Source organism: Bartonella sp. AP7XZML, assembly GCF_042195745.1.
Lineage (GTDB): Bacteria > Pseudomonadota > Alphaproteobacteria > Rhizobiales > Rhizobiaceae > Bartonella.
Window position 1 is genome coordinate 1 of sequence record NZ_JBHIOT010000101.1, and the last position, 104,509, is coordinate 104,509.

Consider the following 104,509-nt stretch of genomic DNA (forward strand, 5'->3'; position numbering starts at 1 on the left):
TGAAGTAATAATACTTATCCGTAGGAAACGATTTACAAATCCGGAGAGAGGCATATCTATAGCGCCACGAATGATGAGCCATCCGTAGATGATGAAAGCGATTGTGATACCGATTGATACAAAGGGTGTAATTGTAACAATTGTTTTTGAGGAAAGATCCGTGACATATGTTTTTGTTATCTGATCAATTTTATTGAAAAGTTGCGTGAACACTGTAAAGTTCATGGAATTCCTCTTTAACGAATTTTCAATTTTTTATATGCTTTTTAAGTATTTTTCGTTGAATTTTTTTAAGGATAAAATGAAACTTCGTAGACCTTTTCGATCTATGAGAGAGAATTGAGTATTACGCATTAACTTTTTCTTTTTACGAGCATACAGGAAAAATAATATACAAAATATTGCTACAAAAAGCTTTACCTAATGAATCTTATGGTAGGCATGTTCGTGTTTTTACTATTCAAAATTTTTATGTTATGTTTATCTTTCTGTTGTTTGATAAGTGTATGTTCAGCATTGCGTAAATGTGTAACCATTTGTAGTTTTGCTGTTTCATTTTGTAGCATAGCAAGCATTCCAATTATATGTGCTTGTAACTCGGCAATACTTTTTAGATCTTTTGTTGTCGTGATCTCGTTTAATAGTTCTTCAATTTGCTGAAAACGATTGTTTGCTTCTTGAAAAGTTTTTAAACTTACGGCTTTGTCAGTGATGGCGGCATATTGGATACGCTTGTTGATAAAACTGCTAGATTCATGGATAGTGACAGGAATTTCTTCTTCTTTTAAAATATTTTCAAGTGATGTAGATAGAGCAGAAGTTTTATTTCTATTGTAGAGATTCTCTGGATTTTTGAGAAAAAAGCTACTGTGATCTGTTTGTACATTTTTAAGTTTTTTAGTATCGAATTTTTGGCTTCCCGTTATAGACTCGTGTATCTTTTTTACTTCCTCAAGGTGTTTTTTTAGCATATCGAGAAGTTGGGCATCAGGTGGCGCTTTCTTTTGCTGTGGAGTTTTTTTAGACTTTGATGTATTTGAAGATGAACTTCCAAAAAAATTGGGCCACTTCGTTGGAACGGATGCCGATAAATCCGCCGCCCCAGCGCCCCAAACCCAAGCCATCGCTGGGTTTGAAATCCCTAAAGTTATTACAACTACTATTGAAATGACCTTTTTTTTCATGTTTCCCTCCTGTCATTTTTTGCGTGCTGTAAGAAAATTGGTAACCATATTGCCGGATCATCACCAACTTCTGCGATAATGCTTTCGGCTAACTCCGCGTTATCAGGCGTTCCTGATAACACTAAGAGCTCGTCACTAAAGTCGTGTTCGATGGTTTTTCCATCGCGTGTCAGATGGAATTTACCAAGACTCAGTTCTGCAAGCGCAGATTGATCACCCTGCTTAATGAGGAATTGGCGACTAAACTCACCAAGTCCTTTAACGAGTTCAAATTCGGCATCTGTTAGTTTAAAGCCTTTTGTATAATCTTCATAATTTGCTTTGGGATTGGCTAGAAAAATGTAAGTTGCACACTGTTGAATGAGTGTTTTGGCAATATTACTTTCCAAGGCATCGCTAGGCTCTTGTGTTGCATAAACAAAAATACCATTTTGTTTACGGATGGTCTTTTGTTTATTTTTGGCTAAATCTTCAAAGTACGGATCTTGCAAAGGCTTCCAAAACTCGTCAAAGATATACATAAACCGCTGTCCGCTAATCATGCCTTCTGTGCGGTAAAGCAAATACATCATCACTGGAGTGCGAGTTTCAAAATTATCTAAGAATTCCGTGATATCAAAGCCGTAAATTTGATGTGTTGAGAGATTAAGAGCATCATGGGGATTATCAAATAACCATCCATAATCACCACCTTCACACCATTTTAGTAAGCGAGCATGAACAGATGGGTGAGCATTATAATCACTTAAACGTGGATTTGGTAAAAATTGTACCAGAAAGGACAAACGACGGAGTGATTGGTCAATATTACTGCTCATAACAGACATAACAGCTTTGTTAATTTCCTCCTCGTCGTGATGCGTGACCTCACCACCAGCTTCTGCCAATTTTTTAACAAATTGTTTCAAAAAAATCAGATTTTCTTGTGTTGGTGGGAGTTGGAAAGGATTGAAACCACTTTTTCTGCCTGGCTTGAATGTTAAATATTTTCCACCCATCGCTCGAATGGCAATTTCCATGCCACGATCTTTATCAAAAACAACAGTTGTCGGCTTAAATTTTTGTGCTTGTGCTAACAAAAAGCCGAGTAACACGGTTTTACCGGAACCAGATTGTCCAATAAGTGCGGTATTACCAAGTAAACGTTTATCTGTCGAGTCCTCTTCAAGTTTGGAGGCATGAAAGTTGAAATAAAGCGGTGTTTTACTGGTTGTTTTAAGAATTGTGACGGCTGGTCCCCATGGGTTGCCAGTGGGTTTTCCTGACATAAAATTATGAAAAGATGAAAATGATAAAAAGTTCAATGATGTAATCGGAGCAGGACGTGGTCTCCATTTCCAATTGCCAGGAAGTTGTGCCCAATAGCCAGCCTCTATCGCTAAGTCTACAGGTTTAGGCAGTACCGCAACGTCTAGTAATGCTGCACTTGCTTTGGCCATATGGTCGCGAACTTGTTGAATTGTATCACCATAGATCGTCAATGTGCAGTGATGTTCTCCCATGACAAAATGCCCACTGATAAGCTGGTTTAGTGCTTCGTCAATTTGTTCAATTTGGCTCGTTGCCACATCTCGTGCATCAATCAGATTACGCTGATGCCGTTGTAAATAGTCTTTAGCAGCATGTCGGGAGAGCACCGAAAAGCTCTGCGTCAATACGAACTCGAAGTCACTTTCCAACAAAACATTTAATTGTCCTGGTTTGGTTGTTGCATCATATTCTTTAATTTCAAGCATTCCAAATCGACGCATTCCACTGGTTGTTCGCAGTTCACCAAGAGCGCCCCATTTTGAGAAAAAAGGTCGATTGACAGACATATAGTCAGCAAAACGGTCATGGCAAATTGGCATAGGGCGATATTCACCATTGACAAGCATTCCAAGGAATTCAAGTGCAGAAGAATAAACATGCCCATTTTTTTCATAAGCACCAAGAAGTTCTGCACCGTAACGGTTTAAAGATTGGCCTAAAGTACGATTGATGTCATTGAGTTCTTTGATACATGTGTCTTGTCGCATCTTTTTTTGATCAAGCGTTTCACGTTCATGTTTAGAAAAGAACGACATAATTTTATCCGCTATCGGTTGAAAAATGACAGTCAGATATAAATCATTGACCATCAAATTATAACCAGTAAAGCTTTGTCGATATTTTTCATCAAGTTGATAGCAAAACATTTGATCAAATGTTGAATCAGGATATTCATAAACACGGCGGCGCACAATATGCGTCCAAAATGATAAATTGGCTGATGCAAGACCCCGTAGAGTATTGTTAAGCTCTTTTATCCATTGAAAAATATCTTCTTCTGAAGCGCTTTGATGCGAACGCCCGTCAATTTTCCAAATTGACAAATATTCCGCATTTTTAGTAGAAATAATCGTATCTGTAATATGATGTGAATAAGGCAGAAACAGGCTTACAGGTGTCTCTGATGCAAGGCGTTTGCTGCTTTCAACAGCTGTCATGTTTATCTCCTTTTACTATAATCAGAGGGACTATAACTTGATGCGCCCCAAAAACCTTTGTTGCGATTGCGAAATTTAGTATCGATCCATAACCACCAGATACGAAACGCCTTATCATCGTTTTTAGTAATTTGCACCATAATGAACCATAATGGAGGCGCCATAATCCACAAAAAGATACTTACTGTCATGGCAATAACAGCGACCCCCATAACCATAACGATAAATGGCATCATGGGGACACCCCATACCGTTGGAACACGTGTTGCTCCTTTGAATAGGGGGAATTCTTTTTGTTCTTGTGATTTCATGGGGTGCTCTTGTCAGTGGAGGTGAAATAATATGTGGCTAATATAAAAGGCTGCACCAGCAATAATGACGCTGAAGGCCCATCGTATAAATGTAGCTCTTGCGATGATGCGAAATATATAAATAAGCAAAAGAAATAAAAGAATAATGATGGCGACGATAGGAATAAGTATACTTAATCCATATTGCATTCCTATGAAGGCATCCAAGCTCTCTGTTTCCATCTGAGCATATGCAGATTGCGTTATTAATAACATCATTGAAGTGATAATAATAACATTAATCCTGTTGCACGTCTTCGCTTGAAACGTATTTGATTGTTTCATATCCTTTATCCCCTTTTAATTAAAGTTGCTATAAATAATATTCCTTTTTTCAGTATGGCTACATTATTACTAGTACACACCTATAATCGATGGATATTAAAAACATTACGTATTATACTGATTCATGAATTACCTTTCAATAATATTGCAGTAAGTTTGGTTGTAGAGGGCACGATAATAATACTGATTGCCCATCGTATAAACGTATCGTATTGTATTGTATTATTTGTAATTGATGCCATTATTATGGTGTTTTAAATAGCAGAGTAACAAGTTGGGTTGCTGAACCTGCGATAACGACCCCGATTGCCCACCGTACAAATGTGTCTTTTCCGATGTAGCGTCCTGCATAACCAATTGCTAAGCACAACAGTATAACGGCAGCAGCAATAGGTATAATTTTTTGAATATCGCCCTGTAAACCTTCTAAAGCGCTCTCTGCATTTGTTAAAGTACTCGCTTTGGCGGCGTAAGCAGAATTATTCATAAAGAACGCAGTCATAGCTGCAGAAATTGCGATGATTTTGTTGTTACTTTTCAGTTTGAGATTAATTAATTTTTTCATATCTCACTCTTATTAAAATTCTAGATAATATTTTTATATAAATAAACATATTGTATTTTACAATTTATAATTAATGCCATTATTATGTTGTTTTAAATAGCAGAGTAACAAGTTGGGTTGCTGAACCTGCGATAACGACCCCGATTGCCCACCGTACAAATGTGTCTTTTCCGATGTAGCGTCCTGCATAACCAATTGCTAAGCACAACAGTATAACGGCAGCAGCAATAGGTATAATTTTTTGAATATCGCCCTGTAAATCTCCTAAAGCCTTCTCTGCATTTGTTAAAACCTTTGCGCTGGCGGCGTAAGCAGAACTATCCATAAAAAACGCAGTCATAGCTGCAGAAAATGCGATGATTTTGTTGTTATTTTTCGGTTTGAGATTAATTAAATTTTGCATATCTCACTCTTATTAAAATTCTAGATAACATATTGTATTTTATAATTTATATAATGCTATTATTACGCTGTTTTAAATAGCAGAGTAACAAGTTGGGTTGCAGAACCTGCGATGACAACACCGATTGCCCACCGTACAAATGTGTCTTTTCCGATGTAGCGTCCTGCATAACCAATTGCTAAGCACAACAGTATAACGGCAGCAGCGATAGGTATAATTTTTTGAATATCGCCCTGTAAATCTCCTAAAGCCTTCTCTGCATTTGTTAAAACCTTTGCGCTGGCGGCGTAAGCAGAACTATCCATAAAAAACGCAGTCATAGCTGCAGAAAATGCGATGATTTTGTTGTTACTTTTCGGTTTGAGATTAATTAAATTTTGCATATCTCACTCTTATTAAAATTCTAGATAACATATTGTATTTATAATTAATGCCATTATTATGGTGTTTTAAATAGCAGAGTAACAAGTTGGGTTGCTGAACCTGCGATAACGACCCCGATTGCCCACCGTACAAATGTATCCTTTTCTATGTAGCGGCCTGCGTAACCAATTGCTAAGCATAAAAGTATAACAGCAGCAGCGACAGGAATAATCACTTTTAAATCTGTCTGTAAAGCTGTTAGAGCGTCCGATGCATTTGTTAAAACCGATGGTTTGGCTTGTGCATGAGCAGAACTATTTATAAAGAACGCAATCATAGCAGCAGAAAATGCGATGATTTTGTTGTTACTTTTCGATTGAATACTAATTAATTTTTGCATATTTGACTCTTATTAAAATCTAGATAATATTTTTATATGAACAAACATATTGTATTTTATAATTTATGTAATGCTATTATTACGCTGTTTTAAATAGCAGAGTAACAAGTTGGGTTGCAGAACCTGCGATGACAACACCGATTGCCCACCGTACAAATGTGTCTTTTCCGATGTAGCGTCCTGCATAACCAATTGCTAAGCACAACAGTATAACGGCAGCAGCGATAGGGATAATCACTTTTAAATCTGTCTGTAAATCTGTTAGAGCTGTCTCTGCATTTTGTAAAACGCTTGCGCTGGCGGCGTAAGCAGAACTATCCATAAAAAACGCAGTCATAGCTGCAGAAAATGCGATGATTTTGTTGTTACTTTTCGGTTTGAGATTAATTAAATTTTGCATATCTCACTCTTATTAAAATTCTAGATAACATATTGTATTTATAATTAATGCCATTATTATGGTGTTTTAAATAGCAGAGTAACAAGTTGGGTTGCTGAACCTGCGATAACGACCCCGATTGCCCACCGTACAAATGTATCCTTTTCTATGTAGCGGCCTGCGTAACCAATTGCTAAGCATAAAAGTATAACAGCAGCAGCGACAGGAATAATCACTTTTAAATCTGTCTGTAAAGCTGTTAGAGCGTCCGATGCATTTGTTAAAACCGATGGTTTGGCTTGTGCATGAGCAGAACTATTTATAAAGAACGCAATCATAGCAGCAGAAAATGCGATGATTTTGTTGTTACTTTTCGGTTTCAGATTAATTAAACTTTGCATATCTCACTCTTATTAAAATTCTAGATAATATTTTTTATATAAATAAACATATTGTATTTATAACTAATGCTATTGTTACTATTTTGTAAATAGCAGTGTAACAAGTTGGGTTGCAGAACCTGCGATGACAACACCGATTGCCCACCGTACAAATGTGTCTTTTCCGATGTAGCGTCCTGCATAGCCAATTGCTAAACATAAAAGTATAACAGCAGCAGCAATAGGGATAATTGCTTTCAAGTCTTTCTGTAAATCTGTTAGAGCGTTCGATGCATTTTTTAGAACGGATGGTTGGGCATAAGCAGAATTATTCATAAAGAACGCAGTCATAGCAGCAGAAAATGCGATGATTTTGTTGTTACTTTCCGATTTGAGATTAATTAAATTTTGCATATCTCACTCTTATTAAAATTCTAAATAATATTTTTATATAAATAAACATATTGTATTTTACAATTTATAATTAATGCCATTATTATGTTGTTTTAAATAGCAGTGAAACAAGTTGGGTTGCTGAACCTGCGATAACGACCCCGATTGCCCACCGTACAAATGTGTCTTTTCCGATGTAGCGTCCTGCATAACCAATTGCTAAGCATAATAGTATAATAGCAGCAGCAATAGGTATAATTTTTTCAATATCGCCTTGTAAACCCTTTAGAGCTGTCTCCGCATTTTTTAAAGTTTTTGCTTGGGCTTGTGCATGAGCTGAACTACCCATAAAAAACACAGTTAAAGCTGCAGAAAACGCAGCAATTTTATTACGAGCTGTTGTGTGAAGAATATTTAATTGTTTCATGTTCTTTATCCTGATTAAGATTAAAACTCCCACAAATGACCCCTCTTTCATGAAGAAACTTAAAGAGATATTTTGGATCAGCCCAAGTTCTTAGTTTTCCTCTTTGTGTAAGTAATGTATATTTATTTGGCTTTCCGGTAATTGGATCATCAGAAATAAATGTGAAATACCATTCTCTTTCTGAAAGCATCACGACTGTAATCTCACGTGCTGCTTTTTGACTAAATGCCATATCAACGCTGTTTTGTTCTATCATTTTCATTATCTTTGCCCTCAATTAGAAGAGATTTTGTTCAATCTTACTAATTAGAGCTTTAACATTTTCTTATCTACCTTTCATTATAATATCCTATCAAAATTCTAGGTTTTCGTGAAAATATCAGTCATCACTCAGTGATCTTCTCGATGAAGAAAAATCTTCAGCTGAGAAAGCATCGTGGGCGCTACTTTCTTTATGTGTAAATGCATCTTCTTCTCCTTTTGAAGAGAGAGAAAGAGAATCTACTTTAGTTGTCTGTTCTGGTTCTTCTTTTTTAAGCTTTACAGGCTCCTGCAAGTCTTCATTTCCTCGTACAGCAGCTTTTACTCCAATATATGAAGTAACTTTTTGCATACGGGTGTGGCTTGAGTTTTCTGTATTGTAAAAATCCAGCACAAACTGCAAAGTCGCTTTTTCAAAGACGCACTTTGATGTTGTTTGTTCATAGCAGTAAGTTAAAGCGCTTTGTGCAGCTGTAAGATTTCTGCAAAAATCAAATGCATCAAATAGAGAAAACAATTTCACATTTCCAACACCAATTTGCCCTAAAATTATGTTAAAATTATGTTCACTCTGTTCAGCTGTTGCGATTGTTTCCTTAAGCTGAGATGATTGATAGAAGAAGTTATCTTTATCATCTGTTACATAGACATTGTCCCGCGCTTCTTGTTCGGCAACAACTGAAAATGTCATGGAGGGCGTATTGGATATGTATGCAGCAGCAAAAAATGTGAAATCTGGAACAATCATTAGCAATACACCTTATTATGAAGAATTTTATTAATACAAATGCTAATTCTGTGTTGTGCTTTTTCTCGTTGTCTTTTGATTTTATAAATTTGCAGAATGAGATTGTTTAGTTTAGAATATTCCTTGTGATTATTGCTTTGTTCTCTTCTAAGAGTATTTCTAATATATGCGAATATCCAACCAACAAGATAAAAGTGTGGAATAAAATAGAGCACATTACGCCAACCAATATTATTGGAATCACGAAGAAAGGCGCTGCTTTTAAAAAATAATAATCTTTGATACTGTATTGAAGCTGCTTGTTTTATATAATTCTCTAGTTGCAAAAATCTTTTTAAAAAAAATTTATACGAAGTAAAAAGCCGTTGTGTATGAGGGGAGGTTTTCTTGTCATAATGAACTACACTATCATTATATAGAGAGGGCTTGTTCTTTGTTGCGTATTGCCATAACTTATAGAGTGACGATTTATATTTACTTTTGACTACTGATTCATGAGAGTCAGAGAGGTGTGATGGTGTTTGAGCACTGCATTTAGTAGTTCCAGTAATTGAACTGAAAAAAGATGCAGTGGTGGTAGTTGATATACCAATAAACAGTTCTTTGTGGCTCAAAGCACATCTCCGTCAAAGTGATATATGTATCGTAATTTTAATTTCGATAATAAATAGACAGAAATTGTCTATAATTGTGTTTAAAATATGGCAAGAAAAGATTCTTTTTTGCAAGGGGAGTAATTAAGGTGAATGATCTCAAAAATATGAATTTTGATGAACTACAAGAGATGCGTACACAAATCGATGTGGAATTAAAAAAACGGCAAGCAAAGGAAAAGCAAAATGCGCGACGAAAAATTCTTGAAATTGCTAATGCCCATGGAATTGATATCGCTGATCTTGTGAGCAAAGAGCGCCATTATAGAAATCCTAATAACCAATGGGAATTATGGAATGGGCGTGGACGTAGACCTAAGTGGATTAAAGAGTGGTTGGAGAATGGGTATACACTTGATGAACTCGAAGTAACGTAACACGTGTGCGATCTTTACAAGATAAGGGAATACCAAGGAATGTAAATGCAAGAAGTATGCTCTTTTGGGTAATTTAATTGTATAAACATACTGAACGAATATATTAAAGTATTGAGTTACCAAATACAATGATAGGGAGCGTGAACAATTTATTTAAATGCAAAAGGTCTTGTTGTCATAATCTGGCAAGCATAATGATGATGCCAGATTGGAATATTGTAATTGCTTTTGGCATGTGAGAGAGGGGGGATATTTTACTTCTTTTTATCGTTTCATTAACGTTGCTCTTTTTAGTCTATGTAAATAAATAGTTTTATTGATTATTTACAAAAATGGTCGAAATGAGAATAATTTATTGCATAGGGATTTTAACTCAATATGTAAAATGATAATTTTATCAATTAATATGTTAATAAATTAGCATACTTATATTTTTGAAATACTGTTCTGTAGAACAAGCCTGATGTTATAGATTTTGTTTGGTCTTTTTTCTGTGAGATTATATATGAGGCATTTACTTTATTTATCGTTCGTTTAGTTGAGATGAGTGAGTATGTAGAAAAATGGAAAATTTCTATGGCTGTTATGGGTTTTATAGAATTTATGACATATTTCTGAGCGTTTGTGATTAAAATTCATTTATGAGCGTTTATGAATAATGAATAAAGAGCGTATTTGAAAATAAAAGGATTGGATTATTTCTATTGCAGTTTATCTTCTTTTATGGTGTGAAATAGGGGAATGATATGCGGTTTTACAATTGTGTGTGATGGTATAGAGTGCGGAACACTTTGTTATATATCGGAGTATTTTTTCTAAAATTGTGTGGTATTCCACAATAAGTTAAAGAGTTTGTCTGAGAAACAGAATGCCCCAAACGGAATGCATTTGTGTTTCCAATTTACGCGCTTTTTTAAAAGAAAAGTTTTTCAATGCAACGAAGCTTATTTTATGGCGCTTCTCGTGAATAGTATAACGTAAAAGCCCCTATGAGCATATAAAATCCATTGTACACCACCATTTTTACTTCAATAAAAAGTATAAGCCGGTGCCATTATATACTTTACTCGCCTCCAATATTGCTAAAGTCCTTAGTTCTTGAGAGAGGGAGGCTTTTGTCGCTTTGTTTAATTGTTTTATTTATACGACACTTTCACTTGTGATGTGCAAGCGAATGATTTTGATTGCTTCAACATGAGAGAGATTTGAAATAAGGGTATTTTATGATCTTTAGATTTCTCACTCAATATGAGAACAATGAACTTATTATTATAAATAAAAGTGTTGTGTGCTAAAAAGTCTTGTTTATTTTATTATGCCGTGAAATGGCTTCTTTTAAGGTGTGGTGATATAAAGCAACCTCTTTGAGATATTAAACGTTTTTTTCAGTGCGTAGTGAATACTCTCATAATGTAGCTTGCTTGTCGAGTTTTATGTTAAGTGAAATATGGGAGGAGGAAGTCAAGAAAAATTACTCGACAGGAATCCGGTTTGTAAACAGATTGGATGAGATAGGAATTTTTTGTTCTTTGAAGGAGGAAGGGAAAGGTTGTAAAAAAAGTGAAATAGTATGAATTTTTTCTTAAAGTGGGAAGCCGTGTAGAAGACGTGGGGCATTTGGAGTGAGTCCGGCAGCTTCTTGAATGAAGTATTTTTTTATTTTTGGTGCTTGATTAATGATTCCAAGTCCGGTATCGCGGAGCATCCGTAAAAGAAGGCTATCATTAGAAAAGAGTTTATTAAGCCAATCATTGCTTAAAGCCATACGGACAATTTCAAAACGTCTCCAGCTTTGATAGCGCTCTAAAGCCGTGAGGGAGCCAATGTCAAGACCTAGTCGTGCTGTTTCAATAATCACTTCAGCCAGCGCAGCGCTATCGCGTAATCCTAAATTGAGTCCTTGTCCTGCAATGGGGTGGATGGTATGGGCGGCATCGCCAACGAGAGCAAAACGTGGTTTAACGCATTGACGTGTTAAAGAAAGACTCAAAGGAAAAGCTTGACGTTCGCCATCCCAAGAGAGTTTGCCTAATCGATGGCCAATGCGTCTTTCGAGTTCTGTTTCAAAAATAAGTGCATCAGCTTTGAGATAATATTGCGCAGTTTTATGATCTTCATTCCACACAATGGCGGATCGGTTGCCTTTGAGAGGGAGAAGAGCAAAAGGACCGGCAGGTAAAAAATGTTGAATTGCTTGACCATTATGGGGTTTTTCATGTTCAACTGTGCAGATGATTGCTGTTTGTTTATAGGGATGAGAAAAGTTTTTAAGATCTGCTTTTTGGCGTAATTTCGAATGGGCTCCGTCAGCTGCAATAAGCAATTTTGTTTGCCAAACCTCTTCATTATTTAAAGTGACGGTTGTATGTTGATCTTCTTGATGAAAATCAATGACACGGGTGTTTGTAATAACAGGGATATTGAGACCTTTGACACGTTTTTTTAAAGTGTTGATGAGTTCTCTATGCTCTACCATAGCAGCAAAGGGCTCACCGGGATTAATGTCGCCTTCAAAGGTTAAAAGAGTGGGTTTGACAGGATCATTTGTGCTTGTATCTGTGATGATCATTGAATGAATGGGTTGCGCATAGGGTTTTATAGATTCCCAACATTGTAATTGTTTTAACATACGAATAGAAGCAGCAGCAAGGGCAATGGTTCGTATGTTAGAAGCAGGGGTATCTCCTTGTGGCGCAGCATCAACGATTTTTATTTTCAGATTAGGGGCTGTTTGCTTGAGTGCTATCGCTAGGGTTAAACCGACAGCTGCCCCCCCTGCAATGAGCAGATCACATTGTTTAGTTTTATGAGATTTAATTTTTTTATTGGGTTGTACGTTTTTATTGCGATTAGAACACACAATACTTCTTCCATTGTTTATAGTTTGCTTTCTTTTAAAAAGAATATCTTTTTACATTGCCTAAAATATCTTAACTTTTACTTTTCTCTCTGCTTTACAAAAACGAGGTTTCTTTTTAGCGCCAATCTGATGACAGATTGGTTTTTCAGAGTTTTTCTGCTTAATCATTTATGTGATTCATCTTACAGATTTATCGGATAAGCTTTTTTAAATATCTTCTTCAATTCTTTTTACACTTGGTTGATAAAAAAGAAAACTAAAAATAAACAAAGATGGTCGTGTATTTTTTAAGTTGTGTGAGTTACTTCAGTATGCTTGTCCTGAAGGGAGCCATTTCGTTAGTATGATAGATAAAAATAGATAAAAAATTGTGGTCATTCGTGATGGTTAAAACAGTATTCATATTTTGCCGTTATCATGATGTAGCGTAAAAAATATTATTTGTTTAGGAAGGTGCCTATAGCACCCATGTAACACTTTACACATGAGGTGTTTTTGGTTGATCGTGTGATAAATATTCAGGGAGAGCTTTTTGTGCGCCTTATGAACGATTGTCTCTTAGGGTGGTGGGTATATGAATGATATGAAGTGGTTAGAAGGTAGAACGCGCTAGATAAGAAGTCGGATTGTTTACAGGCGATTTGTTTACAAATCGGCACAGAGTTTAAGCTTCATTCTTTTTTAAGAGAGAGAGGGAGTTATAACTCTTTAAAATATGAAAGTTTTGTATTTGGAATTGATAGATGCACCGAAGTTCTTCTCCTTATGATTCATTAGAAGTGCGAAATTCTCAAGGTTCGCGTCTTATTGAGATGTTTTTACGTCAGATAGGAGTATTTATTGGGCTCGGGCTTTTGGGCTTTATTATTTTTTGTGTGTTTGCTTTGGCGACGTGGAATGTTGCGGACCCATCTTTAACCCATGCAAGTACAAATGAGGTTACAAACCTTATGGGGTGGATGGGGGCAATTTTTTCAGATTTTATTATGCAGTTTTTTGGCTTGGCAAGTCTTTCTGTTTTGTTGCCACCGTTATTTTGGTCTTTTCTCTTGTTGGCGCAAAAGAATATCTACAATTTGACTTTGCGCTTTTTTTTATGGGTGCTATCAACGATTTGTTTTTTAATTGCTTTTGCCCTTATGTCACCTGTTGCTTCTTTTACTTATTGGCCATTGCCAATGGGGTTGGGAGGGGTTTTAGGGGATAAAGTTTTAAGTGTTGCTTCTTCAGTCTTTCCTCTTTTTCTTTCTCCTCCTTACACGGTGTTTTTCAGTGTTGTTTTTATTCTTTTAGGTTTTTTCACCGCTGCTTTTGCTGGTAATGTGATATGGCGGCATCGAACAAAGAAAAGAAAAGAAAAAAGCATTCCAAAAGACGAAATCGTTAATCCAGTCTTTGAGTTGGAAGAAGATACGGAATATGCCGCAGAGGAGGATCGTGAAAATCATGGTTTTTTTGCGACAACTTGTGGCGCTCTTTTGCATCTTTTTTATTTTTTACAAGCGCGTTTTTTTCGTTTATTCTGTTTCAAAAGGCGTTTTCAGAGTAAAGGGCAAGGAAAGCCATTTGATCGGATTGAGCCAACTTTTTTAGGTGAAAAAGTAAAGTGTGAGGAAAATCAAAATAAAGCCTATGTTTCTCCTGTTAAAAATCGAAAGTCTTTAACAGCTTCTTCAAAGGGTGGTTTTGTTCTTCCTCTTGTAGATTATCTTTCGGTTCCACCACCGTCTGTTAAGGATGCAAAACTTTCTCCTGCTGTTTTAAGAGCAAATTCTCAGGAGCTTGAAGGGGTTTTGTTAGATTTTGGGGTCAAAGGCAAAATTATAGATGCTTGTCCTGGACCGGTGGTAACTTTGTATGAATTTGAACCGGCTGCAGGCATTAAGTCTTCCCGTATCATTGGTTTGGCAGATGATATTGCACGCTCGATGCGTGCAATTTCGGCGCGTGTTGCGGTGGTTCCAGGACGTAATGTTATTGGAATAGAATTGCCTAATGCAAAGCGTGAGATGGTTTATTTACGAGAAATGTTGCAGGCGCAAGAATTTATTGACAGCAAAGCCAAGCTAGGACTTGCTTTGGGTAAGACAATCGGGGGGGAAGCTGTTGTTGCAGATTTAGCAAAAATGCCCCATCTTTTGGTTGCTGGTACAACAGGATCGGGAAAGTCTGTTGCTATCAATACAATGATTTTATCATTGCTTTATCGTATGACACCTGAACAATGTCGTCTCATTATGGTGGACCCGAAAATGCTTGAGCTTTCGGTTTATGATGGCATTCCCCATTTATTAACACCCGTGGTGACAGATCCTAAAAAAGCCGTGATTGCTTTAAAGTGGGCTGTTCGTGAAATGGAAGAACGCTATAGTAAAATGTCAAAACTAGGCGTTCGTAATATTGATGGGTTTAATGCACGTCTTAGGGAAGCTGCAAGTCAGGGAGAGACAATGGTGCGGACAATTCAAGTTGGATTTGATCGTGAGACTGGTGAGCCTCTTTATGAAACGGAAACACTTGATTTTAGTCCTATGCCCTATATTGTTGTCATTATTGATGAAATGGCTGATTTGATGATGGTTGCTGGTAAAGATATTGAAGGAGCGGTTCAACGTTTAGCACAAATGGCACGTGCTGCCGGTATCCATGTAATTATGGCGACACAGCGTCCTTCCGTCGATGTTATTACTGGGACGATCAAAGCCAATTTTCCTACACGTATTTCTTTTTCTGTGAGTTCAAAAATTGATAGCCGAACAATTTTAGGCGAACAGGGGGCCGAGCAATTATTGGGACAAGGAGATATGCTCTTTATGATGGGAGGAGGACGTATTCAGCGTGTGCATGGGCCTTTTGTTGCGGATGATGAAGTGGAGCAGGTTGTTGCGCATCTCAAAGCGCAAGCACGACCGGATTATTTAGAAACAATTACGCAAGAAGTTGAAGAGGATGGTGCTGATGTTTCTTTGTCTTCTCCTTCAGAAGATGATCCCTATAGTCAAGCTGTTGCTATTGTGCTTCGTGATCGTAAGGCTTCGACCTCTTATATTCAACGCCGTTTAGGCATTGGTTATAACCGCGCTGCGACATTGATTGAGAGGATGGAAGAAGAAGGTATTATTAGTCCAGCAAATCACGCAGGGAAACGAGAAATTTTAGTGCCTGCTGAAGAAGAGCGCTTTTGAAAAATCTTTATAGTTGTTTTTTATAATACCTTGTAAAACAAGTGTTTATCCTATTGTATCGTAGAAAGTCTGCATTTTCATATACCAGCTCTCAATTTGCGATAGCTCCTTGGTACTTGAGACTCCTTATAAGGGGATTCTTTATCTTATATAACTTTTATCCATACACCAATCTTGCTTGTAACGTGCAAGCAAATGATTTGAATTGATTCAATATGAGAGAGTATATGATGAAAGAATCTTATTGTATTTGGCGTTATGATTTAAGTTAAAAAGATAAATTATTATAAATCAATATCTTGGTATAAAATAATGTTATTGCGAGTGTAGGGGTGTAAAAGCATGTAAGACTTGATATTTAAGTGTCTTTTTAAGTGCGCTCTAAATATTTAGGGCAAGGCTGATCTGTCGAGTCTTAATATAAATGAATTATATGGGGTGGTAAGCTAAGTGAAATTTGCTAAACTCCAAATTGTTTACAGAACGGTTCTGGTGAAAATTTTTATTCTTTTGGGTGAGAAGGAAGTCAAAAAAGCATTTTTGCCACTTAAAAGAGCTTTTAGGTTCGCGAGTAATATGTTTAGTCCTTAATCCATTATGTATTGACTATAATTTATGTTGCTTCATAGATTAGGGGTGGGAAAGAATATATTATGCGTTTAGAAAATCAGCAGAAAAGCAGGAAAATTTGATGATTTCGGAAACTTAAACGCAGACTGATTATTTGGAAACGATACCGCAAGAAATAAAAAAGGATGTTTCTTTAGCTTTTTCTTTAGCAGATGATTCCTATTGTCAAGCTGTTGCTATTATGCTTCGTGATCGTAAGGCTTCAACTTCTTATATTCAATGTCGTTTAGGCATTGGTTATAACTGTGCCGCCACATTGATCGAAAGGATAGAAGAAGAAGAAGGCATCATTAGTCCAGCTAATGATATGGGTAAGCGAAAAATTTTGGAGACTGTCGAAGAAGAATACTTTTAAAAATCTTTTGATATTTTTTTCAAACAATATCTTATATCTTATAAAGAAGGGTATTTATTCGTCGTTGATCACTTAAGTTATGAATTATAAAGTCAATTAAGTATTGCTTGGGAGCATTTTTTATGAAAACGTCTTTTTTACCGCAAAGAAGAGTCTTTGGGTTGGTGGGAATTATTATCTTTTGGTGTTTAACTGTTCCTGTTTTTTCGCAAGCATCTAATAAAGTGATAAAGGCGCAAAATGTTGTGAATCACTTTGCGGCAATCAAAACAATGACAGGTGATTTTATTCAGTTTAGTCCAAAGGGAAAAATGTCTCAGGGGACATTTTATTTAGAGCGCCCAGGGAAAATTCGTTTCATTTACAAAAAAATGCCTTTACAGATTATTTCAGATGGCCAATTTGTAGGTATTAACAATCGGGCTTTGAATACTTGGAACTTTTCACAACTTTCGCAAACGCCAATGAAATTTTTGTTGGATGATAAAATTGATGTATCTTCTGGGCGCTTGTTCGCATTTCGCGAAGATCCAGGGGCTGTAACGATTGTTCTGCGTGATAAAACGATTGGGGCAGGGCAAATAAGGATGGTTTTTGATTCTAAAGGCTCTGCTTTGCGACAGTGGACAATTGTTGACCAACAAAATTTGGAAACTACTGTGCAGATTATGAATGTGCGGACAGACGTCCGGTTCGCTAATGGGATGTTCACACTTCCTTCGAAGAAATGAAGAAAGAGTGTTACGTCATTGGGATTAAAACAAATGTTCTTTCGTATTGCGACTTGGAATATTAATTCTATTCGTTTGCGTCTTGCACAGGTTTTTCAGTATTTGAATCTCTTTTCCGCAGATGTTTTGTGTCTACAGGAAACAAAATGTCCAGATGCTTTATTTCCAGTGGAGGCTTTTGAAGCAGCGGGTTATAAGCATATCGCATTGAGTGGACAAAAATCTTATAACGGGGTGGCTATTGTTTCTCGTTTGCCTTTTAAAAAGGTAGAAAAGCGTTTTTTTTGTCAAAACCAAGATTGCCGTTATATCTCAGTTATTGTGGAAGCCCATGGGAGAAGCTTGCGGATTCATAATTTTTATGTTCCTGCTGGGGGAGATATCCCTGATGCTGATGTGAATGAAAAGTTTCGTCATAAGCTTGATTTTTTAGAAGAAATGTCCTCCATTCGTGCGGATCAAGGCGATGGTCTTTCTTCTCTTTTGGTGGGAGATTTAAATATTGCTCCTTTGGCAGAGGATGTTTGGTCTCATCAGCAATTGTTGAAGGTTGTAAGCCATACTCCCATTGAAACCGAGCGTTTGCAGGATTTGTGTTGTCAAGGTGGATGGGTTGATCTGATGCGGTTGCATATTCCTGTTCCTACCAAGCTTTACACATGGTGGAGTTATCGTGCTCGCGATTGGGCATTTACCGATTATGGGCGGCGGCTTGATCATATTTGGTCTTCTCAAGATTTAGCTCCTTTTGTTGTAGATCTTTCGATTTTTCGTGATGCGCGCGGATGGGAACGCCCTTCAGATCATATTCCTGTGCAAACTGTATTTGATTTTTCACGTCAAGTTTGAAATAAGAGGTAAATAAAGTATTAATATTAAATAATGATTCTGAAAGAATGCGGGAGACTGGATGTATATCAGAAATCTCAAATGGGGCGCTTCTCGTGGATTATTTTTTAGTGTCTTGTTGTGTTTGCTTTTGTCAGGATGTATGGTTGGTCCTAATTACCAGAAAACATCTTTTCGTGTTCCAGCAGTTTGGGGAGAAAAATCTGCACAGACTGCAGGGCAGCCCGTTGCGCTTGCCGGATGGTGGCGGCATTTGAATGATCCTGTTCTAGATGCGTTAATGGATTACGCGATTTCTGGAAATAATAATGTTGCTGTTGCCAAAGCTCGGGTACGTGAGGCGCGTGCGGGTTTAGGACAGGTTGTGGGAACTCTTTTGCCAAATGTGTCCAATTCAATTTCAGGAACCCGTAGTCGTTCTGGACAGTCTGATGCATTGTTCAACCAGTATAGTAGTGGTTTTGATGCAAGCTGGGAGCTGGATTTTTTTGGTGGGCATAAACGTGCGGTTGAAGCAGCGCGTTATGGCCTTGATGCGGCTGTGGAAGATATGCGCGCTACCATGGTGACATTACTAGGAGATGTGGCAACAAATTATGTGCAAATGCGTGGTTGGCAACAAAAGTTGTTTATTGTGCGGCAAATTGCTGTATCACAACGTAAAACTTATGAACTGATGCGCGCTAGATTAACAGCTGGTGATGTTTCTGAGCTTGATGTTTCAAATGCGCAAGCACAAATGGCAAATACAGAAGCAGATATATCACAGATGGAAGCGAATTTAGCAATGAGCGTTCATCGCCTTTCTGTCTTAACTGGTCGTGTGCCTACGGCATTGAAGGATCTTTTACAAAAAAATGCTAAGCATGCAAAGATTCCACAACCACGCTGGCCGATACCAGCAGGAATTCCAGCCGATATTTTGTTAACACGTCCGGATTTACGACGGGCAGAGCGTCAATATGCGCAAGCGACAGCACGGATTGGTCAACGTGAAGCAGATCGTTATCCATCACTTACTTTAACAGGTAATATTTCGACAGCAGCAACGGCAATTGATCAATTATGGAAAAATTCAACGATTGGCTGGTCTTTTGGACCTGGTCTTCGTTTTCCTCTTTTTAATGGAGGTCAGGTCGAGGCTTCTATTGCGGTAGCGCGCGCGCAGCGTGATCAAGCTTTTATTACTTATCGAGCTGCTGTGTTGGAAGCTTTAGAAGATGTAGAAAATGCGCTTGTAAGATTAACGAAGGAACATCAACGCTTAGAAAAGCTAATCGTTGCGAATAAAGCTTCTCTTCATTCCTTAAAACTTTCACGGAACCTTTTTGAGAATGGAAATACTAGTTTTCTTGAATTGTTAAATGCTGATCGCTCTTATTATTCTGCACAAATGGCGCTTAAAGATAGCCGTGTTTCTTTGGTTACGCAATATATCACGTTGATGAAAGCATTGGGGGGGGGCTGGGATGGCGTTGTTGATGTATCGCGTCCAGAAGTCGTTGATAATGCACCTCGTTCGCGTGCAAAGGTAGGGAAATGAAAAAAAACTTACTCAAAAATTTCATTACAAAACACAAAAAACTTTCCTTCTTTTTAACTGCTATATTTCTCATTCTCTTGTTGTTATGGTTACGTTCTGTTTTTTTTGGAACATCTACTCCAACTTATATAACAGCGGTGGTGAAACGTGGGGATATTGAGGAAAGTGTTTTAGCTGCTGGTCTTGTACGTCCTTACCGGTTGGTGGCTGTTGGTGCGCGAGCAACAGGGCGTGTGGTGTCAATGCATGTTTCCCCTGGGAGTGTTGTGAAAGAAGGCGATCTCTTGGCAGAAATTGATCCTACAGATCAGGAAAATGATTTAAAAAGAAAAAAAGCAGCATTATCGCATTATTATGCGAGTTTGGTAGAACAAGAAGCCTATCTTTCTCTTGCACAGAAAAATTTAGAGCGTCAGAAAAAAATGATTGAAACACGTGCGGTTTCACGTGCGAACCTCGATGAGGCTACGACACAGGTGAAAATACGCGAGGCGCAAATTGAACAACTTCGTCAGCAGATTGTGCAAGCACAAATTGATGTGGAGAGTGCAGAGGTTAATTTAGGTTATACACGCATCACTGCCCCTTCAGCGGGAACGGTTTTGGCAACAGTTGTGGAAGAAGGGCAGAATGTGAATGCGGTTCAGTCGGCGCCAACGATTGTTATTTTGGGTGATTTATCAAAGATGACGATCAAGGCGCAAATCTCAGAAGCAGATGTTCTTAAAGTCCGAGCTGGACAACCACTTTATTTTACAGTTCTAGGTAATTCACAGCGTCGTTATGAAGGCGTTTTAGAAAAAGTAGAGCCGGCTCCTGAAGCAATTCGTGCTGATGTGAGTATTAATCCTGGTATGGTGAGTGGTTCTAGTGCTTTAATATCATCGGCTATCTATTACAATGGAATTCTACATGTTGATAATGCGGACAATTTTTTGCGAACCTATATGACTGCTCAAGTTCATATTATCTTAGGGCGCGCGCAGAATGTCTTGTTGGTTCCAAGTGATGCTTTACGCGATGAGACAAGAGAGCGTAAAGCATGGGTTTCTGTTTTGGTGGGGGAAAATAAGGTGGTTACTAAACAGGTGAGCGTTGGGTTGAATAATAAGGTTATGGCAGAGATTATTTCAGGACTTAACGAGGGTGATGTCGTCGTCACCAGTTCGTCTGATGGAGTGATGCCAGAGTCTTCTCACATGCATAGCGAAGACGAGAGTTAAAGCATGAGCACAAATCAAGCAGATGCTGTCTTCGTCTTGGAAAATATTGTGCGCAAATTTCCTGCGGGCGAAGCGTTTGTTACCGTTTTGAAAAACATCAATCTTACCATTAAACGTGGTGAAATGGTGGCAATTGTAGGTGCTTCCGGTTCAGGTAAATCGACCTTGATGAATATTTTAGGCTGTCTTGATCGTCCAACTTCTGGTCGTTATTGGATCTCTGGTAAAGAAACAGCTTCCCTTTCTGCGGATGAATTGTCGGCTTTGCGACGTAATCATTTTGGTTTTATTTTTCAGCGTTACCATTTGTTGAATGAATTGACAGCTCTTGGTAATGTTGAAATTCCGGCTATTTATGCGGGATGTGCCGTGGAAGCAAGGAAACAGCGGGCACAGGATCTTTTAACGCGTTTGGGCATGGGGGATCGGATAAATCATCGTCCAAATCAGCTTTCTGGTGGTCAGCAACAACGTGTTTCTATTGCTCGGGCGCTCATGAATAATGCGGAGGTCATTCTTGCGGATGAGCCAACTGGTGCATTGGATAAAAAGAGTGGGCAAGAAGTATTGCATATTTTGGATGAACTTCATCAAGAGGGGCGTACCATTATCATTGTAACCCATGATATGCAGGTGGCTGAAAGAGCAGAGCGTATTATCGAAATCAGTGATGGGGAAATTATTGCTGATAAGCGGTCAAAGGTTGCAAAAACAAAAGTTGGTGGAAAATCTCTTCAGGAACAACAAAATCTAAAAGGCCAACAAAAACTGGGCTTTTTTCGTTCTTTTGTTGAGCGATTCCGTGAGGCGTTTGTGATGGCTCTGTTGGCAATGAATGCACATCGCATGCGGACTTTTCTAACAATGCTTGGGGTGATTATCGGTATTGGGGCGATTATTGCTATGGTGGCTTTAGGGAATGGTACACGAGAGAAAATTCTGGAAAATTTTAAAAGTTTGGGTACTAATACATTAACCATTTTTCCTGGTAAAAGTTTTTCTGATCCACAAGCAGAAAAAATAACCAGTTTGGTTGAAGCTGATGCAGAAGCCTTGTCTGGATTACCTTATGTTTCTGGTGTAACACCACAGATTTCAGCAAGCTCGAAAGTGCGTTTTGGTGCAGTTGAAGTCAATGCCATTATTGCGGGGGTGGGAGAACAATTTTTTCAGACACAGGGGCTCAAAGTTTTCAAAGGACAGTTTTTTGATCAAAAAAGTGTCCATGATCGGGCGGTTGATCTCGTGATCGAGAAAGAAGCATTGTCTGTTCTTTTCCCCCATAGCCATGAAAGCCCCCTTGGAAAGGTGGTGAATGTGGGTAATGTTCCTGCGCGTATTATTGGTGTTGTTGATTCGCAAAATAATGCAAGTGGAGATACATCAAATACTTTACAGCTTTATTTACCCTATACAACAGTGCAGACGCGTTTTCTTGGTACAACAGAAGTTCGTGCGATTACCGTTAGGATTGCTGATGATATTGATTCATATTTAGCGGAGACCATGATAAAACGTTTTCTCATTATGCGGCATGGCGGGGAAGATTTTTTCATTAGAAATTCTGAATTTTTCCGTGAACGTGTTATGGAGAGTACAAATATTTTAACACTTTTAATTTCTTCAATTGCAGCTATTTCCCTGGTTGTGGGGGGTATTGGGGTGATGAATATTATGTTGGTCACTGTTTCTGAGCGGATCAATGAAATCGGCGTGCGTATGGCAGTTGGTGCACGGCAAAGTGATATTTTACAGCAATTTCTCATTGAAGCGATTTTGGTTTGTGTGATTGGTGGTGGTTTGGGGATCTTGCTTGGACTTTCTATCGGTGGCTTGTTTCTTCTGTTTAAGGCACCTATTCATTTGGTTTATACTATTGAATCGATCATTATGTCTCTTACTTTTTCAACCCTCATAGGAATATGTTTTGGCTTTTCTCCAGCGCGGCAAGCTTCACGGCTTGACCCTGTTGTCGCTCTTTCACGCGATTAAGCTTTATCAATTGGGGCATGTTTGTTCGTGATGCTTTCCACTTGGATGAAGCATTTATGAAGCGAAACATGAATGGAAAAAGTTTAGCATTATTTGCTGCTCTATTTTAGAAAACGCTTTGTTCATTAAGTGGAGCGTACCACTAGAGGTGAATGTTTTATAGGGCACCCCATCATGTGAGATATGGTAGGCATATAAGCCTTCTTGAGGCATTAAATGTTTTGAGAATGCATGATGAATATTTTAAATCTTTCTTGTCGAGTCTTATGGAAGTAAATCCTATTAAGGAGAAATTAAATAGAACCCGTTAGAATGAGATTGCTTGCAGACTGAATTTTGTTAAAAATTCTCGTCTTCTGAGATGTGAAGAGGAGGACAAATAAAATATACTGCGCGACGATTCTTAAGATTTAACCTAAAAAGAGGCGGGGGAAGTGAATAGTATATCTGCTAACAAACAAAAGAACAAAAAAGAAGGTTGATGCCAAAAACAGCTTAAACCTCCGTTCTTCCAAAAAAATGAACTGGTATCGAGATAGTTGAGCAGTTTAAGAGGTTTCGTTTAGTCTTTTTAAGATTTTCGGAAAAGAGGTTATGAGGATTTCTCACTTTTAGTTTTGCAGAAGGTGGTGCAAATTATAGGTGTTTAGGTTTATGCAAATAAATTATGATCGTGCTCAAGTTTTAAAATGTGACCTAAGACACAGCCATTTTCTGTTCCTTTATGCGAGTAACTTAGCTTTCTTTAGAATATTTTGTTTAAGGCATCGCTTTTTTCTGCCTTATCTCATGATTTTGGAGCTGAAGGATAAACAAGCCATTTGAGTTTCTAGGGTAAGGATGCCGTCAGATACTCGGTAGGGGGCGTGATCTTAAGAACTAATACCGTGAGATGCGGGTTTGATTTCATGAGTTTGGTGAGGACAACAAAAAGTTTGAGAGGCGGATAGCTTCTTATTTTGAATGATGTATGAATGAAAGGGGCTTTCATTTATTGAAAAAGAATAAGCTCATATTCAGCAGATGTGAGATGAAGTAAGAGCATCGTAATACCAAGCTGCAGTTATGCTGCTAAAGAACATAATGGCGCTAGTGATGAGCAATGGTATGTCTAGTTGGTATGGTATTCTTCCTCCTGCTACAAGTTCGATACAGAGCGCCATTGTGTTGCACATTAACACTCTTGTTTTAAAGAAACATTTCTCAAGGTATCTAAGCCTATTTTGCGACGCTGTTCATGGTAAATCTATTGAGCACCTCCATCTTTACGCTTATGAAGTAATAAGCCGGCACCATCATTATATTTGCCAGCTCTTGGGTGTTGCGATAGACCTTGCATTAAGGCGGCGGTTCATAAGAGCCATTTTTAGTCATTTCTTGTACAGTTTTTCTCCACACACTCATCCCGCTTGTGATGTGCAAGCGGGTGGTTTTGATTGATTCAAGATAAACAGATTTGAAATGAGAAAATCTTACGTTATTCAGAGTTCTAATTTAATATGAATGACGCTATATTATCATTATAAATCAAAATATTGTACATATAAAAAAGAATTCTAAAACCACCCGCTATAAAGTATAAGAAGCGAATAATTAGTCTACGAAAGAACAAAAGATAAAGAAATATTTCAAAAATCAATATTTTGAATATCACGATTAATATTTTGCGTATTTATAGTGAAATTATATGCATGATCGTTCGTAAAATGCGCTGTTTTGTGTGTGGAGTTTCTTCCTTGGTGTCTTGTGTGTTCGCAGGTGTCGTATCCATTTCCTCCTCTCATTCTTAAGCTAAATCCTAAAATTATTGCGCACTTTATTTTGTATTCTTAACAAAAGGCAAAAAATATTTTCAAAATCATCACGCCTTACCGTTTATTTCCATAGGGATATAGACATCAATAAATGCATCATATGATTTGGGGGATACTCAAAAGGATCAAAAGATTCTCTATTGTTGATTTAATTAAGCATAGAAGAAATGTCTTAAAATCAAGCAATTTTAAGCTTTTTTAAGTTTTTTGGGTAGAACAAGAGGCATTGACGAATTGGTTTAGATTCGATAATTGAAGGTATTTTTCATTGGGGGGAAGCATGACGACGCTGCAATCGCTTTTACAGACATATCGTGATGAAGCGCGTACCGAACGAGATAAAGGTACATATTTTGAGCGTTTTGCTCTTGCTTATCTAATATATGATCCTCTTCAGTCTGGGTGTTATGAAAAGGTTCAAACCTTTAAAGATTGGGCTCATGAAAATGGTTGGGATGGTCGGGATACCGGTATTGATCTTGTGGCAAAGCTTCGTGATGAAGAGGGGTTTGCAGCAATCCAATGTAAATTTTATGATGCAGCCTATCGAATTAAAAAAGCAGATATTGATAGTTTTATTTCGGCATCAGGGAAAGCTCCATTCAAGCGGCGTGTTATTATAGATAGTACTGAAAGTGCTTGGAGTGATAACGCTGAAACAATGATACGGGGGCAGGATATTCCTGTTATACGAATTAATCTTTCCGATATGCAACAAAGTCCGGTCTGTTGGGAAATTTTTGCAGCCCAGGGCAAAGTTGTTTTGGAGGATAAAAAGAAGTTGCGTCCACATCAATTGGAAGCATTGCTTGATGTGCGTGCTGGGCTTGCTCAAGCAGATCGGGGGAAGCTTATTATGGCTTGTGGGACTGGTAAGACATTTACCAGTCTTAAAATTGCTGAGGATTTGGCGGGTGAAGGCAAGTTTGTTTTGTTTCTTGTTCCTTCCTTGGCACTGATGTCACAGACGGTCCGTGAATGGACAACGGATGCAGGAATCGGATTGAGATCTTTTGCTGTATGTTCCGATACACAAGTGGGAAAGCGTCGTAAAAATAGTGATGATGTTGCTGAAATTGATGTGTTTGATCTTGCTTTTCCGGCGACAACCGATGCTGCTAAACTTGCAGAACAGGTGGCGAAGAGTGTTGCAGATAAGATGACCGTGGTGTTTGCAACCTATCAATCTATTCAGGTGATTGCTGATGCTCAGAAAAACTATGGTTTGCCAACATTTGATCTTATCATTTGTGATGAAGCGCACCGTACAACAGGGGCAACGCTGGTGGGCGAGGGTGAATCCAATTTTGTTAAGGTGCATTCTAATGATGTTATTTGCGCCAAGAAACGCCTTTATATGACAGCGACACCACGCATTTTTGGTGATAACGCAAAAAGTCGCGCGAATGAAGTTAATGCTGTTCTTGCTTCTATGGATGATGAAAAGCTTTTTGGTAAAACACTTTTTTATCGGGGTTTTTCATGGGCAGTACAAAATGATCTTTTAACAGATTATAAGGTTATTGTCTTAGCAATGGACGAAAAATTGGTCAGTTCCGCTGTTCAGAAGCGCCTTAGTGATAGCGATTCTGAGCTTATTCTTGATGATGCAACAAAGATTATTGGCTGTTATAAGGCTTTGACAAAACAAAATATGAAGGCTGATGTTGGTACGGATTCATATCCTATGCATCGTGCTTTAGCATTTTGTAAAACTATTAAAAGTTCTGAACTTGTGCGTGATGAGTTTTCTACGGTTGTTAGAGAATATCTTGATTATACGAAAGAGGATACAGAAAATGAGCATTTTCTGAAGTGTGAAATTGAGCATGTTGATGGCACTTTCAATGCAAAGGATCGTGGTGCATTACTTGATTGGCTGAAAGCTGATAGTGGGGATGATATTTGTCGTATTTTAACCAATGCAAGGTGTTTGTCTGAGGGGGTGGATGTTCCGGCTCTTGATGCGATCATGTTTTTAAATCCACGCAAGAGCCAGATTGATGTTGTGCAAGCGGTTGGGCGGGTGATGCGTCGCTCTGAGGGTAAAAAGATGGGATATGTCATTTTGCCAATTGGTATTCCTCCTGATACTCCAGCGGAACAGGCTTTGAACAACAATGATAAATATCGGGTTATCTGGCAAATTTTAAATGCTTTGCGTGCGCATGATGATCGTTTTGATGCGACGATTAATAAGGCATCCCTCGGGCAAGATATCAGCAATGTGATTGAGATTATTGGTGTCACGCAGAGCACTGAGTTAGAGGCTGTTACGGCTGTTGTAGACAATCTTCCGGTTCGCTCACAGCCTGCACGAGCGGGAATTGGAAGTCTGGAGCATGATTGCTTTCTTACAGAGCAGGTAAACGAGGAGCTTTCTTTCTGCGTAGATGAACTTTCTCGTGCGATTTTGGCAAAGATCGTTAAGAAATGTGGGACACGTGATTATTGGGAGGATTGGGCGAGCAATATTGCTGAAATTGCTAAGAATCATATCACGCGCTTAACAGGCATTCTGGCAGAGCCAAATACTGAGGCGCGTCAAGCCTTTGACAGGTTTGTGGCAGAACTGCGTGATGATTTAAATGATGCTGTTACAGAAGCTGATGCGATTGAGATGTTGGCACAGCATATTATCACGCGTCCTGTCTTTCAGGTGTTGTTTGAAGGCTATCAGTTCACACGTGAGAACCCTGTCTCGTGTGCTATGCAACGTATGCTTGATGTGCTTGATGAGGCAAATCTTGATAAGGAATCCAAAGATCTGGAAAAATTTTACGCAAGTGTAAAATTACGCGCCAGTGGCATTACGGATCCAAAAGCAAAACAGAGGTTGATTGTAGAGCTTTATGATAAGTTTTTTCGTTATGCTTTTCCACGCACTGTAGAAAAATTAGGCATTGTTTATACCCCCGTCGAGGTTGTGGATTTTATTTTGCACTCTGTCAATGATGTCTTAGAGCAAGAATTTGGGCAAACGCTTGGCTCATCGGGTGTGCACATCATGGATCCCTTTACTGGAACGGGTACTTTTATCACGCGGCTTTTACAATCGGGTTTGATAAAACCAGAGGAGATGAAACACAAATTTTGTCGTGAAATTCATGCCAATGAAATCGTGCTTTTAGCCTATTATATTGCAGCCATTAATATTGAGACGACCTATCATGGTCTGATGGGGGGCGATTATGTTCCGTTTGAGGGAATTTGTTTGACCGATACATTCCAGCTTTATGAGCAAGAAAAAGACCTGATCAGTGATTTGCTGGTGGATAACAGTACACGTCGGGCGCACCAGAAGGAACTGGATATTCGTGTTATTGTTGGCAACCCCCCTTATTCTTCTGGACAAAAAAGTGAAAACGACAATGCGCAGAATATTGGCTATCCTAAATTGGATCGTCGCATTCGTGAAACCTATGCCGCTCAATCTAAAGCAAGCAATGTTAATGGACTTTATGACAGTTATATTCGTGCCATTCGTTGGGCAAGTGACCGTATAAAAGACTGTGGTGTTATTGGTTTTGTGACAAATGCAGGTTTTATCAGTAGTTACTCTACGGATGGTTTACGAAAATGTTTAATCGAGGAATTTAGCAGCCTTTATATTTTCCATTTGCGGGGGAATCAACGAACTTCTGGAGAACTCTCTCGAAAGGAGGGGGGAAAGATTTTTGGTTCTGGGTCTCGCGCACCTATTGCGATTTCCATTTTGGTTAAAAATCCGGATGCACAACAGCATGGGAAAATATATTTTCGTGATATTGGAGATTATCTCACAGCAAAAGAAAAGCTCCGTGAACTTCAGAGGTTGGGGAGTATTGGTGGTATCACACGTGAACACAGCTGGCAGATGATTACACCTGATGAGCATGGCGATTGGCTGAATCAGCGCAATAATGATTTTGAAAAATTTCTAGCCTTAGGTGACAAGAAAGGCAGTGATAAAAGGCTCTTTGAAAATTTTTCTGGCGGTATACAAACTAGTCGTGATGCTTGGACATATAACTCAAGTCGTGAAGCTTTAGCAAAGAATATGAGCAATATGATTGCTTTTTATAACAGTGAAGTAGAGCGTTTTAATGCTGCGTATCTACATTCTGATCGCAAAGCACGTGCAAATGCTGTGAACGATTTTGTCAATACAGATTCTAGAAAGATTAGTTGGAGTAGTAGCCTTAAAGAAGAATTAATAAGGGGGAAAGCTTTTAAATTTAAAGATACGTATATTACCCAGAGCCTTTATCGTCCTTTTACACAACAGTGGCTCTATTACAATCGTGTTTTTAACCATAGAGTTTTACAAATGCCACATATTTTTCCTCTGGAACAAGCGGCTGAAAATAAGGTGATACAAGTTACGGGAATTGGAGCAAGCAGTGGCTTTTCTGTTCTGATGACTAAGAATTTATCTAATCTTCATGCAATGGATACTGGTCAATGTTTTCCACGGTATGTTTATGAAGATGCTGTGTCCTTGAAAAATAAGGAGGGGGATCAGGTTCATTTGTTTGCAAATTTTGCAGAGGAAAGCAAAGAAACTGGTTTAGAGCGGCGTGATGCTCTTACGGATGAAGGGTTGGCTTATTTTAAGGCAGCTTATCCTGGTGAAATGATAACAAAGGATGATTTGTTTTATTATGTTTACGGGATTTTGCATTCTGAAGATTATCGTGCTCGCTATGCGCATAATTTATCTAAACAATTGCCGCGTATTCCAACAGTTAAAAAGGTAGAGGATTTTTGGGCTTTTGTTACAGCAGGGCGCAAGCTTGGTGATTTGCATATGAATTATGAAGAGATTGAACCCTATCCCGTTACCTATAAACAGGGAGATCCAAGAACTTGGGTGATTTCTGATGAGAAGAGTTTTTATCGTGTTGAGGCGATGAAATTTGCTGGTAAGCGTGGCGCTATTGATAAAAGCACAGTGATTTATAATGCGCATATCACGATGCAGAATATTCCTCTTGAAGCTTATGAGTATGTGATCAATGGCAGGCCTGCTCTTGAATGGGTTATGGAGCGGCAGGTTGTCAAAACGGATAAAGCGAGTGGGATTGTGAATGATGCCAATCGCTATGCTGTTGAAACGGTGGGTAATCCAGCTTATCCATTGGAATTGTTTCAGCGGGTTATTACTGTAAGCTTGGAAACAATGAAAATTGTGCGCAACCTGCCAAAATTGGAAGTGAGAGAAACTGAAAAGGTTAAATTATCCATTGTGTGGTAAAAAAGTGTTGAGTCGTAACAAACTGGCACTATCATACACCTTGCCAGCTCGTGGGTATTGCGACAGCCCTTGGCACTTGAGACAAGTCCATAAGAGGCATGTCTTTCTTGTACAGTTTTACGCTGCGCAGGCTCTCTTCCTTTGTGATGTGCAAGAAAATGGTTTTGATTGATTCAATAGAGAGCAGATTTGAAATGAGAGAATCTGATGATATTGAGAGCTCTCATTCAAGTTAAAGCGTAATAAAGTTCCATTATAAATCAATATATTGTATGTGATAAAGCACCTTAGGCAGTGAGGTCGCTAAAATTATGACGCATGAGCTTTAGCGGCAGTGATGAATATTCTCAGGCAGGGTTTTCTTGTCGAGCTTTATGTGAGTAAACCATATAAATGGCGAAGCTGAGTGGAGCCTGTCCAGAGAAAGTGAACTGTTTACAAATCGTTGCTGATAGGAATCATCGTCCTTTGAGATGTTGAGAGGACATGACAATTCTCATGAAATCTGTCCTTTGAGGTGTTCTGATATTGAAGTGAGCAGGTGGAACGCGTTAGACAAGAAGCTGAGTTATTATTGTTTACAGATTACTAGAGTTTAAAAATTTTCGTTCTTTTTGGGAGAGGAAACCAGACAAAAGGTGATCTTAGAGAGCGAAATGATTTCAAAAAAGATTGCGATAAAAAACGTGGGGTATTTGTAGCGGTGTGCGTTTTGAGCTTATTTCTATCTGTGATCTAAAATGCTCTTATGGAGATGCTTTGTAGAATGAAGAAATAGTTACTAATATATTGACTTATAATGATAGTTTAACATTCTCTCTGTTGAATGAGAAATCTAAGTATTATAAATTTTCTCATTTTAAATCTATTAAAATTACTTCTTTGCATGTCATACGAGGTTGGTATGTTCGTGTTTAAGAAAGGCGTAATGCATACCTCTTACCAATCATCCCAAGAGGTTTAAGAGCTATCGTAATACTTGGGGGGGTGGCAAAGTATAGGGTGAGGCGGTTTGCATTTTTTATGAAGGGTAAGACAGTGGTATAAATAGATTTTTATGACAAGTCTGGAGATCTTATGGCTGTCTGGGGGCTCTATTTACAAGAGCTTATAATATTGGGATGGCATGTACAGATCCGCGCTGTGAGATATGTTTGGGATGTAAGAGATGTTTTGGGTGAACGTGCAAATACAGTGACACGTGCATTGGGATGTTCTGCGTTGTATGAGGGTAAGCTCTGTCGAGTTTTTATAGAGGCAACTTCTTGTGGAAGAGTATGAGAGAAAGGTATGAAGCGGTTCGTGGGTGGCAAGGTTTTTAAAAAGTCAGAAGGATAAAGATTAGAATGCGGTTCTGATATAGACTTGGAGCGTTTTAATATATTGGAATATAAGAATGCGGATTTGATTGATCTGTTGTATTGCGCTTTCAGCATTGTTCTTTTTAACAGGATAGGCAATGAAATGGATATCAGGCATTAAATATTTAAGTTCTCGCATTGAGCGCCACACATGGTAATCATGGGTGACGATATAAAGGGTTTTATAGTGGTGTTTTTTGATCCAATCGGCGCTTTCTTTAGCATTTCCTCTGGTGTTAATCGCTTGATGCCCGATGTCAATACAACAGGAGATAAGCCGTGGGGTAATATGCATGTTGTGCATGAGACTTTTCAGATTGGTTGTGGTATTTACGCCACTGATGAGGAGACGTGAACCAAGCCCCTTTTGTAAGAGATTAAGTCCTGTCTCTATTCGGTTTTCTCCGCCTGTAAGCACGATAATGGCATCCGCTTTGGGGAGAGGTGTTGGGGGAGAAAGTCGTTCAGTTTTTTCAGAAAAAATAATAAAACCGCCCCAGAAAATTAAAACAATGATTGAAAGAGTAAGGGTTGTCGGTGGAAAATAGCGAAATAAAAAGCAGGGAGACCAACTATTATAGTGGGTCCGTTTTGGAAGAGGACGTTCTAAATTGTTTTGCGTCAATGAGTTGAAAGTGTTGTGAGTCATAAAATTAAAATAAACCGTTTTCACATTGATCAATTTTTTTCAGTTGCGCTAAAATAGTCATGCGGTTTGTAAGGGTGGTAAGAAAAGAAACGAAAATAATAAGAAAAATGATTTTTCCGTAGGGGATGGAACTTATGGAAAGATGTCCAAACAAAGCTGTTACTTGGCTAGCTTCTACTCTTCCCAAGTTATAATTCGTCCAGAGACAAAAGGCTGAAAATAGAAATATGCTTGTGAGACCACCATATAAAGCACCACGCAGCGCAGTTTTAAAAAAATGCCAGTCAAATTGGCGAGCAATGAAAAGAGTTTCAGTACCAAGGAAATATAAGACATTGATAATATGTGTATTTTCTGCCAATGCATTGCGGGTGGCAAAAATGATGGTGAGGATAAGAGAGCCTAAAACCAATGCTAAAATTGAAAAACCAATGAAAACAGTGGTGTGTGCCATGGTCGCAAAACGATGAACCCAAACACGGTGATCATCAAATTGACCTCCTGGAATTTGGGTTTTAATGGCGTGATTAATGGCTGCAAAATTGATTTTTTCATCTCTCTTCAGGGTCACAATGATGAGGCGGGGAAGGGGTAGTTCATTGACATTGAAGCCTGTTCCAAGCCATGGCTCCAGTAACTTTTCTGTAGCTTTTTGGTCAACAATTTTTGCATCTTGTACACCAGAAAATGTTTTAACCAATTGTACGGCATCACGGAGTGCTTTGTTGATATCAACATTGTCAATGGGGCGTATCTGTATTGTTGCTTCATAGCTAATCTGATTACTCCAATTTTGGGCGGCTCGTTGGACTAAATCAACACCAATTAAGGTGAGGCTTGAGAGAAATGTCATAATAGCAATCACGGCTACTAGTGCTTTTCCAGAAATATTGCCACTGGGAATAATCGCTGTTGTGTTTTTTTTATTGCTGGTAAAAACGGAGAAAAATTTATTCATGAATCGTCATCCGTCCGTTATGGAGAAGCATACGCCGTGCTGCAACTTGTTCCATTAAGGCAATATCATGGGTGGCAATGATAACAGCCGTTCCAAAACGGTTTAATTCAATAAATAAACGGAGGAGGCGTTTTGCCAAGGGCGGATCGACATTTCCGGTGGGTTCATCGGCAAGTAGAATTTCAGGTTGATCAATGAGTGCGCGTGCAATGGCTACCCTTTGTTTTTCCCCACCGGAAAGAACCGGTGGTAAAACATGAATATGATCTCCAAGACCTACCCAACAGAGAAGATCTTCCACTTCACTGCGATAGGTTGCTTCTTCTTGTCCTTTAATGCGTAAAGGTAAGGAGACATTTTCATAAGTGGTCATGTGATCAAGGAGACGAAAATCTTGAAAAACCACCCCGATACGTTGTCGCAGCGCAGGGAGCTCTTGTCGTTTGAGTAATGCTGTGTCTGTTCCAAAGAGATCAATATGACCGCGGGTGGGTTTGAGTGCCAAAAACATAAGACGCATCAGCGACGTTTTCCCTGCTCCAGAGGCACCTGTGAGAAATTGAAATGATCCAGGAGGAATATGAAAGCTAATATCACGAAGGACCTCAGGGCCCATTCCATAGCGTAGGCCGACATTTTCAAAATGAATCACTTTTTATTATTACTCCTGATTTTATATTGCATCATTTATTCTAAAAACTCTTACTTTCATTGCTTTAGATTTTTGTTGTAAGCTTGTTTATTTTAGATTTCATGGTTTTCAATATTTTTTATACACCCTCGTTATAGATAAATATTTTTGCTCAAGAATATTATCACTTATACTTTCTTTTTTAGCTTTGTTTATGATTTTAGCAGGAATTTCAAAGGGATTCTAGCATAAACATCAGAACTATTTTTCCTTCTTACTCAGAGGCTTTTTTGCATTGAGTGGACATTAGGTGATTTTAAAAAGCTATGTTGCTCTTTTTATCGTACTTTCTTATTCTTGTTCGTATCCCAATTCTGAGGTTTTTGCTTAAATTATTTCTTACCTCTCATGAAGAAAAGCGTTTGTTGTTAGAATGATTGAGCTTCTCATGAATTGTTTTGTTTTTTATTCTCCTCAGTGGTTTTCGTAATAATGCTGAGATAATTTTAGCAAAAAAACAAAAACCACCGTATGTTGTATTGCGTCGTGTTTTTTAGTTTTGTCGGTTGGCAATCAGATCTTCAACAACTTGCGGTTCGGCAAGGGTTGAAATATCTCCGAGAGTATCAAAATCGTTTTCAGCGATTTTTCGTAAAATACGTCTCATAATTTTTCCTGATCGCGTTTTGGGAAGCTGTGGGGCAAATTGAATTTTATCCAATATGGCAATAGAACCTATTTCTTGTCTTACATGTTTAATAAGCTCTTTTTGTAACTCTTCACTCGGCGCTGTCCCTTCCATTAAGGTGATAAAACTATAAATTCCTTGTCCTTTAATGGGATGCGGGTAACCCACAATGGCTGCTTCTGATACAGCGGGATGAGAAACAAGGGCTGATTCAATTTCAGCAGTTCCTAACCTGTGTCCCGAGACATTGAGAATGTCATCAACCCGCCCTGTAATCCAGTAATAGCCGTCACTATCGCGCCTACAACCATCGCCTGTAAAATATCTTCCTTTATAGGAGGAAAAATAAGTTTGAATAAAGCGCTCATGATCTTTATAAAGCGTGCGCATTTGTCCTGGCCATGAATCACTGATACAAAGATTGCCTTCTGCTTCACCTTCTAAAATATTGCCTTGGGCATCAACAATTTGGGGTTGAACACCAAAAAAAGGACGTGTGGCTGATCCTGCTTTAAGGGGTGTTGCACCGGGCAAGGGCGTGATCATATGCCCTCCTGTTTCCGTTTGCCACCATGTATCGAGAATCGGACAACGGTCATTTCCAATTATATGATAAAACCATTCCCATGCTTCTGGGTTAATAGGTTCTCCTACCGTTCCTAAAAGACGCAACGACGTCCTGTTTGAGTGTTCAACAAATGAATTTCCTGCTCCCATTAAGGCGCGGATAGCTGTTGGTGCGGTATAGAGTGTATTGACTTGATGCTTGTCGACAATTTCCCAGAATCTGCCTTTGTCAGGAAAGGTTGGTGTGCCTTCAAACATTAAAGTGGTCGCACCATTGCATAAAGGTCCATAAACCAAGTAAGAATGACCGGTAATCCACCCAATATCAGCTGTGCACCAGTAAACTTCATTGGGGTGGTAATCAAAAACATATTGGTGAGTCATCGAGGCAAAAACAAGATAGCCTGCTGTGGTATGCAAAACACCTTTAGGTTTGCCGGTGGAGCCTGAAGTATAAAGAATAAAAAGTGGATCTTCAGCATTCATTGGTTCTGGTGGACAAGCTGTTTTGGTATGAGCTATCTCTTCGTGGTACCAAAAATCACGCCCCTCTACCCATTGAATGGGTCCACAAGTCCGCCGTATAACCATGACTTTGTCCACATGCACGTTTTGGCGCGCTGCTATCTCAATAGCATGGTCAACGTTGTCTTTTAAGTTAATCCGTTTGCCGCCACGCAAGCCGTGATCAGCGGTAATCATAAAGGTTGATTCACAGTCAACAAGGCGTCCTGCTATTGCTTCAGCAGAAAAGCCTGCAAAAATAACCGAATGAACAGCACCAATGCGGGCACACGCGAGCATAGCATAGGCTGCTTCGGGAATCATGGGGAGATAAATGGTTACTTTATCGCCTTTCTTAATGCCACGACTTTTCAAAAGATTGGCAAAACGACAAACATGTTCATAAAGCTCGTTATAGGTTATTTTTTTATCATGATAAGGATTATCTCCTTCCCAAATGAGCGCGATTTTGTCTCCATGGGTTTTCAGGTGGCGATCAATGCAATTATAGGTAACATTTGTTATCCCATCTTCGTACCATTGAATGGAGACATCTCCGTTAAAAGAAGTATTTTTTACTTTTGTAAAAGGTTTAAACCATTCAATGCGTTGACCATGTTTTGCCCAGAAGCTTTCTGGATCATTAATGCTTTCTCGATACCATTGTTGATAAGTTTCCTCATCGAGCAAAGTATTTTTTTTGATCTCTTCTGATACTGGATAGATTTTTTCAGTCATGCTTCCCTCTTTTTATTTTTTAGAAAAATCAGCCTCTGTATTTTGTATGGTTATATTTGTGGCAGAGTTTTCCCAAAAGCTTTTCATTGTGAGGTTAGACTAAATGACAAAGATTAGAATAGTCAATTTTTAAATCTGATACGTTTTTCTTAAAAAGGTATTTTATGCTTTTAGGATATTCAAATATGGCAAAGACTATTGCGGTATAGAGCCTTTTATAAACGCACAAAGGCACTAAAAAATATCATATAAAAAGGGAGATAAAGGTGCTTTATTGATTATCACTTTAAATGTTTTTTATTTTGTATTCCCTTATTTAAAAAAGAATAAGTTTATTAATAATTAATTAAACCAAAATATCAAAAATAATGAAAAGAATTACTGTATATAAATTTTATTTTATAGTTACTTTCCAACTGTAACTACCACTTTTAAAAACCAATAGCATATATAGGGATAAAGACAATGAGAATACAAAACATTCTTACGATTTCATAACAAATATTCATTATAAAAAAATCCTGATTATAAGATGTGATTCACAATAGATATCTCCGAAAACTATTTTATCCACAGATGTAGATATTTAATTTTGGTATATTCTTTCGAATATATTTACAGAATTATTTATCTTCAGAGATATCTTTGTCGCTATATGACCGAATGTGCTGCATGAACCAAAAATATTAATTCTCCTTAATTATCTACATTAAAAGTAGTATCATAATGATACATTTCAAATGGCTATCATGTATTTTTAGAAAAATGTCAAAGATAAACTTTAAAAATAACAATAAAAACACTGTATGAATAATATATATTATGTATATATGAAATTTTTTCTTAAATAGATAATAATATTACTTATAATATTTAAAATATAAGAAATTACACCATATTTTTTCTTAATTAAAGTTTAAATTTAGAAAAATTGCGTATATGAAAAGTTGAAGTTTTTCTCTTTGTTTACGAGAACGATAAAGAAATATCGTTATTGGGATCGATCTCATTGCCATTGTTTTGCCTGCATGTATTATGCGCATATGCTTGGGATTAGTTCTTTTATTTTTCAGGCGAATATTGACCGTATTTTATGCTTTGTAGAGCATAGAAAGCCTTTTGCTATTGTTGGACCTTATAGATTGCTATTCATGTTGTTTAACGCGGCTCTTGGTGCTCTATTGGGCATTTGAGATGTTTATTTTGCTCAAGTGACTTACATGAAAGAGTTTTGTTACTGTATTATGCAGCCATAAGCCTCTTTTTGCCTGCTTTACGCCATTGGCATGTGGGGAAATTGTTTACGCGTGTTGGAGAAGTTAAGAGAATTCGTTGTTTTTGATGGCAATCATTGCGATAATCGTAGTCAATATTTTTTTGCAATTATTTATTTCGCGACAGTTTTTTCATTCATGTGCAACGCCTCTATTTTTGTTATTTTGCTTTTACATTCAGGATTTCTTTTTTGCGTGCTTTTGGTGGAGAGGCGGTCAGAGGGGAGGTGAAGTAGAACCAATGTGCGAGAATATGAGAGCCAAATTTCAATACTATTTTGAAGCTATTGTACGGGTTGTGGATGTGCCGGTGAGAAATTTGAGAAGACTAGCTTTTTTGCTAGAATTGCTCCTTTATTGAGATTGAAGGGAATGTTTTTCTCATTTCTGCTGTTTTTGGCTTGTTCGTAGAATCTTCAATGGGAATTTATATAAGGGGGAATTGCTTTACACAGGGCGTTTTCCAAATAAAGCGGAGCCAATGCGAAGGACATTAGAGCCAAACTGTAGAGCGGTTTTGAAGTCACTGGACATACCCATGGAAAGCTTTGAAAGACCTGCTTGTTTTGTTAATTTTGCTAAGAGCGCGAAATAGGGTCCGGGGTTTTCATCGATAGGGGGGATGCTCATAAGACCGATGATATCGAGTCCATAGTTGTTTTTGCATTGAGAAACAAAAGGGATCACTTCTTGCGGTGCAACACCACTTTTTTGCGGTTCTAATCCAATGTTAACCTGAACGTAGCAGGGGAGATGCCTTTTTTGCTTTTCCATTTCTTCAGCTAAGCTTTTGGCTATTTTTTCACGGTCAACCGTTTGGATGACATCAAAAAGTTTTACTGCCTCTGCCGTTTTATTTGATTGTAGGGGACCGATGAGATGGAGTTTAATATTTTCAAATTGTTGACGTAAAGCAGGCCATTTTTGTGCTGCTTCTTGTACGCGGTTTTCTGCAAACAAAGATTGGCCTGCTTGTAAAATGGGGCGTATATCAGCGGCAGAAACAGTTTTTGAAACAGCGATAAGTTCAATTTCTTCTACAGGGCGTTGTAACTCTTGACATGTTTCAGCAATGTCTTTTCGAAGGTTTTGCCATGCTTCAATGGAAGGGGCATCGAGGGGCGTTTGTGTATTCATGTTTTTGTGCTTTACCTTTTTTGTTCAAGAGTTGGTCGTTTTTTTTAAAGTTTTATAAAATACTTAGGGAAATATTTCACGAAAATGTTGACGATGAGGTTAATCCATGGTCAAGCATAATAAAACAAGTTTTTGGTTCTGTTTTATTAAAAGAGTATAATGGGAATGACAATTGAGCATTATAAGATAGGCGAACGCTATAATCCACGTGCGAGAGAAAAAAAATGGCAAGAAATTTGGGATGAAAAGAAAATTTTTCAGACTCTTCAAGAAGATGCTCGTGAAAAATATTATGTTTTAGAAATGTTTCCTTATCCTTCTGGCCGTATTCACATGGGGCATGTGCGCAATTATGCCATGGGGGATGTGGTTGCACGCTATAAACGCGCCAAGGGGTTTAATGTGCTTCATCCCATGGGGTGGGATGCTTTTGGGATGCCGGCTGAAAATGCCGCTATGCAAAATAAAGTGCACCCTAAAACTTGGACCTATCAAAATATTGCGGTGATGCGTGGGCAATTAAAGCAATTAGGGCTCTCGATAGATTGGACTCGGGAATTTGCGACTTGTGATGAGGAATATTACCACCGACAACAAATGTTGTTCCTTGATTTCTATCAAAAGGGGTTGGTAGCACGTAAAGTGGCTAAGGTGAATTGGGACCCTGTTGATCATACTGTTTTGGCCAATGAACAGGTTGTTGATGGGCGGGGATGGCGTTCTGGTGCGTTGGTGGAACAACGTGAGTTGACGCAGTGGTTTTTCAAAATTAGCGACTTTAGTGAAGATCTCTTGGCAGGGCTTGAAGAGCTGAACCAATGGCCGGAAAAAGTTCGCACCATGCAAAAAAATTGGATTGGAAAATCACAAGGTTTGCTGATTCGTTGGGCTTTAAAGTCGGCGGGTGATGCTGGTGATGTTTGTGAGAAATTTGATGAGGTTGTTTGTTATTCAACGCGTCCTGATACACTGTTTGGTGCCTCCTTTTTGGCTCTGTCTGTTGATCATCCTATTGCACAAGCTTTGGCAAAAAAAGACAAAGCGTTGAGTGCTTTTATTGAAAATTGTCGGTGTGGTGGAACGACAACGGCAGCACTTGAAACAGCTGAAAAACAAGGGTTTTTCACGCCCCTTTTGGCTGTTCATCCTTTCGATTCAACAGTACATATTCCCGTTTATATCGCGAATTTTGTGCTTATGGACTATGGAACAGGGGTTGTTTTTGGTTGTCCAGCTCATGATCAGAGAGATTTCGATTTTGCGCGTAAATATGATCTTCCAATAAAACCGGTGGTTTTACCAAAAGGAGAGCAAGCAGAAGATTTTGTTATTACTGAAACACCTTATACGGGTGATGGGGTGATGATCAATTCCAGTTTTTTGGATGGTTTGACACCCCGACAAGCTTTTGAAGAAGCTGCTAAAAAGCTTGAAAAACAAATGCTCAATGGGCAACCGCAAGGGAAGAAAACAGTGCAATTTCGTTTGCGTGATTGGGGGATTTCACGTCAACGTTATTGGGGGTGTCCTATTCCGATGATCCATTGTACAACTTGTGGGGTTGTTCCTGTTCCACGTGCCAATTTACCGGTTGTGTTGCCTGATGATGTTACTTTTGATCAACCAGGAAATCCTCTTGCACGACATGAAACATGGCAAAATGTTACTTGTCCTTCCTGTGGTCAACTTGCCAAACGCGAAACCGATACCATGGACACATTTGTTGACTCTTCTTGGTATTATGCACGCTTTACGGCTCCTTTTGCATCAGAACCGGTTGACAAACAAGCAACCGCTGAATGGTTGCCTGTGCAACAATATATTGGTGGAATTGAGCATGCCATTTTGCATCTTCTTTATGCACGCTTTTTTATGCGTGCCATGAAATTGGTCGGTCATGTGACGGTAGATGAGCCTTTTAAGGGGCTTTTTACCCAAGGGATGGTGGTGCATGAAACCTATCGAGATGATCAAGGGTGGGTTTCTCCAGCAGAAATTTCGATTGTTGAAAAAGATGGAAAGCGGTGTGCTTATAAATTAACCGATCAAAGTGAAGTGACGATTGGTTTGATTGAGAAAATGTCAAAATCAAAAAAGAATGTCGTTGATCCTGATGATATTATTGCATCTTATGGCGCTGATACTGTGCGTTGGTTTGTGTTGTCAGATTCTCCTCCCGAGCGAGATGTCATTTGGACAGAATCTGGTGTTGAAGGTGCACATCGCTTTGTACAGCGTGTTTGGCGCCATGTGGCTGTGAGTGCTTCTATTTTAAAGGATGTGGCGCCTTGTGCAGGGCATCAGGGGGCGGCTTTGGAACTCTCAAAGGTCGCACATCGCACGCTTTGCGCTGTAGAAGATGATTTGGAAAAATTCGCTTTTAATCGGGCTATTGCACGCCTTTATGAATTCTTGAATATTATGGCGCCGTTGTTAAATAGGATAGAAAGTGTTGACGATGAAATGAAAGCTTCTTTACGTCAAGCTATGGATTTTTTTCTTGCTATGATTGCACCAATGATGCCCCATTTAGCAGAAGAATGTCATGCTGCTTTAGGGGGAAAAAGTTTAATATCTGCGCTTTCTTGGCCTGTTTATGATCGTACGTTAACCGTTGCGGAATGCTATACTTTGCCAGTACAAATTAATGGTAAAAAACGCGGTGAGGTGAGCGTTGCAGCAACTGCTGATGAGGTGATGATTAAAGAAGCGGTTTTGGCGTTAGATTTTGTAAAGGCGCAGCTGATTGAAAAGCCCGTGAAAAAAATCATTGTTGTTCCAAAAAGGATTGTGAATGTCGTTCTTTAGAAGTTCTATTCTTGTCATTTTAGCTGGTGTATTCACACTGTTGTGTGGATGCAAAGTTGAACCGCTTTACCGTCAAGAGTTGCAGAGTGCAATGACAATGGATTCTGCTTCTTATGGGAATCCTTCTTCTGGATACCCTTCTGGACAAGCTTCTTTGGGATTAGCGCAAAAGCTTGCTTCTATTGTTGTGGAAGAACCTTCGGATCGTTTTGGTCAAATGGTGCGCAACCATCTGCTTTTTCTTTTGTATGGAAATGGTGCTAAACCTTCTCTACCTGCTTATCAATTGGCATTACAGATATCCGTCTTTACAAGAGAATCTATGCAGATAGAGGTTGATTTCGAGAAAAAGAGAAAGGGACGACCTTCTGTTGGAACTGTTATGAGCAGAGCTTCTTACACTTTGCAGGATATGAAAAATACTCTTGTTGCAAAAGGAACAGCAATGATGAATGCATCTTTTGAGCGACTTCGTCAAGAATATGCAACGCTGCAAGCAGAAGAAGATGCAAAAAAACGTGTTGCGGAAGAGTTGGCTGAACAGATCTTTTTGTTACTTTCAAAAGATCTTTCCAATAAAAATTCTAGATATTAAGCAATATTTTGTCCTGTTTTTTTCCAGTCGTCGAGGAATATTTGCAACCCTTTGTCGGTGAGAGGGTGTTTGACCAGTGCTTTTAAGATTGCTGGTGGAACTGTTGCAATGTCAGCACCACTGAGTGCTGCTTCTTTGACATGATTAACGGTGCGGATTGAAGCGGCCAAGATTTGTGTTTCAAAGTTATAGTTATCATAAATTGTGCGAATTTCATGAAGCAGTTCACTTCCATCATTTCCACAATCATCAAGTCTACCAATAAAAGGTGAAACGAATGTTGCGCCTGCTTTGGCGGCTAATAAGGCTTGATTGGCAGAAAAACAAAGTGTGAGATTTGTTTTTAGTCCTGCTGCTGTGAGGGCTTTACAGGCTTTTAATCCATCGAGTGTTAAAGGAAGCTTGATACAAATATTGTCGGCAATCTTTGCTAAAACAGTTGCTTCTTTCATGATGCTTTCAAATTCCGTTGCTGCAACTTCAGCAGAAACAGGTCCGCTAACGAGAGCACAAATTTCTTTTGTAACATCAAGAATATTGCGTCCTGATTTTAGGATAAGAGAGGGATTGGTGGTAACACCATCAACAAGGCTTAAATTCTGTAACTCTTGAATTTCTTCAATATTGGCGCTATCCACAAAAAATTTCATCTCTAACCTCTTTTTTTTAGCTTTATCCTATTTTTTGTTATGCGCTATTGTTGACTGCAAAAGCAAGAGAAAGAATTAATATCTGTGTAAAGAACAAGAATGCTATGGTGTTAATCATGTACCCGTTTTCGGTAAAGAAATATGATTTATCGTTTCCACACCCATTTTATAGTGTTACTCGTGATAAGGCATAGAATTCATTGCGTACCAACATTTTTGCGTATTGGAATCTTTGCGTAGCGGTGTTTTTATATTTATGGAAATAAGCTAGCATTATCAAACACTTTGTTTATTTCCTATTTGCCATTGCTCTTGATATTTGAGAGTGCATCATAAGATACCTTCCTTTTTTAGGGGGTATGTTTAACTTTGTTTTTGATGAAAGCGGATGGATTTATTTTGTCGTAAAACACTGTTGAAGAACGCCTGTAAAATTTTACGCATGAAGGGTTTTTTTATGGTCAATTACATTGATTTATTCTGTTTTCCCCATTCTTCAAAAATACGCTTTTGTGCTGCTTGTATTGTTGCTTGATTCTCAATCAAGCTGAAAGATGTATACACGTGTTTTCACGTTTTGGCACAAAGCCAAGGTGAATATTGTAACGGCTCCATTTGCAATATTATTCTCCCTATAATTAAAATCATGGATACTTTTTCATCAATAAGGATTTACAAATGTTCCTCAATGGGTTTGAAATGAAAAAAATTATCGTATTGAGGGTTTTTATTACAATAGGTAGAATAATGATTATATCTTTATAAATCAGTTTGTTGAAGATAAATTGAGATATGAGGCGGTAAAAAAATAAAAGTGTGCATTGGAAAAAAGTCATACTATGGGATCGCTTTGTTAAAGGACGCACTTACGATATCATGTTGAATGCTTAATAGTGATGCGCTTTATTTGCACAGAAGAATGGTGCTGTTTTTTTTTGCTATAGAGTTTTTTGTTATAGACGATGAGATTGGTCCTTTTATTGGCACTTTGGTGATGGAATGCGTGTTAAAAAGAATTTTTGTTAGAAAAGTGTTGTGATCGGGGGGATTGAATCCTGCAATGAATTTTATAAGAGTGTTTAAAGATTAAGGTTTAGACTTGTTGGTGCTCAATAGGTCGTAGATTGGTTTAAAAGATGAATTCAAACATGATAGAGGAAAAGATTGTATCCGTATTGGTTCCTCTTCCTGTTGCTCATGCTTATAGTTATAAAGTTCCATCTTTTATGGAGGTGAACGTTGGTTCCTTTGTTCGGGTTCCGGTGATGGGGCGTGAGCTTTGCGGTTTTGTTGTGGATGTTGGAGAGCAGACAGCCGATGGGCAAAAGTCTGCTTCGGTGGCGCGTGAAAAATTACGCTCTCTGCTTCATGTTTTTGATTGTCCCCCATTAAAGGCAGAAATGATCACATTTTTGCGTTTTGTTAGTCGCTATACAATGGCGCCTTTTGGTCTTGTTGCACGATTGGTTTTGTCTGTACCGGCTGCTTTAGAGCCGGAAGCGCAGATGCTGGGTTTGCGATATTGTGGTGGAAATGTAGAACGTCTCACACCAGCGCGGTCACGGGTTTTGGAATTGGTGCGCAGTGAGAAGATATGGACACGTTCTGGTCTGGCACATGCGGCTGGAACTTCGGCTTCTGTTGTTGAAGGTTTAAAAGCGCTAGGAATTTTTGAAGATGTTAAGGTTCCTGCTCCTGATCTTGTGGGCATGCCTGATCCTGATTTTTGTCCCCCTCAGTTGCAGGGAGCGCAAAATGAAGCAGCAACAATGTTGCGGGAAGGTGTTTTATCTTCTCAGTTTCAAGTTTTTTTGCTTGATGGTGTGACTGGGTCTGGAAAGACAGAGGTTTATTTTGAAGCGGTTGCTCAAGCCTTCAAAGGAGGCAAGCAGGTTTTAATTTTGTTGCCGGAAATTGCTTTAACTCAGCAGTTTTTAGATCGTTTTTATGCGCGCTTTGGCGCTGCTGCAGCAGAATGGCATTCTGATTTGACGCCACGTCGTAGAGAACGCGTCTGGCGGCAAGTCGCAGAAGGGCGGGTGCGTGTTGTGGCTGGGGCTCGTTCGGCGCTTTTTCTTCCCTTTCCTAAGCTTGGCTTGATTGTTGTCGATGAAGAACATGATAGCGCTTATAAACAAGAAGAGCGCATTTTTTATCATGCGCGTGATATGGCTGTTGCACGAGGCTCTTTTGAGCGTTTTCCTGTTATTTTATCTTCAGCCACACCGTCGATTGAAAGCCAAGCCAATGTTTTAAAAGGGCGTTATCAAAAGGTGCATTTACCTTCCCGTTTTAAAGAAGTTGCACTTCCACAGTTGCGGGTGGTTGATATGCGCCAAGGGGGGGTGCAAAAGGGGCGCTTTATTTCCTGTGCTCTTGAAAGGGCTTTAAAACAAACGCTTGATAAGGGCGAACAAGCTCTTCTTTTTCTTAATCGTCGTGGTTATGCACCTTTGACTTTATGCCGAATTTGCGGACATCGTTTTCATTGTACCGATTGTTCAAGTTGGTTGGTCGAACATCGTGCGCAAGGGCAACTGAAATGTCATCATTGTGGATATCATGAACCACTTCCTGAAGCCTGTCCTGAATGCGGAACCTTAGATCATCTTGTGGCTTGCGGACCAGGTGTGGAAAGGATTGCCGAAGAAACACAAATGCTTTTTCCTCAAGCGCGATCATTGATCCTTTCAACAGATCTCAAAGGAGGGATTGGGCAGTTGCGAAGCGAATTACAAGCCATTGCCAATGGCGATGTGGACATTATTATTGGAACACAGCTGGTCGCTAAAGGACATCATTTTCCCAAGCTCTCTCTGGTTGGTGTTATTGATGCTGATCTTGGTCTTGCCAATGGCGATTTACGCGCAAGTGAACGTACCTATCAGCTACTTTCTCAAGTTACCGGAAGAGCAGGGCGTGTGGGATTGAAAAGTTTAGGATTATTGCAAACTTATCAACCAGATCATCCGGTCATCAAAGCCTTACTTGCATGCCAGCCAGAAGATTTTTACACACGTGAGATTGCAGCACGTCAGCATTATCATTTGCCCCCCTATGGGCGGCTTGCCTCTTTGATCGTGTCTGCACAACAGCGCCAAGCAGCAGAACATTATGCGCGCGCATTGCGTCAGGCAGCGCCACGGGAAAAAAATATCTCGGTTATGGGACCAGCAGAAGCGCCTTTGGCTTTGGTTCGGGGGCGTTATCGTTTTCGGCTTTTGCTGCAAGGACAGCGTTCTTTTGATATACAAGGGTTTATACGTGCAATGCTTAGCGGTACACCTAAAATGCCCAGTTCCGTTCGGGTTCAAATTGATATTGATCCGCAAAGTTTTTTCTAAAACCAGTATCGCATAAGTGAAGATCTCTTTGCTTAAGGTGCTTTACTTGAACTCTTATATTATTCAGAACAAGCATCCAAGCAGCAAAATATGATACATGTCCATTGCATTAAGTAGAGCCACGGGAAAAAATATCTTTGTGATAGAACCAGCAGAAGCGCTTCTCTTCTTTCAAGGGCGCTATCATTTCGGCTTTTACTTCTTTTTTGTATGATGGACAGTATTCTTTTGATAGGCGGATTCTTTTTATAAGGGCTGAAAATGCTTAGCTATACACCCAAAATACCCAATTCTATTCGAGTTCAAATTGATATTGATCTATGCTTCTTCTAAAATCAGTGCAATATAGTGCCATATAAAGTGAAGCTACGCGGGCTTAATGAAGGGCGTGATTTTGATAAAAAAATTTGAAAAGAGAGAATTTGTCGATATTTGAAGCTTATCCGGATGAAAAATGATATATTATCATTATAAATCAAAGTTTTGTATATTTAAAGAGTGTGCTTACAAGAAAATATTACTTGGTGAAATTTTTTAAAAGGAGTGGGTATTTGAAGAAAAAAGAGCAATGTTTTCTTTAATTTTTAGGAGGATATTCATTGTTTTTTTCTTTCTTATCAGTTTGAAATAATAGACTTTTTCAATCGCAGCTGCATCTCATTAAAGGTCTTGTGGTGATAAAGGGAGTGTTTTTTAGAGAAGAAGTGTTTTGTTATGGTGGCAAGGGCATTTGAAGAAAAATCAAAGAGAGTGCAAAAATCGCTCAGAGAATGTCAAAAAGAGGCATAAAAAACTGTGATGCCATCCTGTATATCTAAAAAAAATGCTTTTCAAAAATATTTTGAATATTTTATTAAAATTTTTAAAAAGCAGCGATTTGTGGTGTTGCGAGTCGGCTATGTCTATGCTAGAAACCAAGTGGTTTTTGTTCTAGGTTTTAAGAATAAAGATTCTTAAGATTGAGAATGTCTGTTTCATTTCATCTGATAACTATCAGAGAGTCGCTCAAGGGAAAGAGGCGGTATTTCGTGTCGGATTCATTTTCTCTCATACCGCTGCCGTTGGTAGATCAACGCTATGCGCAAGCGCTTTTTGATTGCGTTCAAGAAGCCGGAAACGTTGAAAAGGTTGAAAAGGCAGTAGAGGATCTTTTGCTTGTTTTGGAGCATAAGGATTTAAAACGCTTTGTGCTTAGTCCATTCTTTTCAGTTAAAGAGCAAATTAAGGTGATGCAATCTGTTTGTGCAAACATCAAATTTGCTGATAAAAACGCAGGGCAGGTCATTGGTAATTTTTTACGCGTTATTGCAATAAACCGTAGGCTTAGTGCCGTATTTGGTATTTTACGTGCTTTTCAGCATTGTGTTGCACGCGCTCGTAGGCAGGTTACTGCGCAAATTGTTTCTGCGTGCCCCTTAAATTCTCAACAAAGACAAGAGTTGTGTGAGGCTTTGGAAGGTGTTGTTGGAGGAAAAGTCTTGCTGCACATCATTGTGGATCCAACAATTCTTGGTGGATTAATCGTTCGTGTGGGGTCGTCTCAAATTGATACGTCTCTTCTCACAAAATTGTCTTCACTTAAGCTTGCATTGAAAAAAGAGGTCAGCTGATGGATATTAGACCATCTGAAATTTCAAAAATTCTAAAAGAGCAAATCAAAAACTTTGACCAAAAGGCTGAGGTTTCAGAAATTGGTTGGGTTCTCTCTGTAGGGGATGGTATTGCTCGCGTTTATGGTTTGGATAATGTCCAAGCAGGGGAAATGGTCGCCTTTCCAAATGGTGTGCGTGGTATGGCACTCAATTTGGAAGTTGATAATGTTGGTGTGGTCATTTTTGGCTCAGATCGTGATATTCGTGAAGGTGATTGTGTAAAGCGGCTAGGCGCTATCGTCGATGTTCCTGTGGGTCCCGCTTTGCTTGGGCGTGTGGTTGATGCGTTGGGAAACCCTATCGATGGTAAGGGGCCCATTAAAGCAACAGAGCGTCGTCGTGTCGATGTTAAGGCTCCTGGAATTATTCCGCGTCAGTCTGTCCATGAACCGATGTCGACCGGCTTGAAAGCGATTGACGCACTCATCCCTATTGGACGGGGGCAGCGTGAATTGGTGATTGGTGATCGCCAAACAGGAAAAACAGCAATTTTGCTCGATACATTTTTAAACCAAAAACCTTTTCATGAAAAAGGGGCTGGACGAGAGCAAGATAAAGTTTATTGTATTTATGTGGCTATCGGTCAAAAGCGTTCGACGGTGGCACAGTTCGTTAAAGTTTTAGAAGAACGTGGAGCGCTGGAATATTCTATTATTGTTGCAGCGACTGCTTCTGATCCAGCACCACTGCAATTTATTGCACCTCTTGCTGGGTGTGCTATGGGTGAGTATTTCCGTGATAATGGGCAACATGCTTTGATTGGTTATGATGACTTATCAAAACAGGCGGTGGCGTATCGTCAAATGTCTCTTTTATTGCGTCGTCCTCCAGGTCGTGAAGCTTATCCGGGAGATGTTTTCTATCTGCATTCGCGTCTTTTAGAGCGGGCTGCGAAGTTGAATGCGGAAAATGGATCTGGGTCGTTGACAGCTTTGCCGGTTATTGAAACGCAAGCAAATGATGTTTCTGCCTATATTCCTACAAATGTGATTTCGATTACTGATGGGCAAATTTTTCTAGAGACTAATTTGTTTTATCAAGGAATTCGTCCTGCTGTAAATGTTGGTCTTTCTGTATCGCGTGTTGGTTCTGCTGCACAAATTAAGGCAATGAAGCAAGTTGCTGGCTCGATTAAAGGTGAATTGGCGCAATATCGTGAAATGGCAGCTTTTGCGCAGTTTGGCTCTGATTTGGATGCGTCAACCCAGCGTCTGTTAAATCGGGGTGCGCGTTTGACAGAGCTGTTGAAGCAGCCGCAATTTTCTCCGCTCAAAACAGAAGAACAGGTGGTGGTTATTTTCGCGGGTGTGAATGGCTATCTTGATGCTTTGGCGGTTTCTGATGTTGCGCGGTTTGAGCAGGGGCTTTTAGTGCTTTTGCGTAGTGATTATCAAGATCTCTTAAAGGCAATTGCTGAGCAAAAGCAAATAACAGATGAGCTGAAAGATAAGTTGATAACTGTTCTTGATACTTATGCGAAAAATTTCTCGTGATGAATTGATGGAATGCTTGAATGGCTTCACTAAAAGATCTTAGAGACCGTATCGCTTCGGTTAAAGCAACACAAAAGATTACCAAAGCTATGCAAATGGTTGCAGCGGCAAGGTTGCATCGTGCTCAAGAGGCAGCGCAGTCTGCACGCCCTTATGCGAAGAGAATGGCTGATATTTTGACCAGTGTTGCTGCTGATGTAGATGGTGTTGATGCGCCTACTCTTATGCGTGGTACGGGGCGCGATGATGTACATCTTTTGGTGGTGTGTACTGCTGAGCGCGGTTTGTGTGGTGCTTTTAACGTGCAAATTGCTCGTCGTGCACGTGAACAGATTAAGGCATTGTTGGCGGCTGATAAAATAGTAAAAATTATCACTGTGGGTAAAAAAGGCGCGGATATTTTATCGCGTGATTACAAAGGCTTGATAATTGATCATATCGATTTGCATGCTGTAAAGCGAATTGGTTTTGCAGAAGCAGTGATGATTAGTCAACGGATTGTTGATTTATTCAATGAAGGCGCTTTCGATGTTTGTACGCTGTTTTATTCTGAATTTGTTTCCGTAATTAATCAGCGTCCAACAGCTTTGGATTTGATTCCAATGGTTGCTCCAAAAGCAGCTGTTGGGGCAATAGATATTGTGGAGCAAACCGATCATAACAAAGGTTCACAATCGATTGTTTATGAATATGAACCTGATGCTGCGTCTCTTTTAGAGGCCCTTGTACCACGTAATCTTTCGGTGCAAATCTTTCGGGCTTTGCTAGAAAATGTTGCTGGTGAAATGGGCGCCAAGATGACAGCTATGGATAATGCATCGCGCAATGCGGGTGAAATGATTAGTAAATTGACGGTGGCTTATAATCGTCAACGTCAAGCACAGATTACGACAGAATTGATCGAAATTATTGCGGGCGCTGAGGCGCTTTAAATGGAGAAGGTAAGGATTGATGGTAAAAGCAGTAACCTCAAGCAAAGGAACAGAAAAAGGTGAAAAAAAGAAACCAGCTGCTCGTTCCAGCGTGAAAAAAGCCGCTTCGAAATCTCAAGTGGATGTAAAGGCTTCCTCTGTACCTGCGCGTGATGCAGCTAAAGATACACCTGTAAAAAAAGATACATCCGCAAAAAAAGAAGAGCATGCAAAAGGCGCTGTTGGTGAAATCAAGCAGATTATTGGTGCTGTCGTTGATGTGCAATTTGAAGGTGAATTGCCAAAAATTCTCAACGCTTTGGAAACAGAGAATTTAGGCAATCGCTTGGTATTAGAAGTTGCGCAGCATTTGGGTGAAAATACCGTACGTACGATTGCTATGGATACGACTGATGGTTTGATGCGGGGCCAAAAGGTTGTGGATACAGGCACACAAATTAGCGTTCCTGTAGGAGAAGCAACGTTGGGACGTATTATGAATGTGATTGGGGAACCGGTGGATAATGTGGGACCAATCGCTTCAACCAAAACACGTTCTATTCACCAAGAGGCACCTGAATATGTTGAACAATCGACTGTTTCGGAAATTCTCGTAACCGGTATTAAAGTCGTGGATTTGTTAGCCCCTTATTCTAAAGGGGGTAAAATTGGCTTGTTTGGTGGTGCTGGTGTTGGAAAAACCGTTCTCATTATGGAGCTTATAAACAATATTGCAAAGGCACATGGTGGCTATTCTGTATTTGCTGGTGTGGGAGAACGTACACGTGAAGGAAATGATCTTTATTATGAAATGATCGAAAGCCGCGTGAATGTGAATCCAAAAGAGAATAATGGTTCAACGGAAGGGTCAAAGTGTGCCCTTGTTTACGGGCAAATGAATGAACCACCAGGAGCGCGTGCGCGTGTGGCTCTTTCAGGATTGACAATTGCAGAAAGTTTCCGTGATGAAGGACAAGATGTTCTCTTCTTTGTGGATAATATTTTCCGTTTCACGCAAGCAGGAGCTGAGGTATCTGCTCTTTTAGGGCGTATTCCTTCTGCTGTTGGGTATCAGCCGACTTTGGCAACGGATATGGGGGCGTTGCAAGAACGTATTACCAGTACAAAAACAGGCTCTATTACTTCCGTTCAGGCAATTTATGTTCCGGCAGATGACTTGACGGATCCGGCGCCGGCAGCGTCTTTTGCTCATTTGGATGCAACAACTGTTCTTTCGCGCTCTATTGCGGAAAAGGGGATTTATCCAGCGGTTGATCCGCTTGATTCTTTCTCGCGTATGTTGGATCCATTGATTGTGGGGGAAGAGCATTACACTGTTGCTTGTCAAGTGCAAACCATTTTACAACGTTATAGAGCGCTTCAGGATATTATTGCTATTCTTGGAATGGATGAACTTTCTGAAGATGACAAATTGCTGGTGGGGCGGGCACGTAAAATTGAACGTTTCCTTTCGCAACCTTTCCATGTTGCGGAAGCCTTTACTGGTTCGCCGGGGAAACTCGTTCCTTTGGAAGAGACAATCAAAGGCTTTAAGGGGCTTTGTGCTGGCGATTACGATGATTTACCAGAAGCTGCTTTTTATATGGTTGGTTCGATTGATGAAGCACTTGAAAAAGGAAAGCGTCTCATGGCAGAGGCTTCTTAGTAGGAAGCTTCTTATTCAAGAGAAAACTGTCATGGGTATTTTTCGTTAACAAAGGACGAGTCGTTGGAGAAAACGGAGAGTCCTTATATCGGGTATTGTGGAGACTTTTGTGGAAAACAATAGAGAAGAGCGTTTTTTATTTGAGCTTGTATCGCCTGAAAAAATTGTGTTTTCAGAGCAGGTAGTGTCTGTTGTTCTTCCTTCAGCCTCAGGTTATTTGACAGTTATGGCGCATCATGCGCCATTGGTGGCAAGTATTGTGTTGGGCAGTGTTCGTGTTCGCACCTCTGTGGGTGAAAAATTATTTGTTGTATGCGGGGGTGTTGCAAATATTACCTTTTCAGGCTGCTCTTTATTGGTAGAGCACGTTGTGGCTGTAGAGAATCTTTCTTTTGATGTATTAGAACAGCAGATTTTGCAGATTCAAGCGACGTTAGAAGGAGGGACAAGTGATGAGGACAATCATAAAATAGAGGCTTTTTTCCAGCAGTTGTCAGCTGATGGTGCTGTGTTGATAGAAGCGTAGCAGAGTATACAGGAAAAGATGACATGAGCGGAAAAAAGAGTACGGTTGTGTCTGCTAAAAGGAGTGCAAAACCTTTTCCTCATCCTGGTCGTGTCTTTGCGGGACCTTTGCCAAAGTGCTTTGTTTATATTTTTGCTTCTCTTATTTTGCAATGGGCTTATGGTTTAGGGGCTAATATTGTTCAGTCTAACATTGTCCATCTTACGGGTGATTTTCATGCAACTTTGGCCGAGACGACATGGCTGGTAGCGGCTTATATGGCGCCAAATGTGAGTGTAGCGATTATGTTGATCAAAATCCGCTATCAATTTGGGCTGCGCGCTTTTGCTGAATTATCAATTCTTGGCTTTGTTTTGGTTTGCGTGTTGCAGCTCTTTGTTACGGATTTGCGTTCTGCATTGATTATTCGCTTTTTTGCTGGGATTGCTGCTGCTCCTTTGGCTTCGCTTGCGCTGCTTTATATGATGGAGGCTTTTGCTCCAGCAAAGAAGTTTACTGTTGGTCTTAGTTTGAATTATATGAATGCGGCTTTAGCGGCACCTTTATCACGTTTGATTTCTCCTGATTTGCTGGAAAATGGTGGTTTTTCCAGTCTTTCCGCTCTGGAAATGGGGTTGGTTCTTATCAGCTTGGTCTGTATCTATACTTTGCCTCTTACTCCTGTTGTGCGTAGTAAGGTTATTCAAAAATTAGATTGGATAAGCTATGGTTTGATTGCTCTTGGTCTTGGATTAAATGCTGTGATCATGTCTGTTGGCATATTGTATTGGTGGTATGAAGCACCATGGATTGGTTGGGGGCTCGCACTTGCTATTTTCTCGTTGGCTATTGCTATTATTATTGAGCTTAATAGAGAAAAACCGTTGATTGATCTCCGTTGGATTTTCAGTAAAGAAATGGTCCAATCTGTTTTTATTTTATTTATTTTTCATGTTTTTTTATTGGAGCGGTCAAATTTGCCCGTAGGGTTTTTTAATCTTTTTGGTTTGCTCAATCGTGAGATGGCGCCCATGTATCTTGCGGTGACATTAGGGATTCTGTTAGGGGGGGCTGTTTGTGTCTTTTTTTTACGGGCGGGGCGTGAGGATTATTTTTATTTGTTGTCTTTGGGTTGTTTGGCGTTAGGAGCTTATTTAGATAGTCATGTAAACCATTTAACGCGTCCACAAGATATGATGTTGAGCCAAGGGTTGGTGAGTTTTAGTTATGCACTTTTTTTGCCTCCTGCTCTTTTCAAAGGGTTTGTGATCGCTGGTGAGCGAGGACCGCGTTACGTTTTAAGTTTTATTGCTGTTTTTTTGCTAACGCAAGTGACAGGGGGATTGATGGGGTCGGCTTTTTTTGGCAGCCTTCAGTTTTATTTTGCCCATAAGAACTTTGAGTCCTTAACACAAAATATTATTATTACTGATCCGCTTATTTCTGGTGAGATGAATACTTTATTTTCGCCTTCTTATGGTGTTTCTGTTCCCAATGGCTTGAGAAGTGAGCAGGGTACTTCTATGTTGATAGAGAAATTTAAGTTAACAGCAAATATTTTTGCTTATGATGACGTTTTTCGGCTTTATTTTTATATTTCAATGGTTGTATTCGTTATTTTTCTTGCCACAATGATTGTTAAGTCATGCTCTTTGCGTGCATTAGAAAAGTAGAGTAATGTCATAAAAAGAGGGGTGCAAAAAAAATGATAAAAAAATTACGGTCAAAAGCTACGATTGTTGCATTCCTATCGGGCATTACGGGTGTTTTGCTGATTTTGTGGGCTTGGAGACTTCCTCCTTTTGTGAGTAACATTCAAATAACGGATAATGCTTCTATTAAGGGCAATGTTACTCTGGTTAGTTCACAGATCTCTGGGGTAATCGCACGGATTTATGTGCAAGATTATCAACGCGTTGAAAAGGGAATGCTGCTTTTTGAGCTCGATGATTCTCTTTTTCGGCAGCAGCTTGCACGGGCACAGGCTGTTCTCGATTCAAAAAATGCAAAACTGGCAAGTATTGAATTACAAGCACAGCTTTTGCAGGGCGAAATTAATACAGCAGAGGTGGAATTGGCGCGTTCACGAGCATTTTCCAATGTTGTTCCAGATAGTAAAAAGTTAGGTTTTGGTGATGCGGCAAGTTCTGTTTCTCGTCCTCTTTCACAACTCTTGACAGCTCTCGAAACAAAACGCCAATTGCAAAAACAATTGGATCTTGAACGGCAAAGTTTACAGTCAGAAATTGCGGGAGCGAAGGTGAGTGTTGAGTTGGCAAAACTTAATCTCGATCACACAAAGATTTTATCTCCTCGAACAGGCTATATTGGATTAGTTGGAGCGCGGGTAGGGCAATATGTTATGCCAGGGACACAATTGGTCTCTGTTATTTCTGATGATATTTGGATTATTGCTAATTATAAGGAAACGCAACTTTCTCAGATGCGTGTGGGACAACCGGTTGTTTTTTCTGTTGATGCATTGAACAACAAAAAGTTAACAGGGCGTGTGGTTCGTTTTGCACCTGCTACAGGCTCAGAATTTTCATTGTTAAAAACGGATACGACAATTGGTAATTTTATCAAAATTGCGCAACGTATTTCAGTACGGATTGCTTTAGATCCTGGGCAGGAAGGGATTGAAAAACTCATTCCTGGCATGTCCGTGGTTACCTATGTAGATACTTCGCAGCGAGTCGATTCTGGAGGATGAAATTTTGGGTTTTTTCAGTTTAATTTTTGCGTCATTTACTTATAGCAAGTGGTTGTTTACATTGGAAGATTTCGTTTGGTTTGCTATACTACATGTTTTAAAGCTCTTAGGCTTCTTATACTTTTATGTCATGATGTAAAATAATGTTCCTTAGAATATTAAAGCGCATGCATCTTTACTCACTTCCATTTCTTTTGAACTAACTCAGTAGGGGGGGTGGAGTATTGGAAGCTTTGCTTGTGGTTTTGCACAACACTGTCCTTTGAGGTGTGGTGTCACCGCATGTTTGGAAGATGGGGGTAGGGGGAAGCCAGATAAAAAATTGGATTATAGACTGGGTCGGATGGGAAACTTATCCTTTTGGGTGAGGGCGTAAAGTTAGGAGAAAGACGTAAAGTTTATATTTTGTAAACCATAAAAATGCCCGTTTTGAGGCGGGCATTAAAAGGGAAGGTTATTGGTTGTGTTATTAATTTTTACGGATCAGTAAGAAGCTTACTAAAACGACTCCTGCTGCTAATGCGAGGGTTTTTTTAGGATTTTCTTTCGCTTTTTTCTTTAATTCTGTAGCATGTTCGTTGAGGTGATAAAGTGCGTGACGGCCTTTTTGTTTCCATGTGTTAAACAGCTCAGAAATATTTTCAAAGCTATCATTTTGAAAACTCCAATGATTTACGGGGACCAGCTCTCTTTTTAATTGTGCTATACGTTTTTTAATTTTAGCATTTTTTCTATGGGGTGAAAATAGACACATTTATTGACTCCTTCATGTGTTAAATTGTTGTGTGACAGTTGGGATGGTGTTTGGGGTTTTGCTATAACGGCTTGAAAATTGAAAGGTTGCATTGATAATGCCGCGCGTGGGTGAGATGAGAGTTAAGAGTTTGGGTTTAATGAGGCATTTCTTAATGTGCTTGAGTTCATTTCGTGATGGTGTTTGTTAAGGATGTAAGGTAAAAATTTTTACAAAATGGTGTAAGATTCATTCATAAAGATGGTGTGCGATGTCTTCATTTTTTTGTTTGTTTAAAGTGTTGGGATAGCTTTTGGCACTTGAAATAGTTTATAAGGAATTTTTATCTACCTATTCTCTTGTGGCTGTAGGGAGTGGTATTGATTGATTCAATTAAGAAGATTTAAAATGAGGAAATCTTACGATATTTGGGGTTGCTATTCAAATTTGTAAAAAATAGATTATTATAAATCAATATGTTGGATTAATTTGGCGATGTCTTTCATGCATTTTTAAAAATTGCGCTTTGTTAGGCGTTATCTGTTGTGTTGTAAACACTGTTTTGTGGTGACGTTGATTAAGGTATCGGTATGCAACTTAAAAATACAGTATTGTCTCTGTTTTGTTTCAGTTTCTTTTTGAAGCAACCAAGTGTAGAAGTATAAACTTGAACAGAAGTAGTAGAACTTATCCGGTGCGTCTATAGAATGAATCCACCTATGAATTGTATTGCATCAGTGTTAGTAGGTAGAACCTTTTGAGAGCAATCTGTTAAGATTGGTGGGCGGTGTAATTTTCGTCCTTTGAAGCGCGGAGGAAGTCAATGTAAATAATGATTGATAGCGCAGGTTTTAAAAATTTGAGGACTTGATGAGTACGACCTATTTTTTATCTAAACCACTTGAGCGTCGTCGATCTGTTGGTGTTGCTGTTGGTGATGTGATTATTGGGGGGCAGAGCCCGATAGTTGTACAGTCAATGACTAATACAGATACCGCTGATGTTGATGCAACTGTTTCTCAAGTAGCTGCTCTTTGGCAAGCTGGTTCACAATTGGTTCGGATTACTGTTGATCGCGATGAAGCGGCGGCGGCTGTACCAAAAATACGGGAGCGATTGGAGAGGTTAGGATTTTTTGTACCATTGGTTGGGGATTTTCATTATATTGGACATAAGCTTTTATCTGAGCATCCTGCGTGTGCTGAGGCGCTTGCAAAATATCGCATCAATCCTGGAAATGTTGGTTTTGGCGCAAAAAAAGATCGTCAATTTGCAGAAATTATTGAGATTGCTTGTCGGTATCATAAACCTATTCGCATTGGCGTGAATTGGGGCTCTCTTGATAATGCGTTGTTAACACGGCTTATGAATGAAAATGCACAGCAAGAAAATCCTTTATCGGTTGCTGAAGTGATGCGGGAAACTGTTGTGCAGTCTGCTCTGCAATCGGCTCTTTGGGCTGAAGAGATGGGATTGGGACGTGATAAAATTATTCTTTCTGCTAAAGTGAGTGATGTCCAAGATCTTATTGCTGTTTATACCACCTTGGCGGTGCGTTGTGATTATGCTCTTCATTTGGGATTAACGGAAGCTGGGATGGGAACAAAGGGCATTGTTGCTTCTTCGGTGGCTTTGGGTATTTTATTACAGCAAGGGATTGGTGATACGATACGAATTTCCTTAACACCAAAACCTGGTGGTGATCGGACACGAGAAGTAAAGGTGGGGCAAGAACTTTTGCAAGTGATGGGGTTTCGGCAATTTTTGCCTGTTGTTGCGGCTTGTCCTGGTTGTGGGCGCACAACCTCAACGGTCTTTCAACAATTGGCACAAAAAATTGAAGCAGATTTATACAAAAATATGCCTGTTTGGCGTGAAAAATACCCTGGCGTTGAAAGCTTGAAGGTTGCTGTGATGGGATGTATCGTCAATGGACCGGGGGAGTCAAAGCATGCGGATATTGGAATCTCTTTGCCTGGAGTGGGGGAAAGTCCTGCGGCACCTGTTTTTATTGAGGGACAAAAGGTAAAAACTTTGCGGGGTGATCACATTGCTGAAGAATTTGAAGCGCTTTTGAGTGATTATATTCATACACGCTTTGGGCAAGGTTGAGGTAAAAATCGCATAAGGTTGAAGTAAAAAGGGTGTGTCGTTTTTTTAAAACAAGCTGTCTTCAATGTGAAGATGGTGCTGTTGTATGCTGCTGCTTTAGCTATGGTCAATACTGTTGTTGGTTGCTTATTATTTTAGGTAAAACCAGATGATATGCCTGTTTTAGAATCAGAAGCTTATGAAGGATATTAATGAGTTTGAGTGTGTTAAGACTATTAAGCAAAACGATATGAATACTTTAAATAGATCCGTAAATGTTGTTGCTGGTTTTTGGCTGCTCTTGAGACAGTAAAATATTTAACGGATTCTTCAAATATCAAATTATAGAAAGAACATTGTTTATTGATTTTTCAGGCATTTTCCCAGCATTTTTTGGGGTATCAAATTGATAGGATTAGAAATCCTTATAGCGATTATAGTCCTATTTGTCGTAAAATGTAAGCTTTTATATTGATATAAAATGATGTATACGGGTGCCTTTTTTGGCGTTATTGGGGGGAGTGCATGACAAGTATATTAGCGTTTGGCTTTTTATTTAACGGTATAAGGATTTTAACCGGCGCCTTTATTGTCTTTTATATGCTTGAAAAAGGCTTAACGCTTATTGATATTGGGATCATTAAGTCGTTTCAGGCTTTTATTATGATGGTTACCGATATTCCTCTGGGATATTTTGCTGATCGAAAAAGTTATAAAATATCGATCGTTTTGGCAGCGGCTTTTGCTGCTACATGGCTCTTTCTCATGGGATTTTCTACAAGCTTTTATGGTTTTCTTTTGGCAGAAACTTTTAATGCCTTATCGCTGACATTAATTGCTGGAGCCTATAATGCTTTACTTGTTCAATATGCAAAAGAAAAATTGACATCGACTAAAAAAGTGCTTGGTTCCAGCTCTCAATATAATTACATCGGCATGTTTATATTCAGTTTAATCGGGGCATATTTTGCTGATTATTCTAGCCAATATATATGGTATATCGCGGCGTTTTTAATGTTGATGACAACACTATTTGGTTTGTTTTTTCTTGATGACTTGAAGGGGGAGAAAAAACCAAATAAAGCGAATTCTCTCATTTGTGAAGCTAAGGAGATGTTATCTATTTTTATTAAAGTTCCTTATATCTCTTTATGCTTTTATTTTTCATTGATCTTTTTCAATATATTCTCGCAGTATTGGCAGTGGATATTTAAAGATCATAATATTAATGTCACTTATTTTGATCTTGGTGTGACATTTTCACTTATATTGTTCTCTCAGCTCTTGGCTAGTCTTCTCTTTACAAAACTAAGTGAAAGAGTGAATTTTATTTTACTGTTGTTTCTTTCGGCTTCACTGATTTTTACCGTTGCTTTCTTTGAACCAAGAAAAGAAATGGCTGTCATTTTAGTCTGTATGATTTTTTATCTCATTAAGTATACATATCTTCGTGTAGAAGTTGTTTTGCATGATAGTATTAGTGATTATTTCAGGGCTACATATGAATCTTTCTTGTCAACTGTTGGGAGATTTAGCTTATTGGTATTTTTTTACATGAGTGCGTATATGGTCAATATATTTGGCTTTTTCTCACTCGTTTATATTTTTGCTATTTATTTATTGATTTACTTGTTAGCAGTATTTTTTTTAGAAGGAACTCTCAAAAAAGTTCAGTGAGAATATTAACTTATTACGATACGTGTTTTATAGGATTTCATAGTGGGGCAAGGCTTTGATTTATTAAGGCGCATCGTTGTTTTTGCATGTTGAATGAGAAAGACTGAATAGTCTCAGTTATTCTTATTTAAAATCTATGTATGTTGAAGCAATCAAAGTCATCTGCTTGTACGTTATAAGTGGGCTTGGCATAATAATCATTAAAATGGCATAACAATCATTACAAAAGAAATAAAAATGCTGCTCATGAATATTACACAAAGGGTTGCTGACAAGATTGGACGCTGATAAAGAACATGATTGTGCCGGATTATATACTTATTAAGGAATGGTGATGGAGCAGTTTTCTCATTTTCATTGGTTCCTTACTGGTAACACTTTATCTCATTAGAGCTAATTTAAGCAGTCGGACAATTTATAGCCTGTTCAAATAGGCTTTCCTCATGACTGATTTTATTGTTGATATATTTAACGCGTTTTATTGCTGTTTTCTTTAAAATATCAATTATCTTGTTGAGATAATTTTTTACGTTGTACATTCTCATTTTTGAGTATTTTCTCTTTGATTGTGGCGTTAGCTCTGTATTTTCTGATGTTAGAAAATTTCTGATCCAGATAATAAACTTATCTATGGAAACTTTGAATGACATCCCCCCTCTTTGAGAGGGAATAAAACCAAGTACAGAAATATTGTTGAGTACAATTTGCTACAAATAAGCCACAAGAAAACAGCATATATTAATATATTTGATAGGAATCTGTTAAGCCGTACAAATTATGGTCATTAAAAGGTAAAGCAATGAAATCGTTATCCATAACGCGTGTTGTAACATTGATAACTCTTTTTTCTGTATTTGTATTGGTGGGATGTACGCGCGTGGATAGTCTAGAACAGTACGATAGACTTTACGAAAAATATATCAGTGAAAATTACGGCGCTTTTGAACATTTTCAAAAGCATGAACAAGCAAAAAAATTTGTATACAGCCATGGCTATCAGAATATCGTACCAAAGTTTGACATTATACGGCATCGTCACATACTGATTGTTTTATGTGGACGTTTTGTTAATTTATTGCGTGGTGATTATAATGAATGGATATCAGCAGATATGTTACTCAATGTCATAAGCAGTTTGCGTAATGACTATAACTGGAGAGAAAGCGATTTTATTTGGGCCTATAATATGTCTATGAATTCTACCGACCCCATGATTGATTACGCGAAAAAGTTTCTTAATTCTTCAAGTGAAAATGGCATGAGTTTCGAAACACAAATGATTGATCTCGTGTCGAGTATGAGGACCGGTGATGATGAAAATGTTAAACAGATAGCGCGTTTTTGCATAGAGCTAAACACGATATATGACATGATGAAACCAAGAAGAATTTACAAATGACATTGAATGGATAATGAGAAAAATTCTCTCGAAGGATATTCAATGGCTATAATACTCTTGATAATTGCGGCATTTTCTTATCCATGTTGCATATTTTTTTATTATGGTCATCAAAAGGTGGACATATTTTCCAGCTTTTACAACGGGCATAGGTTCACTTACAATGATGCTTTTCATCTTAATAAGAAAATTGCACTTAAAGGAGGAAATTTGCACTTGGATTGAAAAAACGACTTATCACAAATTAGATTGCGCTATTATATATAATAATAAGGACTTTTTTATCTTTCTGTTGCAAAGATCATTCTCTGTTTAATCTTATCAATTCTCTTTTTATGTGATAATTGAATAAACGAGATAAAGGGCGTGATGAATTAAAGTTGTACAGTGATCATGATTATTATTAAATTGAAGTTTTACACACTTTTGTAAATAAAAATGTTTCTGCTTTTGAAGGAGCATGCCGACACAATCATTCACTTTGCTAGCCCCTAATGTTGCGACAGCCCTTGGCTTTTAAGACGGTTCATAAGAGGCATTTTTTTAGTCTTTTCTTTGATGTTTTGCCCTACGCGGCTCTCTCTGTTTTTGAGGTGCAAGCAAGTGATTTTTATTGATTCAATATACACAGATTTGAAATGAAAGAATCTTACGGTATTCAGGGTTCTTATTCAAGTTGAATAACCGCGAATTATCATTATAAATCAATGTGTTATATCTTTCCAGCTTAAGAAAAGAGAGATCAGTAATAATACTGCTTTGGTCTTTCGTTCTATTGAAATTAGTGGTTTTATTTATCCTGTTATGCCGTAACATACTGTCATTTGAGGGGTGGTGAAGGTATCTTGTTTGATACATTAAGTATTTTAAGAAGTACATGGTGAATATTCTTAAGTCTTGCTTATCGCGTCTTTAGTTTAAGTGAATCGCATGTGTGGAAAGCGAGAGAAACCTACTCGGTAGGACACTAGACTGTTTACAGAGCAGATTGTATTAAAAGACTTTGTTCTTTGAGGGTGGCATAAAAATCAAAATAGCCATTATGTTCATTTTTTCTGATATTTTAAATACGAGCTTCAAAAAAATAATGCTTAAACTAAACAACGAGCACTTTTGTAAAAGTGTTTTTAGAGAGCAAGCAATACACGAGTGAATTTACAGAATGTGACCATATTTGATCTTTTACAACAAGATAGCGTGGAAAGGCATAAAAATTACGACTCTCTATTGAGGGCATCGTACTTCTTTTATTGTTTTTTGCGGGTTTATAAAATGCCTTGTTGTATACTTATTCTGTTTATTTTTGCCTTATCGTTAGAAGATTAAAGACATAAAGGAGAAAACGAGTTTTCCTCTTTCCGGTTGTTTTTTATTCGGCTTTAAAGCACCCACTACCCACTGTAATATCTTTTAAAACATGGTGATTACGCATTGTTTTACATTTTGTTTCTTTTAGTCTTTAATGGAAGGCATTTTTCATGCAAAATAGGATATCCAGAATGCACTTGTGTTATAAATTCACGGCGCTTGTTTTAATGAAATTCCTCTCAAGATTTGTCGCATCCATTTCATGATAAGGATTATAATGGGGATTAATGGTAATGTTTCTTTGAAAAGTCTATTATGCATTTAACAAAGATGATGGTTTACACTATGTGCAATAGGGCGGATGAAGTTTAATTTTTGCGTATTGCACTAAAGTGTGCAGCTTGTTGGAGGGGGAGAGCTTTAGCGCCAAAAGGATGTAAGAATGCTTCTGCTTTACTGATGAGTGTATCTCGCTTTTTTTGGGTTTCTTCAATGCCATAAAGGTGAACAAAAGTGGCTTTTTGTGCCGTTTCATCTTTCCCTGCCGTTTTTCCTAGGGTTTGCGTGTTGGCGGTGACGTCAAGAAGGTCATCGGTTAATTGAAAGGCTAAACCAAGATATGTACCAAAATCAGTAAGCTTTTCGGTTAATTCTTTGGACGCATTGCCAATGATGGCGCCTGCTTGGCAAGCAAAACTTATCAGGGCTGCTGTTTTCATGTGTTGTAGAGTGATGATGTCAGTACTTCCTTGCGGTCTTTTTTCAGCTTCAAGGTCCAGCATTTGTCCACCTAACATACCGCCAAGTCCTGCCGATTGTGCAAGAGACGTGATCAGCTTGATTCTAATATCTGTAGATAAAGTACTAGCTTTATGGGCAATGATTTCAAAGGCAAATGTTAAGAGAGCATTGCCTGCTAGAATTGCTGTTGCTTCGTCAAATGCTATATGGACGGTGGGTTTTCCACGCCGGAGTATATCGTTATCCATAGCGGGAAGATCATCATGAATGAGCGAATAACAATGGATACATTCTAAGGCACATGCAACATCAAGAGAATGTTCTATGGGGATATCAAAAAGTGCAGCACTTTGAATCACAAGAAAAGGACGCAAGCGTTTTCCACCGTTCAGCATACCATAGCGCATGGCTTTGATTAAGTTTTTAGGGCGTGAAATTTCACCATTTTGGATTTGATCACTTAACAGCGTATCAAGCCGCTTTTCAACGGTGTTTCCATATTTTGCAAGAAGGGTGGTAAATTCGTGCATTCTTGCTTCCTTTGTTTTTACAAAAATGAAATTATGAAGTTTAAAGAGAAAGGTTGTCGCTTTTTCTTGTTTTCATAAATTGGCGTCGTTTTTTATTAAAAATCAACTTCTCTTTTTATCTGTATCTCTACTGTATGCGCAAATCCCTTTTTAAACCAAATAAAAATTGAATGAAGGTCTTATAAAAAAGCTTTCATTGGTGTATAAAATTGTCAAATTTTGCAATGTTTTTGATATTCATTTGATTATTGTGACACCATTTTTGATAACAAGAAGGTCATTTTTAGTAAGAGGAGGATTATTTTGACATTGCCTCTTCTTTTTTATCAGTGTATAATATCCTCAAATTTTATGGTGTTTTAAATGAAGCATTGTCATTTTTGACATTGCTTTTTCTGTTTTAATGGATTTGGAGTGTCTTTTTATGGCTGTACCTAAACGAAAAACCTCTCCAGCGAAGAGGGGCATGCGCCGTTCGGCTGATGCTCTGAAGGCGCCGACTTATATCGAAGATAAAAATTCTGGTGAATTACGTCGTCCTCATCACATTGATTTGAAAACGGGAATGTATCGCGGACGTTCCGTTTTAGTGGTTAAAGACTGAGCGTTTTATTTCTTTTCCAGTAGTAAGCTTCCTTTGATTCATTAGTGAATGCACGTTTGGGGCGTGCATTTTCGCTTTAAGATGAGTATTGAGATTCCCTTGCGTCGCCTTCTATTGATGTGGGAAAGGGAATATGTCGCGGGTGTTCCGTTTTAGGGATTAAACTTTAGCATTTTATCTCTTTTCAAGTAGTAAGCTTCTCTTGATTCATTAGTGAATGCATTGGGTAAGATGCGTTTTTTGCTTTTTCTTGAGAGGCTATAAAGGACTACTTGTGTCAGTGTCTTTTATGATGGTTTCGTTAAGAGCTTGAGTATTGATATAAGTTAGCTCAGTAATGGGATCATTTTGTATCGCACTTAATTTTTACTTACTTTAGAGGGAATCCTATTAGACCGTAAAATATCGTTGTTTAAGGCGGTTGACCCATGTAAGGCTTTAAGTATACCGGTGTTTTTTATGAGAATATTTTAGGCAATGTTTTGTCTATAGGCTTACATTGTGACATGTGATTCTCCTTAAAAAAATAGAGATCGACATCACATTGATTTATAAAGATCATTTGTTGTTTTGCGCCTTGAATGGAAGGTCTATCGTAGGATTTTCTCATTTCAAATTTTTCCCTATGTTGAATCAATGACAATCACTTGCTTTCCGGTCACAAGTGGGGCTGGCATGTGGGTGAAAACTCTATAAAAAAGGAAAAATGTTTATAATGAATATTTTCAAATGTAAGAATTGTTGTAATATTGGGGTTAAGTGTATGCTGATGCTAGCGTGCTTTCTTATGAGCAGAAAAGAGAAAACCGTTACAAGACAGAAGGTGTACACATTCAATAACCTTTAGTGCTTTTTATGATAAAGGTATATGAGACTTTTCTATGAATATCACGCTGTATTTTCATGTTTTTGAACTAAGAATTGTCTATATATTTTTCTTATTTTTGTGAATATAAGGGATTTGTTGCGAACAGCTTGTAAAAATAAGTAAACTTAAAACCAAATATGTTATGTGTGGGGGTGAGCAAAGTATTTTATCAAAGCCGGTACGATTCTCCAGTTCATAGCTGGTTTATGAATGATTTTATAGTGTTTCTTACCTAAGTTTATGATTTTTTTGTTATCTGTTCATCACTAGACAACATATTGATTTATATATATAATTCATTGTTTTTCATATTGAATTAGAACCCCGAATAACGTAAGATTCACTCATTTCAAATCGCTCTATCTAAAATTAATCAAAACCGCTTGCTTGCACGTCACAAGTGGGATGAGTGTGTGGATAAAATTTGTATAAGAAAGAACTAAAAATGGTTCTTATGAAGAGTCTTAAAAGCCAAGGGCTGTCGTAACACCCACGAGCTGGAAAATATAATGATGTGCTGGCTTGCTTCTTCACAAACGTAAGAGATGGGGGTGGTCAATGGATTTACCGTTATACCTTTCACGGGGGCCGCGAAATGGGCATTTGGGGGGGCCTTGAGAGATGTTTCTTTAAAACAAGCCCGTGAATTGGCAATTGGGTGGGGTGCTGTTTTACGTGAGGGGCGTGACTCCATTAAAGAACGCGATGAACAAAAGCGTGAGGCAATGCGTAATCTTCATTATTTAAAAAACATTGCTTTAGATGCATTTGAAAGTCGTAAAGCTGAATTAAAAAGAGGTGGTAAAGCTTGGATTGGTTTTTACCCTTACGCCTTTATATTCTCCCTAAATTAGGCTGTCTGCCTGTTTCAGAGATTACGCAAATTGAGATACGCAATACGCTTTCTCCCATTTGGTATGCAAAAGCTGGAACAGCTCAGACAGCACTGAAGCGTCTTAATCTTTGTCTTAAACATGCGGTTGCATTAGGGTTTGGATGTTGATTTACAAGCAACGGAAAAAGCACGCGCACTCTTAAGGTAAGCAACGTCATAAAACCACTAATAGACTAGCCATGGATTGGAAAGATGTTCCTGCCTTTATTCAGTTACTCTGTAAAACACCATAACACGACTGGCTTTGCGTTTGCTTATCCTGACAGGCGTTCGTAGCAATCCTTTGCGTCATATTCGTGAAGATCAGATTGAAGATGCTATATGGACAATCCCTGCTGAGAATATCCAATCTTTAGCGGTCTGTTTGAAACAGAGATTGAGACTTTTAAGAGTTCTATGAATCATTCTAGATTTTTTGTGTTCGATTGGAGTAAGAATATTGCGTATATCTCGTAATCTCTGAAATGAGAAACCTCATTTGGGAAAAATATGAAATTGAAAGGGGCAATGCTAACGTTCATTTTTATTGTTATTTTTTAAGTTAATTTTACAGCTTTCAAAAGTATTTGGAATGCCTTTTACAGAATGGAGATGATGGTTTTAGTTCATGCTTTTTTTATCGCGTTTTTTAATGGGGGGAATGCTTCTCATGCAAAATAGAGTGCCCAAGACAAAATATGCTTATGTTGTACTGTCACGCTTTTTTTAAAAGGAATATTTTTCAATATTTGTGGCATCCATTTTATGACGGTGTTTTTGAATGTTCCAATGGTTTTGTAGAAGGGGGTAAATGGTAAAGTTTCGGTGTAGTGTATAAACGGCACTATGATCTTTACGCTTAATAAAAAAGCAAGCCCTGCCCTTACACATCTTGCCAGATTCCAATGTTGGTATATCCTTTGGTGCTTGAGACAGTGTCTCACTCTTTTTGTACAGTTTTTACCCACAGATCAGCTCCGCTTGTGATTGACAAGCAAGTGATTTGATTAATTCAACATGAGAGCAATTTGAAATGAGTAATCTTACCATATTCAAGATTCTAATTTAATATGAATAATGCTAGATTATGATGATTAATCAGTTTGTTATCTATGAAGAAAGAAAATAAGGAGGAGGAATTTGTCGAAAAGTTAGATTGTTTATAGATTGGCGCTGGTTAAGAAACTTTGTCCTTAAGGGCAGAGAGGATGTTAAAAAATAAAACCAGCTTTTCGCTGGTTTTATCGAAATATCATCATTATGATGAAAGAGTGTATTATGCAGCGTAGACAGCTTTACTGTTTTCATCTGTTTCTTCTCTCTCAGTTTTAAACTCGCGTTCCGGCTTGTTGGAGAGATGCATCTCTATGAGATTGATAGCTTCTGTTTCAGAAAGACTATTGATAACCGCAATTTCACGGGCCATTCTTTCAAGAGCAGCTGTATAAAGTTGGCGCTCAGAGTAAGATTGTTCAGGCTGTAGATTAGAGCGGAAAAGATCACGGACCACTTCGGCGATACAAATAAGATCTCCTGAGTTGATTTTAGCATCATATTCTTGTGCACGACGTGACCACATGGTCCGTTTAACGCGTGCTTTTCCACGTAAAACTTTTAAGGCACGTTCGACAGAATCACTAGCAGATAATTTACGCATTCCAACGGAAAGGGCTTTTGCAATGGGGACTTTGACATCCATCTTATCTTTCGCGAAATGAATGACAAAAAGTTTTAATTTATGTCCTGCAACTTCTTGATCTTCAATCGCTATAATTTGTCCTACTCCATGCGTAGGGTAGACGATATATTCAGAGGTTGCAAATTCTTTGGTCTTGGAAGACGTTCCATGTTGGGATGCCATATTTTAGTTTACTCCCTTATGATCAACAAATGTATCGGAAAACAGGTTATAAACCTGAGGGTTGAGTTTTCTTTAACCAAGTATATTGTACCAATTAAGTGAGCATAAAAGCCGAGTACTTTTAAATCAAAAAAAAATACACCGCTTTACTATAACAAGCAAAGAAAAATACTTAGAAAGATGATCATGTTAAAATAACACTAACATCAAAATTTAAAAGAATCAATCATTTCGCTTAAGGATTTTTTATTTTTACAAGAGAAGTCTTTCAATCGTTGAAGGAGGAGAGTGTACACTTTATCATTACTCTTCGCCACTTCCTGGATTTTCTGAAAAATACTTTTCTAATTTATTTGGAACACCATCCATTTCTTTTGCTTGAGGAAGAGGATCTTTTTTGGTGGTTAGATTAGGCCATTTGTTTGCATAATGAAGATTGAGTTCTAACCACTTTTCTAATCCTGGTTCTGTATCAGGTAAAATCGCTTCTGCTGGGCATTCTGGCACGCAAACACCACAATCGATGCATTCATCGGGGTGAATAACAAGCATATTTTCCCCTTCATAAAAACAATCAACTGGGCAGACTTCAACGCAATCCGTATATTTGCAGTGAATGCAGTTGTCGGTTACTACGTGGGTCAAGATCAAACTCCATTTGTTACTTTAATTCTCTTTAGAGGAAAGTGTGTGCGTGTTTTTATGATTGGTGAGTTGATCGCGTAGTACAGCTAGTTTCGCAAAAGGTGAATCAGGATTAAGGCGCTTTTCTTTTTGAAAGGGCTTATGATTTGCATGTTTCCCTTGGGATTTGTGGAACTTATGAGAGCGTTTTGCTTGTGATGGTGCTTCTTGAGGGGAATTTTCATTTTTGTATTCCGCTTTTTTTACAGCGTTCTTCGATTTATTTTGCCACTTATTTCCTAATTTATCACGTTTTTTTTGTGCATGGTGGGGAAATTGATGCTTATAATGCCATAACAAAATAACTTTATCTTCTTCTGTAGAGCGAGGGGATTTGGCAAAATTCCCAACAGGTTCAGCTGCTGGTAAACGATTGGTTTTATGGAGATGTTTTTCAATACCAGAGGATGAAGTGTTTGGGAATGAGGTATTTTTTTCTTCTCGTGTTGTTTCTAAATCGCTTACTGTTTGCCATTGACTTCCAACGCATTCTGCTGCAGGAACATCTTGCATTGCCCTATTGACAGGGGAAGAGGCTTGGTGTGCAAAGAGATTTTGTTCAAAAACAGTATTGCTTATGCTGTACGATTGATAACCAAGTCCTTTGAGGATTTCTTCCATATCGTTTCCATTGGCCCCAAGAATGGACATCATGGCTGGTGTAACAAAAAAACTTTTGCCATCATAGGCTCCATCGGGTCTGGGATCACTTCCTTGTTTCCAATGAAGTGCGGGGCGGATGAGATTGGCAAGACGTTCTAAAATATCAATCCGTACAGCACGTTGCCCTAAGATTCGGTAGCCGGCTAATTGATAAAATTGGCGGTTATAGGTAGGGTCAACCATCAAAGAGGTTCGACCAGCAGATAATGCTGAAAAAATTTCACCCAAACCAGTTTGATCTTGTCCCGCATTTTGAAGATTCCACAGGAGAGTAATGGCTTGAACCGGAGCAGGTTTAAGCATTCCGGCAACATAGATATGAAAAGCGCCAAAACGCACGCCTAGACGCCGAAGAACGGCACGTGATTCTTGCGCAAGGTTTTTGACAATGTCTAAGACTTCGCGGCGTGGTAAAATCCCTAAAGAGTTAAAAAGTTGTAAAGCAAGACTGTTTGTTGAATCCGTTAAATTATCAGCATTGCGCAAATCAAACAGGGGTTTTAAAGTTGTTTCAAAATGAAAGGTGACAAAGCGTTCTAATCGTTTCACAACGTTATTGCGGGATTCTCCCGTGAGTTGTTCATCTGCTAAAACAATCAGTTTTGGTTTAAAAAAATCTTCTGTTGCTACAAGTTGTCCTACGGGTTGACCAATCCAGCGCACAATTCCATCAGAACTGAGGGTAAAATCTCCATTTGCAGAAGCACAAAAACGTGTCGCGCGTTTGGAAAAAGCAAGAATCAAATTCTCATTCTCTGTTGAAATTTGCTTCTCAGCTATTTGATCGGTACTGTTTTTGTTGGCATAAAAACGAAAACCTTCAAATTTACCCCTTCCGTGTTTTTCAATGAGAATATCATCTTGAAGAATCTCATTCTGTTGAACAATCTTGCTATCCATGATCATTTTCTTTCTCAGTGTGACACTGGTCAAAAGCTTTTTGCGACAATTTCATAATGGTGCTCTTTCTTTAACACGTTTGTTGCGTTTGCTTCAATCACTCTTGTCATTTTTTGCTGTTTCTTTGCGCCTTTAAAACTTGAATGATTCTTTTTTCATTCAGTTTTCATTCAGTTTGGATGCTTTATATTTGCAAATTACACTTATTAGTTGTATTGTAAAGCTAAAAGCATAAATAAATTCTTCAATTTAAAAGGAAACGGAACCGGTTATCAAAAAACGGCATTTCTTTTGCATGATCACTTTATTTTTTTGCTGTTTTGTCATGAAAAGTGAAGAGAAAGTTTTTTCAAATATTTCATAGGCTAAAAGGCATATTGTAAAGGCATTTTGCAGGTGAAATTGTGTCTTATGTCAAGAAGTTTTACCATGACAGTAAAAAAAACAATTGCGATTATAAAATTACACGTTAAAGTAGTGGTCACAGAAGTTAACAACTTTTGCGTTCTTTTTAAGCGAAGAACAATGATGTCGTTGCCAAATCAATTTTGATAATTTTAATCGCAAGGGGTTATTATGGGTAATCTTTCAAATGCTGTTTATAAAAGCAGCAAAAATTATAGCGATGCAGACAAAAGCTTAGGACGTAATATGATGCGTTCTGCTATGCAAGCACCTTATCTTGAACGACAAAAAGAGCATGATTTGGCTCTGCGGTGGAAAGACAAACGTGATGATGATGCCATGCATCAAATTGCAGCGGCTCATATGCGTTTAGTGATTGCTATTGCTAATCGCTTTAAACGTTTCAAAATGCCTTTGGGGGATTTGGTACAAGAAGGGTATGTGGGACTATTGGAAGCAGCTGCACGTTTTGAACCTGATCGGGAAGTGCGTTTTTCAACATATGCAACGTGGTGGATACGCGCTTCTATTCAAGATTATATTTTGCGAAATTGGTCAATCGTTCGAGGGGGAACGAGTTCTTCGCAAAAAGCACTTTTCTTTAATCTTCGGCGTTTGCGTGCAAAACTGATACAAGATGATAGTGCTTTGTCAAAACAGGATATTTTTCGCACAATCGCTGAAAAACTCGGTGTTTCCGTGCGCGATGTTGAAACGATGGATTTTCGTTTTTCCAGTTCTGATAATTCCTTGAGTGTTTCTGTTTCTGAGAATAGTGATAATCCCATTGCTAAGATGGATGTTTTGGTGGATGATAGTCCTCTTCCTGATGCTTTAATTGAGCAAGTCATTGATGGTCAACGGCGTACACAATGGCTTTACGATGCGTTGCAAATTCTCAACGAACGGGAGTTGGAAATTATTCGCTTTCGTCGCTTAAATGAAGAGGGGGCGACTCTCGAAGTTTTAGGTGAAAAGTTAGGAATCTCGAAAGAGCGCGTGCGTCAAATTGAAGCTAGGGCTTTGCAAAAATTGCGTTCTGCTCTCCTTACGGTTCATTCAGAAGACGCTTACGATATATAAGCAGTGAAAGGCTTTGGGGGGGGAGGAAAGAGAATGTATTAAGTGGGGGCATATGAGAATATGATAAAGTCAGTTTTAGGGGATGGCCGAATTTGTTTAGGAATATGCCTCCTTGGGAGCGCTACTGATAAACAGAGGAAGATAGGGGGCTGTTAGTTGGAGGAAATATATATCAAACGGAGGATAAAGGCATGATGAAGTTGGATTTTAAAGTGTTCCTCTTTATTTTCGAATATGCTTTAAGGGGGAGGGCGTGATACAGACAGAAAAGAATCAAAACTGTAACGGATGAGAAAAAAGGCTTATTCTGTAATAATTTTCACTTTTGTACCTGCGGGTAAAGTTTGCGTTGGTGAGAGGGCGTTGAGGATGCGAAAGAGTTTTTCTTTATATGGTGTGTATTGCATTTTATCTGCAAGATTGGCAACGGTTTCTCCTTGTTTAACACGGACAACACGGATTTTTAAGGGCTGCAATTTTTTTAACTGTGAAGATGAAAGAGAATGAAAGCTTTGTAGCGTTTTTTGGGCAACCTCTGCAAAATTTCGAGAATTATGTGGAGCGGCCGTCAAAAAACGAAAGATGTGGTTGTTGAATGGAATGACAATCACATCAAATTGCCATTGATCATTGGTAGCATGGGCCCGCGCTCCAAGTAAACTTTGGCTTTGGGATTCTTGGCGCATAAATTCTTGATTGGGGAGCCCTTGAATTGTGATGGGGCGGATAGATGATTGATCTAGACCGATAATCCAGCCGCTTTTCAAATAATCACTCGCAGATATTTCAGCAGGATGTGGAATAGCATCAAAACGAATCGCAATTTTATCTGGTCCACTGGCCCAAACAGTATGTGCTGAATGTTCTATTGTAAAATTGTTTGGAACAGAAAAAGCTATGCGCAATTGTGGGTGAATAAATTGGTTGCCTCGTACAAAACCTGTATAAAAGCCTCCTCCAAAAATTATGCCATCAATGCTTTTGAGAAAAGAATCATGATCGGATATTTTACTATTCCCTTTACTGATTTTACGCGCTTTTTCTATCGCAAGCCGAATGCGTTGAGGGGTAGTTGGGTGGGAGGCTAAAAAATCTAGAGAGGCATTTTGGGTGCCAGAGATATTACGCAAAGCACTGTAGGCTTCCATTGTTTGAAGAAAGCGCGGTGAAGCAAATGGATCATATCCTGATTGTTGGAGCATTTCGAGTGCAAGGGAATCAGCTTCCAGCTCTTGATTGCGGGAAAATTGCGCGAGTTGTTGCTTGTTTTGCATAGGGTTATGAAGTTTTTTGCCAATAGAAGAAAGAAGACGTGAAGACATGTGATTGGTCATCTTTAATTGGGCTTCTTTTTGCAGGCGTAAAATGCCATGATTGGCTCTGATATGTGCTATCTCATGGGCTAAAATGGCTGCAACTTCTGAAGAATCATTGGCTAATGCCAGCATACCACGAGTGATGTAGATCGAGCCGTTGGGGAGCGCAAAAGCGTTGATAGTTTCTGAGTTTAAAATTGTTACAGAATAGCTTTGATGAGAACTATGGGATGCAACTGCTAGTTTACGGACAATCTTTGCTAAAAGGTGTTCAAGTTTTGCATCATGATAAGCGCCACCATACATTTGCAAAATACGTGGGTGTTGCAGAGCGCTTAATGTGACATAGATATTGTGGTTGTTGGTACGTTTGATCGTTTTAGAAGAAGTGGAAGAAAACCTATCATTTTGAGAAAAGGGTGTATGACAAGCTGAAAGGAGAAACGTTAGACTTATGAAAGTTGCTTTATACAGGCAAGAGCGAAAAAGAAAATTGCGGTGAAAAATGGGGTGCGTTGGACCATGGTGTACATTATTTCTGCGGAGTAATTTGGCAAATTGCATTTGTATCTTTGTATCGTATGTTTCTTTAAAAAAGGCATTAAGAATAAGGATTCGTTTGGCTATATCACGCTTTTTGTTTATAAAAAATGACTCTCACTTATAAAAAGATGCACTGTAAAGAAAATTTTGTGAAAGGCAAAGTATGGCATGACAACATTTACGATATTATTAAATGGGGATGTTCATATCACTGATCGTTTGCTTAATCAAATTCAAAACAGTCGGGTAATTGCTGCTGATGGTGGTATGCGTCATGCGGCAGCGCTTAATGTGACGCCTGAGTTGTGGTTAGGGGACTTTGATTCATCAGATGAGAACTTAATACGTCAATATAGTCATGTTCCGCGTGAAGTTTTTCCCTCTGATAAAGATATGACAGATAGTGCTCTGGCATGTGAAAGAGCGCTGCAAAATGGCGCTAAAAAGCTTATTTTGTGTGGTGCTTTGGGAGGGGAGCGAAGTGATCATAGCCTTTCTCATATGACGCAAGCGTTGATGATGGCTGAAAGGGGTATTTCAGTGTTGTTGACAAGCGGTTTGGAAGAAGGTTGGCCGGTTTTGTCAAAACCTTGTTCGTATGATTTGCCTAAGGGATGTTTGTTTAGTATTATCGGTTTTTCTGATTTAAAAAGTTTAACTCTTAAAGGGGTAAAATGGCCAATTTGTGACAAAAATGTGTCATTTGGCTCTTCTTTAACACTTTCTAACCGTATTTGTGGAACCTTTTCTTGCCATTTAGGTTCTGGAAAAGCTATATTGTTAGCGTCTGTACCTATTCCATAAAGCTCTTCCAATATATTTTGAATAAGGCAGGGGGGGGCCTAGTGATGAAGTGCCGACATAAACGATATATGTATTGATCTTGAGAAGGAAAGGTTTTGATATGTTAAAATCAATTTTTAAAGTGGCTGTTGTTTCAGCCATTGGTTTCAGTTCAGTCGCTTGTACTACAAACGATGAACGCGTTGCACGTTATGGCGTAGGAGGAGCAGCAATCGGTGCTTTGGCTGGAACTGCTATTGCTGGAAGTACGCCTGGAGCAGCACTTACCGGTGCAGCATTTGGTGCTTTGGCTGGAACAGTAACAGGTGCAGCTGCAAATCAAAGAAAACAACAAAGACAGGCATCACAATTGTGCACGTATCGTGGTCGTAGAGGGCATGTTTACCAAGCACCTTGTGGACAGAGAGTCCCTGTACGGCAATTGTGTGCTTACCGTGATGCAAGAGGGGTGATGTATAAAGCACCTTGTCCGCGCCGCGTTCGTTAATGGCGGTGCCGCTTCTGCGGCTTGACCGCATTTTCTTAAATTTTGGAAAAACGCCTTTGCTCAATCAAGCTTCTTTATCGATTGAGCAGGGGGCGCGTATTGCGTTGGTTGGCCGTAATGGTTGTGGAAAATCGACCTTATTAAAAATTGCCGCAGGAATATTAGAACCTCAGGGTGGCGAAATTTTTCGCCACCCGCGAGTAACGCTCCGTTATGTCTCACAAAATCCGGATTGTTCAGGATTTGAAGATATTAATGCTTATATGGAAGCGGGGCTGGACGATACATCTGATGTCCAGTGGATCAATACGCTTCGCACAAATTTAGGGTTTTCTGGGGCGGAAAAATTGGAAACGCTTTCGGGAGGCGAAAAGCGGCGTGTTTCATTGTTACGGGCCATTGCTGCAAAGCCCGATATTTTGTTCTTAGATGAACCAACCAATCATCTTGATTTACCAACTATTGAATGGCTGGAAGCTGTTTTGGCTTCTTTGCGTTCAGCGATTGTGGTGATTTCCCATGATCGGCGATTTTTAGAAAATGTTACGCGGTCAACGGTATGGCTTGATCGTGGCACAACCAAAAGGCTGGAAAAGCGTTTTTCTGAGTTTGAAAATTGGCGTGATAAAGCACTGGAAGAAGAAGCCATCGAACAGCATAAATTGGGGCGCCAAATTGCTCGTGAAGAGCAATGGTTGCGTTATGGCGTGAGCGCACGGCGTAAGCGTAATGTACGGCGCTTAGGCGAATTAAAAGACTTAAGACAGCGTCATCAAACCTATAAAGGGCAGCCGGGAAATGCACTTTTGTCAGCAGCGAAAAGTCATGATTCTGGGCAATTGGTGCTTGAAGCAAAGAAAATTTCAAAATCCTATGGTGATCGCATTATCGTGAAAGATTTCTCTTTGCGCATTCAGCGGGGTGATCGAATCGGTTTGGTCGGGCCCAATGGTATCGGAAAGACAACGCTCCTTTCTACATTAATTGGGCAAGAAGCTGTGGATAGCGGAACGGTGAGGCATGGCTATAACCTCTCTATGGCATTGCTTGATCAGCAACGTATTTTAAATGAAGAAGAAACTTTAGCTCATTATTTAACGGGGGGAAGAGGTGATACTCTTGTGATCAACGGGCTGGAGCGGCATGTCGTTTCTTATATGAAAGACTTTTTATTTTTGCCTGAACAAGCACGCACACCCCTTAAAGAATTTTCAGGGGGAGAAAGAGCACGCCTCATGCTTGCACGCCTTCTTTCGCGTCCTGCAAACTTTTTGATTCTTGATGAACCGACCAATGATTTGGATATGGAAACTTTGGATTTGTTGCAAGAATTTATTGCTGATTTTGCGGGGACAGTATTGTTGGTCAGCCATGACAGAGACTTTTTAGATCGTACTGTAACGCATATGTTGGCACCTCAAGGTGATGGTCATTGGGTTTTGTATGCGGGCGGCTACAGTGATATGATGGCGCAAAACCAGCATGCTCTTCGTTTACAACGCAAAAAAACAGAATTATCGCAGCGTAAAGCACCTTCAAAATCTCATGCGGGAGAGCTTTCAAAGCAGGACACATCAACAGATGGTAGCTTGATAGGGCGGGAGAAAAAAACACGAGGTAAATTGTCTTATAAGCAGGTTTATGCATTGGAAAAATTGCCTGAAGAAATTGCTGTTTTACAGGACGAAATCAAAAAAATTGAGCAAGAACTCTCTGATCCAGCCCTTTATCGCAGTGATAAAGAGCGTTTTGAACGTTTATCAACAACGTTGGAAAAAAAGAAAAATACTTGCACACAAAAAGAAGAAGAATGGTTAGAACTTGAAATTTTACGCGAAGAAATGGAAGCGTGTTCACGGTAATGTTTTAGATATTAATATCTAAGCATTTTAATTCGTATTGCATCATCGCTTTTCTTTGATTTGTTACAAGAGTTTTTGGCTGATTTAGCGGGAAGAGTATTATTGACGAGTTATGGTAGAGACTTTTAGATCGTACTGTAACATATAGCACTTCAAGGCGATGGTTATTGGGATTTGTATACGGGGGGCAGTGATATGGTAGCGCAAAACAAGCATGCTCTTCGTTTACAAGGCAAAGAAACAAAACTACCTTTGCCGTGAGTTTTTTCAAAATTTCGTATATGGAAGTACGCCAATTCCATTGCATACCTTGCCAGTCCCCAATGTTGCTTGCAGCTCCTTTGGAATTTGAGAGCATTCGTAAGAAACATGCCCTTGTCTTTACCTTATATCCTAAATACACCAACCCCACTTATGACGGAAAAGCAAATGATCCTTATTAATTCTAACGTGAGAAGTGTTGTGATGAGGAAAGCTGTCTGTATTCGATGTTATGATTTTAGTTTAAAAATGATGATTTGTTAAGATAAATCAACGTGTTATTGCAACATTTCTAGGAGGAGAAAATGATGGCAATTAAAACAAAGCGAACAGTTTCCACATTGATCGGTTTAGAAGATGCAGCTGAACTGTCTTCTTATTTCCTCCGTAATGCGAATCATCTGCGTCCTTTTGAACCTGTTAGATCTGATGGTTACCACAGCCTAACAGCTTGGGAAACACGAGCCAATGCATTTGCTTATGAAAGCGCACAGGGACAAGCATATCGATATGCTGTACGATTAAAAAATGAAAACACAGTCATCGGTGTTGTGAATTTTACAAATGTGGTTCGGGGTGTTTTTCAAGCCTGTCATCTTGGTTTTTCTCTTGATGAAAAACAACAAGGAAAAGGTCTCATGTTTGAGAGTTTATCGGCTCTAATACGCCATATCTTTCATATTTATCATCTGCATAGAGTGATGGCAAATTATAGACCTGAGAACATAAAAAGCGAACGTTTATTAAAACGCCTTCATTTTGAAAAAGAAGGCTATGCTAAAGACTATTTGATGATTTCTGGAAAATGGAGAGATCATATTCTAACCTCTCGAATCAATGATCTTTATGAGGCCGTTAATAGATTCGAATAAAGTTTGTTAAGGGTCTTTTTATCAAATGTGTAAATATGCTGCACTTTTCCCTATCCTAAAAGACGAAGATCCTTAACCACCTCTTCTTTTGTAAACAGTTCAGACTCTCGTTTAGCGGATTTCAACGGCTGACCGCTTTCATATGTTTCTTTTCGTAGATAATAAATTGATTTATCATCATAATTCATTTTTTTCAATTTGAAGAGAGTCCTCAATATCGGAAGACTTTCTCATTTCAAATTTATTGATGTTTAATCATAAAAACACCTCTCTTGCACATCACAAACTGAGTTGGCATAGGTTGGCATACAAGTGAGGGTTTATGTGGATAAAAATTATTGAAGAACAAGAATAAAAATTCTCTGTATAAATCCTTTTAAATGTGAGGGCTGTTGCAATATTGTGTATTCTGTGACCGATAGTCTCGTTACAAGTTACACAAACGGCTTATTGTTTGGGTGAAATTTTTATACATTCATTTGTTTTTTGTATTTTCTTTTCTTAAGAAAATTTCCAATGTTATCAATGGTTTTAATTCATACCAAGCGCATTTTTATAAAGTTCAATGATTGCTTCTTCTTCCATTCTTTCATGCTCTTCTTTTTTACGCAGCCGTATAATGCTTCGAACAGCTTTACTATCAAAACCAGAGCCTTTAAGTTCAGTGTAAACGTCTTTAATATCATCAGAAATGGTTTTTTTCTCTTCTTCTAGTCGTTCAATACGTTCGATAAAAGAGCGTAATTGGTTTACGGATATAGCGTGTGTTTGATCGGTTACTGTATCGTTCATTGTATTTTTCTCCAAGTTATATATTTTAAGTTGTTTTTCGACGACGAATTTATGTTAAAAAAGCTTGAAAACAAAAAGTAAATCAAGCTACACAGCTTTTTTACAAATTGACTTTAAATATTTTGTAAAATTTTTAAGATATATGCATTGATAAAAGGGCTATAAAAAGAAAAATATAAAAATATACGTTTTAGATTTGAAAAGCTTTAAAAAAAGAAATGTGTAATTTGTTTTGAGAATTTGGCATTATAGAGGAAGTTTTGTGATTTTAAAAAAGCGATATTGGGTGTTTCAGAAAGGATTAAAAGTTTTTCTCTTGAGCATTTTGCTCTTGTTTCCCCTTGTTGTTTTTGCAAAAGCTGACTTTAGAGTTTGTAATACAACCCAACAGTCTGTAGGGGTTGCTCTTGGATATCGTACATTTTCAGGGTGGGTGAGCGAAGGCTGGTGGACGGTACCAGTGACGGAATGTAAAACTTTAATTGAGGGGCCTCTTGCTTCACGGTTTTATTATTTTTATGCGGAAGGGGCACAAAAAAAAGGGAACTGGGCAGGCTCTGTGACCATGTGTGTACAAGATAGCCAATTTACCATTCAAGGGGTTCATGATTGTTTCCCTCGAGGATATCAAAAGGCTGAATTTAAAGAGATCGATACCGGAAATCAAACCAGTTGGATGGTACAGTTGACGGATGAGTCTTTGTTAAACAATTCAGTTATACCTTCTCTTTCAGGAAATTCTCCACCGTGAAACGTGCACGTAAAGTAAAAATTATTGCGACTCTTGGTCCTTCTTCTTTTTCTCGTTTGATGATTGAGAAGCTTTTTAGGGCAGGGGCAGACGTTTTTCGTCTTAATATGAGCCATACTGATCGTGATATGCTGGGTGATTTGGTCAAGTCTATACGAGAAGTTGAAAAAACAGTTCGACGCCCCATAGGTATTTTGGTGGATCTTCAGGGGCCAAAACTGCGTGTGGGACGTTTTGCTAAGGGGCAAGAAGATTTGCGTGTTGGGCAAAGCTTTACATTAGATAATCGCGATGTTCTTGGTGATGCACAGCGTGTTTTTTTCCCTCATGAGGATGTATTTTCGGCTGTTAAACCAGGGGATCGGTTGTTGATTGATGATGGAAGGCTGGAACTGCGTGCGCAAGTTTGTGATGGTCATACTATACAGTGTCGCGTGGTTGCTGGAACCCGTATTTCTGATCGAAAGGGTGTCAGTTTTCCCGATACAATTTTGCCTTTTGATTCGATGACGTCAAAAGATAAGGAGGATCTTCAGGCTCTTTTACAGCAGCCTGTTGATTGGGTTGCTCTTTCTTTTATTCAACGTCCAGAAGATATTATAGCGGTGCGTCGATTGATGAAAAGCAAGGTGTCTTTGATGGCTAAAATCGAAAAGCCTCAAGCCTTGGAGCATATAGAGAAGATTATTGAAATTTCCGATGGTATTATGATTGCACGGGGTGATCTCGGTGTGGAAATGCCTCTGGAAAAGGTCCCTGCACTTCAGATGGAGTTGATAAAAGCTTGTCGTTTAGCTGGAAAACCGGTTGTGGTGGCAACACAAATGCTCGAATCAATGATCACATCTCCTGTTCCCACACGCGCAGAAGTGTCGGATGTTGCTACAGCAGTTTATGCAGGAACAGATGCGGTGATGTTGTCTGCTGAATCTGCTTCTGGTCGCTATCCTGAAGAAGCTGTGCTTATGATGGACCGAATCGCGCGGCAAATCGAACAAGATCATACTTATGCCGCTCAGGTTGGGGCACAACATCCAGCACCAGAATCAACAGGAACAGATGCGATTTCTCTTGCCGCGCGTCAGATTGCTGAAACACTTGAATTAGCAGCTATTGTTGCCTATACGGCTTCAGGAACAACGGGGGTACGCGCTTCTCGTGAACGCCCTAATAGACCGATTATTGCTTTATCGCCCATTGTGGAAACAGCAAGGCGTTTGGCTCTCGTTTGGGGGCTTCATTGTGTGGTCACGCAAGATGCTCGCAATTTAGAAGATATGGTTGATCGAGCAGCAGCCATTGCATTTCAGGAAGGCTTTTGCCAAGGAGGGGATCGTTTCCTTGTAACAGCCGGTGTTCCTCTTGGAACGCCCGGTGCGACAAATCTCTTGCGTATTGCTTCTGTCTCTCAAGATGGAACGAAAGGGATTTGAGCCGTTTACGCATGGTGTTTTTTCATGCGCCTTTGAACAGGCTTTAAAAACAACGGGTGTGCGCCTCTTGTGAATGCCTCCATAGACCCATTATTCTTTTATCTTCTATCGTAAGATAGAAAGGTATTGCGTTAGGTCGTCCAGTTTGGGGATGGGAGCAGATGCGGTGATGTTGTCTGTTGATTTTGTTTTAGTTCTGAGGAAACTGCTTTTACGGTAGGCATTTAATGGGAGCCCCCTTTTATTTCATTGAGACAGATTGGGGATTGCTTTATTGATGTTTATACGAACGAGATGTTTATTGATAATGAGAGTTCATTCTTTCGCTTTTTGGATAAGAGCCTTGAAATTTTTCCCATTTTAAACTTTTGCAAACAGAATTGAATAAAATTAAAATTATGTGCCTAAAAAATCGTACTGGTATGTTATGAGAAAAAGTGATGGGTGAATGTGTTTTTAAAATATGCTTTGTCGAAGCATTTTCAACATATTGATTTATAATGATAATTTATCGTTATTAAACTTGAATTAGAACCCCGAATTCCGTAAGATTCTCTTAAATTTATTTATGTTTTGTTAATCATAACTCTTTGCTTGTACGTCATAAGCGGGTGGGACATGTGGGTAAAAACTGTACAAAAATACCTCTTATGAATCGTTTTACGAGCCAAGGGGGCTATCGCAATATTGAGGGCTGACTATAATGATGATGCCGACTTGCTCTTTCTTTTATTAAGCTTGGAGATTTTGAGGGGTGGGGAGAGAAATATGGATTATTTGTTATAAGGATAAAAATAGCGGTAGAGGATGTTTTCAAGAGCTATTATTGTTGTTTATGATGTTTGAGGTTGTATGAGATTAACATACTCTTCGGGTTTGACTTTTTTCCTGCTCTAAAGGATGAAAATACTTAATTCACGCTGGTTTATAAATGATACGGTTCTTTTCGGTGGGTTTCATCGGATGGACATCTCAGGTGCAAAGACTCCATGGTGCTTATAGTATCAAATAGCGGTGTTTTACGGTATAATAGATAAGGTTATTTTTTAATATATATTGAATCTGCTTGATATTATCTAAGGGGCAAGGATTTTTGGGCATGCATTCATAGGGAACATGAATATAGCTCTTTTTTTCGAAGGGTGCTTTATTTGTTTGTTGCTGTTGTCATTTATATGATTTTTTTACAATGATGTTGATTTTGTTATCTTATTGCGCGGTTAAAAGACATCTCATTTGAAATGTGGTGATATAAGGCAGTCTCCTTGATATAGGAAGCGTTTGTGCGGAGGTGAAATATTCAGGGTAGGGCTTTCTTGTTGAGGTTTAAGTTAATCCCATAAGTCGTGAGTAGCTGGAATCCTTCCTATAAAAAACCAGACTGTTTACACACTGGTGTGGGTTTAAGAATTTTTATCCTGTGAGATGTGGCGGACAAGTCAAATCTCTGGTTTATTACGCGCTGATGTACTTTTTAGAAATCTTCCTGTTCCTGTTCTTGTTCTTGAAGGTTTGTGCAGTTTTGATCATCTTTGAGCAATTGGTTGGTGAGATTTTCAATGCGTTGTGTGGTGTCACGCATAATTTTCCCCATGGTGCGGTCTCTTTCGTTGTGGAGTCGTAAAAGAGTATTGTAGTCTTCTTGTAATTTTTTATTTTCTCGTTTTATTTCTTCCATTTCATCAATAATCATTATGCCAGCCATAACCGATAAACGATGGTCGCCAATTTCACCAAAATTGTTTTTTAAATGTGTGATATATTGATCCAATTGAGCAGCAAGCGCAATAAGACGACGTTCTTGTCCTTTGTCACAAGCCATGCGATAAACTTTACCATCAATGGTAACGGAAACAGTTTCCATATATTCAAACCTTTATCTATCAATAACAACACGAATTGTTTCCATTGCTTTAATAAGACGTTTGGAAACTTCTTTGTTTACGGACTCTAAGCGTTCAATTTGGGCTTCAGCTTTGTCAAGCGCTTGGGCAAGATGGCTGCGGTCAGCATTCATTCGTTGGATTTCTTCTTCCCATTCGTTATTTTTATCAATAACGGCATTGCGGTTTATTATGGTGATCTCTAAAGTTCTAAGTGCCTTTTCTAGGTGCTCTAAAGCATCTTGTAGAACTGTAGTCTCTTGGTTCATTGCTTTTATCCTTTGGGTAATTGTATCCTTTATCAATGTGTTATGCAAAAACGAATCACTTTCACTCTTGTGTTGTGTGCATTTTATTTTTAAGTATGTAGGATATTTTAGCAAGCAAAGCAGGGGATAGATATAAATTAAAAGCTGGATTTTTTGCGCGTATTGGCATAAATGACATGGATATACAGAACGCGTGAGGGGAATGTTATTAATATTATTGAAGTGGTGGCAAAAAGTCTCACGCTAATGGTTAGAAAATAGTATTTCTTGAGAATTTTAAGAGAATACGGAAAAAGCAACAGAATAACGTATTTAACGAAATGGTCGATTATTCATGACAAACACCCACCAACAGAATCAGATGGCCAATGCTATCCGTTTTCTTGCTATTGATGCGATTGAAAAAGCAAATTCTGGTCATCCGGGCTTGCCAATGGGAGCTGCCGATATTGCTACGGTTCTTTATACAAGATTCCTTGCTCATGACCCCAAAAAACCTCGCTGGCCTAACCGTGATCGTTTTGTGTTATCAGCAGGACATGGGTCTATGTTGCTTTATGCTCTCTTGTATCTTTCTGGTTATGAAGATATTGGCATTGAAGATCTCAAAAATTTTCGCCAATTAGGAGCAAAGCTTGCTGGACATCCAGAATATGGGCATGTGGCAGGAATCGAAACAACGACTGGTCCTCTTGGACAAGGGTTGGCTAATGCTGTGGGGATGGCTCTTGGAGAGCGTTTGCAAAATGCTCGTTTTGGTGATCTTATCAACCATTACACTTATGCGTTGGTGGGCGATGGATGCCTTATGGAAGGGATATCTCAAGAAGCACTTTCCCTTGCTGGTCATTTGAAACTCAATAAGCTTATTGTGTTGTGGGACGATAATAATATTTCTATCGATGGAGAGATTTCCCTTGCTGACAGTACAGATCAGATTGCGCGTTTTAAGGCATCTGGTTGGGAGACACATAAAGTCAATGGGCATGATCAAGCAGCAATTGCGCGGGCTATTGAGGCGGCACAAAATTCCGATAAACCAACTTTGATCGCTTGTAAAACAACAATTGGCTTTGGAGCACCCAATAAAGCGGGTACCAATAAAGTTCACGGAGCCCCTTTGGGCGCACGAGAAATCACTGAAACCCGTATCGCGTTAGGGTGGGATGCTGAGCCTTTCGTTATTCCAGCCGATATTCTCGATAATTGGCGCTTGGCTAGTCTCAATGCTGCTAAAAAACGCCAAAAATGGGAAGAAAAATTTGCTGATCTTCCTGTCTCAGAGCGTGTGGAGTTTGAAAGATTGATGCGGGGCGATCTCGTGGGCGGATTTGATGGCGCTATTGATACTTATAAACAGAAATTGGTTGAAGAGCGCCCCGTTGTTGCTACGCGTAAAGCTTCGGAAATGGCTCTTGAAGTGATCAATGAAGTCGTTGTTGAGACTATTGGTGGTTCGGCTGATTTAACCGGATCTAATAATACAAAAAGTAGCCAGATGAAAAGTATCTCTGCTGAAGATTTTTCAGGGCGCTATCTGCATTATGGAATTCGTGAACATGCAATGGGAGCTGTGATGAATGGTCTTGCCCTTTATGGCGGCTTTATTCCTTATGGGGGAACCTTTTTATGCTTTTCTGATTATATGCGTCCTGCTATGCGTTTGTCTTCTCTCATGGGGTTGCGGGTGATTTATGTCATGACTCATGATTCTATTGGTCTTGGTGAGGATGGTCCGACCCATCAACCCGTAGAGCATTTGGCTTGCCTGCGTGCAATGCCTAATCATTTTGTGTTCCGTCCTGCAGATGCTATGGAGACAGTCGAGTGTTGGCAATTGGCTTTGAAAGCATGCGGGACGCCTTCTACCTTGGCTTTAAGTCGACAAAATCTACCGCTTTTGCGTCAAGAGTATGAAGAAGAAAATCTCTGTATGCTTGGTGCTTATGAATTTCTAACAGCTAGCGATGATGCACAAGTGACGCTGTTTGCTTCTGGTTCAGAATTGCAAATTGCAGTGGAAGCACATGCGGTGTTAGAAGAAAAAGGCATCCCAACGCGTGTGGTTTCTGTGCCTTGTTTTGAACTTTTTTCTCAACAATCTCTCTCCTATCAGCGTGCTCTCATTGGAGATGCACCGATTAAAGTTGCCATTGAGGCTGCTGTCGCCCAAGGATGGGACCGTTTTATTGGCTGTGATGGTGTGTTTATTGGTATGGAGGGCTTTGGGGCAAGTGGAACAATTGATGCCCTTTATGCGCATTTTGGTATTACTTGGGAAAATGTTGTTGCTACCGTTGAAAAAGAGCTGGAAAAGATCAAAGAGGAAAAGACAAAGTGACAGCTTGTGTTGTCATGAATGGGGTGGTTTTAGGGCATCATATTCTGTGCAGTGTTGTGGATGATCTTGTGCATTGTTGTGGATAAGTGAGTGAGTGATCAAGATATTGACATTGTGGGAATTAATGATTTTGGATTGGTGAAATACCCATTTATTGTGTTTTAAATGTTGTGCTTTTAAAAATTGATGAGGAAACATGTGAAATGACAGTTCGTGTTGCAATTAATGGGTTTGGTCGTATTGGTCGCAATATTTTACGTGCACTTGTGGAAAGTGGACGACAAGATGTTGAAGTGGTTGCAATTAATGATTTGGGATCGGTGGAAACAAATGCCCATTTATTACGCTATGATTCAGTTCATGGGCGTTTTCCTGGGATCGTTAAGGTGGTAGGGGATGCTATTGATGTGGGAGGTGGTTTAATAAAGGTATGCGCAGAGCGTGATCCTGCTCAATTGCCTTGGAAAGATTTGGATATCGATATTGCTTTGGAATGTACGGGTATTTTTACGGCACGTGATAAAGCAAGTGCTCATTTAGATGCGGGGGCAAAGCGTGTTCTTATTTCTGCGCCTTCTGAAGGAGCAGATCTTACGGTCGTCTATGGGGTTAATCATCAATCTTTAAGCAGCGAGCATCGCGTTGTTTCAAATGCTTCTTGTACAACCAATTGTTTGGCGCCTGTTGCACAAGTTTTACACAACACGGTGGGCATTGAAAAGGGCTTTATGACAACAATCCATTCTTATACGGGTGATCAACCTGTATTGGATACAATGCATCGGGACCTTTATCGTGCACGTGCGGCAGCTCTTTCTATGATTCCTACCTCAACAGGAGCGGCAAAAGCTGTGGGATTGGTCTTGCCAGAATTAAAGGGATTGCTTGATGGTGTATCGATTCGTGTTCCGACCCCTAATGTTTCTGTGGTTGATTTGACATTTATCGCTAAGCGTTCCACAACAATCGAAGAAATTAATACAGCTATTGCTACTGCTGCACAAGGTTCTTTGAAGGGCGTTTTAGACACTACAGAAGAGAAACTCGTGAGTTGTGATTTTAATCATAATCCTCATTCAGCTATTTTCCACAATGATCAAACCAAAGTGATTGATGGTAAGCTCTGTCGCGTTCTGGTTTGGTATGATAATGAATGGGGCTTTTCTAACCGTATGAGTGATACGGCTGTGGCTTTTGCTAAGACAATATAAGAGGACCTCAGGGTCTTCTTTTTATAGGGAAAAGTCTCATTTTTGTGCAATTTTGAGAAAAACAGTTAGAGGCTGTTGTTCTCATGCGCTAGAGAGAAGAGGCTATTGAAAAATTGATGATGTGTTTTGTTTTAATACTGTGTCAATACGTGCTTTTAAAAGATGCATGAAAGAGTAAACTTTTAAAAAGTAAGATCTGAACGAGATACCTTTTGAGAAAACGTTAGAAAACAGGAGATGTAAACTCTTTTTCCTAGAAGTAAAAGGAAGCTTTAATAGAGATCAAGTTGAGCCAATGCATTTGTTTGCCACAATGGAATATGAAGATTAAGAGCAATGGTGGGCTTTTGTACATTTGACGATAAAAGCTTTGGATTTTTATTAAGCAAAGGGTGAGAGATAGGCTGTCGTGGATCTCTTGTAAAAGCAAAGAGGGGGATAAGTGGAAAGAAAAGTGGGCAGGGTTGTTGGATGCGTTTTTATTTGAAACAATGGAAAGTGAAGAGGAAGCAGTGATGGGGTTTCGTACACTTGATGATGTTGATGTTTTGGGTAAACGTGTTCTGGTGCGCGTAGATTTTAATGTTCCTATGGCGCAAGGTAAGGTATGCGATGAGACGCGTCTTGTACGACATAAAGAGACACTCGTTGAGCTGCAAAAGCGTGGTGCTAAACTTATTCTGCTTTCTCATTGTGGTCGCCCCAAAGGAAAGGTAGAGCAAGAGTTTTCACTCCGTCCTGTTGTGCAAGTGCTGGAAAAGATCATTAATCAGCCGGTTGCTTTTGCTCCTGACTGTATCGGTTCGGCGGTGCAGGTTGCAGTTGAGTCATTACAAAATGGTGGTGTTTTACTGCTTGAAAATGTTCGTTTTTATGCTGGTGAAGAAAAGAATGATTGTTCTTTTGCAGAAGCTTTGGCTCATAATGGAGATCTCTATGTTAATGATGCTTTTTCAGTTTCTCATCGTGCCCATGCTTCGGTGGAGGGAATAACGCATTTGTTGCCTTCTTATGCAGGACGCTCTTTGCAAGGTGAATTGCAGGCATTAGAAAAAGGACTTGGCAATCCAGCACGTCCTGTGGTTGCTCTTGTGGGAGGAGCAAAGGTTTCTAGTAAGCTTTTTGTGCTCAATCATTTGGTGGAAAAAGTTGACTCCTTGGTTATTGGTGGGGGGATGGCTAACAGTTTTTTAGCTGCGCAAGGTATCCATGTAGGGAAATCACTGTGTGAACATGCATTGATGGAAACGATAAAAAAAATCATTAAAAAAGCGCAAGAGTGTCACTGTACGCTTTTGCTCCCTCAGGATGCTGTCGTTGGATTTCGTTTTGAAAAAGATGCACCGCATCGTCTTTATGACATTGAAGATATTCCACAAGATGGCATGATATTGGATATTGGGACGCGCTCTATTGCGCATATCAATGCTGCGATAGATGAAGCTGCTACTCTTGTGTGGAATGGACCCCTTGGTGTTTTTGAGATGTCTCCTTTTGATAAGGGAACAATTGCCGTGGCACGCCATGTAGCAGAACGTAGTTTGACGGGAAAGTTGGTTTCAATTGCGGGAGGGGGCGATACGGTTTTTGCCCTTAATCATGCCGGTGTTGCCAATGATTTTACTTATCTTTCGACTGCTGGAGGAGCTTTTTTGGAATGGATGGAAGGTAAGGTTCTTCCTGGTATTCTTGCCCTTATGCAGGCTTAAAGGGCTTCTTTGGAGGGGAAGGTTAAAGAAAAACTATACGGTCGTGTAGAGTGTTTTGATAGTGTTGCGCATTTTTAGAAATTAAGACAAAATAAAGAGGAATTTTTTATGAATGAACGGCTTGAAGATATTGCACTTGCTTTGGTGCATGCGGGTAAAGGTATTTTGGCGGCAGATGAAAGTACGGCGACCATTGGAAAGCGTTTTGAAAGCATTGGTGTTGAATCCAATGAAGATAAGCGCCGTGCTTATCGTGAAATGCTTTTTAGTACAAAAGAAGCGATGGAAAACGCCATCTCTGGGGTTATTTTATTTGATGAAACCATTCGGCAAAAAGCATCAACTGGGAAAATGTTGACGGATCTTATTCGGGATTCAGGCGCTTTGCCAGGGATTAAAGTTGATACCGGTGCAAAGCCCTTGGCTGCTTTTCCCCAAGAAACAATTACCGAAGGGTTGGATGGTCTTCGTGAGCGGCTAAAAGATTATTATGCTTTGGGAGCACGTTTTGCTAAATGGCGTGCGGTAATTGCTATTGATGAATACACTTTGCCAACAAGAGGCGCCATAAGACAAAATGCACAAGCTCTTGCACGCTATGCTGCCTTATGTCAGGAGTTCAATATTGTGCCCATTGTTGAGCCGGAAGTGTTGATGGATGGATCATCGTGTGGGCATTCAATTACACGCTGCTTTGAGGTGACACGCACTGTTTTGCAGGCTGTCTTTAAAGAATTGTTTGAAGCTCGTGTTCTTTTGGAGGGGATGATTTTAAAGCCCAATATGGTGATTGATGGAAAGGATGCTCGCAAGGCTAGTGTTGAAGAAGTTGCTGAAAAGACCGTCCAAGTGCTTAAACAGACTGTTCCTGCCGCTGTTCCCGGAATTGCTTTTCTTTCTGGAGGGCAGTCTGATCAGGAAGCAACGGCGCATTTATCTGCTATGAATTCTTTGGGCGTATTGCCTTGGAAATTGACCTTTTCCTATGGACGAGCACTGCAAGCAGCTGCCTTAAAAGCATGGGCAGGAAAAGATGAAAATATTGCTGTTGCACAGAAGGCATTTCGTCATCGCTCTCGGATGAACCATCTTGCGGCTTTGGGACAATGGACAAAAGAACAAGAAAAAGCGTGCGATTGAAGCACAAGCCCTGTTCTTAAATGCGGGGAGATTTTGCATGTTTCTGCGTGATTTTAGGTGCCCTCATCATGATAAGAATGGTGGGGGCATTTTAGGCTTGAAAGCTTTCTCAGAGAGTTTTTTCCTTGGACCTTTTAAAAGTCTTTAATGGGTGCTATCGAGAGATAAGATTGCGGGAGAGGTGCACTTTCGAGAAGGGGAAATAATGCTAGGAAATTTGTGAGTGCACAGCACTTTAGTATGGTGTCGTTCATGGGTGGGCACTTGCTTTTTGCGTGAAAATCATAAAGCTCATACTGTATTGAAGAGTTTGATATTGTGATATTTTTTCTTTTTCATGTTATCATTACTTGTCATCAGCAGAATTTATTTGATTGCAGTTTTAAAGGTGGATTAAGCGGGTAGATTAGAGAGTTGCGATTTCTGAGCGGATTAGAATACAGCTTATGAAGCTTTTCTGCGTCAGGATAGCTTCCTCTTCAATGGGGGTAGTTTTTCTATTGGCGAACGAATTGAATAACTCTTGCGAAAGAAAATAGATTTGCACCTCAATAAAACACCTATTTTTTCGTTAAAATGGATAAATTTTTCTTGTATTTTTTGATGATATAATTACAAATGTCTAACTTCATAGCATCTTGGCTTAAAACGGGGGGAGTTGTGGACGGTATATCTTCTAAAAATAACAGTATATCTTCTAAGAATACAAGCATCAAAAGAAAAAATCGATACGCAGAACAGAGCTTTTCTGCAATTATGATGCGAAAATTGTGCAATATGGTGCGTGGGGTATTCGAAGGGATCTTTACAGTATTTACTTTCACAATTTTTCTTATCCTGTTCAACATACGTGGACCGGTTCATGCCATACTAAGCTTCTTTTCGGGTGCGAGTGGATTAGCGTGCTTTTTCTTTTTTGTCGGATACTACTTACAACGCCGCGAAGCAACAGCAGATGAAGCCGGTATATCGCTCACATTAATCTTAGCAATTGGTGAAGGCGTTTTTTCTATTTGCTGCATGTATGCTATGTGGGGTTACGACGCTCTCTTGTTCCGTTTAGCACCTCCTGGGTATGTTCTTATTCTCCCTGAATAAATAGAGTGCAATTCGTTTGCATACAAATAAAAATGAGAGGCTGTCTGCCTCTCAAATTCTTAATAATCGCTCTCCAAAATAATGACATCAGATCCGCTTTAATGAAGGGACTAACAAGCTTTGGGTCCTTAAGCCTCAAGGCAACCCTTTACAAGTTGCGCCTAACGGCATCCTTAACCTTAAGACAGCAAAACGGCTTATTTTGTTTTTCTCATGCGGTTCTGAAATCATGATATAAGGGGCAAGCTTCTCATCGTGCCTAAATGGTAACTTATCGTGTGTTAAATGGAAAAATGAGAAAAAGCATCTTTATGCAATATAATCCAATTATGATTTTTTGATTTAAACATAAAGGGTTTCAAGTCTTCTACAAGCAGATACGATAAAAGGGGGAAAATCGCCTATACTTAGCAACTAAGGCGTATTTTAGATGCTCTTGATATAGCTATATCAACAAATGATTTTGAATGACTCATCCTTTTATCTCTATTCACTAAAAGGTTATTTTGAGGGTTCTTGGTTAATGACTGTAAAGGAAAATTAGCACATAATATTTCGCTTTGCTGGTATAGATGCTGAATGAGTTAATTATCTAGAGGATCACTGAAGAGGGAGTGCTAAAAAATGATGAAAATCCTCTGCACTTCGGTGAATTCGTGGTTGAAGCTATAATCGTAGAACTTGGCTTATCTGGTACTGAAACAGCTGAATGGTTTGAAATGGTTAGGGTGTCAGTTCTGCATATGCTTGGCTCGCTATACAAAAAAATTATGATTTAGTGCAAGCTTTTAAACATAAATACCCTAAAGATATATCTTCTTTGTATATGTTCTTATCATCGTTAAAATGCCTTCTTAAAGCACGACAGGGGATGCTATAAAATTGAGAGCTGTAAAATATATGGGGCAGGGGGTGAGAAGATGGTGTTCAATCGAAGTACTCTATCCTTATTTTTATGGGCTATGCCTGAAAGAGAGAGCTGGAGAGACAATTTATGAGCAAAGAGAACGGTGTTTTGAGGTTGCGGTGTCTGCAAGAGCAGAACAGTGGTCATGGTGATATTTACAAACAATAAATTTGATAAAATTTTACGATTTTGCCAAAAGCCAGTTTATTATAAACGCTGTTTCTCATGTGCTCTCACACAAAAGTTATAAGAAGCCCAAAAGTGCTAAAAAAGTCTTTGCTCTTTTTCAATAAGACGGATCTGTAAACAATATTCAAAAAGTGTTCGTGTTTTTGAAAGAGAATAAAAGGATACTCTTGCAATAGAGAAGCGTATTTGTGAATTACAATTTGTCATGATTTTCGGTAAACACTATTGTTTAGAGCGGTGAGAGAGGGCATGAAAAATTTTCATATTCAGTTTTTTTAAAGAGTGTGGTCAGTCTTTAGGGTAGTGCTTGTGTCCCTAGAGCCTATCAAGTGAGCCGCATAAGGGTTTCAGCAAGCGAGCACCATTATACTCTTTGCCAGCGTATACTCTTTTGTCAGCGCCCCAATGTTTTGACAGCCCTTAGAACGTAAAGGGGCAAGAGAGGTATTTTATTCCTTTCTTGTACCGTTTTACTTCACACGCCAACTCTGCTTGTGATGAGCAAGCCAAGCGATTTTGTTTGACTCACTATGAGGGTTTGACATGAGAAAATCCTATGGTATTCATGATCTTTCATGAAAAACAATGAATTATCCTTATAAATCAACGTGACAGTGCTGTTATGAAGAGAACTCTTTGCACATCTTAATAGCTCATAGCGATTTAACTGGGTATTATTTTATATTCTGTACACAGAAGTGTCTTTATAAAAATACTCCATCTTGCGCAGAAAAAAGAACAACCCGTTAAAAAAGAAAAACATCTCAATGCTTGCTTTTCTTTTTTCCATGAGAGATTTAAATTGATAAGCCTGTCTGAAAAAAGTGCTGTTTATGCCCTTAAAGATATTGCTCTTGTATCAAGATTACTTATTCGGGTGAAAATTGCAATTTTGCGAGGTAAGCATAAACGCCATTTTTTGCCACAAGTTCGGCATGGGTTCCTTCTTCCACAAGGGCGCCTTTATCCATAACAAGAATGCGATCTGCTTTTAAAATTGTTGCCAAACGATGTGCAATGACCAAGGTTGTGCGGTTTTGCATCAACCCTTCTAAGGCGTCTTGCACCAACTTTTCACTGTTTGCATCTAAAGCAGATGTTGCTTCATCAAGCAGCAACAGGGGTGCATTTCTTAAAATTGCCCGCGCAATACCAATGCGTTGTTTTTGTCCCCCAGAAAGCATGGTACCGCGTTCTCCTACTTGCGTATCCAAGCCATCTGGTAAAGCTTGAATAAATTCAAGTGCATTAGCCGCTTTAGCAGCAGCAAGGATTTCTTCTTCATGGGTATTTTCAGTTCCAAAAATAATATTATCACGCAATGTTCCATCAAAAATAGCAACATCTTGTGGAACATAGGAAATTGCACTGCGTAAATCTTGTAAAGAAAGGCGATTAATTTCTATGCCATCCAACCGAATTGTTCCATTTGTCGGATCATAAAAACGAAGGATCAAAGAAAAAATGCTGCTTTTTCCTGCTCCGGAAGCCCCAACAAAAGCAACCGTTTCGCCTGCTTTTACAGAAAATGAAAGCGAGCGTAAAACCTTCTCTTGTGGTCTAGAAGGATAGGTAAAATCAACCTGATCAAAAACAAGTTCACCTCGAACAGGTTGCTCTAATGATAAAGCATTTTTAGGAGCTACAATAGTAGGTTGTTCTTGTAACAATTCGGCAAGCCGTTCAGCAGCGCCTGCTGCTTGGATTAATTCTGCTCCCAGTTCCGATAATTGCGCAAAAGTAGAAGCTCCAAAAACCGCATAAAGGACAAATTGCCCTAATGTCCCTCCTGTCATCGTTCCATTCAAAACATCACGCGATCCAATCCATAAAACAGCAACCACACTGCTAAAAACCAAAAAAATTGCAAACCCCGTAAAAAAGGAGCGCAAGATTACAGAAGCACGTGCTGTTTGAAAAGCACGTTCTATCAATTGTGAAAAACGTATTGTAACGAGTTTTTCAGCGGTAAAAGCTTGCACAGTGCGAATAGCACTTACCTGCTCTGTAGCAACAGCATTGGCATCTGCGAGACGATCTTGCGCCGCGCGGGTACGAGAGCGAACTTTACGTCCAAAGACGACCAAGGGAATGGCCACAACAGGAATAGCCGCTAAAACCAACAAAGACAATTTAGCATTGGTGATCACCATCATCACGACGGCTCCGATCACGATAATCAGCTGACGCAAAGCGGTAGAGGCGGTAGAGCCCACAGCTAATTTTATTTGTGTGGTATCTGTTAGAAGCCTTGAAACAATCTCTCCTGAATGTGACCGATCAAAAAAAGCAGGAGAAAGTTTCATAATATGGACAAACACATCACGCCGTAAATCGGCAACAATCCGTTCTCCTAAGGTGATAACACAATAATAACGGGCTGCTGAAGCAAATGCGAGAAACAAGGCTAAGATAAACAAAATTCCAAAGTAAAAATTGATATGTCCATGGCTTGAAGTAGAAAACCCATGATCAAACATTTGGCGGATAGCCACAGGCAAAGCTAATGTGACTAGAGCAGCAAGAGATAACGCTAGAAAAGCAAAGATAAACAACCAACGATAGCGCAAAAGATAAGGAACAAAAATTGCAAGCGAAGAGAATGAAGATTTCTTAGGGGAAGACTTTGTCGATTTTTCTGAACGAGAACGTAATGTCATAAAATTTTTCTCACTGTATTGGATTTGTAACACTTGATACAATGATGTATCTTGAACACTTGTTTTTTGATGCGTGCTCGGCTATAGGAATAAATACTTTAAATCAGTGTATCAAAAAGACAAAGGAAGCGCACTTAAAAAAACGAGCAAGTGTTCTTTCATTCTATAAACGCAAAAGGTTTGACGCATGAAAGCGAATATTCATCCCAACTATCACAAAATTACCGTTGTAATGACGGATGGAACCCAATATACGACGCGTTCCACTTGGGGAAAAGAAGGTGATACCCTTAATCTAGATATTGACCCAAGAACGCATCCAGCATGGACAGGTGGGTCCCAAACACTTGTAGACCGTGGCGGTCGTCTTTCTAAGTTCAAAAATCGTTTTGGTAATATTGGCATGTAAAAGCCTCCTTTTTATGGGGTACAAGGGTTTTAAACAAAACGATTGCAAACGATGAGTTTTTGATCCTATCAAAGAGTGCACTTTAAATATTAATTCAAAAACGCATCCGACATAAACAGATGGGTCTATAAATAATTGTGGTTGCGTTTTTTAAATTCAAAAATCATTTTGAAATATACGCATAAATCCTTTCTTCCCTAGAGTATAAAGACTTGAAATAAAATAATTGCAAACTTTTCTTCTTTTTTTGGAACTGAACATACCCATGGAGAGGAAATTTTTGCCGCTTCTAAAGCTGCCAATGTATTTGAATTTATTCAAGCTTTACCAAACGTTTTTGATACGCAAGTAGAAGAACGTGGTACTATGCTTTCTGGGGGGCAAAAACAACGCATTGGTATTGCACGCGCGATTTTAAGAAATGCAGCCCTCTTACTGCAAGCCGGCACCATCATTATATTTGCCAACTCGTGGATGTTGCTACAGCCTTTAGCATTTGAGACGATTCATGAGAGGCATTTTAAGTCCTTTCTTAATAGTTTTTTTATTCACGCGGGTTTTCCCCGCTTGGGACATGCAAGAAACATAGTTTTGGTTGATTCAACATGGAACAGATTTGAAATGAGAGAATCCTATGATATTCAGAATTCTCATTCAACATATAAAACAATGAATTATTATTATAAATCAAAATGTTGCTATTTGATGAAGTAACATTTGCTTTAGATGCAAACAGTGAAAAGTTGGTGCAAGATACTTTAGAAGGATTGATGCAAATTCCTAAATCCTGGTCATTGCACATCGTTTGGCAACAATTTTAAAAGCTAATCGTATTTTCGTGATAGATAAAGGCGCTTTTGTGGAAGGAGGAACACACAACTCATTATAAAAAATAATGTTTATGCGCATTTGGCTCAACTGCAATTTTCATCTGAGTAAGTGATCTTGATACAAGAGCAGTATTTTGAAGGCCATAAACAGTACTCTTTTCAAACAGGCTTATCAATTTGAAACTCTCATGGAAAAAAGAAAGGCAAGCATTGAGATGTTTTTCTTTTTTAATAGGCTGTTCTTTTTTTTCCTGAGATGAAGTATTTTTATAAAGACACTTCTGTGGACGAAATATAAAACGATATCCAGTTAAAACGCTATGGACTATTAAGATGAGCAAGGAGTTCTCTTCATAACAGCACTGTCACGTTGATTTATAATGATAACTCATTGTTTTTCATGAGAGATTTTACATGGAATTTATCGTTTCAAATTTGGTTATGTTGCATTAGTCAAAACCATGTCTCTTGCATATACCAAGCAGGGAAGATTGCGTGAAGTAAAAATACTTAAAGAAAGAATAAAACCTCTTCATGAAGCGTCTCAAGTTTTAGGGGCTGTAGTAATATTGAGGGGATTAGGAAAGTGTATGATGATGTCGCTTTACTAAAAAAGAGCCGATAAATGAGTAGAAAGACGCTTTTTATCAATTTTATAAAACAAGGTGAGCACGCAGCCATGTTTTGCTGTGTTAGGCTTTTGAGTACTTTGAACCAATATTGTGGGAGTGCATTTTAAGAATTATAAAGCTCTTCTTAAAAGTGCATAAATCATTAGAGTAGTACAATTAAATACAAATTGTTTTATTTTACCAGAAAAAATATCTATATTTTGTTTATTTTTTTTCATAAAAATAGAATATATAGCAAATCCTGAATCAATTATATACATATTGATACAATATCGAGGGATCGATAAAAGAGCTGCGTTAAATACTGGTGAGAATAAAAGAAAGCAAGAATGAGTGATCACGATACTTTCATAGTTATAGTAGGAATAGTTATAATAGGGAGCATAATCTATAGTCTTTGGTTAGCAAATTATCAGAAAAAGCAATTAAGTGAACAACTTGAGCAATATGAGAAATTATGGCAGCTAAAAGATCGAGAGTGCGCGATATACCAAGATATTATTGCACAATGGGAACAAAGGCTTGTTAAAAAAACTCAAAAAATATCGCCAAAATGGATTAAACAATGGGATGAAGAAGTAAAGGAATGGGAAAGGAGTATATTAGAGATAAAAAAAATTGGATACATTTCTGAATCTTATGAATCTAAAAAACAGCAGCATCCAATGGTACAAGATATTTGTGCTCAAGGATATGTAGATATATTTTTTCTCTATAAAAAGGCGCTGGAAGTAGAATTTACTGCTGAGCACATCGAAAGAATAAATGAATTAATGATGCGTCCAATTTTTAAAGAAACTTATCCTAAAGTTGTGCGATTCATGAGACAGAATGGTGTCACATTACGAAAGTTTGTGGACCCTTTGACGAAAAAAAAAGCGCTATAAGCCTACAATGCTGTTGTTTCATTGGTGGTTATATATGATTGATGATATGATTACAGCTGAATACGAACAGCAACAAAAAGATAAAGCTTCAGGGCTCTATCGTGACTTAGCATCTCTGGAAATTTACTTTGAAGACATACCTAAATATACTGAATATGAAACGCTAAAAAAACTGGGAGGATTTGGGAGTATGCCTGGTGACAGTAGTGTACTATGCATTTGTAAAAGAGAGCTTCTATCCTTATTGTATGATGTTTCCAGTGATTATAAGGCGGCAAGAGAAACTTTCATTTACTATAAGATGCTTATTGATACGGTGAAAGAAGGATATATTGCCTTTGATAAAAGTTGTTGTTACTCTACGGTTGAAAGGGCAATGGAGGTTTGTAAAGAGAGAGAGATAAAGAAGAGAAAAAAGACCTAGTCCTTGATGAAAAGATACCAACATTTGAAGAAGCTTACAAATTAGGCGTTAAAGAGTGGATGAAATCATCAAATGAGAAATGCGATAACCGATTGATCTTTTGGGAGAAGCTTACCACACAAACAAAATTAAAAGTTATCTTTGGGGATGAGAAGGTAAAGGTGCTGGAAGAGGCTATTGATAAAAATAAAGAACAGTTTGAGAATGAAATACAGGCAGCGGTTCTCGCAAATAACTATTTGAAGTGCAATAAATCTTATGCCTATTTGATACATACTTTAGAATAATGCTGAAAAGAAGGAGAAGCTGATAACAATTGTATGAATCGGTGAATTTACTGAAACCTCTGTTATCACACGCGGTGGTGAAACATATTGATAAGCAGTGAGAGTAATGTAGAGCAGCCCTTACCAAAAAGGAGAGAGTGGGCTCTTCTAGAGTCAATATTTTTGCGCGCAGTGTAAGAATGATCTCTCAAGAGAAGTAGGAGAGGCTTTTGCCTCAGGTGCGATAATTGCTTTTGGGGCGTTTGGTTATGATGGGATTTGTGTTTATTGCCTTTTTCAGTTTGTTTGCAGGGGAATTTGAATAACAGAAACGTCAATAAGGTAAGCTATTGGGGATTGCTTTTTTGGGGGCTTATAGCAAGTACATTTTTTGTTCGTGGTGATGTTTTTTGTCACTATCTAATCAGTTATTTCCTATCGTTTTCTGTAAAGAAACTTAAAAACTCTTTCTTCATGTGTTTGTTTAAGGTTCTAAGGGTTTTGTAAAAAACTGTAAGAATTAAATGCTTTTTTGAAGTTTTTTTTATAGTTTGATGCGAATGTGTTTATTGCAAGCAATGATGTGTTTTTGCGAAATATATCGCTGCTGCCTTCTTTATCAGTGACAAAAACACCGGCTTCGCGAAGCATTAGTATGCCGGTAGTTCTATCAAAAATTTGTAGATTGTCTTCCCAAAAGCTATCGGTTTTTCCCGCGGTACCATAAGATAAACTCAAGAGCAGCGCCAAAACGGTGAAGTCCGGCAACTTCCATCATTATATTGCGTAATTCAATAAGATAGGCTCCATGATTTGGACGACCAAAATGAGGCATGCTTGTAGCAATGACACAATCTTCCAGTCTGCGTCGAGCAGAAACACGACAGCGTCGGTTATTGAAAAAAGCACCATACCCGCGTTCTGCGGTGAAGAGTTCATCACTCACGGGATTGTAAATGACACCACCAACGATTTTTCCTTGGCTTTCTAAGGCAATGGAAACAGCAAAAAAAGGAATGCCATGGAGAAAATTTGTAGTGCCATCTCAAAGGGTCAACAATAAAACGGTGTTGTGAATCTTCTCCAATGATTTCTTCTGACTCTTCCATCAGAAAACCAAATTTGGGGTGCGCTTTGCTTAATTCATTGAAAATAATTTTTTCCGCTTTGCGATCTGCTTGGCTGAGGTCATCTGCTGGATTTTTTTAGGCTTAAATGCCTTTTTTGAGAACTCTTTCTAATTTTAGGCGAATGTGTTCATTGCCGGCAATGATATTTTTTTTGCGAAATATATTGTTGCCGCCTTCTTTATCGGTGACAAAACCACCGGCTTCACGAACCATCAATATTCCAGCAGCCATATCCCAAATTTGCAGGTTATCTTCCCAAAAGCCATCGGTTCTTCCAGCAGCCACATAAGCTAAATCAAGAGAAGCTGCACCAAAACGGCGAAGTCCGGCAACCTCTGCCATCACATTACGTAATTCAATAAGGTAGGTTCCATGATTTGGGCGACCAAAATGAGGCATTCCTGTGGCAATGACACAATCTTCTAGTCTGCGTCGAGCAGAAACGCGACAGCGGCGGTCATTGAAAAAAGCACCACACCCGCGTTCTGCGGTAAAGAGTTCATCACTCACGGGATTGTAAATGACACCACCAACGATTTTTCCTTGGCTTTCTAAGGCAATGGAAACAGCAAAAAAAGGAATGCCATGGAGAAAATTTGTAGTACCATCTAAAGGGTCAACAATAAAACGGTGTTGTGAATCTTCTCCAATAATTTCTTCAGACTCTTCCATCAGAAAACCAAATTTGGGGCGCGCCTTGCTTAGTTCATTGAAAATAATTTTTTCCGCTTTGCGATCTGCTTGGCTGACATAATCTGCTGGTCCTTTCAAAGACACTTGCAAATTTTGCACTTCACCGTAATCACGTACCAACGAGCGTCCTGCTTTCATTGCAGCTTGCACCATGACATTCATGACTGCAGAATGGGCCATTTTTTATTCCTTTATTTATCTTTTTCATTTGCGCGACGCAAATAAATCAACTCATTGGTGTCTACAATGATACGTTCACCAGCATTCATAAAGGGGGGAACAAGAATCCGAATCCCGTTTTCAAGAATGGCGGGTTTATAAGAGGAGGTAACCGTTTGTCCTTTGATGGCAGGATCGGCTTCTGCAATCGTGACAGCAACTTGATCAGGAAGTGAGATGCCAATAGGCTTTTCTTGATAAAGTTCAACTGTGACTGTTATCCCATCTTGGAGAAAAGCAGCACGTTCACCAACAAAATCCTTTTGAAGTTCTAGTTGTTCATAAGATTCTGAATCCATAAAGACCAAAGCATCCCCTTGTTGATAAAGAAATGTGAAATCTTTTTGTTCAAGGCGCACGCGTTCAACTGTCTCAGCAGCGCGAAATCGCTCATTAAGTTTTGTACCATCAATCAAATTTTTCATTTCAACTTGGTTAAATGCACCACCTTTTCCTGGTTTTACAGCGTTGCATTTAACAGCAACCCATAAGCTTCCTTGATGTTCGATCACATTACCAGGGCGAATTTCATTGCCATTAATTTTCATCGTTTCTATCCAATTCTATTCTTGCAAAAAGAACTCTCTTGTTGTCTTTATGGCGCTTTTCTTTGCTGCCTTTAACGGTCAAGCTCTTTTGTTATTTTCGGGCTAAAATCCCTTTGATTAACCTTGCGGCTCTCTCATGGTCCTGTGTGCTCTTTATGGGCTTTCTCCTGCTTTTTGCAAAGAGAAAAGCTTAAGTAAAAAAGGACCTTGATGTATTTTTGTTTTTCAGTTCTTTGCAAGACCATAAAAAGCGCTCAGACGCAAGCTTTTTAAAAATTTGCACAAAAATTTTTTAGAATTTTTGGGGGAATTTATCCCGTTGTGTCGTAAAATATCATCATTGATGGCAATGATATAATTGATGGCAATGATATAAGTTCCGTAAAACCATGAGGTATTCTTATAAGAATATGTGATAAATATTTGAATACGGAGTTTGTTATGAGTGTCTCATGGGATAGAGCGTGGTGTGTGCTATCGCAGGGTGTTCGTTTGTATTTTCATCAGAGATCAGCTGTAAAAGGGCTCTTTGTTTTATCGAGGTTAGAACTCTAAATCTTTTGAGCAGTAGGTATTCTTCTGTACTTGATGCGATTTCATCATGAGGGTATGGGGGTTGTTGTTTTGTGACGATATCCGCATAGAAAAAGACAAGTGGAACATTTAGGATATCGGAAATCTCTTTTAAACGCCCTGCACTGACACGATTTAAGCCGTTTTCATATTTCTGGATTTGTTGGAAAGTAACACCTAAATGTTGACCTAATGTTTTTTGAGACATCTTTAGCATTTTTCGTCTCAAACGAATTTTTTTTGCCAATGAATGTGCCACTAAAAATGTCGTTATAAGGATTTTTACCAAGACCCTAGAAAATGCTACACGGGATATAGAAAACTCTTCAGCTGCTTCAATCACAGATAGTCCAAGTTTTGCATTTACATCTTCGCGTAACAATTCACTAGGGTGTGGGGCATTTTCATTATTTTTAGTATTCTTCTTTTCTTAAATCTCAAAGCTATAATTTACACTATTTTGTATTGTCACAATCTATAATAAAATTTATCCACTCTGGCTAAAAATGAGGTTTTTTATTGAGGTGCAAATCTCTTTGCCTTTCGCAAGAACTTTTAAGTCTTTACGTGTAAAATATAGAGAATGTTTACATTAAATAGCGGGTTCATTTGGGCTGAGTACTTATATGAGCACGTGGTTCTCCGTTCACATTATACTGAAGAAGAGACACTATAACTCTACTATTTAATCTTATTCTATAACTCAAAGTTACACCCATATTTTGTTGCTTTTGAGGTTGATCTGTATAGATCACATTATATCCATTCCGTCGCAACAGATTGATAAATAAAGGAGTAAAGTTGTCTGCTGTATTATTTTTCTTTATAAGAAGTGTGGTTGTAGCTGGTGGTAGAGGTCTCTTGATATCGCTAATAAATTTGTTAGCAACTAATTGTGCCTGACGCTTTGTAAGACTTTGATCAACATAATTTGATGAATAATTGCCTACAGATGCGCAACCAGCTACCAACACAACCGGTGACAGCAATAAATATTTTAACATCTTTAATTCCCCTTACTTATTGTTGCTCTTTATTTGCGAAGCTCCTATTCCAGAAATAAGAGCAACTTTACGCATAGCACATTAACAACATATCGGTATCTAATCAATCGGTTAATTAATCAATGAATAATGGTTTCAGCTGTAAAGGCTGCTTGAAGTGCTTCTGGTGGCGTATATTTTAATAAACTGCTGCTTTTAGTGATTATGATAAAAAAGCAATTTTTTGCGTTTGCATGTTAAGATCATGTCCTCTATCACTATTATAAAATGATGTGTTAAGTGTTATTCCAGATTGATCAAAAAAATTTTCAAGCATTGCTTTTTGAGGGATATCTTTTTTTAATACGTATGAATGCTTATCCTGTTTGCTGTAAAATACTATCGTTTGAGGTGTGGTGCTATAAGGTATCAAATTTTGCACATGTGATGTTTTTATGAGAGTGTGTGGTGAATATTTGAGGGAGCTTGTCGGGATAATTTTGTGAAATGAACCACATAAAATGGGAAGCTAAAAGAGTTCTGTTCTGAGAAGACGGATTGTTTCCCAACTGGATAGGGAAGGGGCTTCTGTCCTTTGAGGGGTGGGAGGCAAGTCAAGAATAGAGAGTGTAGCGCCCTATATTATGATGTTAAAAGCTTCATTTTGATCAGAGAGTAATTGTAAAATGGCTCTTTGTTTTATCGAGGTTAGAACTCTAAATCTTTTGAGCAGTAGGTATTCCTCTGTACTTGATGCGATTTCATCATGAGGGTATGGAAGCTGTTGTTTTGCTGAGGTGTCCGCATAGAAAAAGACAAGTGGAACATTTAAGATATCGGCAATTTCTTTTAAACGCCCTGCGCTGACACGATTTAAGCCGTTTTCATATTTCTGGATTTGTTGGAAAGTAACACCTAAATGTTGACCTAATGTTTTTTGAGACATTTTTAGCATTTTTCGTCTCAAACGAATTTTTTTGCCAATGAAAATGTCGTTATCAAGATTTTTGGCTCGCATTTTAAAGCCCCCGCCGGTTGCGAGCGCCCTCGCGTTGGTATTCCGGGAGTCTAAAAACACTGACCTCGAATCAGCATTTTGCTTTTAGTGCTTAAAGCACCTGGACATAGCAAAATCTCCCGGAATTCCGGGATACCCGCAAAGCGGGGTAAATTTATGTACGAGGTTTCGGGTTTTTAGAGCCCTATTGGTCGTTGCGTATGCGACCAAAACACCTTTCAATATGTAAAGTAATTTCGGAGGCTTGGCAATAAAAAATAGCTTTTTACTGAGAGTCGGCGTGTTTTTCATCCAAGCAAAAAGAATGAAAAAATAGATCTTGCGGAATTTTCGGGATAGTCTAGCTCTTTTGCTTATTGGATATTGTTTGTTAAGCAAATGATACCAGTGCGTTTTCTTTACCAATGAAAATGTCATTATCAAGATTTTTGGCTCGCATTTTAAAGCCCCCCGCCGGTTGCGAGCGTCCTCGCGTTGGTATTCCGGGAGCTTGAAAATACTGAATCCGAATCAGCCTTTTTGCTTTTAGTGCTTAAAGCACTTGGACAGAGAGCAAAATCTCCCGGAATTTCTATAAATTTTATCTTTTTGATGCAGAGAGGAGTATTTTAAAAAACAGGAAGGAGCTTTATTGCTTCTTTGTGCGCTTTTTCTAGTTGTGCCTTATCCATGCCTTGGAGCATTATTTCAAGATCAGGAGCTTGCATTTTTGCCTCCTTTGCGAGCATATACCATGCCGCTGCCATTATTATATCGCCTTTTGTTCCTGTGCCATCTCGATAAAGCCTTGCAAGGGAAATCTGTGCTGGTGCTACCATGTTGATAGCATTTCTTTGAAGTAAATGAAAAGCACGCTGAAAATCTGTTTCTCCTCCACGCCCTTGTACAAGCCATTGTGCTAAATGAAGTTGAGCTTTTAAGTGGTTGTTTTGAGCTGCTACTTCCATGAGCTTGCGGGCATTGCGATCATCCTTTGGTCGTTTTAATGTGCCTAAGGAAAGAATTTTTGCAGCAGAAAAAGCCGCTTCAGCATCCCCAAGAGCAGCACCTTTTAAGTACCATTTTAAGGCTTGCTCTATTGCTTCATTTTCACGACTTTGGGAAGAAACACCAGGGAGAGCTTGTTTTTCCTGTGAGGCTTTATAAAGAAGCAGTTGTCCATAATAAAAATAGGCTTCCTTGACGCCTGCTTTGACAGCTTTTTGAATGAATTGCGCACCAAGTTCTTGATTTTGTTTTATAAAGTTACCATCGAACAACATAAGTCCATAGCGTAGTTGTGCTTGGGGTTCCCCCTGTTTTGCAGCGCGCTCAAACCATAAAGCAGCACGCGCACCGTCAATAGGAACAGCACATCCTTCCATATAAATTCGGGCAAGAAGAGTTTGTGCAAAAGGATCATTTTTTTCAGCACGTCGGAGTGCTTCACGAAAAGCTTTTAAATAATAACCTTGGATGTAATAGTCATAGGCTTGGTCATAGTCTCCAGCTTTTAAGGGCTGAAAGGGTTCTTGAGTGTTTGAAGCTTCTTGAATCGTATTGAAAGAGCTTTCAGAATTTGAGATTTCTTCAGTATTTCCCGCTGAACTTACAGCAGAACTTGCAAGCCCAATCACGCCTAAGATGAGCAGCTTCACGCTTCTCTTGATCATGGTGTTTTCTCCTCATTACCGATCAGAATTTTCACATTTTTTTTTCATCATTACAAGCCGTATAAGAATTTCATTTCTATATTACTTTTTATCTCTCAGTTTTTCGTCTTGGTTCAAGGTAGGGTTGGGTAAGTTAAAAAAGTAGCATAAATGTCGACGAGAGACAGACTGTTTAAAACAGTTCTGTTAAAAATAATAATGATGAAGGGTTATCGTATGTAAAGATGCTTATCTTCTATTATATCAATGGCTTCTCCTCTTAAAATGAAAAAATGCTTACAATGGGGGCTGCTTTTTAAAATACGTATGAATGTTTATGAATAGCACACACTATCGCGTTATGTTAGCTTGCATTCTCATCAGAGATCAGTTGTAAAAAGGCTTTCTTTTTTACCGTG

General features: G+C 38.9%; 79 protein-coding genes and 7 pseudogenes. 45 read left to right on the plus strand and 41 right to left on the minus strand.

Translation table 11 applies throughout. The features are described from left to right. The 16 genes and pseudogenes from ACFILT_RS08275 to ACFILT_RS08350 all read right to left on the minus strand — a co-directional run. Positions 1-225: pseudogene (locus tag ACFILT_RS08275) on the minus strand (trwi protein); the annotation flags it as partial. 191 nt (positions 226-416) lie between these two features. Next, entirely contained in the window at positions 417-1,184 is a 768-nt protein-coding gene (locus tag ACFILT_RS08280) for a type IV secretion system protein (protein WP_375652483.1), read from the minus strand. Further along, complete coding sequence (locus ACFILT_RS08285; RefSeq protein WP_375679886.1) at positions 1,181-3,652, minus strand: VirB4 family type IV secretion/conjugal transfer ATPase; 2,472 nt, start codon at positions 3,650-3,652, stop codon at positions 1,181-1,183. The genes ACFILT_RS08280 and ACFILT_RS08285 overlap by 4 nt, the downstream gene beginning before the upstream one ends. Positions 3,653-3,654: 2 nt before the next feature. Then, positions 3,655-3,963, minus strand: a complete 309-nt coding sequence (locus ACFILT_RS08290; RefSeq protein ID WP_375678341.1) for a type IV secretion system protein VirB3 — start codon at positions 3,961-3,963, stop codon at positions 3,655-3,657. Positions 3,964-3,975: 12 nt separating this feature from the next. Beyond that, positions 3,976-4,287, minus strand: a complete 312-nt coding sequence (locus ACFILT_RS08295) for a conjugal transfer protein (RefSeq protein WP_375678342.1) — start codon at positions 4,285-4,287, stop codon at positions 3,976-3,978. Between the two features lie 244 nt (positions 4,288-4,531). Beyond that, positions 4,532-4,852: a VirB2 family type IV secretion system major pilin TrwL gene (trwL, locus tag ACFILT_RS08300; protein ID WP_375679887.1), complete on the minus strand. Its 321-nt coding sequence runs from the start codon at positions 4,850-4,852 to the stop codon at positions 4,532-4,534. Positions 4,853-4,934: 82 nt separating this feature from the next. Then, on the minus strand, positions 4,935-5,255 hold the full coding sequence (trwL, locus tag ACFILT_RS08305) for a VirB2 family type IV secretion system major pilin TrwL (RefSeq protein ID WP_375679888.1): 321 nt from the start codon (positions 5,253-5,255) through the stop codon (positions 4,935-4,937). 62 nt (positions 5,256-5,317) lie between these two features. Further along, positions 5,318-5,638: a VirB2 family type IV secretion system major pilin TrwL gene (gene trwL / locus ACFILT_RS08310; protein WP_375679889.1), complete on the minus strand. Its 321-nt coding sequence runs from the start codon at positions 5,636-5,638 to the stop codon at positions 5,318-5,320. 56 nt (positions 5,639-5,694) lie between these two features. Next, complete coding sequence (gene trwL, locus ACFILT_RS08315) at positions 5,695-6,018, minus strand: VirB2 family type IV secretion system major pilin TrwL (RefSeq protein WP_375679890.1); 324 nt, start codon at positions 6,016-6,018, stop codon at positions 5,695-5,697. Positions 6,019-6,097: 79 nt separating this feature from the next. Next, the gene (gene trwL / locus ACFILT_RS08320) at positions 6,098-6,418 is read right to left on the minus strand and encodes a VirB2 family type IV secretion system major pilin TrwL (protein WP_375679891.1); all 321 of its coding nucleotides are present in this window, start codon (positions 6,416-6,418) and stop codon (positions 6,098-6,100) included. Between the two features lie 56 nt (positions 6,419-6,474). Continuing rightward, positions 6,475-6,798 (minus strand): VirB2 family type IV secretion system major pilin TrwL, encoded by a 324-nt coding sequence (trwL, locus tag ACFILT_RS08325; protein WP_375679892.1) that lies wholly within the window; start codon positions 6,796-6,798, stop codon positions 6,475-6,477. 78 nt (positions 6,799-6,876) lie between these two features. Next, positions 6,877-7,191, minus strand: a complete 315-nt coding sequence (trwL, locus tag ACFILT_RS08330) for a VirB2 family type IV secretion system major pilin TrwL (RefSeq protein WP_375678344.1) — start codon at positions 7,189-7,191, stop codon at positions 6,877-6,879. Positions 7,192-7,273: 82 nt separating this feature from the next. Further along, positions 7,274-7,597, minus strand: coding sequence for a VirB2 family type IV secretion system major pilin TrwL (gene trwL, locus ACFILT_RS08335; RefSeq protein ID WP_375679893.1), 324 nt, complete (start codon positions 7,595-7,597; stop codon positions 7,274-7,276). After that, positions 7,560-7,859 (minus strand): KorA family transcriptional regulator, encoded by a 300-nt coding sequence (korA, locus tag ACFILT_RS08340; protein WP_375613158.1) that lies wholly within the window; start codon positions 7,857-7,859, stop codon positions 7,560-7,562. Before korA ends, trwL (ACFILT_RS08335) begins: the two co-directional genes overlap by 38 nt. 117 nt (positions 7,860-7,976) lie before the next feature. Next, the gene (locus ACFILT_RS08345) at positions 7,977-8,606 is read right to left on the minus strand and encodes a TrwN protein (RefSeq protein WP_375678348.1); all 630 of its coding nucleotides are present in this window, start codon (positions 8,604-8,606) and stop codon (positions 7,977-7,979) included. Further along, positions 8,606-9,220: a hypothetical protein gene (locus ACFILT_RS08350; RefSeq protein WP_375679894.1), complete on the minus strand. Its 615-nt coding sequence runs from the start codon at positions 9,218-9,220 to the stop codon at positions 8,606-8,608. Before ACFILT_RS08350 ends, ACFILT_RS08345 begins: the two co-directional genes overlap by 1 nt. A 128-nt stretch (positions 9,221-9,348) precedes the next feature. Here ACFILT_RS08350 and ACFILT_RS08355 point away from each other — a divergent pair, with 128 nt between their 5' ends. Next, the gene (locus tag ACFILT_RS08355) at positions 9,349-9,636 is read left to right on the plus strand and encodes an H-NS family nucleoid-associated regulatory protein (RefSeq protein WP_015857007.1); all 288 of its coding nucleotides are present in this window, start codon (positions 9,349-9,351) and stop codon (positions 9,634-9,636) included. 1,582 nt (positions 9,637-11,218) lie between these two features. Here the strand turns inward: ACFILT_RS08355 and ACFILT_RS08360 are convergent. Next, positions 11,219-12,496 carry a ubiquinone biosynthesis hydroxylase gene (locus tag ACFILT_RS08360; protein WP_375678350.1) on the minus strand — a complete coding sequence of 426 codons (1,278 nt, stop codon included), beginning with the start codon at positions 12,494-12,496 and terminating at the stop codon, positions 11,219-11,221. Between the two features lie 743 nt (positions 12,497-13,239). Between ACFILT_RS08360 and ACFILT_RS08365 the strand changes: the two genes are divergently transcribed. From ACFILT_RS08365 to ACFILT_RS08395, 7 genes and pseudogenes are all read left to right on the plus strand, one after another. Next, positions 13,240-15,681, plus strand: coding sequence for a DNA translocase FtsK 4TM domain-containing protein (locus ACFILT_RS08365; RefSeq protein ID WP_375679895.1), 2,442 nt, complete (start codon positions 13,240-13,242; stop codon positions 15,679-15,681). 718 nt (positions 15,682-16,399) lie between these two features. Further along, positions 16,400-16,666 (plus strand): annotated as a pseudogene (locus tag ACFILT_RS08370) (DNA translocase FtsK); the annotation flags it as partial. Between the two features lie 122 nt (positions 16,667-16,788). Then, positions 16,789-17,397: an outer membrane lipoprotein carrier protein LolA gene (locus ACFILT_RS08375; protein ID WP_375617820.1), complete on the plus strand. Its 609-nt coding sequence runs from the start codon at positions 16,789-16,791 to the stop codon at positions 17,395-17,397. 33 nt (positions 17,398-17,430) lie between these two features. Then, positions 17,431-18,246, plus strand: coding sequence for an exodeoxyribonuclease III (locus ACFILT_RS08380; protein WP_375628723.1), 816 nt, complete (start codon positions 17,431-17,433; stop codon positions 18,244-18,246). Between the two features lie 61 nt (positions 18,247-18,307). Beyond that, a complete protein-coding gene (locus ACFILT_RS08385; protein WP_375613163.1) occupies positions 18,308-19,789 on the plus strand; it encodes an efflux transporter outer membrane subunit in 1,482 nt (493 codons plus the stop codon). Next, positions 19,786-21,012, plus strand: coding sequence for an efflux RND transporter periplasmic adaptor subunit (locus ACFILT_RS08390; protein WP_375679896.1), 1,227 nt, complete (start codon positions 19,786-19,788; stop codon positions 21,010-21,012). The genes ACFILT_RS08385 and ACFILT_RS08390 overlap by 4 nt, the downstream gene beginning before the upstream one ends. Before the next feature lie 3 nt (positions 21,013-21,015). After that, positions 21,016-23,004: a MacB family efflux pump subunit gene (locus ACFILT_RS08395; RefSeq protein WP_375679897.1), complete on the plus strand. Its 1,989-nt coding sequence runs from the start codon at positions 21,016-21,018 to the stop codon at positions 23,002-23,004. 1,177 nt (positions 23,005-24,181) lie between these two features. On the opposite strand, the pseudogene ACFILT_RS08400 reads toward ACFILT_RS08395, so the two are convergent. Continuing rightward, positions 24,182-24,368: pseudogene (locus ACFILT_RS08400) on the minus strand (integrase); the annotation flags it as partial. Between the two features lie 730 nt (positions 24,369-25,098). Here ACFILT_RS08400 and ACFILT_RS08405 point away from each other — a divergent pair. Continuing rightward, on the plus strand, positions 25,099-30,054 hold the full coding sequence (locus ACFILT_RS08405) for a DEAD/DEAH box helicase (protein ID WP_375679898.1): 4,956 nt from the start codon (positions 25,099-25,101) through the stop codon (positions 30,052-30,054). A gap of 1,077 nt (positions 30,055-31,131) precedes the next feature. Then, positions 31,132-31,335 carry a hypothetical protein gene (locus ACFILT_RS08410; RefSeq protein WP_375679899.1) on the plus strand — a complete coding sequence of 68 codons (204 nt, stop codon included), beginning with the start codon at positions 31,132-31,134 and terminating at the stop codon, positions 31,333-31,335. 60 nt (positions 31,336-31,395) lie between these two features. Here ACFILT_RS08410 and ACFILT_RS08415 read toward each other — a convergent pair whose 3' ends face one another. The 4 genes from ACFILT_RS08415 to acs all read right to left on the minus strand — a co-directional run bounded on the left by ACFILT_RS08415 (position 31,396) and on the right by acs (position 36,150). Further along, entirely contained in the window at positions 31,396-32,064 is a 669-nt protein-coding gene (locus ACFILT_RS08415; protein ID WP_375678357.1) for a YdcF family protein, read from the minus strand. 4 nt (positions 32,065-32,068) lie between these two features. Further along, positions 32,069-33,022: a cell division protein FtsX gene (locus ACFILT_RS08420; RefSeq protein WP_375628714.1), complete on the minus strand. Its 954-nt coding sequence runs from the start codon at positions 33,020-33,022 to the stop codon at positions 32,069-32,071. Continuing rightward, positions 33,015-33,674, minus strand: a complete 660-nt coding sequence (ftsE, locus tag ACFILT_RS08425; protein ID WP_273723097.1) for a cell division ATP-binding protein FtsE — start codon at positions 33,672-33,674, stop codon at positions 33,015-33,017. The genes ACFILT_RS08420 and ftsE overlap by 8 nt, the downstream gene beginning before the upstream one ends. Before the next feature lie 532 nt (positions 33,675-34,206). Continuing rightward, positions 34,207-36,150: an acetate--CoA ligase gene (acs, locus tag ACFILT_RS08430; RefSeq protein WP_375679900.1), complete on the minus strand. Its 1,944-nt coding sequence runs from the start codon at positions 36,148-36,150 to the stop codon at positions 34,207-34,209. A gap of 962 nt (positions 36,151-37,112) precedes the next feature. Here acs and ACFILT_RS08435 point away from each other — a divergent pair. Then, a complete protein-coding gene (locus ACFILT_RS08435) occupies positions 37,113-37,343 on the plus strand; it encodes a hypothetical protein (RefSeq protein ID WP_375679901.1) in 231 nt (76 codons plus the stop codon). Between the two features lie 528 nt (positions 37,344-37,871). Here ACFILT_RS08435 and ACFILT_RS08440 read toward each other — a convergent pair. Next, the gene (locus tag ACFILT_RS08440) at positions 37,872-38,561 is read right to left on the minus strand and encodes a YggS family pyridoxal phosphate-dependent enzyme (RefSeq protein ID WP_375679902.1); all 690 of its coding nucleotides are present in this window, start codon (positions 38,559-38,561) and stop codon (positions 37,872-37,874) included. A 165-nt stretch (positions 38,562-38,726) separates the two neighbouring features. Between ACFILT_RS08440 and leuS the strand changes: the two genes are divergently transcribed. Both leuS and lptE read left to right on the plus strand, forming a co-directional pair. Then, positions 38,727-41,369, plus strand: a complete 2,643-nt coding sequence (gene leuS / locus ACFILT_RS08445) for a leucine--tRNA ligase (RefSeq protein WP_375678381.1) — start codon at positions 38,727-38,729, stop codon at positions 41,367-41,369. Further along, positions 41,356-41,964: an LPS assembly lipoprotein LptE gene (gene lptE / locus ACFILT_RS08450; RefSeq protein ID WP_375678360.1), complete on the plus strand. Its 609-nt coding sequence runs from the start codon at positions 41,356-41,358 to the stop codon at positions 41,962-41,964. The genes leuS and lptE overlap by 14 nt, the downstream gene beginning before the upstream one ends. Here lptE and fsa read toward each other — a convergent pair. Further along, a complete protein-coding gene (gene fsa, locus ACFILT_RS08455; protein WP_375678361.1) occupies positions 41,961-42,614 on the minus strand; it encodes a fructose-6-phosphate aldolase in 654 nt (217 codons plus the stop codon). The two genes, lptE and fsa, sit on opposite strands and share 4 nt — an antisense overlap. Before the next feature lie 1,148 nt (positions 42,615-43,762). Between fsa and ACFILT_RS08460 the strand changes: the two genes are divergently transcribed. From ACFILT_RS08460 to ACFILT_RS08495, 8 genes are all read left to right on the plus strand, one after another. Next, positions 43,763-45,958: a primosomal protein N' gene (locus ACFILT_RS08460; RefSeq protein WP_375678362.1), complete on the plus strand. Its 2,196-nt coding sequence runs from the start codon at positions 43,763-43,765 to the stop codon at positions 45,956-45,958. Positions 45,959-46,986: 1,028 nt separating this feature from the next. Next, complete coding sequence (gene atpH, locus ACFILT_RS08465; RefSeq protein ID WP_375678363.1) at positions 46,987-47,568, plus strand: ATP synthase F1 subunit delta; 582 nt, start codon at positions 46,987-46,989, stop codon at positions 47,566-47,568. Further along, complete coding sequence (atpA, locus tag ACFILT_RS08470) at positions 47,568-49,103, plus strand: F0F1 ATP synthase subunit alpha (RefSeq protein ID WP_273790513.1); 1,536 nt, start codon at positions 47,568-47,570, stop codon at positions 49,101-49,103. The genes atpH and atpA overlap by 1 nt, the downstream gene beginning before the upstream one ends. 20 nt (positions 49,104-49,123) lie before the next feature. Beyond that, positions 49,124-50,035 (plus strand): F0F1 ATP synthase subunit gamma, encoded by a 912-nt coding sequence (locus ACFILT_RS08475; RefSeq protein ID WP_375628700.1) that lies wholly within the window; start codon positions 49,124-49,126, stop codon positions 50,033-50,035. A gap of 19 nt (positions 50,036-50,054) precedes the next feature. Continuing rightward, positions 50,055-51,680 (plus strand): F0F1 ATP synthase subunit beta, encoded by a 1,626-nt coding sequence (gene atpD / locus ACFILT_RS08480; RefSeq protein WP_375613176.1) that lies wholly within the window; start codon positions 50,055-50,057, stop codon positions 51,678-51,680. A 109-nt stretch (positions 51,681-51,789) separates the two neighbouring features. Continuing rightward, positions 51,790-52,206, plus strand: coding sequence for an ATP synthase F1 subunit epsilon (gene atpC, locus ACFILT_RS08485; protein ID WP_375678364.1), 417 nt, complete (start codon positions 51,790-51,792; stop codon positions 52,204-52,206). Between the two features lie 23 nt (positions 52,207-52,229). After that, positions 52,230-53,858 (plus strand): MFS transporter, encoded by a 1,629-nt coding sequence (locus ACFILT_RS08490; protein WP_375613177.1) that lies wholly within the window; start codon positions 52,230-52,232, stop codon positions 53,856-53,858. A gap of 32 nt (positions 53,859-53,890) precedes the next feature. Next, positions 53,891-54,898 carry an HlyD family secretion protein gene (locus tag ACFILT_RS08495; protein WP_375611727.1) on the plus strand — a complete coding sequence of 336 codons (1,008 nt, stop codon included), beginning with the start codon at positions 53,891-53,893 and terminating at the stop codon, positions 54,896-54,898. Between the two features lie 469 nt (positions 54,899-55,367). On the opposite strand, the gene ACFILT_RS08500 is transcribed toward ACFILT_RS08495, so the two are convergent. After that, positions 55,368-55,652, minus strand: a complete 285-nt coding sequence (locus ACFILT_RS08500) for a hypothetical protein (protein ID WP_375611728.1) — start codon at positions 55,650-55,652, stop codon at positions 55,368-55,370. An 849-nt stretch (positions 55,653-56,501) separates the two neighbouring features. On the opposite strand from ACFILT_RS08500, the gene ispG reads away from it, so the two are divergent. From ispG to ACFILT_RS08515, 3 genes are all read left to right on the plus strand, one after another. Beyond that, the gene (gene ispG / locus ACFILT_RS08505; protein WP_375679903.1) at positions 56,502-57,743 is read left to right on the plus strand and encodes a flavodoxin-dependent (E)-4-hydroxy-3-methylbut-2-enyl-diphosphate synthase; all 1,242 of its coding nucleotides are present in this window, start codon (positions 56,502-56,504) and stop codon (positions 57,741-57,743) included. 504 nt (positions 57,744-58,247) lie between these two features. Then, a complete protein-coding gene (locus tag ACFILT_RS08510; RefSeq protein ID WP_375678366.1) occupies positions 58,248-59,399 on the plus strand; it encodes an MFS transporter in 1,152 nt (383 codons plus the stop codon). A gap of 799 nt (positions 59,400-60,198) precedes the next feature. Then, a complete protein-coding gene (locus ACFILT_RS08515; protein ID WP_375678367.1) occupies positions 60,199-60,798 on the plus strand; it encodes a hypothetical protein in 600 nt (199 codons plus the stop codon). Between the two features lie 1,676 nt (positions 60,799-62,474). Here ACFILT_RS08515 and ACFILT_RS08520 read toward each other — a convergent pair. Next, entirely contained in the window at positions 62,475-63,377 is a 903-nt protein-coding gene (locus ACFILT_RS08520) for a polyprenyl synthetase family protein (protein ID WP_375679904.1), read from the minus strand. A 424-nt stretch (positions 63,378-63,801) separates the two neighbouring features. Between ACFILT_RS08520 and rpmF the strand changes: the two genes are divergently transcribed. Beyond that, positions 63,802-63,981, plus strand: coding sequence for a 50S ribosomal protein L32 (gene rpmF / locus ACFILT_RS08525; RefSeq protein ID WP_005774555.1), 180 nt, complete (start codon positions 63,802-63,804; stop codon positions 63,979-63,981). Positions 63,982-65,345: 1,364 nt separating this feature from the next. Next, a pseudogene (locus ACFILT_RS08530) lies at positions 65,346-66,093 on the plus strand (tyrosine-type recombinase/integrase); the annotation flags it as partial. A gap of 906 nt (positions 66,094-66,999) precedes the next feature. Here the strand turns inward: ACFILT_RS08530 and ACFILT_RS08535 are convergent. The 3 genes from ACFILT_RS08535 to ACFILT_RS08545 form a co-directional block, all read right to left on the minus strand. Beyond that, entirely contained in the window at positions 67,000-67,584 is a 585-nt protein-coding gene (locus ACFILT_RS08535; protein ID WP_273790499.1) for a CarD family transcriptional regulator, read from the minus strand. Between the two features lie 303 nt (positions 67,585-67,887). Then, on the minus strand, positions 67,888-68,229 hold the full coding sequence (gene fdxA, locus ACFILT_RS08540; RefSeq protein ID WP_015856977.1) for a ferredoxin FdxA: 342 nt from the start codon (positions 68,227-68,229) through the stop codon (positions 67,888-67,890). A gap of 21 nt (positions 68,230-68,250) precedes the next feature. Beyond that, positions 68,251-69,831, minus strand: coding sequence for a hypothetical protein (locus ACFILT_RS08545; protein WP_375678369.1), 1,581 nt, complete (start codon positions 69,829-69,831; stop codon positions 68,251-68,253). Between the two features lie 576 nt (positions 69,832-70,407). Here ACFILT_RS08545 and ACFILT_RS08550 point away from each other — a divergent pair. Then, a complete protein-coding gene (locus tag ACFILT_RS08550) occupies positions 70,408-71,319 on the plus strand; it encodes an RNA polymerase factor sigma-32 (RefSeq protein WP_015856975.1) in 912 nt (303 codons plus the stop codon). A gap of 302 nt (positions 71,320-71,621) precedes the next feature. Here ACFILT_RS08550 and ACFILT_RS08555 read toward each other — a convergent pair whose 3' ends face one another. Continuing rightward, entirely contained in the window at positions 71,622-73,199 is a 1,578-nt protein-coding gene (locus ACFILT_RS08555) for a M48 family metalloprotease (RefSeq protein ID WP_375679905.1), read from the minus strand. Positions 73,200-73,346: 147 nt separating this feature from the next. Here ACFILT_RS08555 and ACFILT_RS08560 point away from each other — a divergent pair, with 147 nt between their 5' ends. The 4 genes from ACFILT_RS08560 to rimJ all read left to right on the plus strand — a co-directional run bounded on the left by ACFILT_RS08560 (position 73,347) and on the right by rimJ (position 77,464). Then, entirely contained in the window at positions 73,347-73,982 is a 636-nt protein-coding gene (locus ACFILT_RS08560) for a thiamine diphosphokinase (RefSeq protein WP_375621008.1), read from the plus strand. Positions 73,983-74,082: 100 nt separating this feature from the next. Then, the gene (locus tag ACFILT_RS08565) at positions 74,083-74,469 is read left to right on the plus strand and encodes a hypothetical protein (protein WP_375613186.1); all 387 of its coding nucleotides are present in this window, start codon (positions 74,083-74,085) and stop codon (positions 74,467-74,469) included. Then, a complete protein-coding gene (locus tag ACFILT_RS08570) occupies positions 74,469-76,331 on the plus strand; it encodes an ABC-F family ATP-binding cassette domain-containing protein (protein WP_375679912.1) in 1,863 nt (620 codons plus the stop codon). The genes ACFILT_RS08565 and ACFILT_RS08570 overlap by 1 nt, the downstream gene beginning before the upstream one ends. A gap of 569 nt (positions 76,332-76,900) precedes the next feature. Beyond that, positions 76,901-77,464, plus strand: coding sequence for a ribosomal protein S5-alanine N-acetyltransferase (gene rimJ / locus ACFILT_RS08575; RefSeq protein WP_375678383.1), 564 nt, complete (start codon positions 76,901-76,903; stop codon positions 77,462-77,464). A gap of 531 nt (positions 77,465-77,995) precedes the next feature. Here the strand turns inward: rimJ and ACFILT_RS08580 are convergent. Further along, positions 77,996-78,256 (minus strand): DUF2312 domain-containing protein, encoded by a 261-nt coding sequence (locus ACFILT_RS08580; protein ID WP_005774567.1) that lies wholly within the window; start codon positions 78,254-78,256, stop codon positions 77,996-77,998. Positions 78,257-78,518: 262 nt separating this feature from the next. On the opposite strand from ACFILT_RS08580, the gene ACFILT_RS08585 reads away from it, so the two are divergent. Together ACFILT_RS08585 and pyk are read left to right on the plus strand one after the other, a co-directional pair. Next, complete coding sequence (locus tag ACFILT_RS08585; protein WP_273790491.1) at positions 78,519-79,007, plus strand: DUF1036 domain-containing protein; 489 nt, start codon at positions 78,519-78,521, stop codon at positions 79,005-79,007. Beyond that, positions 79,004-80,440, plus strand: coding sequence for a pyruvate kinase (gene pyk, locus ACFILT_RS08590; protein WP_375678371.1), 1,437 nt, complete (start codon positions 79,004-79,006; stop codon positions 80,438-80,440). The genes ACFILT_RS08585 and pyk overlap by 4 nt, the downstream gene beginning before the upstream one ends. A gap of 1,474 nt (positions 80,441-81,914) precedes the next feature. Here the strand turns inward: pyk and ACFILT_RS08595 are convergent. Together ACFILT_RS08595 and ACFILT_RS08600 are read right to left on the minus strand one after the other, a co-directional pair. Beyond that, entirely contained in the window at positions 81,915-82,304 is a 390-nt protein-coding gene (locus ACFILT_RS08595) for a cell division protein ZapA (protein ID WP_375629691.1), read from the minus strand. 12 nt (positions 82,305-82,316) lie between these two features. Next, a complete protein-coding gene (locus ACFILT_RS08600; protein WP_005774573.1) occupies positions 82,317-82,592 on the minus strand; it encodes a DUF4164 domain-containing protein in 276 nt (91 codons plus the stop codon). A 334-nt stretch (positions 82,593-82,926) separates the two neighbouring features. Here ACFILT_RS08600 and tkt point away from each other — a divergent pair, with 334 nt between their 5' ends. The 6 genes from tkt (at position 82,927) to ACFILT_RS08630 (ending at position 90,870) form a co-directional block, all read left to right on the plus strand. Continuing rightward, positions 82,927-84,933 (plus strand): transketolase, encoded by a 2,007-nt coding sequence (gene tkt, locus ACFILT_RS08605; protein WP_375678372.1) that lies wholly within the window; start codon positions 82,927-82,929, stop codon positions 84,931-84,933. A 203-nt stretch (positions 84,934-85,136) separates the two neighbouring features. After that, positions 85,137-86,144: a type I glyceraldehyde-3-phosphate dehydrogenase gene (gene gap, locus ACFILT_RS08610; RefSeq protein ID WP_375611739.1), complete on the plus strand. Its 1,008-nt coding sequence runs from the start codon at positions 85,137-85,139 to the stop codon at positions 86,142-86,144. 515 nt (positions 86,145-86,659) lie between these two features. Then, entirely contained in the window at positions 86,660-87,853 is a 1,194-nt protein-coding gene (locus ACFILT_RS08615) for a phosphoglycerate kinase (RefSeq protein WP_375678384.1), read from the plus strand. A gap of 108 nt (positions 87,854-87,961) precedes the next feature. Further along, positions 87,962-88,993 carry a class I fructose-bisphosphate aldolase gene (locus ACFILT_RS08620; RefSeq protein WP_375678374.1) on the plus strand — a complete coding sequence of 344 codons (1,032 nt, stop codon included), beginning with the start codon at positions 87,962-87,964 and terminating at the stop codon, positions 88,991-88,993. Between the two features lie 756 nt (positions 88,994-89,749). Next, positions 89,750-90,091 (plus strand): hypothetical protein, encoded by a 342-nt coding sequence (locus ACFILT_RS08625; protein ID WP_375679906.1) that lies wholly within the window; start codon positions 89,750-89,752, stop codon positions 90,089-90,091. A gap of 656 nt (positions 90,092-90,747) precedes the next feature. Further along, positions 90,748-90,870 carry a hypothetical protein gene (locus ACFILT_RS08630; protein ID WP_375678375.1) on the plus strand — a complete coding sequence of 41 codons (123 nt, stop codon included), beginning with the start codon at positions 90,748-90,750 and terminating at the stop codon, positions 90,868-90,870. 1,186 nt (positions 90,871-92,056) lie between these two features. Here ACFILT_RS08630 and ACFILT_RS08635 read toward each other — a convergent pair. Further along, entirely contained in the window at positions 92,057-93,847 is a 1,791-nt protein-coding gene (locus tag ACFILT_RS08635; RefSeq protein ID WP_375678376.1) for an ABC transporter transmembrane domain-containing protein, read from the minus strand. 187 nt (positions 93,848-94,034) lie between these two features. On the opposite strand from ACFILT_RS08635, the gene rpmE reads away from it, so the two are divergent. The 6 genes and pseudogenes from rpmE to ACFILT_RS08665 all read left to right on the plus strand — a co-directional run bounded on the left by rpmE (position 94,035) and on the right by ACFILT_RS08665 (position 97,316). Further along, the gene (gene rpmE / locus ACFILT_RS08640; RefSeq protein WP_005774581.1) at positions 94,035-94,256 is read left to right on the plus strand and encodes a 50S ribosomal protein L31; all 222 of its coding nucleotides are present in this window, start codon (positions 94,035-94,037) and stop codon (positions 94,254-94,256) included. Between the two features lie 246 nt (positions 94,257-94,502). Then, positions 94,503-94,742 (plus strand): annotated as a pseudogene (locus ACFILT_RS08645) (ATP-binding cassette domain-containing protein); the annotation flags it as partial. Between the two features lie 206 nt (positions 94,743-94,948). Next, positions 94,949-95,195: pseudogene (locus tag ACFILT_RS08650) on the plus strand (ABC transporter); the annotation flags it as partial. Between the two features lie 852 nt (positions 95,196-96,047). Next, entirely contained in the window at positions 96,048-96,605 is a 558-nt protein-coding gene (locus ACFILT_RS08655; RefSeq protein ID WP_375679907.1) for a hypothetical protein, read from the plus strand. A 34-nt stretch (positions 96,606-96,639) separates the two neighbouring features. Beyond that, positions 96,640-97,029, plus strand: a complete 390-nt coding sequence (locus ACFILT_RS08660) for a hypothetical protein (protein WP_375679908.1) — start codon at positions 96,640-96,642, stop codon at positions 97,027-97,029. A gap of 59 nt (positions 97,030-97,088) precedes the next feature. Continuing rightward, a complete protein-coding gene (locus ACFILT_RS08665) occupies positions 97,089-97,316 on the plus strand; it encodes a hypothetical protein (protein WP_375679909.1) in 228 nt (75 codons plus the stop codon). A gap of 526 nt (positions 97,317-97,842) precedes the next feature. Here ACFILT_RS08665 and ACFILT_RS08670 read toward each other — a convergent pair. The 7 genes and pseudogenes from ACFILT_RS08670 to ACFILT_RS08700 all read right to left on the minus strand — a co-directional run. Continuing rightward, positions 97,843-98,500 (minus strand): annotated as a pseudogene (locus ACFILT_RS08670) (inositol monophosphatase family protein); the annotation flags it as partial. Positions 98,501-98,506: 6 nt separating this feature from the next. After that, positions 98,507-99,298 carry an inositol monophosphatase family protein gene (locus ACFILT_RS08675; RefSeq protein ID WP_375678378.1) on the minus strand — a complete coding sequence of 264 codons (792 nt, stop codon included), beginning with the start codon at positions 99,296-99,298 and terminating at the stop codon, positions 98,507-98,509. Between the two features lie 11 nt (positions 99,299-99,309). Then, the gene (gene efp, locus ACFILT_RS08680) at positions 99,310-99,885 is read right to left on the minus strand and encodes an elongation factor P (RefSeq protein WP_375679910.1); all 576 of its coding nucleotides are present in this window, start codon (positions 99,883-99,885) and stop codon (positions 99,310-99,312) included. A gap of 439 nt (positions 99,886-100,324) precedes the next feature. Continuing rightward, on the minus strand, positions 100,325-100,738 hold the full coding sequence (locus ACFILT_RS08685; protein WP_375678385.1) for a helix-turn-helix domain-containing protein: 414 nt from the start codon (positions 100,736-100,738) through the stop codon (positions 100,325-100,327). Positions 100,739-101,063: 325 nt separating this feature from the next. Then, on the minus strand, positions 101,064-101,462 hold the full coding sequence (locus ACFILT_RS08690) for a hypothetical protein (protein ID WP_375678379.1): 399 nt from the start codon (positions 101,460-101,462) through the stop codon (positions 101,064-101,066). Between the two features lie 616 nt (positions 101,463-102,078). Beyond that, complete coding sequence (locus tag ACFILT_RS08695) at positions 102,079-102,459, minus strand: helix-turn-helix domain-containing protein (RefSeq protein ID WP_375678380.1); 381 nt, start codon at positions 102,457-102,459, stop codon at positions 102,079-102,081. A 608-nt stretch (positions 102,460-103,067) separates the two neighbouring features. Then, positions 103,068-104,111 carry a tetratricopeptide repeat protein gene (locus ACFILT_RS08700; protein WP_375611748.1) on the minus strand — a complete coding sequence of 348 codons (1,044 nt, stop codon included), beginning with the start codon at positions 104,109-104,111 and terminating at the stop codon, positions 103,068-103,070. Positions 104,112-104,509: the final 398 nt, after the last annotated feature.

Bases quoted from the DNA above. Each gene is read 5' to 3' on its own strand.
- ACFILT_RS08415 (WP_375678357.1), bottom strand. From the start codon at position 32,064: ATGACTCACAACACTTTCAACTCATTGACGCAAAACAATTTAGAACGT.
- ACFILT_RS08405 (WP_375679898.1), top strand. From the start codon at position 25,099: ATGACGACGCTGCAATCGCTTTTACAGACATATCGTGATGAAGCGCGT.
- trwL (WP_375679893.1), bottom strand. From the start codon at position 7,597: ATGAAACAATTAAATATTCTTCACACAACAGCTCGTAATAAAATTGCT.
- lptE (WP_375678360.1), top strand. From the start codon at position 41,356: ATGTCGTTCTTTAGAAGTTCTATTCTTGTCATTTTAGCTGGTGTATTC.
- ACFILT_RS08615 (WP_375678384.1), top strand. From the start codon at position 86,660: ATGGGGTTTCGTACACTTGATGATGTTGATGTTTTGGGTAAACGTGTT.
- leuS (WP_375678381.1), top strand. From the start codon at position 38,727: ATGACAATTGAGCATTATAAGATAGGCGAACGCTATAATCCACGTGCG.
- ACFILT_RS08665 (WP_375679909.1), top strand. From the start codon at position 97,089: ATGAAATCATCAAATGAGAAATGCGATAACCGATTGATCTTTTGGGAG.
- trwL (WP_375679889.1), bottom strand. From the start codon at position 5,638: ATGCAAAATTTAATTAATCTCAAACCGAAAAGTAACAACAAAATCATC.
- ACFILT_RS08545 (WP_375678369.1), bottom strand. From the start codon at position 69,831: ATGGATAGCAAGATTGTTCAACAGAATGAGATTCTTCAAGATGATATT.
- ACFILT_RS08475 (WP_375628700.1), top strand. From the start codon at position 49,124: ATGGCTTCACTAAAAGATCTTAGAGACCGTATCGCTTCGGTTAAAGCA.
- ACFILT_RS08460 (WP_375678362.1), top strand. From the start codon at position 43,763: ATGATAGAGGAAAAGATTGTATCCGTATTGGTTCCTCTTCCTGTTGCT.
- ACFILT_RS08690 (WP_375678379.1), bottom strand. From the start codon at position 101,462: ATGTTAAAATATTTATTGCTGTCACCGGTTGTGTTGGTAGCTGGTTGC.
- rpmE (WP_005774581.1), top strand. From the start codon at position 94,035: ATGAAAGCGAATATTCATCCCAACTATCACAAAATTACCGTTGTAATG.
- ACFILT_RS08620 (WP_375678374.1), top strand. From the start codon at position 87,962: ATGAATGAACGGCTTGAAGATATTGCACTTGCTTTGGTGCATGCGGGT.
- ACFILT_RS08345 (WP_375678348.1), bottom strand. From the start codon at position 8,606: ATGATTGTTCCAGATTTCACATTTTTTGCTGCTGCATACATATCCAAT.
- atpA (WP_273790513.1), top strand. From the start codon at position 47,568: ATGGATATTAGACCATCTGAAATTTCAAAAATTCTAAAAGAGCAAATC.
- ACFILT_RS08395 (WP_375679897.1), top strand. From the start codon at position 21,016: ATGAGCACAAATCAAGCAGATGCTGTCTTCGTCTTGGAAAATATTGTG.
- ACFILT_RS08490 (WP_375613177.1), top strand. From the start codon at position 52,230: ATGAGCGGAAAAAAGAGTACGGTTGTGTCTGCTAAAAGGAGTGCAAAA.
- ACFILT_RS08500 (WP_375611728.1), bottom strand. From the start codon at position 55,652: ATGTGTCTATTTTCACCCCATAGAAAAAATGCTAAAATTAAAAAACGT.
- ACFILT_RS08600 (WP_005774573.1), bottom strand. From the start codon at position 82,592: ATGAACCAAGAGACTACAGTTCTACAAGATGCTTTAGAGCACCTAGAA.
- ACFILT_RS08625 (WP_375679906.1), top strand. From the start codon at position 89,750: ATGATGCGAAAATTGTGCAATATGGTGCGTGGGGTATTCGAAGGGATC.
- ACFILT_RS08390 (WP_375679896.1), top strand. From the start codon at position 19,786: ATGAAAAAAAACTTACTCAAAAATTTCATTACAAAACACAAAAAACTT.
- gap (WP_375611739.1), top strand. From the start codon at position 85,137: ATGACAGTTCGTGTTGCAATTAATGGGTTTGGTCGTATTGGTCGCAAT.
- ACFILT_RS08440 (WP_375679902.1), bottom strand. From the start codon at position 38,561: ATGAATACACAAACGCCCCTCGATGCCCCTTCCATTGAAGCATGGCAA.
- korA (WP_375613158.1), bottom strand. From the start codon at position 7,859: ATGAAAATGATAGAACAAAACAGCGTTGATATGGCATTTAGTCAAAAA.
- tkt (WP_375678372.1), top strand. From the start codon at position 82,927: ATGACAAACACCCACCAACAGAATCAGATGGCCAATGCTATCCGTTTT.
- ACFILT_RS08635 (WP_375678376.1), bottom strand. From the start codon at position 93,847: ATGACATTACGTTCTCGTTCAGAAAAATCGACAAAGTCTTCCCCTAAG.
- ACFILT_RS08550 (WP_015856975.1), top strand. From the start codon at position 70,408: ATGGGTAATCTTTCAAATGCTGTTTATAAAAGCAGCAAAAATTATAGC.
- ACFILT_RS08520 (WP_375679904.1), bottom strand. From the start codon at position 63,377: ATGCACGAATTTACCACCCTTCTTGCAAAATATGGAAACACCGTTGAA.
- rpmF (WP_005774555.1), top strand. From the start codon at position 63,802: ATGGCTGTACCTAAACGAAAAACCTCTCCAGCGAAGAGGGGCATGCGC.
- ACFILT_RS08655 (WP_375679907.1), top strand. From the start codon at position 96,048: ATGAGTGATCACGATACTTTCATAGTTATAGTAGGAATAGTTATAATA.
- ACFILT_RS08410 (WP_375679899.1), top strand. From the start codon at position 31,132: ATGGCTGTCTGGGGGCTCTATTTACAAGAGCTTATAATATTGGGATGG.
- trwL (WP_375679892.1), bottom strand. From the start codon at position 6,798: ATGCAAAGTTTAATTAATCTGAAACCGAAAAGTAACAACAAAATCATC.
- acs (WP_375679900.1), bottom strand. From the start codon at position 36,150: ATGACTGAAAAAATCTATCCAGTATCAGAAGAGATCAAAAAAAATACT.
- ACFILT_RS08595 (WP_375629691.1), bottom strand. From the start codon at position 82,304: ATGGAAACTGTTTCCGTTACCATTGATGGTAAAGTTTATCGCATGGCT.
- trwL (WP_375679891.1), bottom strand. From the start codon at position 6,418: ATGCAAAATTTAATTAATCTCAAACCGAAAAGTAACAACAAAATCATC.
- ACFILT_RS08565 (WP_375613186.1), top strand. From the start codon at position 74,083: ATGTTAAAATCAATTTTTAAAGTGGCTGTTGTTTCAGCCATTGGTTTC.
- ACFILT_RS08700 (WP_375611748.1), bottom strand. From the start codon at position 104,111: ATGATCAAGAGAAGCGTGAAGCTGCTCATCTTAGGCGTGATTGGGCTT.
- ACFILT_RS08580 (WP_005774567.1), bottom strand. From the start codon at position 78,256: ATGAACGATACAGTAACCGATCAAACACACGCTATATCCGTAAACCAA.
- ACFILT_RS08510 (WP_375678366.1), top strand. From the start codon at position 58,248: ATGACAAGTATATTAGCGTTTGGCTTTTTATTTAACGGTATAAGGATT.
- ACFILT_RS08290 (WP_375678341.1), bottom strand. From the start codon at position 3,963: ATGAAATCACAAGAACAAAAAGAATTCCCCCTATTCAAAGGAGCAACA.
- rimJ (WP_375678383.1), top strand. From the start codon at position 76,901: ATGGCAATTAAAACAAAGCGAACAGTTTCCACATTGATCGGTTTAGAA.
- ACFILT_RS08660 (WP_375679908.1), top strand. From the start codon at position 96,640: ATGATTGATGATATGATTACAGCTGAATACGAACAGCAACAAAAAGAT.
- ACFILT_RS08380 (WP_375628723.1), top strand. From the start codon at position 17,431: ATGTTCTTTCGTATTGCGACTTGGAATATTAATTCTATTCGTTTGCGT.
- ACFILT_RS08560 (WP_375621008.1), top strand. From the start codon at position 73,347: ATGACAACATTTACGATATTATTAAATGGGGATGTTCATATCACTGAT.
- trwL (WP_375679890.1), bottom strand. From the start codon at position 6,018: ATGCAAAAATTAATTAGTATTCAATCGAAAAGTAACAACAAAATCATC.
- ispG (WP_375679903.1), top strand. From the start codon at position 56,502: ATGAGTACGACCTATTTTTTATCTAAACCACTTGAGCGTCGTCGATCT.
- atpD (WP_375613176.1), top strand. From the start codon at position 50,055: ATGGTAAAAGCAGTAACCTCAAGCAAAGGAACAGAAAAAGGTGAAAAA.
- ACFILT_RS08495 (WP_375611727.1), top strand. From the start codon at position 53,891: ATGATAAAAAAATTACGGTCAAAAGCTACGATTGTTGCATTCCTATCG.
- ACFILT_RS08695 (WP_375678380.1), bottom strand. From the start codon at position 102,459: ATGCGAGCCAAAAATCTTGATAACGACATTTTCATTGGCAAAAAAATT.
- ACFILT_RS08385 (WP_375613163.1), top strand. From the start codon at position 18,308: ATGTATATCAGAAATCTCAAATGGGGCGCTTCTCGTGGATTATTTTTT.
- ACFILT_RS08420 (WP_375628714.1), bottom strand. From the start codon at position 33,022: ATGAATAAATTTTTCTCCGTTTTTACCAGCAATAAAAAAAACACAACA.
- ACFILT_RS08285 (WP_375679886.1), bottom strand. From the start codon at position 3,652: ATGACAGCTGTTGAAAGCAGCAAACGCCTTGCATCAGAGACACCTGTA.
- ACFILT_RS08570 (WP_375679912.1), top strand. From the start codon at position 74,469: ATGGCGGTGCCGCTTCTGCGGCTTGACCGCATTTTCTTAAATTTTGGA.
- ACFILT_RS08535 (WP_273790499.1), bottom strand. From the start codon at position 67,584: ATGGCATCCCAACATGGAACGTCTTCCAAGACCAAAGAATTTGCAACC.
- ACFILT_RS08555 (WP_375679905.1), bottom strand. From the start codon at position 73,199: ATGCAATTTGCCAAATTACTCCGCAGAAATAATGTACACCATGGTCCA.
- fsa (WP_375678361.1), bottom strand. From the start codon at position 42,614: ATGAAATTTTTTGTGGATAGCGCCAATATTGAAGAAATTCAAGAGTTA.
- efp (WP_375679910.1), bottom strand. From the start codon at position 99,885: ATGAAAATTAATGGCAATGAAATTCGCCCTGGTAATGTGATCGAACAT.
- ACFILT_RS08675 (WP_375678378.1), bottom strand. From the start codon at position 99,298: ATGGCCCATTCTGCAGTCATGAATGTCATGGTGCAAGCTGCAATGAAA.
- ACFILT_RS08515 (WP_375678367.1), top strand. From the start codon at position 60,199: ATGAAATCGTTATCCATAACGCGTGTTGTAACATTGATAACTCTTTTT.
- trwL (WP_375678344.1), bottom strand. From the start codon at position 7,191: ATGCAAAATTTAATTAATCTCAAATCGGAAAGTAACAACAAAATCATC.
- trwL (WP_375679887.1), bottom strand. From the start codon at position 4,852: ATGAAAAAATTAATTAATCTCAAACTGAAAAGTAACAACAAAATCATC.
- ACFILT_RS08375 (WP_375617820.1), top strand. From the start codon at position 16,789: ATGAAAACGTCTTTTTTACCGCAAAGAAGAGTCTTTGGGTTGGTGGGA.
- ACFILT_RS08280 (WP_375652483.1), bottom strand. From the start codon at position 1,184: ATGAAAAAAAAGGTCATTTCAATAGTAGTTGTAATAACTTTAGGGATT.
- ACFILT_RS08295 (WP_375678342.1), bottom strand. From the start codon at position 4,287: ATGAAACAATCAAATACGTTTCAAGCGAAGACGTGCAACAGGATTAAT.
- trwL (WP_375679888.1), bottom strand. From the start codon at position 5,255: ATGCAAAATTTAATTAATCTCAAACCGAAAAATAACAACAAAATCATC.
- ACFILT_RS08365 (WP_375679895.1), top strand. From the start codon at position 13,240: ATGCACCGAAGTTCTTCTCCTTATGATTCATTAGAAGTGCGAAATTCT.